The sequence below is a fragment of the Microbacterium sp. Root61 genome (assembly GCF_001427525.1).
Lineage (GTDB): Bacteria > Actinomycetota > Actinomycetes > Actinomycetales > Microbacteriaceae > Microbacterium.
The window spans coordinates 3,236,250-3,351,592 of sequence record NZ_LMGU01000001.1 but is presented as its reverse complement, the minus strand read 5'-3'; the positions used below and the strand labels follow the sequence as shown (position 1 = coordinate 3,351,592).

General features: G+C 68.5%; 94 protein-coding genes (2 of these 94 cut by a window edge). 21 read left to right on the top strand and 73 right to left on the bottom strand.

Going from position 1 to position 115,343, the window contains the following annotated elements:
• Positions 1 to 779 carry the start of a chitinase gene (locus tag ASD65_RS15630; protein WP_156378897.1) on the bottom strand. It extends 787 nt beyond the left edge of the window, so only the first 779 of its 1,566 coding nucleotides appear in the window; its start codon is at positions 777 to 779; the stop codon falls past the left edge of the window.
• Positions 776 to 3,070, bottom strand: coding sequence for a glycosyltransferase family 2 protein (locus ASD65_RS15625; RefSeq protein WP_082561818.1), 2,295 nt, complete (start codon positions 3,068 to 3,070; stop codon positions 776 to 778). The genes ASD65_RS15630 and ASD65_RS15625 overlap by 4 nt, the downstream gene beginning before the upstream one ends.
• A gap of 241 nt (positions 3,071 to 3,311) precedes the next feature.
• On the opposite strand from ASD65_RS15625, the gene ASD65_RS15620 reads away from it, so the two are divergent.
• The 5 genes from ASD65_RS15620 (at position 3,312) to ASD65_RS15600 (ending at position 8,842) form a co-directional block, all read left to right on the top strand.
• A complete protein-coding gene (locus ASD65_RS15620; protein WP_082561817.1) occupies positions 3,312 to 4,136 on the top strand; it encodes a serine hydrolase in 825 nt (274 codons plus the stop codon).
• A 388-nt stretch (positions 4,137 to 4,524) separates the two neighbouring features.
• Positions 4,525 to 5,868 (top strand): HNH endonuclease, encoded by a 1,344-nt coding sequence (locus ASD65_RS15615; RefSeq protein WP_056224052.1) that lies wholly within the window; start codon positions 4,525 to 4,527, stop codon positions 5,866 to 5,868.
• Between the two features lie 205 nt (positions 5,869 to 6,073).
• Positions 6,074 to 7,384, top strand: coding sequence for a UDP-glucose dehydrogenase family protein (locus tag ASD65_RS15610; protein WP_056224050.1), 1,311 nt, complete (start codon positions 6,074 to 6,076; stop codon positions 7,382 to 7,384).
• A 10-nt stretch (positions 7,385 to 7,394) separates the two neighbouring features.
• Positions 7,395 to 8,180, top strand: coding sequence for a nucleotidyltransferase family protein (locus tag ASD65_RS15605; protein ID WP_056224048.1), 786 nt, complete (start codon positions 7,395 to 7,397; stop codon positions 8,178 to 8,180).
• A gap of 146 nt (positions 8,181 to 8,326) precedes the next feature.
• Entirely contained in the window at positions 8,327 to 8,842 is a 516-nt protein-coding gene (locus ASD65_RS15600) for a hypothetical protein (protein WP_056224046.1), read from the top strand.
• Between the two features lie 22 nt (positions 8,843 to 8,864).
• On the opposite strand, the gene ASD65_RS15595 is transcribed toward ASD65_RS15600, so the two are convergent.
• The 3 genes from ASD65_RS15595 to ASD65_RS15585 are packed head-to-tail and all read right to left on the bottom strand — an operon-like array spanning position 8,865 to position 11,397.
• Complete coding sequence (locus ASD65_RS15595; RefSeq protein WP_056224044.1) at positions 8,865 to 10,235, bottom strand: PqqD family peptide modification chaperone; 1,371 nt, start codon at positions 10,233 to 10,235, stop codon at positions 8,865 to 8,867.
• Positions 10,236 to 10,266: 31 nt separating this feature from the next.
• On the bottom strand, positions 10,267 to 10,905 hold the full coding sequence (locus tag ASD65_RS15590) for a GTP pyrophosphokinase (protein WP_156378966.1): 639 nt from the start codon (positions 10,903 to 10,905) through the stop codon (positions 10,267 to 10,269).
• Between the two features lie 57 nt (positions 10,906 to 10,962).
• The gene (locus ASD65_RS15585; protein ID WP_056224040.1) at positions 10,963 to 11,397 is read right to left on the bottom strand and encodes a VanZ family protein; all 435 of its coding nucleotides are present in this window, start codon (positions 11,395 to 11,397) and stop codon (positions 10,963 to 10,965) included.
• A gap of 98 nt (positions 11,398 to 11,495) precedes the next feature.
• On the opposite strand from ASD65_RS15585, the gene ASD65_RS15580 reads away from it, so the two are divergent.
• On the top strand, positions 11,496 to 13,286 hold the full coding sequence (locus tag ASD65_RS15580) for a DUF4012 domain-containing protein (RefSeq protein ID WP_056224038.1): 1,791 nt from the start codon (positions 11,496 to 11,498) through the stop codon (positions 13,284 to 13,286).
• A gap of 13 nt (positions 13,287 to 13,299) precedes the next feature.
• The gene (locus tag ASD65_RS15575; protein WP_056224036.1) at positions 13,300 to 13,848 is read left to right on the top strand and encodes a hypothetical protein; all 549 of its coding nucleotides are present in this window, start codon (positions 13,300 to 13,302) and stop codon (positions 13,846 to 13,848) included.
• Positions 13,849 to 13,851: 3 nt separating this feature from the next.
• Here ASD65_RS15575 and ASD65_RS15570 read toward each other — a convergent pair whose 3' ends face one another.
• Positions 13,852 to 14,544, bottom strand: a complete 693-nt coding sequence (locus tag ASD65_RS15570; protein ID WP_056224035.1) for an endonuclease/exonuclease/phosphatase family protein — start codon at positions 14,542 to 14,544, stop codon at positions 13,852 to 13,854.
• A 129-nt stretch (positions 14,545 to 14,673) separates the two neighbouring features.
• Between ASD65_RS15570 and ASD65_RS15565 the strand changes: the two genes are divergently transcribed.
• Both ASD65_RS15565 and ASD65_RS15560 read left to right on the top strand, forming a co-directional pair.
• Complete coding sequence (locus tag ASD65_RS15565) at positions 14,674 to 15,711, top strand: glycoside hydrolase family 6 protein (protein WP_056224032.1); 1,038 nt, start codon at positions 14,674 to 14,676, stop codon at positions 15,709 to 15,711.
• Between the two features lie 117 nt (positions 15,712 to 15,828).
• Entirely contained in the window at positions 15,829 to 16,743 is a 915-nt protein-coding gene (locus ASD65_RS15560) for a response regulator transcription factor (protein ID WP_056224030.1), read from the top strand.
• Between the two features lie 16 nt (positions 16,744 to 16,759).
• Here the strand turns inward: ASD65_RS15560 and ASD65_RS15555 are convergent, their stop codons facing one another.
• A complete protein-coding gene (locus ASD65_RS15555) occupies positions 16,760 to 18,244 on the bottom strand; it encodes a glycosyltransferase family 2 protein (RefSeq protein WP_056224027.1) in 1,485 nt (494 codons plus the stop codon).
• A gap of 189 nt (positions 18,245 to 18,433) precedes the next feature.
• On the opposite strand from ASD65_RS15555, the gene ASD65_RS15550 reads away from it, so the two are divergent.
• A complete protein-coding gene (locus ASD65_RS15550; protein WP_056224025.1) occupies positions 18,434 to 20,089 on the top strand; it encodes a sensor histidine kinase in 1,656 nt (551 codons plus the stop codon).
• Complete coding sequence (locus ASD65_RS15545; RefSeq protein ID WP_056224023.1) at positions 20,086 to 21,252, top strand: GGDEF domain-containing protein; 1,167 nt, start codon at positions 20,086 to 20,088, stop codon at positions 21,250 to 21,252. The genes ASD65_RS15550 and ASD65_RS15545 overlap by 4 nt, the downstream gene beginning before the upstream one ends.
• On the opposite strand, the gene ASD65_RS15540 is transcribed toward ASD65_RS15545, so the two are convergent.
• The 4 genes from ASD65_RS15540 to ASD65_RS15525 all read right to left on the bottom strand — a co-directional run bounded on the left by ASD65_RS15540 (position 21,230) and on the right by ASD65_RS15525 (position 26,450).
• Complete coding sequence (locus tag ASD65_RS15540) at positions 21,230 to 21,823, bottom strand: hypothetical protein (protein ID WP_056224022.1); 594 nt, start codon at positions 21,821 to 21,823, stop codon at positions 21,230 to 21,232. The genes ASD65_RS15545 and ASD65_RS15540 overlap by 23 nt on opposite strands.
• Before the next feature lie 85 nt (positions 21,824 to 21,908).
• The gene (truA, locus tag ASD65_RS15535) at positions 21,909 to 22,754 is read right to left on the bottom strand and encodes a tRNA pseudouridine(38-40) synthase TruA (RefSeq protein WP_056224020.1); all 846 of its coding nucleotides are present in this window, start codon (positions 22,752 to 22,754) and stop codon (positions 21,909 to 21,911) included.
• Between the two features lie 79 nt (positions 22,755 to 22,833).
• Entirely contained in the window at positions 22,834 to 24,264 is a 1,431-nt protein-coding gene (locus ASD65_RS15530; protein WP_056224017.1) for a mechanosensitive ion channel domain-containing protein, read from the bottom strand.
• Positions 24,265 to 24,272: 8 nt separating this feature from the next.
• Positions 24,273 to 26,450 carry an adenylate/guanylate cyclase domain-containing protein gene (locus ASD65_RS15525; RefSeq protein ID WP_082561815.1) on the bottom strand — a complete coding sequence of 726 codons (2,178 nt, stop codon included), beginning with the start codon at positions 26,448 to 26,450 and terminating at the stop codon, positions 24,273 to 24,275.
• 198 nt (positions 26,451 to 26,648) lie between these two features.
• Here ASD65_RS15525 and ASD65_RS15520 point away from each other — a divergent pair, with 198 nt between their 5' ends.
• Positions 26,649 to 28,574 carry an acyltransferase family protein gene (locus ASD65_RS15520; protein ID WP_056224014.1) on the top strand — a complete coding sequence of 642 codons (1,926 nt, stop codon included), beginning with the start codon at positions 26,649 to 26,651 and terminating at the stop codon, positions 28,572 to 28,574.
• 6 nt (positions 28,575 to 28,580) lie between these two features.
• Here the strand turns inward: ASD65_RS15520 and ASD65_RS15515 are convergent, their stop codons facing one another.
• The 51 genes from ASD65_RS15515 to ASD65_RS15270 form a co-directional block, all read right to left on the bottom strand.
• Entirely contained in the window at positions 28,581 to 29,615 is a 1,035-nt protein-coding gene (locus tag ASD65_RS15515; RefSeq protein WP_056224012.1) for a GNAT family N-acetyltransferase, read from the bottom strand.
• Between the two features lie 127 nt (positions 29,616 to 29,742).
• Positions 29,743 to 30,282 carry a 50S ribosomal protein L17 gene (gene rplQ / locus ASD65_RS15510; protein ID WP_056224011.1) on the bottom strand — a complete coding sequence of 180 codons (540 nt, stop codon included), beginning with the start codon at positions 30,280 to 30,282 and terminating at the stop codon, positions 29,743 to 29,745.
• Positions 30,283 to 30,321: 39 nt separating this feature from the next.
• Positions 30,322 to 31,311 carry a DNA-directed RNA polymerase subunit alpha gene (locus ASD65_RS15505; RefSeq protein ID WP_056224008.1) on the bottom strand — a complete coding sequence of 330 codons (990 nt, stop codon included), beginning with the start codon at positions 31,309 to 31,311 and terminating at the stop codon, positions 30,322 to 30,324.
• A 168-nt stretch (positions 31,312 to 31,479) separates the two neighbouring features.
• Complete coding sequence (gene rpsK, locus ASD65_RS15500) at positions 31,480 to 31,878, bottom strand: 30S ribosomal protein S11 (protein ID WP_056224006.1); 399 nt, start codon at positions 31,876 to 31,878, stop codon at positions 31,480 to 31,482.
• Between the two features lie 34 nt (positions 31,879 to 31,912).
• Positions 31,913 to 32,287 carry a 30S ribosomal protein S13 gene (rpsM, locus tag ASD65_RS15495; protein WP_056224004.1) on the bottom strand — a complete coding sequence of 125 codons (375 nt, stop codon included), beginning with the start codon at positions 32,285 to 32,287 and terminating at the stop codon, positions 31,913 to 31,915.
• Between the two features lie 159 nt (positions 32,288 to 32,446).
• On the bottom strand, positions 32,447 to 32,563 hold the full coding sequence (rpmJ, locus tag ASD65_RS15490) for a 50S ribosomal protein L36 (RefSeq protein ID WP_056224002.1): 117 nt from the start codon (positions 32,561 to 32,563) through the stop codon (positions 32,447 to 32,449).
• Between the two features lie 68 nt (positions 32,564 to 32,631).
• Entirely contained in the window at positions 32,632 to 32,853 is a 222-nt protein-coding gene (gene infA / locus ASD65_RS15485; RefSeq protein ID WP_056224000.1) for a translation initiation factor IF-1, read from the bottom strand.
• Between the two features lie 158 nt (positions 32,854 to 33,011).
• Positions 33,012 to 33,692 (bottom strand): DsbA family protein, encoded by a 681-nt coding sequence (locus ASD65_RS15480; protein WP_056223998.1) that lies wholly within the window; start codon positions 33,690 to 33,692, stop codon positions 33,012 to 33,014.
• A 22-nt stretch (positions 33,693 to 33,714) separates the two neighbouring features.
• The gene (map, locus tag ASD65_RS15475) at positions 33,715 to 34,551 is read right to left on the bottom strand and encodes a type I methionyl aminopeptidase (RefSeq protein ID WP_156378894.1); all 837 of its coding nucleotides are present in this window, start codon (positions 34,549 to 34,551) and stop codon (positions 33,715 to 33,717) included.
• 1 nt (position 34,552) lies between these two features.
• A complete protein-coding gene (locus ASD65_RS15470; RefSeq protein ID WP_056223996.1) occupies positions 34,553 to 35,167 on the bottom strand; it encodes an adenylate kinase in 615 nt (204 codons plus the stop codon).
• Positions 35,164 to 36,486 carry a preprotein translocase subunit SecY gene (secY, locus tag ASD65_RS15465; RefSeq protein WP_056223994.1) on the bottom strand — a complete coding sequence of 441 codons (1,323 nt, stop codon included), beginning with the start codon at positions 36,484 to 36,486 and terminating at the stop codon, positions 35,164 to 35,166. The genes ASD65_RS15470 and secY overlap by 4 nt, the downstream gene beginning before the upstream one ends.
• A 99-nt stretch (positions 36,487 to 36,585) precedes the next feature.
• Positions 36,586 to 37,221, bottom strand: a complete 636-nt coding sequence (gene rplO, locus ASD65_RS15460; protein ID WP_082561814.1) for a 50S ribosomal protein L15 — start codon at positions 37,219 to 37,221, stop codon at positions 36,586 to 36,588.
• Positions 37,221 to 37,406, bottom strand: a complete 186-nt coding sequence (gene rpmD / locus ASD65_RS15455) for a 50S ribosomal protein L30 (protein WP_056223992.1) — start codon at positions 37,404 to 37,406, stop codon at positions 37,221 to 37,223. Before rpmD ends, rplO begins: the two co-directional genes overlap by 1 nt.
• Positions 37,406 to 38,113 (bottom strand): 30S ribosomal protein S5, encoded by a 708-nt coding sequence (gene rpsE / locus ASD65_RS15450; RefSeq protein WP_056223990.1) that lies wholly within the window; start codon positions 38,111 to 38,113, stop codon positions 37,406 to 37,408. Before rpsE ends, rpmD begins: the two co-directional genes overlap by 1 nt.
• Complete coding sequence (gene rplR / locus ASD65_RS15445; protein ID WP_056223988.1) at positions 38,110 to 38,469, bottom strand: 50S ribosomal protein L18; 360 nt, start codon at positions 38,467 to 38,469, stop codon at positions 38,110 to 38,112. Before rplR ends, rpsE begins: the two co-directional genes overlap by 4 nt.
• A gap of 2 nt (positions 38,470 to 38,471) precedes the next feature.
• On the bottom strand, positions 38,472 to 39,008 hold the full coding sequence (gene rplF, locus ASD65_RS15440; RefSeq protein WP_056223986.1) for a 50S ribosomal protein L6: 537 nt from the start codon (positions 39,006 to 39,008) through the stop codon (positions 38,472 to 38,474).
• A gap of 6 nt (positions 39,009 to 39,014) precedes the next feature.
• Complete coding sequence (gene rpsH, locus ASD65_RS15435) at positions 39,015 to 39,413, bottom strand: 30S ribosomal protein S8 (protein WP_056223984.1); 399 nt, start codon at positions 39,411 to 39,413, stop codon at positions 39,015 to 39,017.
• A gap of 121 nt (positions 39,414 to 39,534) precedes the next feature.
• Positions 39,535 to 40,128, bottom strand: coding sequence for a 50S ribosomal protein L5 (gene rplE / locus ASD65_RS15430; RefSeq protein ID WP_056223982.1), 594 nt, complete (start codon positions 40,126 to 40,128; stop codon positions 39,535 to 39,537).
• Positions 40,128 to 40,487, bottom strand: a complete 360-nt coding sequence (gene rplX / locus ASD65_RS15425) for a 50S ribosomal protein L24 (RefSeq protein WP_056223980.1) — start codon at positions 40,485 to 40,487, stop codon at positions 40,128 to 40,130. The genes rplE and rplX overlap by 1 nt, the downstream gene beginning before the upstream one ends.
• Before the next feature lie 2 nt (positions 40,488 to 40,489).
• Positions 40,490 to 40,858 (bottom strand): 50S ribosomal protein L14, encoded by a 369-nt coding sequence (gene rplN / locus ASD65_RS15420; protein ID WP_056223978.1) that lies wholly within the window; start codon positions 40,856 to 40,858, stop codon positions 40,490 to 40,492.
• A 34-nt stretch (positions 40,859 to 40,892) separates the two neighbouring features.
• Positions 40,893 to 41,273 carry a 30S ribosomal protein S17 gene (gene rpsQ / locus ASD65_RS15415; protein WP_235566735.1) on the bottom strand — a complete coding sequence of 127 codons (381 nt, stop codon included), beginning with the start codon at positions 41,271 to 41,273 and terminating at the stop codon, positions 40,893 to 40,895.
• The gene (gene rpmC, locus ASD65_RS19350) at positions 41,273 to 41,587 is read right to left on the bottom strand and encodes a 50S ribosomal protein L29 (RefSeq protein WP_056223977.1); all 315 of its coding nucleotides are present in this window, start codon (positions 41,585 to 41,587) and stop codon (positions 41,273 to 41,275) included. The genes rpsQ and rpmC overlap by 1 nt, the downstream gene beginning before the upstream one ends.
• Positions 41,587 to 42,006: a 50S ribosomal protein L16 gene (gene rplP / locus ASD65_RS15405; RefSeq protein WP_056223975.1), complete on the bottom strand. Its 420-nt coding sequence runs from the start codon at positions 42,004 to 42,006 to the stop codon at positions 41,587 to 41,589. The genes rpmC and rplP overlap by 1 nt, the downstream gene beginning before the upstream one ends.
• Positions 42,006 to 42,767, bottom strand: coding sequence for a 30S ribosomal protein S3 (rpsC, locus tag ASD65_RS15400; RefSeq protein ID WP_056223973.1), 762 nt, complete (start codon positions 42,765 to 42,767; stop codon positions 42,006 to 42,008). The genes rplP and rpsC overlap by 1 nt, the downstream gene beginning before the upstream one ends.
• Complete coding sequence (rplV, locus tag ASD65_RS15395; RefSeq protein WP_056223971.1) at positions 42,767 to 43,162, bottom strand: 50S ribosomal protein L22; 396 nt, start codon at positions 43,160 to 43,162, stop codon at positions 42,767 to 42,769. The genes rpsC and rplV overlap by 1 nt, the downstream gene beginning before the upstream one ends.
• A gap of 25 nt (positions 43,163 to 43,187) precedes the next feature.
• A complete protein-coding gene (gene rpsS / locus ASD65_RS15390; protein WP_056223969.1) occupies positions 43,188 to 43,469 on the bottom strand; it encodes a 30S ribosomal protein S19 in 282 nt (93 codons plus the stop codon).
• A gap of 12 nt (positions 43,470 to 43,481) precedes the next feature.
• Positions 43,482 to 44,321 (bottom strand): 50S ribosomal protein L2, encoded by an 840-nt coding sequence (gene rplB / locus ASD65_RS15385; protein WP_056223967.1) that lies wholly within the window; start codon positions 44,319 to 44,321, stop codon positions 43,482 to 43,484.
• Between the two features lie 25 nt (positions 44,322 to 44,346).
• Positions 44,347 to 44,646, bottom strand: a complete 300-nt coding sequence (gene rplW / locus ASD65_RS15380) for a 50S ribosomal protein L23 (protein WP_056223966.1) — start codon at positions 44,644 to 44,646, stop codon at positions 44,347 to 44,349.
• Entirely contained in the window at positions 44,643 to 45,308 is a 666-nt protein-coding gene (rplD, locus tag ASD65_RS15375) for a 50S ribosomal protein L4 (RefSeq protein ID WP_056223964.1), read from the bottom strand. Before rplD ends, rplW begins: the two co-directional genes overlap by 4 nt.
• Positions 45,309 to 45,312: 4 nt before the next feature.
• Positions 45,313 to 45,972, bottom strand: coding sequence for a 50S ribosomal protein L3 (gene rplC, locus ASD65_RS15370; RefSeq protein ID WP_056223962.1), 660 nt, complete (start codon positions 45,970 to 45,972; stop codon positions 45,313 to 45,315).
• A gap of 8 nt (positions 45,973 to 45,980) precedes the next feature.
• Positions 45,981 to 46,289 carry a 30S ribosomal protein S10 gene (rpsJ, locus tag ASD65_RS15365; protein ID WP_013584016.1) on the bottom strand — a complete coding sequence of 103 codons (309 nt, stop codon included), beginning with the start codon at positions 46,287 to 46,289 and terminating at the stop codon, positions 45,981 to 45,983.
• A gap of 547 nt (positions 46,290 to 46,836) precedes the next feature.
• Entirely contained in the window at positions 46,837 to 48,426 is a 1,590-nt protein-coding gene (locus ASD65_RS19345; protein WP_235566796.1) for an LPXTG cell wall anchor domain-containing protein, read from the bottom strand.
• A 3,349-nt stretch (positions 48,427 to 51,775) separates the two neighbouring features.
• On the bottom strand, positions 51,776 to 56,689 hold the full coding sequence (locus tag ASD65_RS18845) for a SpaA isopeptide-forming pilin-related protein (RefSeq protein ID WP_082561813.1): 4,914 nt from the start codon (positions 56,687 to 56,689) through the stop codon (positions 51,776 to 51,778).
• Positions 56,690 to 56,986: 297 nt separating this feature from the next.
• Positions 56,987 to 59,728: an LPXTG cell wall anchor domain-containing protein gene (locus tag ASD65_RS15355; RefSeq protein WP_056223958.1), complete on the bottom strand. Its 2,742-nt coding sequence runs from the start codon at positions 59,726 to 59,728 to the stop codon at positions 56,987 to 56,989.
• Positions 59,665 to 64,470 (bottom strand): VWA domain-containing protein, encoded by a 4,806-nt coding sequence (locus tag ASD65_RS15350; protein WP_082561812.1) that lies wholly within the window; start codon positions 64,468 to 64,470, stop codon positions 59,665 to 59,667. The genes ASD65_RS15355 and ASD65_RS15350 overlap by 64 nt, the downstream gene beginning before the upstream one ends.
• A gap of 292 nt (positions 64,471 to 64,762) precedes the next feature.
• A complete protein-coding gene (locus tag ASD65_RS15345; protein WP_156378892.1) occupies positions 64,763 to 69,895 on the bottom strand; it encodes a VWA domain-containing protein in 5,133 nt (1,710 codons plus the stop codon).
• 203 nt (positions 69,896 to 70,098) lie between these two features.
• Positions 70,099 to 70,314, bottom strand: a complete 216-nt coding sequence (locus tag ASD65_RS15340; RefSeq protein ID WP_056223952.1) for an Rv0909 family putative TA system antitoxin — start codon at positions 70,312 to 70,314, stop codon at positions 70,099 to 70,101.
• A gap of 136 nt (positions 70,315 to 70,450) precedes the next feature.
• The gene (gene tuf, locus ASD65_RS15335) at positions 70,451 to 71,644 is read right to left on the bottom strand and encodes an elongation factor Tu (protein ID WP_056223950.1); all 1,194 of its coding nucleotides are present in this window, start codon (positions 71,642 to 71,644) and stop codon (positions 70,451 to 70,453) included.
• Positions 71,645 to 71,808: 164 nt separating this feature from the next.
• Positions 71,809 to 73,920 (bottom strand): elongation factor G, encoded by a 2,112-nt coding sequence (fusA, locus tag ASD65_RS15330; RefSeq protein WP_056223948.1) that lies wholly within the window; start codon positions 73,918 to 73,920, stop codon positions 71,809 to 71,811.
• Between the two features lie 45 nt (positions 73,921 to 73,965).
• Entirely contained in the window at positions 73,966 to 74,466 is a 501-nt protein-coding gene (rpsG, locus tag ASD65_RS15325) for a 30S ribosomal protein S7 (protein WP_056223947.1), read from the bottom strand.
• A 5-nt stretch (positions 74,467 to 74,471) separates the two neighbouring features.
• Entirely contained in the window at positions 74,472 to 74,840 is a 369-nt protein-coding gene (rpsL, locus tag ASD65_RS15320) for a 30S ribosomal protein S12 (protein WP_056223944.1), read from the bottom strand.
• Positions 74,841 to 75,141: 301 nt separating this feature from the next.
• Positions 75,142 to 75,825: a hypothetical protein gene (locus tag ASD65_RS15315; protein WP_056223942.1), complete on the bottom strand. Its 684-nt coding sequence runs from the start codon at positions 75,823 to 75,825 to the stop codon at positions 75,142 to 75,144.
• Positions 75,822 to 77,324: a DUF5684 domain-containing protein gene (locus tag ASD65_RS15310; protein ID WP_056223940.1), complete on the bottom strand. Its 1,503-nt coding sequence runs from the start codon at positions 77,322 to 77,324 to the stop codon at positions 75,822 to 75,824. Before ASD65_RS15310 ends, ASD65_RS15315 begins: the two co-directional genes overlap by 4 nt.
• A gap of 1 nt (position 77,325) precedes the next feature.
• The gene (locus tag ASD65_RS15305; RefSeq protein ID WP_056223937.1) at positions 77,326 to 79,800 is read right to left on the bottom strand and encodes a transglutaminase-like domain-containing protein; all 2,475 of its coding nucleotides are present in this window, start codon (positions 79,798 to 79,800) and stop codon (positions 77,326 to 77,328) included.
• Positions 79,797 to 81,167 (bottom strand): DUF58 domain-containing protein, encoded by a 1,371-nt coding sequence (locus ASD65_RS15300; protein WP_056223935.1) that lies wholly within the window; start codon positions 81,165 to 81,167, stop codon positions 79,797 to 79,799. Before ASD65_RS15300 ends, ASD65_RS15305 begins: the two co-directional genes overlap by 4 nt.
• Positions 81,164 to 82,129 carry an AAA family ATPase gene (locus ASD65_RS15295; RefSeq protein ID WP_056223934.1) on the bottom strand — a complete coding sequence of 322 codons (966 nt, stop codon included), beginning with the start codon at positions 82,127 to 82,129 and terminating at the stop codon, positions 81,164 to 81,166. Before ASD65_RS15295 ends, ASD65_RS15300 begins: the two co-directional genes overlap by 4 nt.
• A 34-nt stretch (positions 82,130 to 82,163) precedes the next feature.
• Positions 82,164 to 88,127, bottom strand: a complete 5,964-nt coding sequence (locus ASD65_RS15290; RefSeq protein WP_056223931.1) for an Ig-like domain-containing protein — start codon at positions 88,125 to 88,127, stop codon at positions 82,164 to 82,166.
• A 1-nt stretch (position 88,128) separates the two neighbouring features.
• The gene (locus ASD65_RS15285) at positions 88,129 to 89,265 is read right to left on the bottom strand and encodes a serine/threonine-protein kinase (RefSeq protein WP_056223929.1); all 1,137 of its coding nucleotides are present in this window, start codon (positions 89,263 to 89,265) and stop codon (positions 88,129 to 88,131) included.
• A gap of 127 nt (positions 89,266 to 89,392) precedes the next feature.
• Positions 89,393 to 90,061: a hypothetical protein gene (locus ASD65_RS15280; protein ID WP_056223928.1), complete on the bottom strand. Its 669-nt coding sequence runs from the start codon at positions 90,059 to 90,061 to the stop codon at positions 89,393 to 89,395.
• 80 nt (positions 90,062 to 90,141) lie between these two features.
• Positions 90,142 to 90,624 carry a hypothetical protein gene (locus ASD65_RS15275; protein ID WP_056223926.1) on the bottom strand — a complete coding sequence of 161 codons (483 nt, stop codon included), beginning with the start codon at positions 90,622 to 90,624 and terminating at the stop codon, positions 90,142 to 90,144.
• A 1-nt stretch (position 90,625) separates the two neighbouring features.
• Positions 90,626 to 91,564: a hypothetical protein gene (locus ASD65_RS15270; RefSeq protein ID WP_056223924.1), complete on the bottom strand. Its 939-nt coding sequence runs from the start codon at positions 91,562 to 91,564 to the stop codon at positions 90,626 to 90,628.
• 117 nt (positions 91,565 to 91,681) lie between these two features.
• Here ASD65_RS15270 and ASD65_RS15265 point away from each other — a divergent pair, with 117 nt between their 5' ends.
• A complete protein-coding gene (locus ASD65_RS15265; RefSeq protein WP_056223922.1) occupies positions 91,682 to 92,284 on the top strand; it encodes a hypothetical protein in 603 nt (200 codons plus the stop codon).
• A gap of 15 nt (positions 92,285 to 92,299) precedes the next feature.
• Here ASD65_RS15265 and ASD65_RS15260 read toward each other — a convergent pair whose 3' ends face one another.
• The 3 genes from ASD65_RS15260 to rpoB all read right to left on the bottom strand — a co-directional run bounded on the left by ASD65_RS15260 (position 92,300) and on the right by rpoB (position 100,573).
• Positions 92,300 to 93,043, bottom strand: a complete 744-nt coding sequence (locus ASD65_RS15260) for a hypothetical protein (protein WP_235566734.1) — start codon at positions 93,041 to 93,043, stop codon at positions 92,300 to 92,302.
• 97 nt (positions 93,044 to 93,140) lie between these two features.
• On the bottom strand, positions 93,141 to 97,031 hold the full coding sequence (locus ASD65_RS15255; protein ID WP_056223918.1) for a DNA-directed RNA polymerase subunit beta': 3,891 nt from the start codon (positions 97,029 to 97,031) through the stop codon (positions 93,141 to 93,143).
• Between the two features lie 47 nt (positions 97,032 to 97,078).
• Positions 97,079 to 100,573 carry a DNA-directed RNA polymerase subunit beta gene (rpoB, locus tag ASD65_RS15250; RefSeq protein WP_056225059.1) on the bottom strand — a complete coding sequence of 1,165 codons (3,495 nt, stop codon included), beginning with the start codon at positions 100,571 to 100,573 and terminating at the stop codon, positions 97,079 to 97,081.
• Between the two features lie 298 nt (positions 100,574 to 100,871).
• On the opposite strand from rpoB, the gene ASD65_RS15245 reads away from it, so the two are divergent.
• Positions 100,872 to 103,496, top strand: coding sequence for a DUF4062 domain-containing protein (locus tag ASD65_RS15245; RefSeq protein WP_056223916.1), 2,625 nt, complete (start codon positions 100,872 to 100,874; stop codon positions 103,494 to 103,496).
• A 53-nt stretch (positions 103,497 to 103,549) separates the two neighbouring features.
• Here ASD65_RS15245 and ASD65_RS15240 read toward each other — a convergent pair whose 3' ends face one another.
• From ASD65_RS15240 to pxpA, 3 genes are read right to left on the bottom strand one after another with little or no spacing between them, the layout of a single operon-like run.
• Positions 103,550 to 104,410 (bottom strand): biotin-dependent carboxyltransferase family protein, encoded by an 861-nt coding sequence (locus ASD65_RS15240; protein WP_056223915.1) that lies wholly within the window; start codon positions 104,408 to 104,410, stop codon positions 103,550 to 103,552.
• Complete coding sequence (locus ASD65_RS15235; RefSeq protein WP_056223913.1) at positions 104,407 to 105,033, bottom strand: 5-oxoprolinase subunit B family protein; 627 nt, start codon at positions 105,031 to 105,033, stop codon at positions 104,407 to 104,409. The genes ASD65_RS15240 and ASD65_RS15235 overlap by 4 nt, the downstream gene beginning before the upstream one ends.
• Entirely contained in the window at positions 105,027 to 105,782 is a 756-nt protein-coding gene (gene pxpA, locus ASD65_RS15230; protein ID WP_056223911.1) for a 5-oxoprolinase subunit PxpA, read from the bottom strand. The genes ASD65_RS15235 and pxpA overlap by 7 nt, the downstream gene beginning before the upstream one ends.
• Positions 105,783 to 105,860: 78 nt before the next feature.
• On the opposite strand from pxpA, the gene ASD65_RS15225 reads away from it, so the two are divergent.
• The 3 genes from ASD65_RS15225 to ASD65_RS15215 all read left to right on the top strand — a co-directional run bounded on the left by ASD65_RS15225 (position 105,861) and on the right by ASD65_RS15215 (position 107,872).
• Complete coding sequence (locus tag ASD65_RS15225; RefSeq protein ID WP_056223909.1) at positions 105,861 to 106,727, top strand: spermidine synthase; 867 nt, start codon at positions 105,861 to 105,863, stop codon at positions 106,725 to 106,727.
• Between the two features lie 88 nt (positions 106,728 to 106,815).
• On the top strand, positions 106,816 to 107,343 hold the full coding sequence (locus ASD65_RS15220; RefSeq protein ID WP_056223907.1) for a hypothetical protein: 528 nt from the start codon (positions 106,816 to 106,818) through the stop codon (positions 107,341 to 107,343).
• Positions 107,344 to 107,383: 40 nt separating this feature from the next.
• Positions 107,384 to 107,872 (top strand): SprT-like domain-containing protein, encoded by a 489-nt coding sequence (locus tag ASD65_RS15215; RefSeq protein WP_056223905.1) that lies wholly within the window; start codon positions 107,384 to 107,386, stop codon positions 107,870 to 107,872.
• 10 nt (positions 107,873 to 107,882) lie between these two features.
• Here ASD65_RS15215 and ASD65_RS15210 read toward each other — a convergent pair whose 3' ends face one another.
• Positions 107,883 to 108,524 carry a 2-phosphosulfolactate phosphatase gene (locus tag ASD65_RS15210; RefSeq protein ID WP_056223903.1) on the bottom strand — a complete coding sequence of 214 codons (642 nt, stop codon included), beginning with the start codon at positions 108,522 to 108,524 and terminating at the stop codon, positions 107,883 to 107,885.
• 55 nt (positions 108,525 to 108,579) lie between these two features.
• Between ASD65_RS15210 and ASD65_RS15205 the strand changes: the two genes are divergently transcribed.
• Positions 108,580 to 109,086, top strand: a complete 507-nt coding sequence (locus tag ASD65_RS15205; RefSeq protein WP_056223901.1) for a hypothetical protein — start codon at positions 108,580 to 108,582, stop codon at positions 109,084 to 109,086.
• Positions 109,079 to 109,591 carry a GNAT family N-acetyltransferase gene (locus ASD65_RS15200; RefSeq protein WP_082561811.1) on the top strand — a complete coding sequence of 171 codons (513 nt, stop codon included), beginning with the start codon at positions 109,079 to 109,081 and terminating at the stop codon, positions 109,589 to 109,591. Before ASD65_RS15205 ends, ASD65_RS15200 begins: the two co-directional genes overlap by 8 nt.
• A 136-nt stretch (positions 109,592 to 109,727) precedes the next feature.
• Here ASD65_RS15200 and ASD65_RS15195 read toward each other — a convergent pair whose 3' ends face one another.
• Together ASD65_RS15195 and ASD65_RS15190 are read right to left on the bottom strand one after the other, a co-directional pair.
• The gene (locus ASD65_RS15195) at positions 109,728 to 111,194 is read right to left on the bottom strand and encodes an ABC transporter permease (RefSeq protein WP_056223900.1); all 1,467 of its coding nucleotides are present in this window, start codon (positions 111,192 to 111,194) and stop codon (positions 109,728 to 109,730) included.
• A complete protein-coding gene (locus ASD65_RS15190; RefSeq protein WP_056223898.1) occupies positions 111,191 to 111,982 on the bottom strand; it encodes an ABC transporter ATP-binding protein in 792 nt (263 codons plus the stop codon). The genes ASD65_RS15195 and ASD65_RS15190 overlap by 4 nt, the downstream gene beginning before the upstream one ends.
• A gap of 334 nt (positions 111,983 to 112,316) precedes the next feature.
• Between ASD65_RS15190 and ASD65_RS15185 the strand changes: the two genes are divergently transcribed.
• Positions 112,317 to 113,006 (top strand): hemerythrin domain-containing protein, encoded by a 690-nt coding sequence (locus ASD65_RS15185; protein ID WP_056223896.1) that lies wholly within the window; start codon positions 112,317 to 112,319, stop codon positions 113,004 to 113,006.
• 8 nt (positions 113,007 to 113,014) lie between these two features.
• Here the strand turns inward: ASD65_RS15185 and ASD65_RS15180 are convergent, their stop codons facing one another.
• Positions 113,015 to 113,668 carry a response regulator gene (locus ASD65_RS15180; protein ID WP_056223894.1) on the bottom strand — a complete coding sequence of 218 codons (654 nt, stop codon included), beginning with the start codon at positions 113,666 to 113,668 and terminating at the stop codon, positions 113,015 to 113,017.
• Positions 113,668 to 114,834: a sensor histidine kinase gene (locus tag ASD65_RS15175; protein ID WP_056223892.1), complete on the bottom strand. Its 1,167-nt coding sequence runs from the start codon at positions 114,832 to 114,834 to the stop codon at positions 113,668 to 113,670. Before ASD65_RS15175 ends, ASD65_RS15180 begins: the two co-directional genes overlap by 1 nt.
• Before the next feature lie 135 nt (positions 114,835 to 114,969).
• On the opposite strand from ASD65_RS15175, the gene ASD65_RS15170 reads away from it, so the two are divergent.
• Positions 114,970 to 115,343 carry the 5' end (the start) of a DUF6421 family protein gene (locus tag ASD65_RS15170; protein ID WP_056223890.1) on the top strand. 1,063 nt of this gene lie beyond the right edge of the window, so 374 of the gene's 1,437 nt are visible here — the first part of the coding sequence; the start codon lies at positions 114,970 to 114,972; its stop codon lies beyond the right edge, outside the window.

Sequence of the window (115,343 nt, the reverse complement as noted above, 5' to 3'; positions counted from 1 at the left end):
AGCGCGTCGATCGACGCCTCTGCCATCGACTTGCCCCCGAGATCGGTGCCGTAGTCCATGGTCATCACGTTGACGCCGGTGAGGTCGACTCCGGCCACGAGCATCTGCTTCACAGCCGCAAGGCCGTCGTCGAGCAGACCGTAGGTCGCAACGGGCAGCGTCAGCCAGACCTTGAGGTCTTCTCCGTCGGCGCGGCGCTGCTTCTGCAGCTCCGCCACCGCCTGGGCCCGCCGGTAGCCGGCGACGTCATCCGTGAGATTGGCGCCCTCGACGTCGAGATCGATCATGGAGATGTCGTAGCGGTCGATGACCGCACCATAGGCACCGACCAGATCGTCGACCTTCGCGCAGGCCGCAGCCAGCTCCGTGTTCAGCGCACCGCCGAACGATACGACCACGTCGGCGCCGTCTTGGCGCATGCGGGCGATGCGGCGGTCGAGATCGAGTTCACGGCTCGCCGCGTCGAGGTCGTATGCCGCGCCCCAGGTGGGCACGCAGCTATCGGCGGCCTCGGCGACCACGAACGCGAGCACAACGTTGGAGGGAGCCTCGAGGTTCGAGGTCGGCATGTCCGACACCTTGGCGGCGGTCACATCGAAGTACCCGCCGAACCATCGCGGTCCCGCGACCACCACGTCCTCGGCGTTGGCGCGGCGGTCCAGCACGAGCGGCACGGCCACCGCGGTGGCGACCACAGCCAGCACCACGGCGACCCCTGTGAGCACCCGCCACGGCGAGAGACGCTTGCCCGGGTGTCGTCCTTTGGATGCCGTACTCACTGTGCGCTCGCCTTCTCGCGGGTCCTGCGTCTGGGGGCAGCGCCCGTCGGGGTGGTCTCGCCGGGTGCGGCATGGCCGTTGTGCAGCGTGCTGCGCCAGTCGACTTCGGCCTCGATCTTCGCGTCACGCGATGCGGGTGTCGCGTCGACCCACATCCAGTCGGTCAAGCCGATCCAGATGTCGATGATCGAGTTGCGGATGCCGATGTTGGCGAGAATCGCCCACGACCCCAGCACTGCATTGATGGTGGAGAACGCGAGCGTTCCCCACGCACCGTCGACGAAACTGCGCCAGGCGACGAAGGCCGAGAAGAAGACGATCACGTACGGTGCGACCACGTAGAGCAGCTGCGTCGCCGTGCGGTCCTTCACCTTCGGGGTGCGGGCGAACGGGATCTTCGTGCCCGTGAGGCCCTGCTGGATCGACTTGAACACGCCGGCGAGATTCACCGGCAGCATGATCAGGTTGAACCCGTAGATGCGGAAGATGTCGGTTCGCTTGTACCCCGAGTAGTGCAGGTCGCTGGCCATCGCCAGGAAGTACGGCAGCGCACCGACGAGCACCAGCGGGCTGACCAGCCGGCTGTCGTACGGGTAGATCAGCAGGAAGACCAGGCCGAAGCTCGCCCACGCGATCGATGCCATGTAGTTGACACGCACCATGATCTCGCCCATACCCAGAGGCTTGAGCATCTGGCGGCGCTGGCGCACCTGCTTCCAGAACTTCGGCAGGATCAGCAGGCCACCGTTCGCCCAGCGTCGACGCTGCACGACGAGCGAGCCGAAGTCGGGCGGAGTCGCGCTGTAGCTGAGCCGCTCGGGATAGTTGATGAGGGTCCAGCCGTGCTCCCCGAGGTCGACGCTCGATTCGGTGTCTTCGATGACCGTGCGGTCCTGCACGTACCGGCGCACTTCGAAGCCGTCGACCGTGTCGATCTCGAGGATGTCATCGAGCGCTTCCATGCGGATCACCGCGTTCGCGCCGACCCAGAAGGTCGCGTTGTGCGCCGTCATGCCCTGATGCAGGATGTGCTGCACATCGGTCGTCGCCCCCGAAAGCCGCTCGATGCGTGTCGGGGCTCCGCGGAACGACGAGTAGGGCGTCTGTGTGACCGCCACCTTCAGGTTCTCGGGCTGCTCGAGGAAGTGCACGAGCCGCAGGCAGTAGTCGCGCAGCAGTACGGAGTCAGCATCGAGCGTCAGTACGAACTCCGAGTAGGGCACGTCGAGATCGGCGGGCTGGGCGGCGGGCACCGGACGCAGCATCAGACCGTCGGGGGTCTCCTGCTCGGCGAACCGCCCGCCGAGCAGACCGATGTACGAGTTCAGGTTCATCGCCTTGTTGGCTTCGTGCGAGAGCGAGGCGTAGCGCTTGCGCTCGAACTGCGTGAGTTCGGCACGAAAGATCCAGACGAGGCGACGGAACAGCTCGTGAATGCGGTCATCGGGAATGGATTCGGATGCCTCGATCGCGGCGCCGACGGCGAACGCCGTGGACTCGAGATCGTCGGCCAGCCCCAGGATGACCTCATCGACGAAGAAGTCGTCGACGTGGTCATCGCGCGTTTCGGCCGCGGCCATGTCGCGCAGCCACTCCACGGCGAACCGGTACTCCTCGACCAGTCGCACCATGGCGTTCCCATCCAGTGCACCCGACACCAGCATCTGGTGCTCGCACGCGATCAGCGCGTCCGAGAAGCGTTCGGCCGGCTCATCCAGGGCGGTCATGATCTGCTCGGCGAACCCACGGGTCTCGGCGAGCTTTTCGGCGACTTCGGGATCGGTCGGAATCGGGTTGTCGTCGATCAGCAGCACCACCCGCAGGGAGGGGTACTCCTGCAGTGCGGCCGACCAGAGCGTCTTGCGCACGACGCCGGGCTCCTCGGCGTAGGAGGGAACCAGCACGGTCAAGACCTCGTGCGGGGTCGAGAAGTGCCTGTCGAGCTCCGCACGCGCGGCGCGCTTGTGGGTGCGGAATCGCTGGAACGCACCCTGCCGAGCCACCAGATACATCAGGGCGGAGAACATCAGGAAGGTCACGACAAGGAGGTATGAGACCGCCTCGATCACGCGCCACGTCGTATCGAACGCCCCCGCCATCAGCAGCGTGACCACGACGGTGAGCACGTAGAGGATCCAGATCGCGACCGTCACCCAGATCGCCACACGACCCCAGATGAGCTTCGTGTTGGACGGCCGGGGATGCACGGCCGGCAGCGGCGCCTTCGCGCGCTCCGTTCCCCATTGACGCCTGCGACGCGCGACAGGCGCGTCGATAGATGAGTCTGACATGGCTCTCGTCCCCCGATTCGAGTGCAGCGACCTCGTGTTCATGCACGCGCTGATGCTGCTTCGTTTCGAACCTATGGGGTGTGGAGCGAGTGCGATCACCGTTGGGGGATATCTTCAGCGGACTGGGTAAAACCCTGAGGCGATCTTCAGGCTGGCTGTATGCGGGGCACCGCGATCGTCGAGCATGCCGCGATGAAACCGGGTGCGGGGCTCTGTGCTCCGCTGATACCGTCGACGCGACATGGCGCTTCCACGATTCCTGACCTCATCGGCCTCGCGAGGAGTGCGCTGGAGCGTGTGCGCGATCGAGGTCGGCGGGTCCCGTAAAGACCTCTGCACATGGGAAGCGGATGCCGTGCTCCCCTCGGCGAGCGCGGCGAAGGTGTTGGTGCTGCTCGAAGCAGCTCGCGCGGTGTCCGGCGGCGGGGCGACCCTCGCCGAACCGTTGAGCCGGACGAATGTGGCCCCCGTCGCCGACTCCGGCCTGTGGCAGCATCTCGCCACCGACACCCTGCCCCTGGGCGACGTCGCACGGCTCGTCGGTGCGGTATCGGACAACTGGGCGACCAACGTGCTGCTGCGCCGCCTGGGTGGCATCGAGCAGATCGCGGCGACGGCGGAAGGCCTCGACATCCGCGATGTCTTCTTGCACGACATCCTGCGCGATGTGCGGAATCCGGTGGATCCGGTCACCCTCAGCACCGGGACGGCGCGTGGGTACGCCGAGCTGTTCGCCCGTCTCGCGTCCGCCGATGGGATCGACGCGGACGTCACGGCCCAGGTCTGCGACTGGCTGGGCGACGGTGTCGACCTCAGCATGGTCGTCGGCGCGTTCGGACTCGATCCCCTCGCACACACGCTCGCCGATCGCGGCTTCCGGGTAATCAACAAGACCGGCACCGATGCCGGCGTGCGCGTCGACGTGGGCTTCGTCGAAGGACCTTCGCGCACCGTCGCCTACGCCTGCCTCGCGGGATGGGACGAACGCCTTGACCCGTCGCTTCGCGATGACGTGCTCGCGGAGATGCGGGCGTTCGGGATGCTGCTGCGCGAGCTCACCGCCTAGACGGGCGTCAATGGCGGAGGGCGACGAACACCAGCACTCCGCAGATCGCCGTCACCACCGCGAGCATCGCGTACCCCCACACCGGGCTGATCGGTGCGATCCGCTTCTTGCGTCGTTTGGTCGCCATGCGCGGGAGCGTAGCGGGTCAATGTTTCCGGTGGAGATCCATCAATCGAACGCGATCGGCCCTGCCGCCGGAGTGAGAGCTGCCGCGGGCCGTTGCGGGAGCGAAGCCGGCCGAAACACCTCCGTCTGCCCTAGATCCTCTGCGCACAAATATTCTATGTTGACTCCGAATATCTTGAACTCACTCAGTCGTGACACCAATTTCTTCGGTCCCTTTTAGAAGATGACTTCTAATGTCTTCCTAATTCTGATATCATGAACCATGCGCAACCCGCTCGACGAAATTCACGACATCGTCGAAGACGTGCGCGCCGCCTGGCCGGCCGGCGATTCACCACGACGTGAAGATCTCGCCCGCCTCAATGACGCTCTCGGACGGGCTCGGCGAGTCATCGATTCCGCACAGTCGCGCATCGCCGCCGAGATCGCCCGCGAGTCCCGCCCCGAGCTGGGCCGCGATTCGCTGGCCAAAGAGCTCGGCTATCGCTCACCTACGGCGATGCTGGCGGCCACCCTCGGTACGACCAACGGTGAGGCCGCCCGGTTGGTGCAGGTCGGCGAAGCGACGGCTCCGCGGCAGATGTTCAGCGGCGAGCAGGCTCCCGCGCGGCATCCGCACGTGGCGGACGCACTCGCAGGCGGCGCGATCGGGGCGGCCACGGCATCCGCAATCATCACGATGCTCGATCGTGTCGCGCTCCGCGCGGGCCCTGACGCCGTCTACCGCGCCGAACAGACCCTCGTCGCGCAGGCTCCCGGTCTGTCGATCGACCAACTCGCCCGCATCATCACGCGCGCCGAAGCCTGGCTCGATCCCGACGGCGTCGCCCCCCGCGAAGACGAACTGCGCAGCGAGCGGTCACTGCACATCCGCGAAGAGCGCAGCGGCATGCTCGTCTTCACCCTGCGCGTCGATCCCGAGCACGGCGCGCCGGTCAAGACCGCCATCGAGGCGATCGTCACCGCCGAACTGCGGGCGGCGCACGACGACCCCGACGCCGCGCAGTCGATGGATGCCGTGCGCCGCACGATCCCTCAGATGCAGGCAGACGCGCTCACCCTCATCGCAGAACACGTGCTCGGCTGCACTCACCGCGACGTACCGGTGCAGGGTGCGACCGTGGTGGTGCGCATCACACTCCAAGATCTCGTAGACGGCACCGGCCACGCCACCATCGACGGGGTCGCCGCACCCGTCTCCGCCGCAACCGCACGGCGTATGGCAGCCGGCGGCGGAGTCATCCCGTGTGTGCTCGGCGGCGACAGCGAAGTCCTCGATTTCGGTCGCACCCGACGCCTCTTCAGCGCAGCCCAACGCCTCGCCCTGGTCGAACGCGACGGTGGTTGCGCCATGTGCGGCGCCCCACCCGGACACACCAAGGTCCATCACATCCGATGGTGGGCACGGGATGCCGGACCCACCGACCTCGCGAACGGCATCCTGCTCTGCGAATCCTGTCATCATCGGATCCACGACAACGGGTGGGAGATCCGCATCGACGGTCCCGGAGTGACTGCGCCGGTCTGGTTCATCCCGCCGACACACGTCGACTTCGACCGAACCCCTCGCCGCGGGGCCCGCGGTCGGTACGACTACGCCGCCTGAGGCACGTGTCACCCCGCTCATCGACCGGCGCCGCCCCCGTGTCATTGAGCGAGCGCAGCGAGTCGAAAGCGCCTACCGGCACTCCCTTCGAACTCGTCGGCAACATCCCCGTGCATCAGTCGCAATGAGACTCTGGTAGTAAGGGACAGTCCCCAAGACATGTCTCCCCCAAGACACCCTCCCCCAAACCTCGCAGGAGTTCCCCATGCGTCTTTCTGTCATCGGCTGTGGCTACCTCGGCGCCGTCCACGCGGCTGCCATGGCGTCCATCGGCCACGACGTCATCGGCATCGACGTCGACGCACGAAAGGTCGAGCAGCTCTCCCGCGGCGAAGCACCGTTCTTCGAGCCCGGACTGCAGGAGATCCTCACTGAGGGCATCCAGTCGGGCCGCCTGCGCTTCACGACGGACATGGCCGAGGCATCCGGGGCGACCGTGCACTTCGTCGGTGTCGGCACCCCGCAGCAGAAGGACGGCTACGCCGCCGATCTCACGTATGTGAACGCCGCGATCGACGGTCTCCTCCCGTACCTGAACCCGGGCGACCTCGTCGCCGGCAAGTCGACCGTGCCGGTGGGCACCGCGGCCGACCTAACCCCTCGCGTCGAAGCCACCGGCGCGACCCTTGTCTGGAACCCCGAGTTCCTTCGCGAAGGCTGGGCCGTCCAGGACACCATCGACCCCGATCGGCTCGTCGTGGGCGTGCCCGCGGGCGAAGCCGGCGAGCGCGCCGCCGCCACCCTGCGCGAGGTCTACCACCCGGCCGTCGCCAAGGGCACCCCGTTCATCGTCACCGACCTCGCCACCGCTGAGCTGGTCAAGGTCGCCGCCAACGCGTTCCTCGCGACGAAGATCTCGTTCATCAACGCCATGGCCGAGATCGCCGAAGTCACCGGCGCCGACGTCACCCAGCTCGCCGACGCGATCGGCCACGACGCCCGCATCGGCCGCCGCTTCCTCGGCGCCGGCATCGGCTTCGGCGGCGGTTGCCTCCCGAAGGACATCCGCGCCTTCTCCGCCCGCGCAGAGGAGCTCGGCCGCGGCGAGTCCGTCGCGTTCCTCCGCGAGATCGACGCCATCAACCTGCGCCGCCGCGACCGCGCAGTCGATCTGACCGTCGCTGCTCTCGATGGGACGGTGTTCGAGAAGAAGATCACCGTCCTCGGCGCCGCATTCAAGCCGCACAGCGACGACATCCGCGACTCCCCCGCCCTCGACGTCGCCGTGCGACTCCGCGGCCTCGGGGCGAACGTCACCGTCACCGATCCCGCCGCGATCGAGAACGCCCGCAGCCGCCACCCGCAGCTCACCTACGTCGAAGACCGCGACGAAGCACTCCGCGATGCCGACGCCGTCATCGTCGTCACCGAGTGGGACGAATACCGCCGCCAGATGCCGCCCGAGCACGTCTCCGCGCTCACCGCCGGTCGCATCATCATCGACGGACGCAACTGCCTGGATGCCGCCGCCTGGCGGGCCGCAGGCTGGACGTACTACGGCATGGGCCGCCCCTAGGCGCCGCCGGATGTGCGATCGCGGAGGCGCACTGGAGCTCGACGAGGCCGTCGAGCTCGGTCACGCGTGGGTGCAGACCCTCGCGGACGGCCGCGGCATCCGCGTGCTGTTCGTCACGGGACCCGCACTGGAGCGGCACGGCCTCCGCGACGCTCGCGCGTCGCACGACGTCGAGGTGCTCGTCGAGCCGCAGCGATACGACGAGCTGTGCAGCGTCATCGCCGCGGCGGGATGGAAGGTGCGACCGCAGCCGTCACCCGGTCGCACGACGCTGCACACGCAGGTCTACCGGCACCAGGACTGGCCGTGCGACCTCGACGTGCACAGCCTCTACCCGGGCTTCCTCTACGACCCCGCGATCGTCTTCGACGAGCTGTGGGCCCGGCACGAGAAGATGTCGTTCGCACACCGCCCCTGCCGGGTACCCGACCGAGTCAGCGGCATCCTCATCCTCGCCCTGCACTCGCTGCGCGGGTCGAGCACGAACACCGGTCATGCGGATGAGCTCGAGCAACTCGTACGGGTTCCGTTCACCGATGAGGAGCGCGCCCACGCGGGCGCCGTCGCCCTGGCCACCGGCTGCACCGCGACTCTGGACACCGTGCTGCCGCGCCTGGGGATCCACGTCGACACGCCCGCCACGGACCTCTCCTCGCCGGCGCTGCAGGAGTGGCGCGAGCAGACCGGCGCAGGGACGCCGCGCACATCGTCCTGGCGCCTCGCCGGACGCGAGGCCCCGATGCGAGTGAAGGTCCGCGCGATGTGGGCGTCGATCCGGCCGCGCGACGACCGCTGAGAACCCTGCATGACAGCTGTATACCGGCGAACGGCCGGCTGATACGCTGACCGACGAACGGAGCGCAAGCCTCGTTCGGGGCGGCCTTGGGGGCCGCTCGGCACGGCAGAGGTGCGGTACGCCGCACAACCCCTGGGGAGGGTCTCATGTCCGATTCATCGATGATGCGTGGTGCGCCCGCGCAACGGCTCGACCGCGACGAGCTGATCCAGGCGGGGGTCTGGGGAGCACCGGCGCTCGTCTTCGCGACCGCCGCACCCGATGTCGCAGTCTCCGGATCATGGCGGGCACAGGTGATCGGCGTGCCCGAGCTCACCGCGGTCAGCCGCACGCCCGGGTCGCTGGACGTACGCCTGCGCCTCGAGTACGCGTTCGACGGCTGGTGGGCGGCCGGGCGGCCTCCGTCGGGCGCGCCGCTGTCGGCGATCCTCAACTGGCGCATCACCGCCGTCCACGAGGGCGTGGGCAGCCTGCTCGGCATCGGGGCGCAGTCGGTCGTGTCGTCATCGAGCACCGACGTCGTGATGTACTCCGAGACCGACTTCGAGCCCGGCACCTACACCGTGCGGCTGGAGGCCTCCGCGACCTTCCCGGCCGACACGAGCGACGCGGTCTTCGTGGCGGAGTCGCGGTTCGCGCAGCTCCGCGTCGACGTCGCGTGACGCACCGTGAAGTGACGCACCCCTAGGACAGGCGCGCGACCACTCCCGCGTCCTCGAGGTACTCGAGGAGCGCGGACACTTCGGCACCGACCGCGGCGGGATCGGCCTCGAGCCGGGCCGCGAGCGGTTCGACGATGTCGCGCACGCTGCCCGCGCCGTCCACGAGCGACAGCCAGACCGCGGCGGCCGATCCCTCCAGCGCGCGCGGAACCACCCCACCACCACGGGGGACGAGCACGACGACGCGATCGTGCAGATCCGTCCACACGGCGCTCTCCCGGATGGCCCACCGCGGGCGCTCCTCGAGCACCCCTTCGCGACGCAGCGTGTCGACGACGGACACGACGGATGCCGCGGCGTCCCGTTCGCCGGGTGTGCCATGCTCGGCCACGACAGCGGCGACGAGATCGTCGAGGGTCGCGGCATCCGCCGCACGCCAGATCGCGGGCGCGATGCCGGCGAGCATCCGGACGGTCCCCTGCCCGTATTGATCGACGTGCAGCAGGGCCAGCCGATCCGGGTCGGCGAGAGAGAGCGCATCGAGCGTGAGCGCCCGCGTGTAGACCGGAACCCCTTCTTCGGGCGGCGCGGGACGCAGCACGGCGGCGGATGCCGCGCACGCGGTCGGATCGACCGCCGTCGGCGTCTCGGCCAGCAGCGCCGCGACAGCAGGCCCGAGCCGGTCTGCATTGCGGTAAGTGAGACGGTGCACCGTGCCGACGGAGGCTGCGAGCGCCGCCATGGTCTGCAGCGGCGCCGCCATGTCCGCGAGGTGACTGGACTGCGCGACGAGTTCGCTGAGCGCATCGCCGAAGTCGACCGGGGTGACCAGCGGTAGATCCCCCGCGTCGTCGCGCCGGTCCAGCAGGACGATCGCGGCGACCTGCAAGGGCGCGTCCGGCAACGCGCCGATACCTCGTTCACCCGGCGCCGACTGCCGGGGTGCCGCTTCATCCGCCGAGATCGTAAGTGGCTTGCGGTACGGCAGCACCGCCCCCGAGCCATCGATCGCGACCGCGTCATCCGACACGTAGCCGAGTCCCAGCGCCGCACCGACAGCACTCACGACGCACGTCTTGCCGCTCCCGGACGGACCGACGAACACGATGACGCGTCCGTTCGGGGCGGCCAGGCCGGCAGCGTGCAGGATCCATGCTTTGCCTCGCACGGCCTCGATCGCTGCGCGCGTCACGCGCTGCGAGAGGTCGACGAGCATCGCGTCACGGTCATCCCCGGCCCGTGGCGACACGGTGGCTACGGCATCCGTTCGGCCCTCGTCGGCGACGGCATCGGCCCAGACGCGACGCACCGCCTCGGCGTCGGCATCCTCGAGGCCCGTGAGCCGGATCGCGACCACCGCACCCAGTGCGTGCACGAACAGGTTTCGAGTCACAGTGGGTAGTTTAGGGGCGGCCGAGCACCGCTCAGACGCTGACGACAGGCACCGCCGGCGCCGGCGTCGCATGCACCTCGCGGTGCAGCCGTTCCATCTGTGCGTCCAGCGCCGCGGCCGTGTCGGCGGCATCCTTCAGGCTGTCCAGCAGCGGTGCCGGAACCTGACGGTCGAACTTGTAGTAGATCTTGTGCTCGAGGCTGGCCCAGAAGTCCATCGCGATCGTGCGGAACTGCACCTCGACCGGCACCAGCACCCGGCCGGTGGAGAGGAACACCGGCACATCGACGATGACGTGCAGACTCTTGTAGCCGTTGGCCTTCGGTTCGGCGATGTAGTCCTTGACCGTGCGGATGGTGATGTCGTCCTGCTGGGTGAGCAGATCGAAGAGGCGGTACGCGTCGGCGACGAAGCTGACCGTGACACGGATGCCCGCGACATCCGTGATGTTCTCCCTGATGGAGGGGAACCCCGGATCGATCCCCTTGCGCGTCACCTTCTCGACGAGGCTGTCGGGCGATTTCACCCGGCTGGAGACGTGCTCGATCGGGTTGTAGTCGTGCATGTGAAGGAATTCCTCGCGCAGAATCCCGATCTTCGTCTCGACCTCCGCCAGGCCGAACTGGTACTCCAGCAGGAACCGCTGGAACTCGTCGCGCAAGGCACGCATCTCGGTAACGGTGGCAGAGAACGTGGGATCACCTTGCGGAATGGTCACCCCGCCAGGCTACGAGCGAGGGTTCTGAGGTTCCTGTGAATTGTGCGGGATGCCGCGACGAATCCGTTCGATGACGACCACCGCGAGCAGTCCGATGGCCGCACCCAGCGTGTTGGCGATCACGTCGCGCACGCTCGGCGTGCGCTGGGTCAGCAGCAGGGCTTGGCCGACCTCGATCAGGATCGTCACCGCGAGCGCGATCGGCACGACCCACTGCCGCCGCGAGGGCAGAGCCAGGGCGAGGATCGCCCCGAGTGGGACGAACAGCACGACGTTGGCGCTGAACTCGATCACGCTGTAGGTGAGCCACGGCACTGCCGCGGTGATCGAGTGGAGGATCGGACCCGCACCCTGATCGACCGGCGACGGCCAGAACGCGATGAGCGCAAGGATGAAACCGTAGACGGCAAGCTGCACCCGCAGGTTTCGCGTGACCGTTGCCATCCCGGCCTCCTTCGAACCCGCCCCGACGTACGGTGATGCGAGCGAGCCTACCCGTGCGCGCGAGGCGAGCATTCGGCCGGACCGCATAGGCTGGCCGGATGACCGGTGCCGCGATCTCTCGTCCCGCGCGCGTGGCAGGCCTCGTCTTCGCCGCCGTCCTGGGCGCGATCCTCCTCGTGACCCTCGTCATGGTCGTCTGGGTCGGCGTCCGCGGCTTCCTCGCGTACGGGCACCTGCGCGACGCACAGGCCGCCGCGGAGTCTGCCCGCAGCCAGCTCACCGACCCGGCCGCCGCCTCCGGTGCGATCGACGCGATCGCCGCCGACACCGCCGCCGCCCGGTCCCTCACCAGCGACCCGCTGTGGCGCCTCGCCGAAGGACTGCCCTGGGCCGGACCGCAGCTGTCCGCCGTCTCCACGATCGCGGCGTCCCTCGACGACGTCGCCGGCAGCGCGCTGGCGCCCCTGGTCGAGGTCGCATCGAGCTTCTCGTTCGACGCCCTCCGCCCCCAGGCCGGCCGCATCGATCTGGCCGGCTTCGTGTCGCTGCAGGATGCCGCCACGACCGGCGCCGACGGCATCGCGCAGGCCGCGGCATCCCTCGACGAGATCGACCACCGTCCGCTCGTCGCTCCGCTGCGCAGCGCCGTCGACGAGGTCGACGGTCTGCTGCAGCAGACCCGCGGCGCCACCGACGCCCTGGCCCGCGCCACACTCCTGCTGCCCTCGATGCTCGGTGCCGACGGCCCGCGCAACTACCTCGTGCTCTTCCAGAACAACGCCGAGTGGCGGTCCCTCGGCGGAATCCCCGGCGCGATGGCCGTGATCCACACCGACGGCGGCGCGATGTCGCTGGCCGCGCAGGGCTCCAGCAGCGACTTCACCCAGTACGAGGCATCCGTCCTCCCGCTGTCGGACGAGATCCTCGCGATCTACGGCGACCGGCCGGGCAAGTGGATCCAGAACGTCACCCAGGTGCCCGACTTCGCCGTCTCGGCCGAGCTCGCGAAGGAGATGTGGGCGCGCGAGAACGGCGGCCAACAGGTCGACGGCGTGATCGCGCTCGACCCGGTGGTGCTGTCGTACATGCTCGCCGCGACCGGCCCCGTGCCGCTGCCGACCGGCGACGTGCTGACCACCGAGAACGCCGTGCCGCTGCTGCTGAACGACGTCTACCAGCGGTACCAGCGCCCCGCCGATCAGGACCTCTTCTTCGCCGCGGCCGCCGCCGCCGTCTTCTCCGCCCTGTCGGACGGCACCGCGAACCCGACCGAGCTGGTGACCGCGCTCGCCCGCGCCGGTGACGAGCACCGCCTGCTGATGTGGAGCGCACACCCCGAGGAGCAGGCGATCATCGCCGGCACGACCCTCGCGGGCGGACTGCCGGTGACCGACGATGCGACCTCGACGTTCGGCGTGTACCTCAACGACGGCACCGGCTCGAAGATGGACTTCTACCTCACGGCGGACTCCGCCGCGGAGTGGACGCAGTGCACGGCGGATGCCGCGGGCGCTGCGCACGGTACGGCCGAGCTCACCGTGACCCTCACCAGCAATGCCCCGGCCGACGCGGCCGCGCTGCCGGACTACATCACCGGCGGTGGCGTGTTCGACGTGCCGCCCGGCATCGCGCGCACGGTCGGCTACATCTACCTCCCCGAGGGCTTCGAACTCCTCGATGCCACCCTCACCGGCGACCCCGGTTTCGGCGGCGGCGTGCACGACGGTCGCCGCGTGGTGAGCTTCACGGTCGACCTCGCCCCCGGGGCGAGCGCCACCGCCACCATCATCGCCCGCGCCACGGTGCCGACGGGTCCTGAGCTGCGCATCGAGTCCACGCCACGGATCGGCGGCGACACGGCGTTTGCCGCCCTCTGCAGTGCGCCTTAGACTTCCAGGTGTCATGACACATTCCCTGCGCACCGCGATCGCGGCCGCGACACTCGTCGCCGCCGTTGTCTTCCTGGCACCCGCCGCCGCGCAGGCCTCGAGCATCTACCCGCCGACCGGGTCGTGCACGACCTCGCCGACCACGATGACTCCGGGCGGCACGATCACGTTCTCCTGCGCCGCCGACACGTTCTCGGCCAACGAGACCGTCGCGATCACCGTCACGGGCGAGAACGGCAGCGCCGCCACCATCGGCATGCTGCGCTTCGCCATCAGCACGGCCAGCGGCTCCGCCACCTCGGCCGACGACGGCTCGCTCCCGGGCGTGAAGATCACGCTCCCCTCGAACGCGTCGGGCACCTACAACATCGCGGCCGTCTCGCCGACCTCGGCGGGAGGCACGGCCCCCACCACGATCGCCGGCGCCGACGGCGGGCTGCCCGCCACGGGCATCACCGGCGGATCGACCATGGGCGTATGGATCGGCGGTGGCGCACTCGTGCTCGCCGGTGCTGCGCTCGCTGTCGCCGCCACACTGCGACGCACACGCCGCAGCGACTGAGCCTCAGGCCACCCTGGCCGCGGCCTCCGCGGGATGACGCGCCGTCACGAGAATCGGCAGGTGATCGCTGAGCCCCTGCGGCAGCGTGCGGACGCGATCGATCTCGAACCCGACCGACGTCGCGAAGTCGTAGTGGCCGCGGAAGAACTTGTAGCGCGTGTACGTGCGGGAGTCGCTGAGATTCAGCTCGTACCCCTGCTCGCGCACCTTCTGCCCGAGGTTCTCCTTGAAGACCGGATAGTTGTAGTCGCCGACCATCAGTGTCGGCAACCCCTCGCCCAGTTCCCCGAGCTCGGCGAGCGCAGTGCGGATCTGGTGCCGGCGCAGCGAGTTCAGCGCCGTGAGGGGAGCCGCATGGAACGACGCCACGATGACGTCCCGGCGATCGTCGATGTCATGCAGCCGCACACCGAGCAGGCGCTCTTCCGCGGGTTTGAGTACCCGATCATGCAGCGACTTCTTCAGCGCGAGCGACCGCGCGGCCACGGCACGGTACGTGTTCTCGCGGTAATAGACGGCGAGGCCGAGCCGGTTGCGGTTGGTCGCATCCGCCAGCCGGAGTCCACTCAGGTGCTCGGGCAGGTCGGTGGTGTCCGCCTCCTGCACGCACAGCACGTCCGCGTTGTAGCGCTCCACCAGATCGGTGAGCTCACCGGCGGCGCGGTGCTTGCGGAGGTTGTAGGAGATGACCTTCATGTCGGCCCCAGCCTATGACCACGGCGCCCCGCAGCGGGGACGATGACAAGATCCCCAGAACACTCATAGCGGACGGATGCCGGAGGCACCGCGCGCGGGGCTGCTGCGGTGGACCGGTAGAGTCCCCTCGTGACTTCCGCCGACCCGGCGCGGACCCCCGCTCCGCGCTCCTCCGAGCTCCGCAGCGGCCGGACACGACTCGTCGCGCTCATCGTCGGTGCCGCCGGCGTCGCGGTGATCGCCGTGGTCGTCGCCCTCCTCCTCTGGCCCGCCGGATTCGGTGCGCCGACGCCTCCGGGCGACGGCACACAGGTCGTGGCATCCGCTCTCTCGAAGGCGCACGCGGCGGCCGCGACCGGGACGGCAGGGACACCCGAGCACGACGCGGCCGTCTACCTCAGCGCGCAGCCGACGGCGGTATGGCTGACGCCGGAGGCCGACCCGATCGCGCAGGTGCCGGCGCGCGTCGCGGCGCTGGCCGACGAAGCGCGCACGCAGTCCGCCACCCTGGCGCTGGTGATCTACGGCCTGCCGGGGCGCGACTGCGGCGGCCACTCTGCGGGCGGGTTGGAACCCGCCGCATACGCGGAATGGACGACGGCCATCGGCGACGTGCTGCGCGAGAACGCCGACGTGTCGAGCATCCTGATCCTGGAACCGGACAGCCTCGCTCTGGCCCCGGAATGCGGTAACGCCGACGAGCGCAGCGCGCAGCTGCGCAGCGCGGTGGAGGCGCTCGCTGCCCCGCACACCTGGATCTATCTCGACGGCGGGCACTCGGCCTGGCTCCCCGCCGAGCAGATGGCGCAGCTGATCGAGGACGTCGGCGTGCTCGATCAGGTGCGCGGGTTCGCGACGAATGTGTCCAACTACAACGCCACCGACGCGGAGGTGGCGTACGCGCACGCGCTGGCCGCCCTACTCCCCGGTGCCCGCGCCGTCATCGACACGTCACGCAACGGCGTCGGTTCGAACGGCGAGTGGTGCAATCCGTCCGGACGGCGCGTCGGCTCCCCCGGCGGCGAGGTGCACGATGACGTGGTCGACTCGAACCTCTGGATCAAGCCGCCAGGGGAAAGCGACGGCACCTGCAACGGCGGGCCGACAGCCGGTACCTGGTGGCCGCGAGCTGCAGTCACCCTGACATCCGACGCTCCGGTCGACTGAGGCGGCACGGAGGGCGCGGTGTGTAGTCTCAAAGAGACCCCGCACCCCCAGGGCAGGGCTGATGCTCTCGCGCACGGGCAATGGTCGCCGCCGTTCCGAGAGAGGTTCGCCCCCTTCATGAGCATCCCCGCCGACGTCCTCAAGACCGCCGTCATCATCGAGGACGACCCCGATATCCGGCGTCTGCTGGCCGAGGTCCTCGAGTCTGCGGGCTTCTCCACCGTGTCGGTCGGCAACGGGATCGACGGCGTGAAGGCCGTCCTCACGTACAAGCCGCTCATCACGACGCTCGACGTCAACATGCCCGGGATCGACGGCATCGAAGCGGCACGGCGCATCCGCGCCTCGCATTCCGACACGTACATCATCATGCTCACCGGGATGCAGGAGGAGGCCGACGTCGTGATCGGCCTCGGCTCGGGTGCGGACGACTACCTGGCCAAGCCGTTCCGGCCGCGCGAGCTCCGCGCCCGTATCGACTCGATCCTGCGCCGGGTGCCCGCAGCCGGCGGGCATGCGGCAGTGCCGATGCAGGAGAGCGTCGGCCCCTCGTTCCCCGGCGCGCGCCCGACGACGGTGGCGAACCCCGTCATCCGGCCGGCCGTGATGGACCGCACGTCTGCGCCGGCTTCGGCAGCTCCCCCGGCCGCCCCGCGCGACGAGGCATCCGAAACCCCGGTGCCGGTCCCGGTCGACGGCGCGCACGGCGAATGGCTGCACCACCGCGACCTGCAGCTCCAGCCCGATACCCGCATCGTCCAGCTGCGCGGCGCAGAGCTGGACCTGACGCGCACCGAGTTCGACCTGCTCGCGACCCTCCTCGAATCCAAGCGCCGGGTGCGCAGCAAGGCCGACCTCACCCTGGTGCTGCGCGGCGAGTCGTACGTCACGAGCTATTTCGTCGGCGACGCCGACAAGCGCGCGATCGAGGCGCACATGACGAACCTGCGCCGCAAGCTCGGCGACACCCCGGTCAACGCCCGCTACATCGAGACCGTCCGGGGCGTCGGCTACCGCATGACCGCCGAATAGGCGCGCCCCGAGCACGTCAGACCTTGAAGCCGTGCTGCCGGCGGATCAGCTTGAACAGCATCGACACGGTCTGCAGCACGGTCACGATGCCGACGATGGGCCACCCGATCCACAGGATCGAGGACTGCACGACCGGGCCGAGCATCGACCAGATGATCGCCGCGGCGATGATCACGATGACCACCACGATCAGCGGCGTCCAGTGACCGAGCCCGGAACCCCGCTCGGCCTTGGCCTGCATGGCCCAGTTGTCGACCTTCTTGCGCGACAGGAACCGCGTCCATGAGCGGGCGAAGTGGCTGAGCCGCACCCACATGTACACCTCGGCGGGAAGCAGGGTGACGGCGAAGAGGATGTCGAGGGCAGAGCGGGTGTTCATCGTGAGGGCCATGCGCAGGTTGAGCAGCATCGCGACCACGACCGGCACCAGCCACCACGCCGAGAACACGAACGCCCCGATGGACAACGACCCGGCCAGGAGCGTCAGGAACGCGACGCGCACGAAGAGGTTGGTCAGCATCCCGAAGTTCTCGAACCACCGGATGCGCAGGTTGGGGTGGAACGGCTGGCCCTTGGTGTCGCCGCGCTGTCCGGGCCACATCAGCTCGATCGCACCGTAGGTCCACTTCACCTGCTGCGCGTCCAGCGCGCGCAGCGTGGTCATTCCGCCGACGTCGGCCCGGGCGAACGGGCTGATCTTCGTCAGATAGCCTGCGCTCTTGATCTGCAGCGACAGCAGCGAGTCCTCGACCTCACTGTCCTTCACCCACGGGCTGGACTGGTGGTTCTGCTCCATCGCGTCGCGCAACGCGTGGGTCGAGAAGATCGAGAACTGCCCGCCGAGCACGGCCATGTTGCGGCCGCGCAGCAGGTTCTGCAGGTTGAAGGCCGCGAACTGCGAGCGCTGGCCGGCGATGAGGAACCTGGCGATGCCGCCCTTGATCGGCTTGTCGTCGATCGTGTAGATGGCGGAGATGCCGCCGATACGGGTGTCCGAGACCGCCTCGGACTCGAGGTACTCGACCGCGCGGCTGTCGGCGACCGTGTCCCCGTCGACCCCCAGCAGATAGTCGTAGCCCTCGACGAGGGCGAAGCCGTAGTTGAGCGCACCGACCTTCTTGTCGGGGTTCTTGCCGATGTCGTGCACGAACACCTCGGTGAACTGCTCGCCGAGCTCGGTGACGACCTCGTGCGGACCTGCGTAGCGGGAGGCGATCTTCACCGTCGCATCCGAGGTGTTGTTCACCACGACGTGGATCACGTCGGGCACGCGCGTCTGGCCGAGCAGCGACTCGATCACCTGCGCGATCGACTCCTCCTCGTTGTACGCCGGGATGACGCAGCCGATCGTGGAGCGATGCACCGTGCCGTCATCCAGCACCGCGTCGAAGTCGTCGGGGAACCCGACGACCGGCGGGATGATTTCGAGCTCCGCAGCGACGTCAGGGCGCGCACCCTGACGTCGGGGGTCTGTCGTGGAGAGTGGGACGATGTCGGTCACTGCTGTTCGCCTTCGTTTTCGGTATGCGCACGCCCGGGTTCTCGGTGCCGCAGGACCAGCCTCGCGGATCGAGCGCAACGGGAGATCCGGGGTCGCCGGGTAGACCCGCAGGATTTGCTCAAGATCCCGCAAGGGGTGCTCCCGCACGCGGGGAGACGTCCCATGCGCGGGGCCGCATAGACTCGCCCTATGGCTACCGGGGGGTTAGCGCAGGCGCCATCCGCGGGCGCGAGTGACTCCCGCACGCGTTCAGTCTGGCTGACACAGCTGGTGCTGGCCGCCAGCGTGCTGACGATCAGTGTCCTGGTGCTGTTCCTGCAGCCCGAACTGTTCACCCGTTGGACCTTCGCGGTGGGCGTGCTGGCGATCGTCGTGGTCAGCCTGGCCACGCTCACCGTTCCCTGGATCCGGCTGCCCCAGTCGGCGGTCCTCGCGGTGCCATTCCTCGACGCGCTGGCCATCGGGCTCGTCGCCAGCGACACCGACCTGCGCTTCGGCTACCTGTGGGCGTTCCCGGTGATGTGGGTGGCGATGCACTTCAGCGCCGCAGCGCTGGGCGCCATGCTCGCGGTCATCGCCGCGATCCTGCTGGTGGACGCAATCGGCACGCCGAGTCCGGCGGTGACCCTGCGCCTGTTCATCGTGCTCCTCTCAGTCCTGTTCATCGGCATCACCACCCATCTCGCGATGCGCCAGATGCGCGCCTTCCGCAGGCTCCAGCGGCGACAGGCGCGTCGGCTGAAGGCCACGGCCGAACGACGGGCCGACCAGGAGCGTCGCGCCAACGAGATCCTCAACGGTGTCGATACGGGCGTCGCGCGGCTCTCGGCATCCGGAATCGTCCTCACCGTCAACCACGCCTACTCGCGCCTCTACGGGCTGGATCCGATCGACCCGAATCTGCCGGGCACGTCTGTCGAATACGCCGGCCGACGCGGCATGCCACTGCCACCGCTCGACCGGCCGTTCGCGCGAGCGGTGCGCGGCGAGACGTTCAGCGATGCCCGCGTGTGGCTGTTCACGCCGAAAGGCGAGTGGCGCGCGCTCTCGATCAGCGCCAAGCGGCTCAGCTCGTCGGAGGACGAGGAGCCGAGCACCCTCCTCGTCGTCCAGGACGTCACCGCGATCACCTATGCGCAGCGCGAGCGCGAGCGACTCAATGCGATCGCGTCGCACGAGCTCAAGCATCCGCTCACCGTGATGATCGGCAACGCGGAGCTCGCCCTCGAGGCGGATGACCTCACGCCCCGCATGCGGGAGCGCCTCGAGACGATGCTCGGTGCGAGCGAGCGGATGCTGGAGATGGCGGGCAGCATGCTCCGCACCGGCCGCTCGACCGGGACAGGGAACGAGTCCTTCGAGGAGATCGACCTGCGCCAGATCGTCCGGGACTCGGTCGGATCCTTCCGCCCGACGGCCGCCACGCGTGAGGTCACCCTCGACCTGCACCTGGATGATCCGCTCCCGGTCACCGGGGACGGCTTCCGGATGCGGCAAGTGGTGGACAACCTCGTCAGCAACGCGATCAAGTACACGCCGCGCGACGGCGCGGTGCGCGTCACCTCGGTCCTCACCGACGACACGGTCGCGCTGATCGTGACCGATACCGGCATCGGCATCTCGCCCGCCGACCTGCCGCACGTCCTCACGCCGTACTTCCGCACGGCAGAGGCACAGGAGACCGCGAGCGGCACAGGCCTCGGACTCGGCATCAGCCGGGAGATCGTGGCGGTGCACGGCGGCACGCTCTCGGTCGACAGTGAGCTGGGCGTCGGAACGGTCGTCACAGTGACGATGCCGCGGACACCCCCTCGCGTCGCCTCTGCGGGCGGTGACGACCGATGAACGAGATCCTCCTATCGATCACGCCCTACGCGGGGGTCGCCCTCGCCGCCGTCGCCACCCTGGCGACGATGCTGGCGATCGGTATCGGGTTCCTCTCCCACCCGGGCAGGGCAACGCTGGACTGGTCGTTCGCGTTCGCCCTGGTGATGGTCGCCGCGTACGGCGCGGTCGTGGCCGCCGAGCTCGACTCCGATCTCCTGCGCCACCTCAGCCTGGGCGGCGCGGTGGCGGCTCCGGTGCTCATCTGGTCCGGAGTCCGCGCGCTGCGCGGCGTCCGGGATCTGCCGTGGGTCGGCGGCGCCTTCGCGGTGATCGCCGCGGGGGTCCTGGGACTAGCCGCCGGCACGCCGTGGGACGCCCTGGCCCATCGCGGCACTTCCCTCGTGGGGGCGGTGTTCGCCGCCCTCCTGGTGCTCGAATGGTGGCGACTCCCCCGCCCGCGCTCGGCCTGCCTCATCCCGCTGGTCACGGCATCCGCTCTCCTGGCTCTGACCGCGATCGCGGCCACAATCGTGGACCCCGCGGTCACCTCCGCGGCGATGAGCGAGGACCTGGTCGGCCTCGTCGGCGTCGCAGCCGCCATTCTCTACCTGCTCTGCGCACTCGTCGCCGCGATCGCGCCCCCGGTGCACGCGCTGCTCGCCGCACGCCGCTCGGGCGCATCCGTCGAATGGCAGGCGTTCGAGCGCGCGGCCGCGCACACGTGCCGGCAGGCACAGGCCACCGGCGAGCCGTGCTCCCTCGTCCACATCCAGCTCGACGATGCCAGCGAGATCCATGACACCGCGGGACGCGGCGCGCTGGCCGAGCTCAACCGGCGTGTGGATACCGAGATCCGCGCCGCGCTGCCACCCGGGACCGTGATCGGACAGCCGAGCGTCGGACGGTTCGTCGTGCTGATCCGGCGCCCGGATGCCGACATCCGCGATCTGGTGCGCGACGCGCTGCGCCGCATCTCGCGCATCGAACTCGAAGGAAGCCATCTGCAGCCGTCGGCCAGCGCGGGCTGGGCGCAGACCTCGACCGTCGGCTACGAGCTCGGAGCCCTGGCCTACATGGCACGCGATGCCGCGGCACTCGCGAGCGAGAAGGGCGGCGACCGGTGGGAGCGGGTCGGGTCGACCGTGATCGACCGGCTGCTCAGCGCGCCAGCGCTACGGTGACGGTGTCCGTCGCGGTCTGCTTGGCGTACTCGCTCGAGGTCGGCGTCGTCTGCACCAGGAAGTCGTAGGTGAACTGCAGCGTGACGTAGGTCGCCTCCGCCGGCACCGGCCCGACGGTGAAGGTCTGCGAGTAACTGTACGGCGAGAGCACGAGATAGCCCGGGCTCACCGTCGCGGCGTCGACCTGCGGCTCCAGCGCTGCGAGCGTCTCCGTCGGCGAGGAGGGGATCACCGTCATGGTGGCGCGCTGCAGGTAGACCTTCTGGCCGTCGCTGGGTTCGATCGTCGTGAGCATCGACAGACTGACGGGCTTGAGTGCCTCCGCCGTCCACTTGTCCATGCTGAGCGTCGACCAGTAGTCGACGGTCGCGGTGACGGCACCCGCCACGAGCGTGCGCTGCGTCGCCCCGGAGGACATGTCGTTCGGGACGGGAGTCGGGATGACGCTGGCCGAGCCGGTCGGCGCGGGCGTGGAGCCGTCTTCCCAGGGCGCGGGACCGCAGCCGAGCAGCGCCACGGCGAGGAGCGGGCCGAGGGCACCGATCACGGCGATGCGGTGGGCGGCCTTCATGCGTCTCCCGAGTCGGTAAAAGCGGCCCTGCAATGGCCGGCGTGCGGTCAGTCTAGCCGCGGATCCGGAACGACCCGCGGCCGGGTCACTCCCGGTCGCGGCGGGCGCGGGTCTGCTCGGCGCGCATCGAGAGGAGGTCGTCGGTCGGATAGCCCACCTCGGCAAGCGTGAGCCCGCGGGCCGCGAGCACCTTGACCTCGGGGGTGCGCTCCCCCGCGTCGCGGATCTCGGCGATGTCTTCGATGTCGAGGCGCCCCTCACCCACGGCGACGCAGGCCCCGACCAGGGCCCGTACCATGCTGTGGCAGAACGCGTCGGCGCGCACCCCGGCCACAAGGACGCCCTCGGCGTCGCGTTGCCAGCCGAAGTTCAGCAGCGTGCGGATCGTCGTGGCCTCTGCGCGCGGCTTGCAGTACGCCGCGAAGTCGTGGAGTCCGATCAGGGACCGGGCCGCGGCATCCATCGCCGACTCGTCCAGCACCGCGCGGACGTACGTGGTGCGATGCCGCTCCATCGGGTCGTAGCCGGAGGACGCATCGGCCAGCCGGTACTCGTACCGGCGCCACACGGCGGAGAAGCGGGCATCGAAGCCCTCGGGCGCGAGGCTGCTGGCGGACACCGTGACGTCGGCGTACGCTCCGAGCACTCCGCGCAGGCGGGCGGCGAGGGTCGTGACGGGATCGGATGCCGTGTCCCGCGTGTGCCGTTGCAGCAGTCGCTGCACCTGACCCTCGTCGAGGTCGACATGGGCCACCTGCCCCGAGGCGTGCACGCCGGCGTCGGTGCGCCCCGCCACGACAAGTCGTGGGTCACCCGCCAGGATGCGGGCGAGTGCTTCTTCGAGCGAGCCCTGGACCGTGCGCAGCCCGGGCTGGCGGGCCCAGCCGCGGAAGTTCGTGCCGTCGTAGGCGATGTCGAGCCGGATGCGCACCCGCCCAGCTTAGGCCCCGCCCGTTGAGCGAGCGAAGGCGCCGGTCGGCGAGCGAGCGGAGCGAGACGAAACGTCCTCGTCAGCCCAGCACGGCCCGCCCGGGGTCGAGCGACTCCCCGATCTCGGCGAGCGCGCTGCGGGCGAGCCGGACGCGGTTCTCGTTCTCGCGGACGATCTCGCGGGCGAGCACCGGGTGGGCCCGCACGATGTCGTCCAGCACCGTGACAGGGATGGCCACCACCTCGACCTCGGTCAGCGCGATCGCGCGGGAGATGGTGCCGGTGCGGGTCAGTGCGGTCAGGCCGATGGCGTCGTCCCGCCCCAGCTCGGTGATCTTCACGAACCCGGAGTCGGTCGGCACACCGAGCATGACCCGGCCCGCCAGGACGAATCGCGTGGACGAGGGCACAATGCCGGGCCGGAGGATCACTTCGCCCTGGCAGTACCGCTCGAGCCGCGCCGACGCGGCGAGGGCCTCGGCATCCGCCGGCGACACGCTCAGCATGGGCGCGATCTGGTGCAGCGCGTCCTGCAGGCGGCTCGCCGAGTTCCAGTCGTCGGTCAGGTCTCCGTCCAGGTGCAGGTCGGCGCGACGCGCGGCGTACCACACGCGGGTCGAGAAGGCGTCGAGAGCGTCGCTCGCGTCGGCCGGGCTCCGTAGCGGGAGCGTGACCCGGTAGCGCGATCCGTCCAGGGTCGTGGCGGTCGGCTCGCGGGTCTCGCTGAGCAGCGGGATGTCGCGCGCGACGTCGACGAGCAGCTGGCGCACGCGCACGGGCGGGTCGTCGGTCGCGAATGACAGCTCCCGCTCCGCCGCGAACGGCTCCGGGCCGCGCGAGAGGTTGGTGAACGACGCCCCGGCCAGCTTCGCCGTCGGCGTCACGACGATGCCGTTGCCGGTGTCGATGTGCACGGCCCGCCAGTTGACCTCCACGACCTGCCCGCGCACCCCATCGGCCACGATCCAGTCGCCGAGCTCGAACGGCGACTCGAAGATGAGGAAGAGGCCCGACACGATCGAACCGACCGCATTCTGCAACGCCAGGCCGACGATGATCGAAGTCACCCCGAGCGCAGCGAAGATGCCCGCGACATCCGCATCCCACACCCACCAGAACAGCAACGCGATCCCGACGACGATGAAGACGAACCGGATCAGGTCGCTGAAGATCGTCGGGAAGCGGTCGCGCCACGAGCCCTTCTCGGCGCGGTGGAAGATCAGGTGGTTGATCGCGTTGATCACCACGAGGATGACCAGCAGCCCGAAGACCGTCGCGATCGCCTTGGGCCACGTGCCCTGGTCCCTCCACGCGCCGGGCTGGGAGATCAGGATGAGCACGGCCGCGACCGGCACGAGGTAGTTGCGGACCATCACGACGATCGGCGCCGCCCGACTGCCGCGGCGCGCGAGCGCGTTGTGCATCTCGGTCAATCCGATCAGCACGAGCGGGAGGCCGATCGAGACGATCAGAGCGGGCCAGAACCACGGCTGGGAGACGATGTCGGCCATCGGATGCCTCAGCCTTCGACGACGGTCACGGCCGTCTCGATCCGCCACACGCGCTGCGTGCCGCTCTGCGTCTCGACCTCGCCGGCTGGGCGGATCGGGATGGTGTCGGGGATGCGGTCGGCCACCCGCTGCGTGACGTAGATGCCCGGTTCGTCGGAGTCGCCCTGCACGCGGAAGGCGAGGTTCACGGCATCCCCCCACATGTCGTAGACGACGCGGGCACGGCCGATGAGGCCGCTGGTCACCTTGCCCGAGTCCAGGCCCGCGCGCAGCCCGAGCTCGACACCCTGCTGTGCGGAGTACCGCTCCAGGATGGTCGACAGCTCCATCGCGAACTCGACCGCGCGGCGGGCGTTGTCCACACGCGGCGTGCCGAGCCCACAGCTGGCGAGGTAGCTCTGGCGCGTCGTGCGCACGCGCTCGACGCCGTACTTCTCCGCCGCCTCGTCGAAGGTGCGGATCAGGTCGTTCAGCCGTGTCACCGCTTCTTCGGAGCTCAGCGACATCGCGAGCGCCTCGAACCCCACGATGTCGGCGAAGATGACCGTGACATCGTCGTTGTCCTGCGTGATGGCGTCGTCGCCGTGCTTGTACCGGCTGGCCATGCCCTCGGGCATGAAGGAGAGGATGAGGCGCTCGTTGGCCTTCTCGTGCTCCTCGATGAGGCCGGACTTCACCTGCAGGCTACGGCTCATGTCGTTGAACGCCGTGGCGACGTCGGCGAGCTCGTCGCTGGAACCCGCGTCCACCTGCACGCCCTCTTCGCCGGCCGCGATCCGCTGCGCGGCGCTCTTCAGACGCCGCAGCGGACGCACGAAGACCTGGGCCAGCACGAGCGAAAGGAGGCAGACGAAGATGATCATGCCGGCCGTGGAAAGGATCAGGTTGCGGGTGAAGTCGTCGACCGGGACGAGCGCCTCGGTCGAGGTCTCCTGGGCGATGATGATCCAGGGCAGGCTGTCGACCGCGAGGGGCGCGTACGCGGTGAGGCTCTCCCTCCCCAGATAGTCCGTGTCCAGCATCGTGCCGCTCTCACCGGCGAGCGCGCGGGTGACCGCCACACTGGTGACGTCCTGCTGCATCAGCGTGTCGCCGTTGCGCAGGCCGAGTGCGGCGGCGGCCGGCGAGAGCCCGGCACCCACGGCATCCTTCACGTACGTGTCCGGTGATTCGATGAGCGCGCGCGAGACCGATCGCATCAGCTGGTCGCGCCCGACCAGATAGGTCTCCCCCGTCTGGCCGAGACCGTTCTGCTCCCACGCGCGGCCGACGGTCATGACCTCGTTGATGCGGTCGATGGGCAGTTCGATCGCGAGGGCGCCGATGACCTCGCCGTCCGCCGCGATCGGCGTGACGGCCCATCCCGCCGGGTTGCCGAGACTCGGGCTGTACGGTGCGAAGTCCGCCAGCACGACGTCTCCGACGATGTTGCGGCTCATCGACTCGCGGTAGGCGTCGGCCAGGTTCGAGAGGCGGTAGGGACCGTCCAGCAGGTTGGTGCCGAGGTCGACCCCCTTGTACGCCGTGTAGACGACATTGCCCGAGGCGTCGATCATGAGCACGTCTTCGAAACCCTGCAGCTCGGTCATGGCCCGGAAGTAGGGGTGGTACTTCGCGTGCGCGGCCGACCATGCGCTGCCGTCACCGGCATCCTCGCTGAGGATCGCTTCCTCCCACGAGGCGTACGGGATCACGTAGTGGTACTGCAGATAGCGCTCCGCCGCATCCTTCGGCGTGAACGTCGCCCCGTCCACGACGGTGCCGGTCGCGTCCGACAGCTGTGCGGCGAACGTGCCGTCGTAGTAGTCCCTCAGCTGCGCGGACTGATCCTTGTCGAGCGGCTGCTGATCGAGCTGTGCGAAGCCGTCGGCGAACGCTCGGGCCGCTTGCGTGCTGGTCTCGTTCATCGCACCGAGTCGCACCGCGTTCTCGATGGTCGTGAACAGCTCGGTGACCTCGCGAGCACGGTTCTCCCGGATCTCGACGAGCTTCTCGTAGGCGATCGTGCGCAGCGCCTGGGTGCCGTTCGCGTAGCCGATGATGCCGACGACGATGCTCGAGAGCACGCTGACCGACAGCAGCATGATGAGCAGGATCGAGTAGATCGACAGACCGGCGCGACGACGCGCGCGCGGACGACCCACCCACATGGTGGGACCCGCGTCAGGCGCGTTCCCCTCGGACATCGTCCGACTCCCGACTGTGCTGCTTCCCCAGTACCCCGGCGTGCCGAGGGTGCGCTCAGGATAGCGCCGCTGGTGCTCCTGGGGATAGAGCGGGAGACGTGACGTTCTGATACCGGTTCCGCGGCGAATCGGCGGGGAGTGGGGGCGGATGGCACGAGTGCGGGCCGACGTAGACTGGAGGTCGTTCTTCCCCTTGCCATGACATACTCCACTCCCTCGCCCGCGCCTCGTCTGGCCGGGCTCGACGGACTCCGGGCGATCGCGGTGGGCCTCGTGGTGATCTACCACCTGTTCCCGGGCTGGGTGCTGCAGGGCGGCTTCGTCGGCGTCGACGTGTTCTTCGTCATCAGCGGCTTCCTCATCACCACCTTGCTGCTGCGGGAGCACGCGGCGGAGGGGCGGATCCGGCTGGGGCGCTTCTGGCAGCGCCGCGCCCGCCGTCTGCTGCCGGCCCTCGCACTGCTGGTCACCGTCTGCGCCACCGCGGCCTGGGTGATCGGCGGCGATGTCCTCGTTCGCCTCGGCGAGCAGGTGCTGGGAGCGGTGACGTTCTCGTACAACTGGGTGTCGATCGCGGGCGGAACGGGCTACTTCACCGGCGCGACGCCCGAGCTGTTCCGCAACCTCTGGTCGCTCGCCGTCGAGGAGCAGTTCTACGTGCTGTGGCCGTTGATCCTGCCCCTGTTCCTGCTCCTGCCGCGCGGGACCGCACGAGCGGTGGTCGCCCTCGCTCTCGCCGTGGCTTCGGCCGTCTGGATGGGGATGCTGGTGACCTCGGGCGCCGACCTCACGCGCGTCTACTTCGGCACCGACACCCATGCGTTCGGCATCCTGCTCGGGGTCGCCCTCGCCTTCGCGCTGCAGCGCACGCTCTCGACCCCGCCGGGCTGGACCGCACGCCGCTCCTGGCGCGTGGCCGGACTGGTGCTCGGCGCGGGCGCGGTCGCCGGGCTCGTCGCCGTGAGCACCCTTCCGGCGCAGCCCGACGCCTTCACCTTCCCCGGCGCGACCGCCGCAGCCAGCGTCCTGACCGCCGTCGCGATCATCGCCGGCGTGCTGCCCGGCTCCTGGTTCGGCCGGGCGATCGATGCACAGCCGCTGCGCTGGATCGGCGACCGCTCGTACGGCATCTACCTGTGGCACTGGCCGCTGCTCGTGCTGCTGGTGGCCGCACTCCAGGGTTCATCGTCCGTCGCCGGAGCTCCCGTGTGGATCGGGCTCCTCGCCCTGGTGCTCACGATCGCCATCGCCGAACTCTCGTATCGGTTCCTCGAGATGCCCGTGCGCCGCTATGGATTCCGCGGCTCGCTCGCGCGGCTCGGGCAGCGCGTCAGCGGTCCGCCGCTGACCAGGCTCAGGGCTCTGTCCGCGATCACGGCGACCGTCATCGTGCTCGGCGGCACCTCCGCCGCGATCGCCGCCGCACCCGACGTCGCGTCCGGCCAGGCGGTCGTCGAGGCGGGCGCCGCGGCGCTGGCCGAGGCATCCGATACCGCCGCACCGGCCCCCTCGACACCGGCGCCGGTGCCGTCGGGCTTCCCTTCGCCGGCGCCCTCCCCGACGGACGTCCCCGGGACCGACATCACGGCGATCGGCGATTCTGTGATGCTGGCGTCGGCCCCCGCGCTGCTGGACCGCTTCCCCGGCATCCAGGTCGACGCGGCGGTGTCGCGCTCCATGTGGGCGGGCCCCGGGATCGCGCAGACGCTGGCCGACGGAGGACAGCTGCGCCCGTTCGTGGTGGTCGCCCTCGGCACGAACGGCGCGGTCGACCCCGAGTCGCTCGACAAACTGTTGGCCGTCGTCGGTCGGGATCGCGGCTTGATCCTGGTCAATGCCTTCGCGCCGCGCTCCTGGGTGCCAGAGGTCAACGCGGATCTCGCGGCATTCGCGGCATCGCATTCGGGAGTCGTCCTGGCCGACTGGGCCGGCGCGATCGGCGGCCGCACCGACCTCCTCGCGGGCGACCAGATCCACCCGGGCGATGCCGGTGGGCGGGTATTCGCAGACGCCGTGGCCGACGCCGTCGACACGGCCGAGGCCGAGCGCGCCGAGCGTCAATACCGCGCCGATCTGCGTGCCTACCGCCTCACCAACGGCATGGTCGCCCCGGTGCCGCAGTAGGGGCGGTCAGAACCTGCGCACGAGCACCTGCTGGCGCTGCGTCGCGGTGAAGCCGAGACGTTCGTACAGCGTGTGTGCGCCTGTCGGACTTGCCGTGTCGACATCCAGCACGGCCTGCTCCAGCCCGGCGGCCTTCGCCGCAACCAGCGTGCGGGCGATGACGGCGGGAGCGAGGCCGCGGCCGCGCTGGTCGCGGACGACACCGATCAGGTCGATGTAGGTGTGCGAGGCGCCGAGCGCCGCCCAGTCCTCCTCGTTCACCGAGGCCAGGCAGAACGCCACGATCCGCCCGTCCACGAGTGCCAGCGTCGACAGGTCCGGACGCAGGAACGGTCCGCCCACGAACTGCTCCCACCGCTCGGGTGCGCTCTCCAGGCTGCCCCAGTGATCGCGGAACGAATCGTTGCGGGCGATGCGCGCATCCTCGGCGCGCTCCGACGTGTACGCGACGAGCTCCACGCCCTCAGCGGCCGCGGGGACCACAATGGGCTCCGACAGATCCCGGTGCATCGCGGTGAACCAGCGTTCGGTCCTCAGCCCGAGGCGCTCTCCCAGCACCACGGCACCGTCGTTGCCCTCTTCGACGTAGAGGAAGACCGCCGCGGGGACGGTCGCCTCGGTCTCGACGAACATCTCACACACGCGCGCATACAGCCATGCCATGAGCTGAGCGCCCAGACCCCGCCGACGCCAGTCCGGGCGCACGGTCCCCTGCAGGTAGCCGTGCAGCTCGACGTCCTGGACCGGATGCACCATCGCCCATCCCCACGCGACCAGCTCGTCGTCGACGACCGCGACGAGCGTGTCGCGCGCAACCTCGACGTGCGACAGCTCGAACACGTCGGCGATGTCTTCCCGGGGCGTGATCCACGTGGGGTGATCGACACGATCGGATGCCGCGGCCAGCGCTTGGATCGCGTCGATGTCGGCCTCGACCGCGGGCCTCCACTGCACCCGCGGATCGCTGGGCGTGGTGAGCGGCGGGGCATCGACCCGCTCGCTGATGGGGCGGGCGTCCGGCGGTGTGGCGTTCTCGTTCACCCGAACCAGGGTACGCGAGCAGCCGAGCCGCCGTGCGGATGGGACGCCGCTCGGAACGACGAAACCCGCAAGCCCCTGAGGGCTTGCGGGTTTCGTACGCAAAGATCCGGGCGAGCCCGGAGGCGGACTACTCCGCCTTCTCCTCCGCGGCGTCGGTGGCCGGCGTCTCGTCGGCGGCGGCGGTCTCCTCGACCACGACCTCCTCGGCGACGGCTTCTTCGACGGGGGCTTCCTCGACCGGAGCCTCGGCGACCGGCGCGGCAGCAGCAGCAGCCGCGGTCTTCTTCGCCGACTTCGGCTTCGGGTTCACCGGCTCGAGAACGAGCTCGATGACAGCCATGGGAGCGTTGTCGCCCTTGCGGTTGCCGATCTTGGTGATGCGCGTGTAGCCACCCTCGCGGTCCGCGACGAGCGGTGCGATCTCGGTGAACAGCGTGTGCACGACGGACTTGTCGCCGATGACGCTCAGCACGCGACGACGCGCGTGCAGGTCGCCGCGCTTGCCGAACGTGATCAGACGCTCAGCGAGCGGACGCAGGCGCTTGGCCTTGGTCTCGGTCGTGGTGATGCTCTTGTGCGTGAACAGCGCGGCAGCGAGGTTCGCGAGCAGGAGACGCTCGTGTGCGGGTCCGCCTCCGAGGCGGGGTCCCTTCGTGGGCTTGGGCATTCTCAGTTACTCCAGGATGATTCGTAGCTCGGAAGCGGGTCAGACGGTTTCTTCGTCGTATCCGCCGTAGAAGTGCGCGCCGTCGAACCCGGGGACCGAGTCCTTCAACGACAGGCCCAGCGAGATGAGCTTGTCGCGCACCTCGTCGACCGACTTCTGACCGAAGTTGCGGATGTTCATGAGCTGCGTCTCGGACAGAGCAACGAGCTCGCTGACCGTGTTGATGCCCTCACGCTTGAGGCAGTTGTACGAGCGGACGGACAGATCGAGGTCCTCGATCGGCATCGACAGTTCGTTGGAGAGGACGGTCTCGACCGGCGCGGGGCCGATCTCGATGCCCTCGGCCTCGACGTTCAGCTCGCGCGCCAGACCGAACAGCTCGGTCAGGGTGCGACCGGCCGATGCGACGGCGTCGCGCGGCGCGATGGACGACTTGGACTCGACGTCCAGGACGAGCTTGTCGAAGTCGGTGCGCTCACCGGCACGGGTCGCGTCGACGCGGTAGCTGACCTTGAGGACGGGCGAGTAGATCGAGTCGATCGGAATCTGACCGGCCTCGGCGTACTCGTTGCGGTTCTGGGTCGCCGAGACGTAGCCACGGCCACGCTCGATCGTGAGCTCGAGCTCGAACTTCGCGGTGTCGTTCAGGGTCGCGATGACCAGCTCGGGGTTGTGGACCTCGACACCGGCCGGAGCCGAGATGTCAGCGGCCGTGACCTCGCCGGCACCCGTCTTGCGCAGGTACGCCGTGATGGGCTCGTCGCGCTCGCTCGAGACGACGAGCTGCTTGATGTTGAGGATGATCTCGGTGACGTCTTCCTTGACACCGGGAATCGTGCTGAACTCGTGGAGGACGCCATCGATGCGGATGCTCGTGACGGCCGCGCCGGGGATCGAGGACAGAAGGCTGCGACGCAGTGCGTTGCCGATCGTGTAGCCGAAGCCAGGCTCCAGCGGCTCGATGATGAAACGGCTGCGGAACTCCCCGATCTTCTCCTCGGTCAGGGTGGGACGCTGTGCAATAAGCACTATGTGTTCCTTTCGGCTAAGTGCCCGCTATATGACACTTGCAGTGGGTGGAGGTATTGAGTTTCATGGATGGCGCGGGCCGCGGCATCCGATATCTGTGGGTGCGCTCGCGTATCGGCGAGACAGCCGGAGATGCCGGGGCACCATGGGTGCCCCGGCTCCGGGATGTCAGACGCGGCGACGCTTCGGGGGACGGCAGCCGTTGTGCGCCTGAGGCGTCACATCGTTGATCGAACCCACCTCGAGGCCAGCAGCCTGAAGCGAACGGATCGCGGTCTCGCGGCCCGAACCCGGGCCCTTCACGAAGACGTCGACCTTCTTGACGCCGTGCTCCTGCGCCTGGCGGGCAGCGGACTCCGCTGCCATGCCTGCGGCGTAGGGCGTCGACTTGCGCGAGCCCTTGAAGCCCACGCCACCGGACGAGGCCCAGCTGATGACAGCGCCGGTCGGGTCGGTGATCGAGACGATCGTGTTGTTGAACGTCGACTTGATGTGGGCCTGGCCCAGCGCGATGTTCTTCTTTTCCTTGCGGCGCGGCTTGCGCGCGGCAGTCTTGGGTGCAGCCATGTGCTGTTCTCCTGAATCCTGCGCAGGCGGAGGCCTAGCGCGCCTTCTTCTTGCCGGCGACGGTGCGCTTGGGGCCCTTGCGCGTGCGGGCGTTCGTCTTGGTGCGCTGTCCGCGGACGGGCAGGCCACGACGGTGGCGGATGCCCTCGTAGGAGCCGATCTCGACCTTGCGGCGGATGTCGGCGGCAACCTCGCGGCGGAGGTCACCCTCAACCTTGTAGTTGCCCTCGATGTTGTCGCGGAGCGCGATCAGCTGGTCGTCGCTGAGGTCCTTGACGCGGATGTCGGGGCTGATCTCCGTCGCGGCGAGAATCGCCTTCGAACGGGTGGGGCCTACGCCGTAGATGTAGGTAAGGGCGATCACCACGCGCTTATCGCGCGGGATGTCAACGCCGGCAAGACGTGCCATGCGGTTCTCTCCTGTGGAGTGAGTGGAGGTATGGAGCAGAATCGGTGCCCGGGCCTCCGCCCGGGGTGTCCCCCCTCGCGGGGTTCTGAAACTGCCTGTGATGTGTTGAGTTGTGCTGATCCGGATGCCGGTTACGCGGCATCCGGAGCAAATCTGTGACTAGCCCTGGCGCTGCTTGTGGCGCGGGTTCGACTTGCAGATGACCATGACGACGCCGTGACGACGAATCACCTTGCAGTGATCGCAGATGGGCTTGACGCTGGGGTTGACCTTCATGATGTTTCCTGTTCGCTGTCTTCGTACCGAGTCGGCAGGGCCGACACGGTCGTTACTTCTCGACCGGTCTAGCGGTAGCGATAGACGATACGACCGCGCGTGAGGTCGTAGGGACTGAGTTCCACGACGACGCGGTCCTCAGGAATGATGCGGATGTAGTTCTGCCGCATCTTGCCGGAGATCGTGGCGAGCACTTTGTGGCCGTTGCTCAGCTCGACGCGGAACATCGCGTTGGGCAGGGCCTCGGTGATCGTGCCCTCGATCTCGATGACACCGTCTTTCTTCGCCATACACTCACTGTCGCTAGGTTCACAGACCGGTCGGTCTGCGGTGGGTGGGATGTTGGTGCTGGGGCCTTCGGGATTCCTCCGTCAGACACGCCGAAACAGGCGCAAAGCACCAAAGATCAAGTGTACGTGATAGTGGATGCCTCGGCAACTCCGCCGCGCTACTGGAAGAGCGTGGCCAGATCTGCCGGCTCGGGCAGCGACGAGTTCGCGATGACCTCGCCGTTGACCGCGATGGTCGGCGTGCCGATTCCCGTGGAGCCCGGAGCAACCGGCGTCTTCGGGGTGATCGACGTGACGAACTTCATGTAGCGACCCGAGGTGATGCAGTCCGCGGCATCCGTCACGCCCACGCCTTCGGCGATGGCGACCATCTGGTCGTCCGTGAGTCCCGACGAATTCTCGTCGGGCTGGTTCGCGAACATCGCCTGCAGGAACGGCAGGGCGGCGTCGGGGTTCGCGTCGGCGACGCAGTACATCGCACTGGCCGAGCGCGTGGAGAACTTCGTGCCCTGCGAGGCGCGGTCGAGGATGGAGATCGGGTGGATGTTCAACGTGATGGTGCCGTCGTCCACGAGTCCCTCGATCGACGGGCCGTAGGCCTCTTCGAACTGGCCGCAGATGGGGCACATGAAGTCGACGTAGGTGTCGAGCGTGCCTTCACCCTCGCCCACGGCGATCGCTCCGGTCTCGGTGTTGATCGAGGAGCTCTCCGGGGTGGAACCCGGTCCGCTCGCGGTCGCGTTCATCCACACCACGAGGCCGGCGACAGCGACGAGCGCGACGACGACTCCGATGCTGATCCAGATCGCGAACCAGTTCTTGCGTGCAGCCGCAGCCATGTCCCTACCGACCTCTCGAGTCCTACTTGATGGCAACGGGGACCACGCCGAACGGCGCCAGTCCCGCTGCCCCACCATCGGGCGCCGTCAGCACCCAGATACCACCATCATGCACGGCGACGCTATGTTCCCAGTGTGAACCGGCTGAGCCGTCCCGGGTGGAAACCGTCCAGTCATCGTCTTCGATGAAGGTGACTTCGCTGCCGGCGGTGACCATCGGCTCGATCGCGACGGCCAGCCCGGGGCGCACCTCGGGGCCCGGATCCTCGACGCGGTAGTTGAAGATCGACGGCGCCTCGTGCATGCGCCGGCCGATGCCGTGCCCCACGTAGTCGCGCAGGATGCCGTAGTCGTGCCCGGATGCTTCGATGTAGTCCTGGATCGCTGCCCCGACTTCGCCGAGATGCGTGGCGGAGGCGAGCGCGGCAATGCCGGCCCACAGCGAGCCCTCGGTCACCCGGGACAGCTCTTCGCGCTCGGCGACCAGCTCCGGACGGGACGGGTCGGGCACGACGACGGTGAACGCCGAATCGCCGTTCCAGCCCTTGTACTCGGCGCCGGCGTCGATCGACAGGATGTCACCGGGCTCGAGCGGGCGATTGCCCGGGATGCCGTGGACGACCTGCTCGTTGACCGACGCGCACACGGTGTGGCGGTAGCCACGGACCATCTGGAAGTTCGACTTCGCGCCGCGAGCCGTGATGACGGCGGATGCCGCCGCATCCAGTTCGAGCGTCGTGACACCCGGAGCGATCAGCGCACGAACCGCATCCAACGCGGCGGCGGTGATCAGACCGGGCTCCACCATCGCCCGCAGCTGAGCGGGCGACTTGTAGATGGATCGGCGCAGACCGACCACGTCAGGCGGCGGCCGTGCGGATCAGTCCGCGGGCTTCGAGCGCCGCGACGATCCGGTCGGTGATCTCGTCCAACGAGCCGACACCGTCGATCGTGTCGACGATGCCCCGCTCGCCGTAGACGCCGAGGATCGGAGCGGTCTCGCGCTCGTAGATGCCCAGGCGGTTGGCGATGACCTCTTCGGTGTCGTCCGTGCGGCCCTGCTCCTGAGCACGCAGGGACAGGCGCGCGATGCTCTCCTCGCGGGGAACGCGCAGCTCGATCACGGCGTCCAGGCTCTCGTCACGGCCACGCAGGAAGTCGTCGAGGTCGGAGACCTGACCGAGGTTGCGCGGATAGCCGTCCAGCAGGAAGCCGTCCGCGGCATCCGCCTGCGACAGGCGGTCGCGCACGATCTCGCTGGTCAGCTCGTCGGGCACCAGGTCGCCGGCCTCGATGATGGCCTGCACCTTCTGCCCGAGCGGCGTACCGGCGGCGACGTTCGCGCGGAACACATCGCCGGTCGAGACGACCGGGATGTGGAACGCGGCGGCGATGCGGACGCCCTGGGTTCCCTTGCCGGAGCCCTGGGGGCCGACGATCAGGAAACGTGCGGAGGAGTTGACGGAGTCGGTCATCGGAGAAGTCCCTCATAGTGACGCTGCTGCAGCTGGGCATCGATCTGCTTGACCGTCTCGAGACCCACACCGACGATGATCAGGATCGACGCGCCACCGAACGGGAAGTTCTGGTTGGCGCCGACCGTGGCCAGGGCGATGAGAGGCAGCAGAGCGATCAGACCGAGGTAGATGGATCCCGGCAGCGTGATGCGCGTCAGAACGTAGTCGAGGTACTCCGCGGTGGGACGACCGGCACGGATGCCGGGGATGAACCCGCCGTACTTCTTCATGTTGTCGGCGACCTCGACAGGGTTGAACGTGATCGCGACGTAGAAGTAGGTGAACCCGACGATGAGCAGGAAGTACAGCAGCATGTAGAGCGGGTGATCGCCCTTGGTCAGGTAGTTCGTGATCCACACGACCCACCCGGGTGCCGTCTCCCCCGCCTGCGGCTGGTTGAACTGCGCGATGAGCGCGGGGATGTACAGCAGCGACGAGGCGAAGATGACGGGCACGACGCCGGCCATGTTGACCTTGATCGGGATGTACGTGTTGGTGCCGCCGTAGGTGCGACGACCGACCATCCGCTTCGCGTACTGCACCGGGATGCGCCGCTGGGACTGCTCGACGTAGACCACGAGCGCGACCACGACGATACCGACGGCCAGGACCAGCAGGAACGTCTCGAAGCCCTTGGCCTGCGCGATCGCCCACATCGATGCGGGGAAGGCCGCGGCGATGGAGGTGAAGATGAGGATCGACATGCCGTTGCCGATGCCGCGCTCGGTGACCAGCTCGGCGAACCACATGATGAGGCCGGTACCGGCGGTCATCGTGATGATCATCAGGAGCTGAGCCCACCACACGTCATTGGTGAGGAGCTGCTCGCACTCGGGGATGCCTGTGGCGCCGAAGAGCTGGCCGCTGCGGGCCACGGTCACGAGGGTGGTCGACTGCAGCAGTGCAAGTGCGATCGTGAGGTAGCGGGTGTACTGCGTCAGCTTCGACTGACCCGCCTGACCCTCTTTGTAGAGGGTCTCGAAGTGTGGGATGACCACGCGCAGGAGCTGCACGATGATCGTCGCGGTGATGTACGGCATGACGCCCAGCGCGAAGATCGACAGCTGAAGGAGCGCGCCGCCTGAGAACAGGTTGACCAGCGACAGCAGACCTTCCGCCCCGGAGCTCTGCGCAAGGCAGGACTGCACGTTGGGGAAGTCTACGAACGGCGAGGGCACATGAGCGCCGAGCCGGTAAATGGCGATGATCGCCAGCGTGAATGCGATCTTCCGACGAAGGTCGGGAGTGCGGAAGACCCGCGCGATAGCGCTGAACAAGAGGTTGCCTCCAGAGGGGATGCCGGAACGCCCGTGGCGAGCCGGTATCCAGGGTAACCCAGGAGGGACCGGAGCAAGCGCCCCGGCCCCTCCTGTGCACTACTTGACGGTGCCGCCTGCGGCGACGATCTTCTGCTCGGCAGAACCCGAGACCTTGTCGACGGACACGGTGAGCTTCACCGCGATGTCGCCGGTGCCCAGCACCTTGACCTTCTCGTTCTTGCGAACGGCGCCCTTGGCCACGAGGTCGGTGATGGTGACATCGCCGCCCTTCGGGTAGAGCTCAGCCAGCTTGTCGAGGTTGACGACCTGGTACTCGACGCGGAACGGGTTCTTGAACCCGCGCAGCTTCGGGGTGCGCATGTGCAGCGGCATCTGCCCACCCTCGAACCCGGCCTTGACCTGGTAACGGGCCTTCTGGCCCTTGGTGCCACGACCCGCGGTCTTACCCTTGGAACCCTCACCGCGACCCACGCGGGTCTTTGCGGTGTTGGATCCGGGGACCGGACGCAGGTGGTGCACCTTCAGCACGCCGGGACGGGCTGCCGGGGCATCCGCCTTCGGCTTCGCGGCAGCCTTGGGAGCAGCCTTCTTCGCAGGGGCCTTCTCCGCCTTGTCGGCAGCCTTCGCCGGGGCAGCCTTGGGGGCCTTCTCGGCAGCAGCCTTCTTGGGGGCAGCAGCCTTCACGTTCGCCTCTGCCTTGACGGCTTCGGTCTTCTCAGCCTTCTCGGCCATTAGTCGATCTCCTCAACGTTCACGAGGTGGGCGACGGTCTTGACGTACCCGCGGTTCTGCGCGTCGTCGGGACGGACGACGGAGTCGCCGATCCGCTTGAGACCGAGGCTGCGCAGCGTGTCACGCTGGTTCTGCTTTTCGCTCACCTTGGACTTGATCTGCGTCACCTTCAGACGCTGAGCCATCAGGCACCTACCTTCTGCGCCGCTGCGGCCTTGGCCTCGTTGCGGATGATGATCGCCGGAACGACCGCGTCGTAGTCGAGGCCACGACGTGCGGCGACCGCACGCGGTTCCTCGAGCTGCTTGAGCGCGGCGACGGTCGCGTGCACGATGTTGATCGTGTTCGACGAACCGAGCGACTTCGAGAGCACATCGTGGATGCCGGCGCACTCGAGCACTGCACGCACCGGGCCACCGGCGATAACACCGGTACCAGCTGCTGCGGGACGCAGGAGCACCACACCGGCGGCTGCCTCACCCTGCACCGGGTGCGGGATGGTGGAGCCGACGCGGGGCACGCGGAAGAAGTTGCGCTTGGCCTCTTCGACACCCTTGGAGATGGCGAGGGGGACTTCGCGCGCCTTGCCGTAGCCGACGCCGACGACGCCGTTTCCGTCACCGACGACGACGAGAGCGGTGAAGCTGAAGCGACGACCACCCTTGACGACCTTCGACACACGGTTGATCGTGACGACGCGCTCCAGGAACTGGCTCTTGTCGGCATCACGGCCACCGCGGTCACGCTGGTTCTGGTTGCGCTCACGACCACCGCGACGCGGCTCGCGCTCGCGCTCGGTCGTCGCCTCGGCAGGCGCGGTGGCCTCGGCCGGCGCGACCTGCTCGGCGGACTGCTCGGTGGCGGTCACTTCGTTCTCCTTGTTCTCACTCACAGGTTCAGACCTCCCTCACGGGCGCCGTCCGCAATAGCGGCGACGCGGCCCGCGTAGCGGTTGCCTCCGCGGTCGAACACGGCGTCGGAGACGCCGGCGGCCTTGGCGCGCTCGGCGACGAGCTCGCCGACCTTGCGGGCCTTGGCGGTCTTGTCACCATCGAACGCACGCAGATCGGCCTCGAGGGTCGACGCCGAAGCCACGGTGTGGCCCTGGGCGTCGTCCACGAGCTGCACGAAGACGTGACGCGATGAACGGTTCACGACGAGGCGAGGACGCTCCGCCGTACCGACGACCTTCTTGCGAAGACGGGTGTGACGACGCGAACGCGCGACTGACTTTGATGTCACAGCCATGGTTACTTACCAGCCTTTCCGGCCTTGCGCCGAACAACTTCGCCGGCGTAACGCACACCCTTGCCCTTGTACGGCTCGGGCTTGCGGATCTTGCGGATGTTGGCAGCCGCCTCGCCGACGGCCTGCTTGTCAATGCCACTCACGGTGAGCTTGTTGTTGCCCTCGACCGTGAACGTGATCCCGACAGGCGGGTCGACCAGAACGGGGTGCGAGAAGCCGAGGGCGAACTCGACGGAGCCGCCCTTCTGCGCGACACGGTAACCCGTGCCGACGACCTCGAGGCCCTTGGTGTAGCCCTGCGTCACACCGATGATGTTGTTGCTGATCAGGGTGCGGGTCAGGCCGTGAAGCGAACGCGACTCGCGCTCGTCATCGGGACGGGAGACCAGGATCTGGTTCTCCTCGACCTTGACCTCGATGGGGCGCGCCACGGTGAGCGAGAGCTCGCCCTTGGGGCCCTTGACTGCGACATCCTGGCCGTTGACCGTGATGGTCACGTCCGCGGGGATGTCGATGGGAAGACGTCCGATACGCGACATATCAGGTCACCACACGTAGGCGATGACTTCCCCGCCCACGCCCTTCTGCTCGGCCTGACGGTCAGTAAGCAGACCGGAGGAGGTGGACAGGATGGCGACGCCGAGGCCACCGAGAACGGTGGGGATCTCGGTCGACTTCGCGTACACGCGAAGACCGGGCTTGGAGACGCGCTTGATGCCGACGATCGACCGCTCGCGGTTCGGGCCGTACTTCAGCGTGAGGGAGAGGGTCTGGCCGACGCGTGCGTCTTCGACGATCCACTCGGCGATGTAACCCTCCTTCTTGAGGATCTCGGCGATGTTCGTCTTGAGCTTCGAGCTCGGCATCGACACGGAGTCGTGGTGCGCCGAGTTCGCGTTGCGCAGACGGGTCAGCATGTCTGCGACCGGGTCTGTCATTGTCATGTGTTGTGTTCCTTTGTTCACCAGGTTTCGGCGACCGTTACACGGAAGACGACCTGTGGTGGTGGTCCTTCACCCCGGCCCGCACCGTGAGGTGCGAGCCGAGGACGAAGCGGGGGTGAAACTATGCCTGGATCTCGTCGTCCGGGCGGAGCGGGAAGCCCAGGAGGCGCAGCAGCGCCCGACCCTCGGCATCCGTCTTCGCCGAGGTGACGACCGTGATGTCGAAGCCGCGCACGCGGTCGATCTTGTCCTGATCGATCTCGTGGAACACCGACTGCTCCTGCAGGCCGAAGGTGTAGTTTCCGTTGCCGTCGAACTGCTTGGGCGACAGGCCGCGGAAGTCACGGATGCGGGGAAGCGCCAGCGACACGAGACGGTCGATGAACTCCCATGCGCGGTCGCCACGGAGGGTGACGTGCGCACCGATGGCCTGGCCCTCGCGCAGCTTGAACTGTGCGATGGACTTGCGGGCCTTCGTGACGATCGGCTTCTGGCCGGTGATCTTGGTGAGGTCGTCGACCGCACCATCGATCACCTTGCTGTCGCGAGCTGCCTCACCGACACCGGTGTTCACCACGACCTTGACCAGGCCGGGAATCTGGTTGACGTTCGTGTAACCGAACTCTTCCTGCAGCTGCTTCTTGATCTCGGCGTTGTACTTCTGCTTCAGGCGCGGCTGGATCTTGCCAGCCGGCGCAGCAGTGATGCTGCTCATCAGAGGTCCTTACCTGACTTCTTCGCGTAGCGCACGCGGACCGTGCGCTTGACGCCATCCTTCGTCTGCTCCTCGACACGGTGGCCGACACGGGTCGGCTTCTTGGTCGAGGGGTCGACGAGAGCGACGTTGGAGATGTGGATGGGGGCTTCGAAGGTCTCGATGCCACCCGTCTTGGTGCCGCGCTGGGTCTGACCGACGCGGTTGTGCTTGGTGACGTAGTTCACGCCCTCGACGATGACGCGGTTCTGCTCGGACAGGATCTCGAGGACCTTGCCCTGCTTGCCGCGGTCGCCGCCACGCTCGGGCTTGGCGCCCGAGATGACCTGAACGAGGTCACCCTTCTTGATCTTCGCCATGACTAAATGACCTCCGGGGCGAGCGAGACGATCTTCATGAACTTCTTGTCACGAAGCTCACGACCGACCGGTCCGAAGATACGGGTGCCGCGGGGCTCCCCGTCGTTCTTCAGGATGACGGCGGCGTTCTCGTCGAACTTGATGTACGAGCCGTCGGGACGGCGCGTCTCCTTCTTGGTGCGGACGATGACGGCCTTGACCACATCGCCCTTCTTGACGTTGCCGCCCGGGATGGCGTCCTTGACCGTCGCGACGATGATGTCACCGAGGCCGGCATACCGACGGTGCGAGCCACCGAGCACACGAATGGTGAGCAGCTCCTTGGCGCCGGTGTTGTCGGCGACCTTGAGCCGGGATTCCTGCTGAATCACTGTTTACTCCTTGGGTCCCAAGTAGCCCGAGGGCTTACTTGGCCTTCTCGAGGATCTCGACCAGGCGCCAGCGCTTGGTGGCGCTCAGCGGACGGGTCTCGTTGATGAGGACGAGGTCGCCGATGCCGGCGCTGTTGGACTCGTCGTGCGCCTTGACCTTCGAGGTGCGACGGATGACCTTGCCGTAGAGGGGGTGCTTAACGCGGTCCTCGACCTCGACAACGATCGTCTTGTCCATCTTGTCGCTCACGACGTAGCCGCGACGCGACTTGCGGTAGCCACGGGCGCTGGCGTCACGGACGTCGCGCTCGGAGCTCTCGTGGCCCTTGACCTGGTCCACGACGGCCTCGGCCGCAGCAACCTTCTTGGCGGGCGCCTTCTTGGCGGGCGCCTTCTTCTCGGTCGTCTCAGCCATTACTCGGCCTCTTCCTTCACGGCCTCGTCAGCGGCATCCGCCTTCTTGGCCTTCGTCTTCTTCGCCTTCGTCGTGGCTTCCACGGGAGCGGGCGTGGCACGAATGCCGAGCTCGCGCTCACGGATCACGGTGTAGAGCCGCGCGATGTCGCGCTTGACCGCACGGATGCGACCGTGGCTCTCGAGCTGGCCGGTGGCCGACTGGAAGCGCAGGTTGAACAGCTCTTCCTTGGCCTTGCGCAGCTCCTCGACGAGGCGCTGGTCTTCGAACGTATCGAGCTCGCTTGGTGCGAGCTGCTTGGTGCCGATCGCCATTACGCGTCGCCCTCCTCGCGCTTGATGATGCGTGCCTTCAGGGGCAGCTTGTGGATGGCACGGGTGAGTGCCTCGCGAGCGAGTTCCTCGCTGACGCCGGCGACCTCGAAGAGGACGCGACCCGGCTTGACGTTCGCAACCCACCACTCCGGTGAACCCTTACCGGAACCCATGCGGGTTTCGGCGGGCTTCTTGGTGAGCGGACGGTCGGGGTAGATGTTGATCCACACCTTTCCGCCACGCTTGATGTGACGCGTCATGGCGATACGAGCGGACTCGATCTGACGGTTGGTCACATATGCCGGAGTCAGCGCCTGGATGCCGTACTCACCGAACGACACCTTGGTGCCACCGGTGGCCTGGCCCGAGCGACCCGGGTGGTGCTGCTTGCGGTACTTGACCTTACGGGGAATAAGCATCAGGCAGACGCTCCTTCTGCGACGGGGGCCTCGTTGCGGGGGCCACGTCGACGGTCGCCGCCACGGTCGTCACGACCACGGGGAGCCTTCGGTGCGTTGGCCTGCTCGCGTGCGAGTTCCTTGTTGGTGAGGTCGCCCTTGTAGATCCAGACCTTCACGCCGATGCGGCCGAAGGTGGTCTTCGCCTCGTAGAAGCCGTAGTCGATGTTCGCGCGCAGCGTGTGCAGCGGCACACGACCCTCGCGGTAGAACTCCGAACGGCTCATCTCGGCGCCGCCGAGGCGGCCGGAGACCTGGATGCGAACGCCCTTGGCGCCGGCACGCTGTGCGCCCTGCAGACCCTTGCGCATCGCGCGGCGGAAGGCCACACGTGCGGTGAGCTGCTCGGCGACACCCTGTGCCACCAGCTGAGCGTCAGCCTCGGGGTTCTTGACCTCGAGGATGTTCAGCTGGATCTGCTTGCCGGTGAGCTTCTCGAGGTCGGTGCGGATGCGCTCGGCCTCGGCGCCGCGGCGGCCGATCACGATGCCCGGGCGGGCAGTGTGGATGTCGACGCGAACGCGGTCACGCGTGCGCTCGATCTCGATGTTGCTGACGCCCGCGCGGTCGAGGTTCGACTGCAGGAGCTTGCGGATCTTGATGTCCTCGGCGACGTAGTCGGCGTAACGCTGGCCCGGCTTCGTCGAATCCGAGAACCACCGAGACACGTGGTCCGTGGTGATGCCGAGGCGGAAGCCGTACGGGTTTACCTTCTGTCCCATTACTTGCTCGCCTTCTTCTGGGCGGCCGGAGCCGCGTCAGCGACCTCAGGCGTGGAAAGCACGACCGTGATGTGGCTCGTGCGCTTCTTGATCTGGAACGCGCGGCCCTGTGCACGGGGGCGGAAACGCTTCAGCGTCGTGCCCTCGTCCACGTAGGCGTTGGTGATGTACAGATCCTGGTCATCCAGGTACTCGTTCGCTGCGTCGGACTTGACGCGAGCGTTCGCCATAGCGGATGCGACCAGCTTGTAGATCGGCTCACTTGCGCTCTGCGGCGCGAACTTCAGGATCGCCAAGGCCTCCTGGGCCTGCTTCCCCTTGATCAGCGCGACGACACGACGAGCCTTCTGAGGGGTCACGCGGATGTGTCGCACGCGTGCGATGGACTCCACCATTTCTCTCTCCTCTGCTGCCACCGCGCTAGCGGCGGCGGCCCTTCTTGTCGTCCTTCACATGGCCGCGGAAGGTGCGGGTGGGCGCGAATTCGCCCAGTTTGTGGCCGACCATGGTCTCGGACACAAACACAGGGATGTGCTTGCGACCGTCGTGCACCGCGATCGTGTGACCCAGCATCGCCGGGATGATCATGGAGCGGCGCGACCACGTCTTGATGACGTTCTTGCTACCCGCTTCGTTCTGGACGACAACCTTGCGAAGCAGGTGCTCGTCGACGAAGGGGCCCTTCTTAAGACTGCGTGGCATCTTCCTCTACTCCTACTTGCGCTTCTTGCCGGCGTTGCGACGACGGACGATGTACTTGTCGCTTTCCTTGTTGGCGTGACGCGTGCGGCCTTCTTTCTGGCCCCACGGGCTCACCGGGTGACGTCCACCGGACGTCTTACCCTCGCCACCACCGTGCGGGTGGTCGACCGGGTTCATGGCGACACCACGGACGGTCGGGCGAACGCCCTTCCACCGCATGCGGCCGGCCTTACCCCAGTTGATGTTCGACTGCTCGGCGTTGCCGACCTCGCCGATGGTCGCGCGGCAGCGCGCATCGACGTTGCGGATCTCGCCCGAGGGCAGACGCAGCTGAGCGTAGATGCCGTCCTTGGCGACCAGACGCACGGATGCGCCGGCCGAACGGGCCATCTTCGCTCCGCCACCGGGACGCAGCTCGATCGCGTGGATCACGGTACCGGTGGGGATGTTGCGCAGCGGCAGGTTGTTGCCGGGCTTGATGTCGGCGCCGGCGCCGGACTCGATCACGTCACCCTGCGACAGCTTCGCCGGAGCGATGATGTAACGCTTCTCGCCATCTGCATAGTGCAGAAGGGCGATGCGGGCGGTGCGGTTCGGGTCGTACTCGATGTGAGCGACCCGAGCGTCGATGCCGTCCTTGTCATGGCGACGGAAGTCGATGACGCGGTACTGACGCTTGTGTCCACCACCGATGTGACGGGTCGTGATGCGACCCTGGTTGTTGCGACCACCGGTCTTGCTGAGCGGGCGGAGGAGCGACTTCTCGGGCGTCGATCGGGTGATCTCAGCGAAGTCGGCCACCGACGAGCCGCGGCGACCCGGGGTCGTGGGCTTGTACTTGCGAATAGCCATTGTCTCTAGTCCTCTATCCCGACCGTCAGCCGACTGCCGTGAAGATGTCGATGGTGCCCGACTTCAGCGTGACGATGGCGCGCTTGGTGTCCTTGCGCTTTCCGGTGCCGAAGCGGGTGCGGCGGGCCTTGCCGACGCGATTGATCGTGTTGACCGCGGCCACCTTGACACCGAAGATCTTCTCGATGGCGAGCTTGATCTCGGTCTTGGTCGCGCGGGGGTCCACGAGGAACGTGTACTTGCCCTCGTCGATGAGCCCGTAGCTCTTCTCGGAGACGACCGGCTTCAGGATGATGTCGCGCGGGTCCTTGTTGATGGTGGTCATGCCGAGACCTCCTGGGTGGCGACGGCCTTGGAAGCGACGAATGCCTCGTAGGCGGCCTTGGTGAAGACGATGTCGTCAGAGACGAGCACGTCGTAGGCGTTGAGCTGGTCGAACGTGAGGACGTGCACGTACGCGAGGTTGCGCACGCTCTTCACGGTGACCTCGTCGCCACGCTCGATGACGACCAGGATGCGCTTCAGCGTCGGCGCAAGCTGGGTCAGGACCGCAGCAGCAGCCTTGGTCGAGGGCGAGCCCTCGATGCCGAAGGAGTCGACGACGTGCAGGCGAGCGCCACGAGCACGATCGCTGAGCGCGCCCAGCAGGGCGGCGGCGATCATCTTCTTGGGCGTGCGCTGCGAGTAGTCGCGCGGCTTCGGGCCGTGGACGATGCCACCACCGGTCATGTGCGGCGCGCGGATCGAGCCCTGACGGGCGTTACCCGTGCCCTTCTGCTTGAAGGGCTTGCGGCCGGCACCGGAGACCTCACCGCGACGCTTGGTCGAGTGGGTGCCCTGGCGAGCCGCCGCGCGCTGCGCGACGACGACCTGGTGGATCAGCGGAATGTTCGTCTTGACGTCGAAGATCGCGGCGGGCAGCTCCACTGAGCCTGCCTTCTTGCCGTTTGCGCTTCGGACGTCGAGCGCGAGAGTCGAGTCGGCCATCGGACTAGGCCCCCTTCACTGCGTTGCGGACGTAGACCATGCGGCCACGCGCACCGGGGACGGCGCCCTTGACGAGCATCAGGCCCTTCTCGGCGTCGATCGCGTGCACGGTCAGGTTGAGAACGGTCACGCGCTCGCCGCCCATACGGCCGGCCATGCGCATGCCCTTGAAGACGCGGCTCGGAGTCGACGAAGCGCCGATCGAGCCCGGCTTGCGGTGGTTGCGGTGTGCACCGTGCGAAGCGGAGACACCCTTGAAGTTGTGACGCTTCATGACACCGGCGAAGCCCTTGCCCTTGCTGGTGCCGACGACGTCGACCAGCTGGCCGGCCTCGAAGACGCCATCCACCGTGAGCTCCTGACCGAGCGAGTACTCGGCGGCGTCCGCGGTGCGGACCTCGGTGAGGTGACGACGCGGGGTCACGCCTGCGGCCTCGAAGTGGGCCGTCTGCGGCTTGTTGACCTTACGCGGGTCAATCTGGCCGTAGGCGATCTGCACAGCGTTGTAGCCGTCCTTCTCGGGGGTGCGAACCTGGGTGACCACGTTCGGAGCAACCTCGATGACGGTGACGGGAATGAGCTTGCCCTGCTCGTTCCACACCTGGGTCATGCCGAGCTTGGTGCCCAGCAGTCCCTTGGAAATCTTGGAGTTGATGTCAGCCATGTCGAACCTCAGAGCTTGATCTCGATGTTGACATCGGCCGGAAGGTCGAGACGCATCAGCGAGTCGACAGCCTTGGGCGTCGGGTCGATGATGTCGATCAGACGCTTGTGGGTGCGCATCTCGAAGTGCTCGCGGCTGTCCTTGTACTTGTGCGGCGACCGGATGACGCACACGACGTTCTTCTCGGTCGGAAGGGGCACGGGGCCCACAACGGTCGCGCCAGCACGGGTCACGGTGTCGACGATCTTGCGCGCCGACGAATCGAGTCCGGCGTGGTCGTACGACTTCAGGCGAATGCGGATCTTCTGTCCCGCCATTGTCTGCTCTCTCTCTTTACGCGTCTTACGTTCCCGGGTTCCGGGCCGCATTGGACGCACGGGGGCGTGGGAGGGGTCATCCCTCGCCCGTTGGCACTTCGCTCATCGCGTTTCCGCGATGCATGCTGCACCACTGTTCTGCTGTCAAACCGGATGCCTCGGCCTCCGGCTCCGCATTCCCCCGCACGCAAGCGTGCTCCCGGCGAGCCGGTGAAGGATGTGGATGTGTGTTCTGCTGCCTGCGGCCTAGGACCCTGCGCTGTCGCGCCGCCTATGCACTGCCCTGGCAGTGATCCGGCGCACGCATAGCGGCCCCGGAGTGTGGAACCTCACTAGTCTACGTGCAGCCCGGGCGTGTCGCAAACCCGGGCGTGTCGCAGAACGCGAAGTTGGGCACCTTCACAGACATGGCAGCCCTCGGAGACCATTCTGCACGGCTCCGGGACGGAGAAGGCCCCTCGTTCGCTGGGAACGAGGGGCCTTCTCCACACCAGGCGATGCGAGCGGGGAAGGGCGGACGTTGGGGGCTGTCCACCCTTCCTCACAGTCACAGCTGGGGTTTGGGATCCCCACGACGGCGACGGATCATGAAGACCGTCATCGTCCCACCCAGCAGAGCCAGGAACCCGAGCAGGATCAGCGGAGTCAATGCGGAGCCACCCGTGGCCGGCAGGCCCGAGAGCAGCACAACCGCGTCATCCGCATCCCGACCGGTATCGGTCGGGTCGCCGAACGTGTAGTAGTCCACTACGCCCACATTGGTGATCACACTCGCCTTGGATGAGGCGTTCACCGTCGCCGACAACGTGATCGTCGGAGCAGCCGAGGCACCGAGGCCGGAACCGGCCGGCTGCAACGGACCGAACAACTCACACGTGAGCGTTCCGCCATACCCCGCCCCGTTCTGGCCCGACACCGCGCAGGTCGACCAGTTCGGGAACACGTTCGCGTCGCCCTTACCCGTCCACGACACATCCGTGATCTTCAGATCAGCGGGAATCGTGTCCGTCACGACCACACCATCAGCGGCCGAGTCATCGCTGACATTCGCCGCAGCCAACGTGTACGTGAACGACTTGCCAGGATCGGTCTTCTCCACACTCGCGGTCTTCTCGATCTGCACCTCGGTGTGGCGAGCCACGAAGCACTCCGGCGTCGCGTCGGGGTACTCCACCGTGAACGTCATCGACGGGTTCACCGAGAGCACCACAGTGGTCGTGTTCCGCCACGCGTAGTCCAACTCGCTCGGATCGAAGATGAGACCGTTGAAGATCATCTCCTCCTCATCGGCCGGCGTCATCACATCGGTCGTGCCCGGGATGTAGTACCCGCCACCGGGCGCATAGTCCGCGGCAGTGAGCCCCCGCCATCCCGGGTAGTCGATCGAGATCCCCGACGGGGTGAACGCCGTGCCCACCCACGCGAACTCATCCGAAACAGTCGCCGTCCCACCCGGGTACTGCTTCTCGACGTTGGCCGGGGCCGTGCCCGACTGCGGGAAGTTCGGCGTCCAGGTGAAGTCGACGGGCAGCGCAGCCAGGTTCGGGGTCTTAGCGACAACGAAACCGATCAGCGGAGCATCCCCGACACAGCGCGTGTAAACGATCGCCGCGATGTCCTTCGTCTCGACCGTGACACTGTCGCAGTCGTTGCTCGGGTCGCTGTCGACGTCCGCATCGACACACGCCTGGTTCACCAGCGTGCTCTGCGGCAGCGCTGGCGTCGGCACCGGATCGCCCTCGTTCAGGTTCGGGATCTCCGGCACAGGCACCGGATTCACCTTCACCGTCAGCACGATCTCGGCCGTCGCACCCACCCCGAAGCTGGCCGGGCCGGTCAAGTCGACCGTGTTGCCCTCGCCCACGAAGAGTGGGAGGTGGTCGTTCGACCATCCGGGAGCATTCGCAAAGTCGATGCCGGTGACGGTGAGGCGTCCCGGGACAGGGTCGCTCACCTTCACGTTGGTCGCTGCGCGCGTGCCGTGGTTGGTCACGGTGAGCACGTACTTGAACGTGCCATCCGACTCCACCGGCCCGTCGACACCCTGGGTCGTCTTCACGATCCCGACGTCGTCGAAGTGCACGTTCTGGCACGCGTCATCGTCGTTGACGTAGTTGCCGGAGGTGACGGTCGCCATGTTCCAGACTGCGATGCCGCTTACCTCTCCTTCACCGCACGGCTTGGCCGTGGCGGCAGCCTCGGTCACGCGAATTTGCGCTGTGACGGTGAAGACGTGCTGCGTGACGTCGTCGACCTCCGGGTCGAGTGTCGACGTAATGATGGTCCAGTCGCCTGTGCCATTCCACGTGGGATCCGTCGGCGTCGGGGTGTTGTCGTTTGCCGCCGACGCCGTCCAGTCACCGGCGAGCGTGACCCCGGTCGGGAGTGTCGGCTCATCCGCCAGAACGTAACCGATGCTCGGGCGCGGAGTCGTGTCCGTCTCCGGGTACGACACCGTGATGTTGTAGGTGACGCGCCACAGGCCGGTCTCGGGGTCGAGCACAGCCTTACCGTCAGCAGTCTTCTCGATGTCCGGGAAGACCGGCTCGGAGCAGGCATCCACGGGCGTCGACACTCCGCCTGACTTCAGCAGTGCGGTGTTGAGGAAGCCGCCAGCGGCCGGCGGGCTGCCCTCCTTGCAGGTCGTCGTTCCAGTGTCGATGGCCTTCTTGGTCACCTCGGCCAGGACGCGCACCGTGTAGGTGTGCGTGGCGCCCGCGGCAATCGACTTGCCCGTTGCCATGGTGGCGTTGTCACCGACGAAGTCGCCCGACGAGGTGCCCGTCCAGGAGGCGTTGCCGATGTTGATGTCGCCACCGAAGTCGAGCGTGTCCGTCAGGTCGTACTTCGCAGACAGCCCGCCCGAGTTCGTCGCGAGCTTGACGACGACGTCGTAGGTGATCACCCAATCGCCGCTGTCCGGCTTCTGCACCGTGGAAGCGACGGTCTTGGTGATCGTCGGGTACACGCGGTCGGCGACCGGGATGCAGTCGGTGCCATCGATCGGGATGTCGCCCACGGTCAGCGTCGCCTTGTTGAAGAAGCCGTCGCCGGGTGCACCGGTGCAGGTCTTCGTGTCGACGCTGAAGGCATCCGTCACTGTCGCGATCCACGACACTCGATAGGTGTGCGTCCCTGTGGCCGCCAGCGCCACATCGGTCGCGAACTCCGCGCCCGAGGTGATCGGCACGGTCGGCTGCGCCGGGATGTCGGTCCGCTGCGCGAAACCGGCACCGAGCGTGATGCCCGCCGCGAAGCCCGGGGTATCGGACAACGAGTAGAAGGTTGCATAGCCGCCCGACGTGACGGTCACGTCGTAGGAGACGAGCCACTTGGCAGGATCCACGGGATCCTGCGCCGCGGAGACGCCGACCTTGTCGATCGTCGGCAGCTTCGGCTCGGAGCAGTCATCCGCGGGGATGGTCCCCCCGTTGACCGTGACCAAGGCGGTGTTGAGGAACCCGCCGGCGGCCGGTCGCTCACCCTCCTTGCACTCGAGCGTGTCTCCGCTCCATGCCGCCTGGTCGACCGTGGCGTGGACGGTCACCGTGTAGGTGTCCACCCCCGCATCGCCCGTCTTCGGCGCGAGCACCCGGTTGGTGGCCAGCGTGGCCGTGCCGGCCGTGAACTGCTGGTCGCTACCGGTGGGACCGGTCCAGGAGGCGTCGTCGACGACGATGTCGCCGCCGAACATCAGCGTGTCGGAGAGGTTGTAGGTCGCCGCCAGCGTCGTCGATTCATTCGTCACGACGACGTCGTAGGTGATCGTCCACGTCCCGTCCACGAGTTGCGTCGTGCCGGTTTCGGTCTTGGTGATCGTCACGTCCGGCCGATCGATCTCGGCGCAGTCGGACGAGTTGTCGTTCGCGAGTCCGTTGGTCACGGTCGCGGTGTTCCACACGCCGCCACCCTGGTTCGGCACTTCACCACAGGTGAGGGCGGCGTCGGTCACGGTCGAGGCGACCGTCACCGTCCGCGTCACCGTGTAGGTGTGCACAGCACCGACCGGAAGAGTTCCGGCCGCGAGCTGACCGGAGCCTGCCCATGCCGCGTTGCGGGCATACGTGCCGCCGACGACGATGTCCGGGTTGGAGGCTGCCCAGGCGCCACCGGTCACCCCGGCAGGCAGTGCCGCCGCGGTGTCGGACACCGTGTACGACAGTGCCAGCTGGGTCGGGTTGGAGACGGCGACCTTGTAGGTCAAGGTCCACTCGCCGGTGGCGGTGTTCTGCACGGAAGCCTGAGCGGTCTTCTGTACGACCGGCTTCGCCGGGACGGCGCATCCGGTGTCGCTCGCCGTGCCACCCGGGTACGTGACCGTCGCCGAGTTGAAGAACCCGCCCTTGCCCGTCGAGCTGCAGACCAGCGCCGTCGGATCGACCGGAGTCTCGTTCGCCTCAGCCGTCACGACGTAGTGATACGTGTCACTGCCGCCGCCTTCGATCCCGATGTCCGTCACGTCCGGGTTGCCCAGCCACCCCTGCGTCAGGATGGTGAAGCTCGAGTCGAACTGCGGGGTGTCGGTCAGGCTGTACACCGTGGCGATCGTCGGGCTCGCGTTGGTCACCGTGACCGTGTAGTCGATCGTCCAGACACCGCCCGCTGCCTGACTGGCCGTGCCGTCGGACTTGACGACGTTGACCGGCGTGGTCGTGATGCTCGTGCAGGCGTTGGCCGAGGAGCCGCCGACGCCGTTGGTCACGGTGGCGTTGTTCCAGAAGCCGTTTCCGCCGGGCGTCTGGCCGCACGTGAGGGTGTCCGGGTTGACGCCGACTGTCAGCGTCACCCCTGCCTTGACGGTGTAGGTGTGCGTCGTTCCCGCCAGCAGGTGTCCGGTTGCGAACTGGGTGTTGGGCACGGTGCCCGTCCAGCCCGGGGTCAGCGCGGCCGTTCCGCCGTTGAGTGCGGCAGGACCGGTCACCGACCACGGGGTCGTCAGCGTGACTCCGGCCGGCAGTGCAGCCGGGGTGTCGGATGCCGTGTATGCCAGCGGCATCCCGGAGGTGTTGCTGACCGTCACCGTGTAGGTGAGCGTCCACTCACCGCCCGGTGCCTGCGTGGCCGCCGCGGCCGACTTGGTGACGGTCGGCGACTTGGGCTCACCACAACCTGTGTCATCGTCAGTGCCGCCCGGGAACGTGACGAGCGCGGTGTTGAAGAACGCTCCCCCCGTCGTGGTGTCACAGGTGAGCTTCGGGTTCGGCGTCGCCGGGTTGAACGAGGCGATCACACGGTAGACGTACTGGTCGGAGCCGTTGCCCTCGATCGCGGTATTCGCGACCGGTGCCGTCCCGACCCAGGTGCCCGACACCAGCGTGAAGCCGGTGCCGAGAGCCGGGGTGTCAGTCAGCGTGTAGACCGTGGCCTGGGTGGCGCCGTTGTTGACGGTGATCGTGTAGTCGATCTGCCAGGTGCCGTTCGCGAGCTGCGACACCGTGCCATCCGTCTTGACCACCGTGACCGGCGGCGTGACGATACTTACGCAGTCACCGCTGGTGTCGGAGACCGAGCCGGACGTGACTGTCGCCGTATTGGTGAGCCCCTTGCCCTGCGTCTGGCAGGAACCGATCGGGGTTGCCGACGCCGTCGGGGTCAGCTTGCCGGTCACGAGGTAGGTGTACGTCGTGTTCGCCGGCAGCGTGCCCGACCAGATCGGCGAAGCCGCGCTGGTCGTGTTCGTGATCGGCGCGCCGCCTTGTGCGGCGATGTTCCACACCCCACCCGCGAGTGTCCACCCGGCCGGCGTGGCCGGGAAGGCATCCGTCAGCGTCGCGCTGATCGGCACAGCTCCCGGGTTCTTCACCGTGATCGTGTACGAGATGTTCCACGAGGCATCCGGATTCTGCGTCGGCGTGCCGGCCACCTTGGTGACGTCGGGGAACGAATGCCCGCTTCGGGTCGGTCGCGGAGCACTGCCAGGTCGTTCCGGCAGGAACGCCGCTCGCGATCGAGGCGTTGGCGGTCACGTGGTACACGTGCGTCAACGTCGCCTTCGTGAGCTGCTTGCCCGTCGCCATTGTGGCGTTACTCCCGGTGAAGTTGCCGCCGGATGCGTCCGGCCCGGTCCAGCTCGCGCTGTTCACCGTGATGCCGGCACCGAAGGACAGAGTGTCGGTCAGGTTGTAGGTGACCGTCGAGGCCGCCGAGGTGTTCGTCACTGTGATCGTGTACGGGATCGTCCACGTGCCGTCAGCATTCTGCACCGGCGCACCGGCCACCTTCGCGATCTGAGCGGTGCCCGGCACCGCCGTGTTCACGATGCGGCAGGTCGCGTTCTGACCGACGGTCGTCTTGACCTGGTTGCTGTTCGTGACCGGAACCACGGTGCTCGTCCCGGTGACCACACACGCCCACACACCCGTGGAGGTGTAGCCGGAAGGCCCGCTCTCCGTCAGCGTGTACGTGGTGTCTCCGAGGACCGACCCGCTGATGGAGGCCACAAGTCCGCCGGCCGGCGAGCCGATGCCGTTGATCGGGCTGTTCGCCCCCGCAGTCGCCTTCAGCGTCCACGCATCCGCCGTCGAAATGCCGCCACCCGTGTTGACGACCTGCTTCTCCAGCGTCAGCGTCGGCTGCTGTGCGGTGTTCGTGAAGGTACACGTCACCGTCGCCCCATTGGCCACAGCCACCGTGTTGTTCGCCAGAGTGGTCCCGCCGGTCGAGCACACCAGGTTCGTCAGCGTGTAGCCGGCGAGCTGACCGGTCTCGGACAAGGTGTACGTGCCGGCCGCGACCTGCTTCGCCTCACCCGTGTTGTAGTTCAAGGTCGTGTCTGCACCGCGCTTCGCGTGCAGGTTGCCGTTCCAGTCGGTCGCCACGGCCGTTCCACCGTTGGCGTTGTCGACCACCTTGACGAGCGTGAGCGAACCAGGCTGATCGTTGTTGACCAGCGTGCAGGTCACATCGTCGCCGGGCTTGAGCGTCAGCGTCGGTGCCGCCTTCGTGGTGTTCGGGTATCCGGTGCAGGACAACGAGTCCCACGTGTACCCGCTCGGGCCGCTGTTCTCGGCGATCGTGTAGACCTCGCCAGCCTCAACGGTGCCGTTTACACCGGTCGTCCCGCTGAGGTTCGGACCGCCCGGAGTGCTCGCCGTCAGCGTCCACGCCGTCGGTTGTGCATTGCCGCCGTTGTCGTTCGTGACTGACTTGATCAGCGTCAGCTTCGGCGCGACGTCGTCGTTCACGATGCGGTAAGTCTCGTGACCGAGAGCGGTGACCGAGACATCGAAACCGACGACCTCGACCCACGCTCCGTTGACGAGGCGTTCGAGGCGGACCTTCGTGTATCCCTGGGCCGGACCCGTCTCGTTGATCGTGTAGGTGTAGTCGGGACGGACGTACTTCGTGTTCGCCGTCGTCGCGCCCTCGGCACCCACGACACCGGTGATCGGCGCCAGGCCCGCGAGAACCGGCTTCGGCGTCGCCGAGAGTGTCCAGTCGTCGGCCTCCGCCGTGCCGCCGTTGTCGTTCACGACGTGCTTGAGGATCGTGAGCTGCGCGGTCTGGTTGATCGCCTCGCAGTCCACGTGCTGCCCCAGCTGCACCTCGACCCAGCCGTTGAGACCGCCGGCACCCTCACTGACCCGATTGCCCTGGGCATCGAGGATGTAGCAGTGCCAGGAGCCGGAGGATCCCGCGACCGGCACGGCGTTCGGGGCGACTTCCTGCGTGTAGCGCAGGTCGGTGCCTGTCTCGCTGAGCACGTACCGCGCCGCCGGGGTGACGTTGGTCAGGGCAGTGGTCGGCCCATTGCCCGTCGGACCGGCGAGGGCGCCGCCAGGGCCTGTTCCGAACAGAGTCCAGGTGGTCGCAGAGGTTTCCCCGTTGGCGACCTTCTTCGTGAGCTTCAACTGCGTCGAGCACGTCACCGTGTTGGTGACCGTCACGACATTCGGAGTCGGCGTGGAGGTCATCACGTGCGTGCCCGTACCGCTGGACACGTTCGTGCAGAAGGTCGGAAGTCCGGTCACGGTCTCGGCGATCGCCACGTTGTCACCGACGTTGTAGGTGTATTCGTTGCCGAAGGTCGCCGGAACCGTGTTCAAGGTCAGTGCCGCCGAGCCGAACGGGCGCGTGGCGTCGTTGTTCTCGTAGGGAGTGCCGTTGATCACCCACTTCTTGATCACCTGCAGTTTGACCTGTGGATTCGGGGCCTGGTTGATCACCGTACAGCTGACGATCTTGCCACCTGTGGCGTTGGCGGTGAACCCGAGCGCTCCGTTGTTCGTCACGGAAACCGCAGCGCCGGTTTCGTCCTTGCAGACCGCGTTCTTGCCGCCCGCCTGCTGGACCAGCGTGTAGCCGGCGCGGTTCTCCTCGGTGATGTTGACAGCCGCAGACTGACCTGCCGTCAGACCTGCGACCTTGAAGCTGATCGCGCCGGAGGCGTTGGTGTTACCTGCGCCCGGCGTCACGGCATTGTTGCTCGTCGCGGTGAAGCCCCAGCCGGGGGTCGCCGTGGCCGTGCCACCGCCCGCCGGCTGTACCAGCTTGGTGACGTTGATCGTGCTGTCGCACTGACCCTTCGCCAGGTTCTGGAGGAATGCGGCAAGCGCCGCGTAGTTGTCGACGAGGTAGTAGTCGCTGTTCACCGCCGGGCCGGAAATCGCCTTGATGTTGGCGACGGCGTTGCCCACGCCGATCCCGACGGGAACGACGCGCGTGCCCAGCTGCTTCACGGCGTTGGCGGAGAAGACCGCGGACTCCACCTCGCGGAAGCGCGAGTAGCTGCCGGGGCCGTCCGCGCTCGGGCCGTAGAAGGTGGGGGTGCCATCGGTGAGCATCAGGAGGACGTCGACCTTGTTGGCGGCGTCGTTCGCGACCTGCCACAGGCCCTGATCCCAGTTCGTGCCACCCTGATCCCCGCCGGGCTGCGTCAATCCGGAGATCTTGTTCTTGACGATCGTGGCGCCCGCGGGCGTGGAGACCGACGTGAGCCCGAGCGAGCCGTTGTTCGCACCGTTCGCCGGAGCGTTCGTGGCGAAGGTCCACATCGCGAGCGTGGACGGGGTGCCCTGCAGCGCGTCGACGAAGCCGTTCGCGGCGTTCTTCAGCTGCGTGAGCTCGGTGCTGTCGATCGAGTTCGACAGGTCAACGAGGAGACCCACACGGATGCCGCAGGCCTGGAGCGCGGCGGGGTTGTTCTTCACGTCGGCCCAGTAGCCGGACGACGTGGTCGCGCCACTCCCTGTACCCACGACCGGGTAGGTCGTGTTCGAACCGGCGCTCACCGAGCCGGTGCGGAATCGGTACGGCGTGTTGGTCTGGCTGCCGTCCGAACCGCCGACGTACAGCTGGTCGATCATGCTCCACCCGGAGGGCGCCGACCGTTCGATGATCCAGTACTCCGCGCCCGGAGGAACGGGGACCGAGCACTGCCCGTTCGCCGCCGTCACACAGCTGCCGACGAGGTTCGCGGCGGCGGTGTCAGGGGTGCTGGCGGTGCCGCCCTTGTAGACGTCGAACGTCGCTCCCTCGAGTCCGCCCACAGCTTGTGCGCCCGTGCGGAGGCCACCCTTCTGGATCGTGACCGTGCCGGGTACGGGAACCGTGTGGAGGAAGTCGCCGAAGCTGTAGGTGTTCCCCGTCCACGGGGACGTCGTGGGCGTCGCGCCCGATCCGGGGATGAATCGGTACGTGTTCAAAGTCGTGGGGATGTAGCCGGCGGGAGCCGCCGTCTGCTGCACCCGGTAGCGGTTGGTCGCCGTCACGGTGTGACCGTCGAATGTCTTGACGAGGAATTCGCCCGGGTCAGAGTCCAGGTCGGGCCCCGCGCACGGAGCGACGACGCAGTCCGTCACGGTCGCTTCGTTCGCATCCCACCGACTGTTGGACGAATCGGAGAAGCCGCCGCTCTCACGCGGTCCCTGGAGGTAGAACGTCGCCCCGGCCAGAGGGCTGCCGTTCTGGTCGAGGGCCCGCCAATACACGTACGGCGGCGTAGCGCCATCGGGGCCGACCGCCAGTGGGGTGACCACGAGCTCATCCACGGCCTGTCGCGACTGGGTCTGGTCGGTCTTCGGCTCCGCCGGAGCCGTGGGGGCGTCAGTCGGCGTGGTCTCCGCAGGAGGAGTCGTCGTGTCAGCCGGAGGCGTGGTCGTGTCCGCAGGCGGCACGGCCGGGTCGACCGGAGGCGTCTCGACCGCGGGAGGCGTCTCCGCGGGAGGCGTGTCGGTCGGAGGCGTCGTCGCCTGGGAGGTGTCCTCCGCGGGCGGCGGCACGACATCGGCCAGCGCCGGCGTGCTCACTCCCGTGAACACGAGCGCGGCCGAGATCAGCGTCGCGACACCGCCCGCGTACCACCGGTGGCGCAGCACGAGCTTGCGCTCGCGCTCCTGTTCGGCCCGCAACTTCCGCCGCAGCCCGCCACGATTTGCCCCGTCATTTCCCCAAATGCGCATGGTTTTCACCCTCGTCGTCAACAGACAACGGGTAACTCAGCTAGAGCCCCCAAGACTCAGACACTCGCCGGTAATCTCCCCAGACATCGGCGGGCCTACTGCCCCACGGAGAACATAAAGGGCGGCCGAGCATCACGTCAAGCAATCGGGACAAATTCGCTGGTCACGGAATGGTTTCGAACCCACTCCCAGGGACGGAGAAGGCCCCTCGTTCACGGGGAACGAGGGGCCTTCTCCGCACCGGATGGTGCGAGCGAGGAAGAGTGGACCTTGGGGGCAGCCCACCCTTCCCCACAGTTAGAGCTGCGGCTTCGTGCTACCTCGACGGCGTCGGATCATGACGATCGTGGCGGTCCCGCCGAGTAGTGCCAGGAACCCGAGCAGGATCAGCGGAGTCAATGCGGAGCCACCCGTGGCCGGCAGGCCCGAGAGCAGCACGACCGCGTCATCCGCATCCCGACCGGTATCGGTCGGGTCGCCGAACGTGTAGTAGTCCACTACGCCCACGTTGGTGATCACACTCGCCTTGGATGAGGCGTTCACCGTCGCGGACAACGTGATCGTCGGAGCAGCCGAGGCACCGAGACCGGAACCGGCCGGCTGCAACGGACCGAACAACTCACACGTGAGCGTCCCGCCATACCCCGCCCCGTTCTGGCCCGACACCGCGCAGGTCGACCAGTTCGGGAACACGTTCGCGTCGCCCTTGCCCGTCCACGACACATCCGTGATCTTCAGATCAGCCGGGATCGTATCGGTCACGACCACACCATCAGCGGCCGAGTCATCGCTCACATTCGCCGCAGCCAACGTGTACGTGAACGACTTCCCAGGATCGGTCTTCTCCACACTCGCGGTCTTCTCGATCTGCACCTCCGTGTGACGAGCCACGAAGCACTCCGGCGTCGCGTCGGGGTACTCCACCGTGAACGTCATCGACGGGTTCACCGAGAGCACCACAGTGGTCGTATCGCGCCACGCGTAGTCCAACTCGCTCGGGTCGAGGATGAGACCGTTGAAGATCATCTCCTCCTCATCGGTCGGCGTCATCACGTCGGTCGTGCCCGGGATGTAGTACCCGCCGCCCGGCGCATAGTCCGACGCCTGAAGCGCACGCCATCCCGGGTAGTCGAGTGACACACCCGACGGCGTGAACGCGGTGCCCACCCACGCGAACTCGTCGGAAACGGTCGCGGTTCCACCTGGGTACTGCTTCGCGACCTCGGCCGGATCGGTGTCCGGTTCAGGGCTGTTCGGCGTCCAGGTGAAGTCGACGGGCAGCGCAGCCAGGTTCGGGGTCTTGGCGACCACGAAACCGATCAGCGGAGCATCCCCGACGCAGCGGGTGTAGACGATCGCCGCGATGTCCTTCGTCTCGACCGTGACACTGTCGCAGTCATTGCCCGGGACACTGTCCATGTCCGCCGAGACGCAGGCCTCATTCACCAGCGTGCTCATCGGCAACTCTGGCGTCGGCACCGGATCGCCCTCGTTCAGGTTCGGAATCTCCGGCACAGGCACCGGATTCACCTTCACCGTCAGAACGATCTCGGCCGTCGCACCCACCCCGAAACTGACCGGACCGGTCAAGTCGACCGTGTTGCCTTCGCCGACGAAGTCGGGATCGTTGTCGTTCGTCCAGCCCGTAGCATCGGTGAGGTCGATACCGGTGACGGTGAGACGACTCGGAACCGGGTCGGTCACCTTCACGTTGGTCGCTGCGCGCGTGCCGTGGTTGGTCACTGTCAGCACGTACTTGAACACGCCGTCCGACTCGACCGGCCCATCGACGCCCTCGGTCGTCTTGACGATCCCGACGTCATCGAAAGGCACCGTCACGCAGGCGCTGTCGTCGGAGGTTCCGACTCCGTTGGTGACAGTGGCACTGTTCCAGAAGCCGTTCCCGCCGGGCGTCTGGCCGCACGTGAGGGTGGCCGGGGTGACGCCGGCCGACAGAGTCACGCCCGCCTTCACCGTGTAGGTGTGCGCCGTTCCGGCCAGCAGGTGTCCGGTTGCGAACTGGGTGTTGGGCGCGGTGCCCGTCCACCCCGGGGTCAGCGTCGCCGTACCGCCGTTGAGAGCGGCAGGACCGGTCACGGCCCACGGAGTCGTCAGCGTGACTCCGGCCGGCAGCGCAGCCGGGGTGTCGGATGCCGTGTACGCCAGCGCCATCTCGGACGTGTTGTCGACCGTCACCGTGTAGGTGAGCGTCCACTCCCCGCCCGGTGCCTGCGTTGCCGCGGACGCGGACTTCTCCACGGTGGGCGACTCGGGCTCACCGCATCCGGTGTCATCGTCGGTGCCACCCGGGAACGTGACGAGCGCCTTGTTGAAGAACGCTCCCCCATTCGTCGTGTCACACGTGAGCTCCGGGTCCGGCGTCGCCGGATTGAAGGAGGCGATCACGCGGTAGACGTACTGGTCGAAGCCGCCGCCTTCAATCGGTGTGTTCGCCACCGGTGCAGGGCCGAACCACGTACCGGACACCAGCGTGAAGCCGGTGCCGAGGTCCGGGGTGTCGGTCAGCGTGTAGACCGTCGCCTGCGTGCCGCCGTTGGTCACGGTCACCGTGTAGTCGATCTGCCAGGTACCGTCGACCAGCTGCGACACCGTACCGTCCGTCTTGGTCACCGTGACCGGCGGCGTGACGATGCTCACGCAGTCACCGCTGGTGTCGGAGACCGAGCCGGACGTGACCGTCGCGGTGTTGGTCAGGCCCTTGCCCTGCGTCTGGCAGTCGCCGATCGGCGTCGCGCCGGCCGTCGGAGTCAGCTTGCCGGACACGATGTAGGTGTACGTCGTGTTCGCCGGCAGCGTGCCCGACCAGATCGGCGAAGCCGCGCTGGTCGTGTTCGTGATCGGCGCACCGCCTTGTGCGGCGATGTTCCACACCCCACCCGCGAGCGTCCACCCGGCAGGAGTCGCCGGGAAGGCATCCGTCAGCGTCGCGCTGATCGGCGAAGCTCCCGGGTTCTTCACCGTGATCGTGTACGAGATGTTCCACGAGGCATCCGGATTCTGCGTCGGCGTGCCGGCCACCTTGGTGACGTCGGGGAACGGAACCCGCCGGCCCCTGGAGTCGGACCGCCCTCGCACTTCCAAGTGTCGCCACTCGGGACGCTCGCAGCGACGGTCGAGACGACCTCGATCTCCCAGACGTGCGTGTGCTGCACAGCCGTGAGGCTGACGTTCGACGCGAGGTTCGTGTTGGGGTTGAGGCCCGTCCACGCCGGGTTCGCTGTGGCGCCGGCCGGGACCACTGGCACTGTCGCCGAGGTCGGAGTGAGTCCGCCGCCGTAGTTCAGCGTGTCCACCAGGTTGTACGTGTAGTTCGAGCTGGCGGAGCCATTGGTCACCGTGATGCGGTAACGGATGGTCCAGGTGCCATCCGCGTTCTGCACCGTGCTGAGGACGCTCTTGGCGACCGTGCCGGTGGCCGGGATCGCCGTGTTGACGATGCGGCACGTGACGTTCTGCCCGACCGCGGTCTTGACCTGGTTGTTGTTCGTCACGGGCACCACTGTCTGCGACCCCGTCACCACACAGGCCCAGATACCCGTCGAGTTGTAGCCCGAAGGCCCGCTCTCGGTGAGGGTGTAGGTCGTGTTGCCCAGCACCGCGCCGCTGATGGATGCGACGGACCCGCCGGCCGGAGTACCGGTTCCATTGATGGGCGTGTTGCCGCCGTTGGTCGCTGTCAGGGTCCACTGGTCGGCTGTCGCCGTACCGCCGCCCGTGTTGACGACCTGCTTCTCGAGCGTCAACGTCGGCTTTTGTGCCGCGTTCGTGAACGTGCACGTGACATTCGCACCGTTGGCGACGACAACCGTGTTGTTCGCCAGCGTGGTCCCGCCCGTGGAGCACTCGAGGTTGGTGAGGTCGTACCCCGCGAGCTGACCGGTCTCCGTCAGCGTGTAGGTGCCGGCCGGCACCGGCTTGGTCTCGCTCGTGTTGTAGTTCAGCGTGGCGTCGGATCCGCGCTTCGCGTGCAGCTTGCCGTTCCAGTCGGCGGCCACTGCCGTGCCTCCGTTGGCGTTGTCGACCACTTTGACGAGCGTGAGCTGACCGGGCTGATCGTTGTTGTTCAGCGTGCAGGTCACATCGTCGCCGGGCTTGAGCGTCAGCGTCGGTGCCGCCTTCGTGGTGTTCGGGTATCCGGTGCAGGACAGGGTGTCCCACGTGTACCCGCTCGGGCCGCTGTTCTCACCGATCGTGTAGACCTCGCCAGCCTCAACGGCACCATTGATGCCGGTCGTTCCGCTGAGGTTCGGACCGCCCGGAGTGGTCGCCGTGAGCGTCCACGCTCCCGGCTGAGCGGTGCCGCCGTGATCGTTCGTCACGGTCTTCACCAGTGTCAGCTTCGGTGCGACGTCGTCGTTGACGAAGCGGTACACCGCCTCATCCAGCGCGGCGACTTGGATCTGCCAATTGCCTTGTGCGTTCTTCTGCGGATACAGGGCCGGGTCGGCGTTGGCCACGACATCCACCCACACCCCGCCGACGAACTGCTGCAGCTTCACGAACTGGTAGCCTGCGACGTTCGACTCGGTCAACGTGTACACGTGGCGCGGACGCACCTCGAACATGGATGCCGGGACAACCGTCTCGGATCCGGCCACTGACGTTGCCGACAGCCCTGTCAGCGTCGCGGGGGTCGCCGTCAGGCTCCACGCGCTCGCCGGGCTCGACCCGCCGTTGTCATTGACGACGTTCTTGAGCAGAGTCAATTCTGCGTTCTGGTTCACCAGCGTGCAGGCCACTCGGTATCCCAGCGGCACATTGACGCCGCCGTTGATGCCGTCGGAGTATCCGCTCCCCGCCCAAGGTGCACCGTTCGCATCGACACGGATGCACGTCGCCGATCCCGTGGACAACGGGTTCGACTGGAGATTCGTGCGGTTGTCCGTCTGCGCGTAGAGCGGGCTGCCACCGGTCTCGAACAGCTGGTACCTGGCGTCAGGTGTCACCAGCTGACCGGTCGTGCCCGGCGCTCCGGTCGCGCCGGAGAACCCAGGAACACCTGCCGGCACCTCCGGCGTGGCGAGGAACGAAGCATTCAGCGTCCACGACGTCGGCGCGGCGTTTCCACCCTGGACTGTCTTGATCAGTGTGAGTCGGCTGTCGCATGTCACCGTGTTGGTGATCGTGGCCGTGTTGTGCTCGTTGGGCAGCGTCATGACATACCCCCCGCCCGGAAGTGGAATGTTGGTCGCAGCTCCGTTCAGGTTGGTGATGACCGCGTTGTTGGTGCACATCGCGGGGTCGATCAGGGTGACGGTCTCGGTCAGCGTCGTGTTGCCGCCCTTGGTGTAGCCCCCGCGGGTGACGCCCCATCCCTGGTCGGTCGGCGTGTTGTTGCCCGGACCTGTCAGATGCAACTGCGCGCTGAGTCCGCTCGGCTGGGCGCCGTTTGCGACCGGCACGCCGTTGACGACCCAGTTCTTGGTCACCGTGACGTCCGACTCAGGGCTGGGCGCACGGTTGTAGACGATGCAGTTCACCAGGTCGGTGCTGGGCACCGCGACGGTGAAGCCGTCCACCACATTGCTCGGGATCACCGGCTGATTCGTCGTCTTGTTCGTACACACCGCGTTCTGCAGGTTGACGGGCTGGAGAACGAATCCAGGTTGCTGAGCCTCCGTGACCGTAACCGAACCATTGAGCGTGCCCCCTGGGAATGTCATCGGGTAGGTCACAGTTCCGGTGCCATCGGCCGTAGTGGTGCGTACCGGGTTGGGCGTGGTGACGCCGGGAGTGTTCATCACGCTCGTGAACTGCCAACCGGCTCCGGCCGGGACGGCGCCCGTGATCGACCCGGGAGGGGCCGATTCCGGGACGATCTGCTTGGTCACAGTCAGCGTCCCTTGGCAGTTGCCAAGCGCGAGGTTCCGCAGCGCCGTCCCTACGGCCGCGTAGTCGGTCGTCTGGTAGTAGTCCGCGACGGCACCGTTGCCACCGTTGTAGACCGTGGGCCCGGAGATGGAGCGCAGGTTCAGCGCGGTGTTCGTGCCGTTCGCGCCGGCACCGACGCCGAACGCGATCACTCGGGTTCCGGCCGCCTTCAGCGCGTTCGCAGAGTAGATGCCGTTCTCGGTCTCACGGAAGCGGTTGTTGCTGCCCGAACCCTGGTACGGCTGGTTGTACGTCGTGGGGTTGCCGTCCGTGATGATCACCGCGACGTCGAACTTGTTGTTCGCCGTGTTCGATTCGGCCGCGATGCCGAGACCGCGGTCCCAGTTCGTGCCGCCGTCCGAATCCCAGTTGGCGTAGAGATTCTTGAAGGCCGTGCCCTGTGCCGCTGTGGCTACAGAAGTCAGGTTCGCGACGTTGGGGCCTGCTTGGCTCGCCGGTGTCTGCCACGAGAACGAGAACAGAGACATCCGCGACGGCGTTCCCTGCAGCGAGTTCACGAACGTATTCGCGGCCTGCTTCAGGTTCGTGGTGTCGCCAACCGAGCCCGACAGGTCGAGAATCAGCGCGACATCCAGCCCACAGGATGCCTGCAGTGTCGGGTTGTTCCGCGACTGCTGCCAGATGCCTTGCGAAGCGTTGCCTTCAGTGCCCGAGCTGAGCATGAGCTGGTTGGCATTCAGAGACGAGTAGGCGGTGGTGCCACTGATGCCGACCTTCATGCGGAACTGGTAGGCGAGTGAGCTTCCGTCGCCGGTTGCGCCGCCCACGCGCAGCGTCGGGTTGGCGTAGTAGCCGGCGGGCACGCTGTGCTGCACAACCCACGGCTGTGTGCCGTTGTTCGCGCCGCCTGCCTGGGTGTCGGGCACCGTGAAGACGCAGTCACCATTGGCGTCGGACACGCAGCGTGCCCATCCGGCAGCATCCCCTGCGACGCCATCGGCGCGCGTGCCGCTCGGGGCACCGGCACCGCCACCCGTGTTCGACTGCAGATAGAGCACGACGCCCGCGAGATTCGTCACACCGGTGGTCCCTGTGCGGTCGGAGCCGACCTTGACCGTGATCGTGGCTTGCTGCGGCGCGATGAACGTGTGCGTCGCGGTACATGTAGACGCAAGGCCGCTGTTGTTGTTGAACGCCAGGTTGGGCGAATTCCAGGTCACGCCCGAGCCCGGGTCCGTGCATGTCACCGTCGTGTTGTACGCCTGTGCGGTGGCGTTGTTCGGCGTTGCAGTGATGGCATAGGTCGCGTTCCGCGGAACGGCGATCGTCTGAGGCGGCACGAAGTCGTACCAGTCAGGACTCGACGCCCTGTCAGCGCGATACGTCCAGTCCGCGACGGTCGCCGAACCCCCGTTGATCACCGCGTTGAAGGTGATGTTGGAACAGTTGTTCGTACACGCGGGAGCTAGCGACAGCGGCGAGATCAGGCCCTCGTCCGGCGCGATTTGCGACTCGGTCGAGTCGGTCTTCGATCCGTCCGCCGGGGGCACAGTGGGGTCGGCCGGCGGCGCGGTCGTGTCACTCGGAGGCGTGGTCGTGTCGCTCGGCGGAGTCTCCGCCGGAGGCGTGGTGGTATCGGCCGGAGGCGTCTCGACGGCCGGAGGGGTATCAGCGGGAGGTGTCTCCGCCGGAGGCGTTTCTGCGGGAGGGGTGTCGGCTGGCGGCGGTGTCGCCGCGGATGCGTCCGGCGGCGGCGGTACGGTATCGGCCATCGCCGGCGTGCTCACTCCCGTGAACACGAGCGCCGCCGAGATCAGCGTCGCGACGCCACCCGCATACCACCGGTGGCGGAGCACGAGCGCGCGATCACGCTGCTGCTGCCCCCGCATCGCACGACGTTCCGACCCGTCATTTCCCCAAATGCCCATGGTTTTCACCCTCGTCGTCAACAGACAACGGCGACTCAGCTAGAGCCCCCAAGACTGAGACACTCGCCGGTAATCTCCCCAGACATCGACGGGTCTACTGCCCCACCGAGACCATAAATCCCGATTGGGCGCCCGTCAAGTACCTTGGTGAATTTCCCTTTATCACGAATCATCCACGCGCCCAAATCGCACGGCAGAAGGCCCCCCGCTCCGAGGAGCGAGAGGCCTTCATACGCCCGAAGGCATATGTGGGGAAGAGCAGGCCGGGGGGCAGCCTGCTCTCCCCTCACAGTCACAGCTGGGGCTTGGCATCTCCCCGGCGGCGACGGATCATGAAGACCGTCATCGTCCCGCCGAGCAGAGCCAGGAACCCGAGCAGGATCAACGGCGTCAACGCGGAGCCACCCGTGGCCGGCAGGCCCGAGAGCAGCACAACCGCGTCATCCGCATCCCGACCGGTATCGGTCGGGTCGCCGAACGTGTAGTAATCGACCACACCCACGTTCGTGATCACACTCGCCTTCGACGACGCGTTCACCGTCGCCGACAACGTGATCGTCGGAGCCGCCGAGGTACCCAGTCCGGAACCGGCCGGCTGCAACGGACCGAACAACTCACACGTGAGCGTCCCGCCATACCCCGACCCATCCTGACCAGCCACCGCGCACGAGGACCAGTTCGGGAACACGTTCGCGTCGCCCTTACCCGTCCACGACACATCGGTGATCTTCAGATCAGCCGGGATGGTGTCGGTCACGACCACGCCATCGGCGGCCGAGTCATCGCTCACGTTCGCCGCAGCCAACGTGTAGGTGAACGACTTGCCCGGCCCGGTCTTCGTCGCCGACGCCGTCTTCTCGATCTGCACCTCGGTGTGACGAGCCACGAAGCACTCCGGCGTCGCCGGCGGGTACTCCAGGGTGAACGTCATCTCGGGGTTCACCGACAGTTTCACCGTCGTCGCACCACGCCAGGCGTAGTCCAGCTCGCTCGAGTCGAGGATCAGCCCGTTGAAGACGTCCGACTCTTGCTGAGCAGGGGTCATCACGTCGGTCGTGCCCGGCACGAAGTACCCGCCGCCCGGCGCGTAGTCCGACGCCTGCAGCGGACGCCATCCCGGGTAGTCGAGCGACACACCCGACGGGGTGAACGCCGTTCCCACCCACGGGAACTCCGCGAAAACCGTGGAGGTGCCGCCGGCATAGGCCTTCGCCACCGACGCGGGTGCAGTGGTCGGCGTGACCGCGTTCGGCGTCCAGACGAAGCTCACCGGCAGATCGGTCAACGTCTCCGACTTGGCGAGGGAGAATCCGATCAGCGCGGCGTCGCCGACACACCGGGTGTACAGGATCGCCGAGATGTCCTTCAGATCGACCGTGACGCTGTCACAGTTGTTCGTCAGGTCGGTGTCCACCGCGGCCGACACGCACGCCTCGTTGACCAGCGTGCTGACCGGCGGGGCGGGAGTCGGAACCGGGTCGTCGGCGTCGAGGTTCGGGATCGCGGGCGAGGCGACGGCATTGACCGTCACCGCGACGCGGATCTCGACACTGGCACCCACGGCGAGCGTCGGCGCCGACAGCGCGACGGTGTTGTTCGCTCCCACGAGTGCGGGCGCGTTGTCGTTCGTCCAGCCCTCGGCGTCGGCGAGGTCGATGCCCGTGACGGTGAGGCGCGCCGGAATCGGGTCGCTCACCTTCACATCCTTCGCGACTCGCGTGCCGTTGTTGGTCACCTTCAGCACGTAGGTGAAGGAATCACCCGACTCCACGGGCCCTTCGACACCCGAGGTGGTCTTCTCGATCTCGACGTCATCGATCTGCGACGTGTTGGTGAACGTGCAGGTCACGCTCTGCCCATTCGTGATCGTGATGGTGCCGTCGGTGATCGGCGTGCTGCAGACGAGATTCGTCTGCTCGTAGTTCGCAGGTCCACCCGACTCGGTGATCGTGTACACGCCCGCCTTCACCGGAGCAGCAGTCACCTCGGACTTGCCGGACTTGCCGCTGACCGCCGTCGGTCCGGCCGCGCTGAGCGTCCAGTCCGTGGGCACAGCCGTTCCGCCGTGGGTGTTGTCGACCTCCTTGACCAGCGTGAGCAGACCCGGCTTGTCGTCGTTGTGCAGCACGCACGTGACGTCGTCGCCCAGGTCGAGCGTCACGGTCGGGGAAGCAGCCGTCGTCGCATCCGACTTGTCACAGCGCAGGTAGTCCAGCGCGTACGTGGTCGGGCCGCCGTTCTCGCCGATCGTGTAGGCGACACCGGCCTTGACCGGCTGATCGGTGACCGATGCGGTCTCCGTCTTGCCGCTCAGGTTCGGGCCGTTCGGCGTGGTCGCGGTGAGCGTCCAGTCCGTTTCCTTCGCCTTGCCGCCGTGGTCGTTGGTGACCACCTTGACGAGCGTCAGACGCGGAGCGATGTCGTCATTCACGAAGCGGTAGACAGGGCTGCCCTGTGCGCCGACGATGATCTCCCAGTTGCCGGAGTCGTTCTTCGTGGGGTAGCCGGTGGGATCGGCGACGACATCCACCCAGATCCCGTCGACGAACGCCTGCAGCTTCGAGAACGCGTAGCCGGTCTTGCCGGATTCGCTCAGCTCGTACACCTGACCGGGACGCACCTGGAAGGTGGATGCCGGAACGATCGTCTCCGAACCCGTCACTGTGTTGGTCGGCACGGCCGTCGACTTCACCGGCTTCGCCGTCAGCTCCCACGCACTTGCCGCAGCGGTGCCGCCGTTGTCGTTGACGACGTGCTTGAGCAGCGTGAGCTCAGCGGTCTCGTTGACGAACGTGCAGGCGACTCGGTAGCCGAGCGGCACGTTCACGCCGCCATTGATGCCGTCGGAGTAGCCGCTGTCGGCCCATGGCGCGCCGTTCGCATCCACGCGGATGCACGTGGCCGAACCGGTGGAACCAGGGTTGGACTGCAAATCGGTGCGGTTGTCCGTCTGGACGTAGAGCGGGTCGCCACCACTCTCCGCGAGACCGTAGCGCGCGTCCGGAATGACCTTCACATTCGTGACCGCCGGGGCGCCGCTCTTCCCGGAGAAGCCCGCATCATTAAGCGCCTTCAGCGTCCACAGCTGCGGCGATGCATCGCCACCGCGCACAGACTTGATCAGCGTCAGGCGGCTCTCACAGGTCACCTCGTTGAGAATGGTGACGGTGTTGTGCACCTTCGAGAGCGTGATCGGATAGCCCTGGTCGAACTGCAGGCTGCGCGTCTCGCCGTTGATCTCCGTGATGATCGCGTTGTTGTTGCACATCGTGGGGTCAACGAGGTCGACGGTCTCGAACAGCTTCGTCTGGGCGTTCACCTGGAAGCCGGTGCGTGTGACGCCCCAGCCCTGGTCGGTGGCCTCGTCGCTGCCCGGACCGGTCAGCTGCAGCTGCGCGCCGAGGTCGCTCGGCTGCGCCCCGTTTGCGTACGCCTTCCCGTTCACGGTCCACTTCTTGGTGACGGTGATGTCGGCCTCTGAGCTCGGTGCACGGTTGTACACCGTGCAGTTGACCGTCTCGGTGCTCGGAACGTCGACGGTGAACCCATTGGTCACGTTCGCGGACGGAATGACCGCCGCTCCGGTGTTGAGGTTGGTGCACACGGCGTTCTTGCCGTCGACCGGCTGCAGCACGAAGCCCGACTGCTGGGCCTCGGTCACGGTGACCGAGCCGCTCGTCTTGCCGGAGAAGGTCATCGGGTAGCTGACGGTTCCGGTACCGTCCGCGGTCGTGGTGCGCACGGCGGTCGGCGTGGTGACGCCGGCCGTGTTCATCACGCTCGTGAACTGCCATCCGGCACCGGCCGCGGCCGCCCCCGTGATGGATCCGGCCGGGGCCGACTCGGGGACGATCTGCTTGGTCACGTTGAGCGTGCCCTGGCAGTTGCCCAGTGCGAGGTTGCGCAGGGCAGTGCCGACCGCCGCATAGTCCGACGTCTGGTAGAAGTCGGCCGTGGCACCGTTGCTGCCGGTGTACGCGGTGGGGCCGGAGATCGCGCGGAGGTTCAATCCGTTGGTCGTGCCGGTAGCTCCGTCGCCGACACCGAATGCCAACACTCGGGTTCCCGCCGCCTTCAATGCGTTCGCGGAGAAGATGCCGTTCTCGGTCTCACGGAAGCGGTTGTTGCTTCCCGAGCCCTGGTAGGGCTGGTTGTACGTGGTCGGGTTGCCGTCGGTGATGATCACGGCGACGTCGAAGGTGTTCGCGCCGGTGTTCGACGACGCTGCCGTGCCGAGACCGCGGTCCCAGTTCGTGCCGCCGTCCGAAGTCCATGTGGCATAGCGGCTCTTGAACGCCGTCGCCTGATCGGTCGTGGACACCGACGTCAGGTTCGGGAAGTTCTGCGAAGCGCCGCCGGCCGGCGTCTGCCACGCGAACGAGAAGAGCGACATCCGCGAGGGCGTGCCCTGCAGCGAGTTCACGAAGGTGTTGGCCGCCGTCTTCAGGTTGGTGGTGTTGCCCACCGAGCCGGAGAGGTCGAGGATCAGCGCGACATCCAATCCGCAGGAGGCCTGCAGGGTGGGGTTGCTGCGCGACTGCTGCCAGATTCCACCGGATGCGTCTGCGGACGAGCCGGACGAAAGCATGAAGTCATCGCTGTCCTGCGACGAGTAGGTGCTGCCCGCGCGCAGCCGGTCACCGGTGCGGAACCGGTAGGCGGTCGAATCGCCCGCACCGGATGCGCCGCCCGTGCGGAGGCTCGGGTTCGTGTAGTAGCCGGTCGGCACACTGGACTGGACGACCCAGAAGCGGGCGTCGCGGTTCTTGCCGGCCGCGATGCCGTTCCACCAGTCGCCTGCCTGCGTGTCGGGAACGACGAACGAGCAGTCACCCTGCGGGTCGGACACGCACTTCGCCCAGCCGTCGCCGGCGCCGGCGACACCGTCGGGACGGGTGCCGCTCGGGCTTCCGCTGCCGGTGTTCAGGAGCAGCACGACGCCGCCGAGGTTCGTCACCCCGGTGATGCCGGTGCGGTCGGAGCCGACCTTCACCGTGATGACGGCCTGACCGGCGCCCGGCGCGGGAACGGACATCGGGCTGATCTCGGCGAGAGGAGCAGGCGCCTCTGTCGACTTGTTCGTCAGGGGTTCGGCCGCGGGAGCCTCCTCGGCGGGAGCCTCCTCGGCGGGAGGCGTGGCCTCGTCCGTCGGAGCCGGCGTCGCCGTGTCGTCCGCGGGAGGCGTGGCCGTCTCGTCTGCGGGGGGCGTCGTCGTCTGCGTCGTCGCGTCCGGCGCCGGAACCGTCTCGGCCAGCGCCGGCGAGCTCACACCCGTGAACACCAGTGCGGCGGAGATCACCGTCGCGACACCGCCGGCGTACCAGCGATTGCGCAGTACGAGCTTGCGCTCCTGTGCGCGCTCGAGCCGCAGCTTCCGACGATTCCCCAAGTGCGCCGAGTTGGCGGCGCGGTTGTACCCAGTCATCTTCACCCCAGTCAGAAATTGACATGGGCGACCCCAAGTAGCGGTCCCCCAAGACCAGGAAGCTGCATATTCCCATCGACACTCGTCCCCAGACGCGCGTCGTAATGCAGTTCCTTCTTTTGAACCTACACGACAAAACGACCCGGCTTTTACACCGGGTCGTCTTGGAGGGTGTGGGAGCTCAGCCACCCACGCCTTCAGCGCTATTCGTTGCCGACCGCCTTGTCGACGTGCTCGCGCACACCGTCGACGTGCTCGTCGACGCTGTCAGGGGCGATCTTCTTCACGAAGTCTGCGGCGGCATCCAGCACCTTGTCGCTGACACCCTCGGCCTGCTCGCTCTTGAGCGCGTCATCGATCTTGTCCTTGTTCTGGTCGAGGAACTCTTTCCCCTGGTTGACGAGGTCGTCGATTCCCATGTCTGCTCCTTTACGGCCCACCGGGCCACTCAGCACTCATTCTTGGATGCCGCAGCCTCGTTCGTCAACAGCCCCGGAACGCCACAGAGGGCCGGGCCCTTTCGGACCCGACCCTCTGTCGGAAATGCTGCGAAGACTACTTCAGGATCTTCGTGACCGTGCCGGCGCCGACGGTGCGGCCACCCTCACGGATCGCGTAGCCGAGGCCCTCTTCCATGGCGATGGGCTGGATCAGCTCAACGGTCATGTCCGTGGTGTCGCCGGGCATGACCATCTCGGTGCCCTCGGGCAGCGAGATGACGCCGGTGACGTCGGTGGTGCGGAAGTAGAACTGCGGGCGGTAGTTCGTGAAGAACGGGTTGTGACGGCCACCCTCCTCCTTGGACAGGATGTACGCCGTGCCCTCGAAGTTGGTGTGCGGGGTCACGGAACCGGGCTTGACGACAACCTGGCCACGCTCGACGTCGTCACGCTTGGTGCCGCGGAGGAGCAGACCACAGTTCTCGCCGGCCCATGCCTCGTCGAGCTGCTTGTGGAACATCTCGATACCGGTGACGATCGTCTTCTGCGTCGGGCGCAGACCCACGATCTCGACCTCGGAGTTGATCGCGAGGGTGCCGCGCTCGGCGCGACCCGTGACGACCGTGCCACGACCGGTGATCGTGAAGACGTCCTCGACGGGCATGAGGAACGGCTTGTCGCGGTCACGCACGGGGTCGGGGATGCTCTCGTCCGCGGCGTTCATGAGCTCGATGATCTTCTCGGCCCACTCGGGGTCGCCCTCGAGAGCCTTCAGGCCCGAGACGCGGATGACGGGAGCGTCGTCGCCGGGGAAGCCCTGGCTGGACAGCAGCTCGCGAACCTCGAGCTCGACGAGCTCCAGGATCTCCTCGTCGTCGACCATGTCGGCCTTGTTCAGCGCGACCATCAGGTACGGCACGCCGACCTGCTTGGCCAGCAGCACGTGCTCGCGCGTCTGAGCCATGGGGCCGTCGGTGGCGGCGACCACGAGGATCGCGCCGTCCATCTGAGCAGCACCGGTGATCATGTTCTTGATGTAGTCGGCGTGACCCGGGGCGTCGACGTGCGCGTAGTGGCGCTTCGGCGTCTCGTACTCGACGTGCGAGATGTTGATCGTGATACCACGCTGACGCTCTTCGGGAGCCGAGTCGATCGACGCGAAGTCACGCTGCACGTTGGTGGCCGACGGGTACTTGTCGGCGAGCACCTTCGAGATCGCAGCGGTGAGCGTGGTCTTGCCGTGGTCGACGTGACCGATGGTTCCGATGTTTACGTGCGGCTTGGTCCGCTCGAATTTGGCCTTGGCCACGGGGTCCTCCTAGGACATTCGTGTAGATGCGCCGGGCGCTGGTTTGCGACCGGAACTCTACGGGGATTGGTTTCTACTTTAGTAGAGAGATTGAGTGTGAAGCTGTGAAGTTGTGGATGCAGACGGGTGCGGATGCCTCGGCGCCATGCCGAGGCATCCGTGAATCACTCGCCCTTCTTCTGGACAATCTCGTCAGCGACGGCGCGAGGAACCTCGGCGTAGCTGTCGAATTCCATCGAGTAGACGGCGCGACCCGAAGTCTTCGAGCGCAGGTCACCGATGTAGCCGAACATCTCGGACAGCGGCACCAGCGCCCGCACGACCTTGACGCCCTGGGCATCTTCCATCGACTGGATCTGGCCACGACGCGAGTTCAGGTCGCCGATGACGTCGCCCATGTACTCCTCGGGCGTACGGACCTCGACGCCCATGAGCGGCTCGAGGATGACGGGGTGCGCCTTGCGGACCGCCTCCTTGAAGCCCATCGAGCCGGCGATCTTGAACGCCATCTCGGACGAGTCGACGTCGTGCGACGCGCCGTCCATGAGGATCGCCTTCACGCCCACCATGGGGTAGCCGGCGAGCACGCCGACGTTCATGGCGTCCTGGAAGCCCTGGTCGACCGGAGCGATGTACTCGCGCGGGATACGACCACCGGTGACCTTGTTCTCGAACTCGTAGATCTTGTCGGCCGAGACCTCGAGGGGCTCGAGCGCGAACTGGATCTTCGCGAACTGACCAGAACCACCGGTCTGCTTCTTGTGCGTGTAGTCGTGACGCTCGACGGCCTTCTTGATCGTCTCGCGGTACGCGACCTGCGGCTTTCCGACGTTGGCCTCGACCTTGAACTCGCGCTTCATGCGGTCGACCAGGATGTCGAGGTGAAGCTCGCCCATGCCCTTGATGACGGTCTGACCGGTGTCGGAGTTCTGCTCGACGCGGAACGTCGGGTCCTCCTCCGCGAGCTTCTGGATCGCGAGACCCAGCTTCTCCTGGTCGGCCTTCGTCTTGGGCTCGATCGCGACCTCGATGACCGGCTCGGGGAACGTCATGGACTCGAGCACGACCTGGTGCTGCGCGTCGCAGAGCGTGTCGCCCGTGGTCGTGTCCTTGAGGCCGATGACCGCGTAGATGTGACCCGCGGTGACCGAGGGGACCGGGTTCTCCTTGTTGGCGTACATCTGGAAGATCTTCCCGATGCGTTCCTTCTTGGACTTCGTCGAGTTGACGATCTGCGCACCGGAATCCAGGTGACCGGAGTACACGCGGATGTAGGTGAGGCGACCGAAGAACGGGTGCGTCACGATCTTGAACGCCAGAGCCGTGAACGGCTCGTCGCGGTCGGCGTGGCGCTCGATGACGATCTCTTCGTTCTTCGGGTCGTGCGCCTCGATGGCGGGCACGTCCAGCGGCGAAGGCAGGTAGTCGATGACCGCGTCGAGCATCGGCTGCACGCCGCGGTTCTTGAACGCCGAGCCACACAGCACCGGGTAGAGCTCCGAGGTGACCGTCAGCTTGCGGATGGCGCCCTTGATCTCGGCGACCGTGAGGCCCTCGCCACCGAAGTGCTTCTCGAGGAGGTGCTCGTCCGATTCGGCGACGGTCTCGAGGAGGAGCTCGCGGTACTTCGCGACGACCTCCGCCATGTCGGCGGGGATCTCCTGGATCTCGTACTTGGCGCCCATGGTGACATCACCCTTGGAGTCGCCGGCCCAGACGAGGGCACGCATCTCGACCAGGTCGACGACGCCGACGAAGTCGTTCTCGGCGCCGATCGGCAGCTGGATGACCAGCGGCTTGGCCTTGAGCTTGTTGACGATGGTGTCGACCGTGAAGTAGAAGTCGGCGCCCAGCTTGTCCATCTTGTTGACGAAGCAGATACGCGGGACGTCGTACTTGTCGGCCTGACGCCAGACGGTCTCGGACTGGGGCTCGACGCCCTCCTTGCCGTCGAAGACGGCGACGGCGCCGTCGAGGACGCGGAGCGAGCGCTCCACCTCGACGGTGAAGTCGACGTGACCGGGCGTGTCGATGATGTTGATCTGGTTCTTGTCCCAGAAGCACGTCACAGCAGCGGAGGTGATCGTGATGCCACGCTCCTGCTCCTGCTCCATCCAGTCGGTGGTCGAGGCGCCGTCGTGCGTCTCGCCGATCTTGTGGTTGGTTCCCGTGTAGAACAGGATGCGCTCGGTCGTCGTCGTCTTGCCGGCATCGATGTGCGCCATGATGCCGATGTTGCGGACCTTGGTCAGGTCGGTGAGCACGTCTTGTGCCACGGGGTGTTCCTTACTTGTTGGAATCCAGTCGATCGTTCGTGACGATCAGGCAGGTGGGGCGGCCGGACCCAGGATCGGGTCCGGCCGCGCGAAGGCGCGGTTCGACTCGGCCATCTTGTGGGTGTCTTCGCGGCGCTTGACCGCGGCACCCAGGCCGTTCGAGGCATCCAGGATCTCGTTCTGGAGGCGCTCGATCATGGTCTTCTCACGACGACCCTTGGCGTAGCTCACGAGCCAGCGGAGGGCCAGCGTGTTCGCACGGTGCGGCTTGACTTCGATCGGCACCTGGTAGGTCGAGCCACCGACACGGCGGCTCTTGACCTCGAGGGTGGGCCGGACGTTGTCGAGCGCCTTCTTGAGCGTTGCGACGGCGTCCTGGCCGCCGTTCTTCGCCTCAACGCCCTTGAGGGCGGTGTAGACGATCGATTCGGCGATGGACTTCTTGCCATCGACGAGGATCTTGTTCACCAGCTGGCTGACGATCGGAGCACCGTATACCGGGTCGTTGACGACGGGGCGCTTGGTGACGGGACCTTTACGAGGCATCTGACTCAGCCCTTCTTCGCACCGTAGCGGCTACGAGCCTGCTTACGGTTCTTGACGGCCTGGGTGTCGAGCGCACCGCGGACGATCTTGTAACGGACACCGGGGAGGTCTTTCACACGACCGCCGCGGACGAGAACGAGGGAGTGCTCCTGCAGGTTGTGGCCCTCGCCGGGGATGTAGGCGGTGACTTCGGAACCGTTGCGAAGCTTGACACGGGCGACCTTGCGCATCGCCGAGTTCGGCTTCTTGGGCGTGGTCGTGTACACGCGGGTGCAGACGCCCGCCTGCTGGGGGTTCGACTTGAGCGCCGGCGCCTTGGTCTTGGTGACCTTGGGCGAGCGACCCTTGCGAACCAACTGCTGAATGGTTGGCACGTTCTCTCCTTGTTGTGCTGCACGGTGACAGCGTTCGTGTTCTCTCCCCGTGCGACGGATCTTTCGATCCGAGGCCGTCGGGTTCACGTGGATCCACCGGAACGACAGCAGACTGTCGATGTTTTCGTGGACAAGCCGTGGGGGTTGACCTGTTCGCAGGTCGGTTCCCTGAGATGGTGCGTCCACGACCCTGCGACGCGCCGAGGCGCAGCACAAAGCGCGCATGAGCGCACACCCGATCTATGATAGGCGCCCTCCCGGGCGCGGTCAAATGGAGCCGGGTTCGGCAGGGGCCCTCGGATCAGGCGGCCCCGCCCCCCAGCAGCGCGATCAGCACGACGGCGGCCGACCCGAGGGCGAGGAGGATCGCGGCGCCCAGCAGCACTGCGCGCCGGCGCGCGGTGCTCCGGATGGCCCGGTCGATCGTCGGGCCTTCGCCGTACGGCCGTGGAGGGATGCCGGGGGTCGCGGGCCGTCGGCGCTCCGTGTCGTCCTCGCCTGCCGCGGGCAGAGCCTTCGGCACCGCCCTGCGGGGGTAGCGTTCTGCCCCGACCGCGGGGGCGTGTGCGACCCGACCGGTGGCGGGAGCCGAGGCGGCGCGACCCGATGCGGGCGCCGCCCGGTCGGGCGTCGAGGCCGTGCGCGTCGGCGGCGTCGCCCGCACGGCACGGATCGTGTCGTCGTCGATCCGGGTCGTGCCCCGGTGGACGACGATGGTCGAATCCAGCGGGTCGTCCAGTGCCGTCTCCTCCCACGCATCGGCCGTGGCGTCTGACCCCGCGGTGGCGCGTCGGCGCGACGACATCTCCGTGCGCTCGACGGCATCGTCCGCAGCGGACTCCCCCGCGACGATCTCCGGCGCCGCCAGCGCCGGTGTCCCCTCGCGACGGCGCGACGACATCGCGGTGCGTTCGGCGGCGTCGTCGAAGAGCGTCTCGTCGCCCAGGCCCCCGTCGGGCCCGTCGCCCTCGGGGGTGGAGGTCATGATCCCAGCGAGTCCTGCGCGAGCCGGAGCTCGGCGTCGCCGAGGAAGAACCGCTCGACCAGTTGCTCGGGCACGCCCGGGGTCGCCTCGACCTCGGAGCCGTCCTCGCGCACCAGGATCACGCCGTTGGTCGAGTCCAGGTCGACCACCAGCCAGCTGCCTCCGTGGAGTTCGAGGCGCGCGTGCGTCTTTGACATCGTGCGCGTCTCGTCCGCGACCGGCACCAGCTGCGCGGTGGGGAAGTCGGGGTCCGCCGCGGGGCGGCGGCCGATGATCAGCACGTCGCCGGCGACCTTGACCGGCACGCCGAGCGGGCGGGTGAGCGTCCAGCTGGTGCGGCGCCGGAACGCGAGGATCGTCTCGTCGAACTCCTCTTCGGGGTCGGGGAAGGCTGCGCCGCGCTGCACGGCCGAGACGGAGGCCAGCGCGGCCTTGGGTTCCCCGAGGCGCGGGGCGCCCGCAACGGCGGACACCTCGCCGGAGGTGTCGAACGAACCGTCGCTGTCGGCCGTGACCGGTGCCGAACGCATCGCCCGCATCGCGGCGGCCGGGATCGGCGTGGTCACCGCTGCCGGGGGCGCCCACGGATCGACCGCGGCGACAGGTGGCGAGGCGACGGGCGTCTGCGCCGGCGCGGGGGCGGGTGTCTCCGCGAAGAAGGAGGGGACGGATGCCGCGGCATCCGTCGTCCCTTCGGGGAGCTCGTCGGCACCGGGCACGACCGCGCGACGCGGCGCGGCCGGAGCAACGGGCTCTTCGCGCGCATCGTTGCGCGGGATCGGGATCGAGCCTGTATACGGCGCGCGCACCCGTTCGACGGGCTGCTCTTCGGCAGAAGCCTCCGCGTCGGCCCACCAGTCGAGCGCGGAATGCGGGGCAGGGGTGGGTGTGAAGGGGACCGAGTCGATCGGGCCGGCGGGCTCCGACGCGGCAGCAGGCGCGGGCGCAGGCGCCGGGGTCGGGGCTACCGGCTGCGCCGCCGAAGCGGCGGCGGCGACCGGTGCCACAGTGGGAGCGGCAGGCGCTTCCTGTGCGGTCGGCGGGAGCAGCGGCACGTAGGCCTCGCCGGCACCTCCGAGGATCCGCGCGTCGAGGGCGGTGTCGCCGCGCCGGACCGGACCGTGGCCGTGGCCGGCGGCGTGCGCGGCGCCGAGCCAGCGCGCCGAACCCCAGCCGAGGATGGTGGACCACACGGGGAGCACCAGCGCCGCGAGCACCGTCATCCCGGCTCCGAAGCCGAAGGCGCGACTGATCCGGTAGTACGCGATCACGAGGATCACGACGAAGACGATGTTCACGATCGGCACCAGGCCGAGCAGCACCCACCAGCCCGAGAAGCCGCCGAGGCGCAGCAGGATGATCGTGTTGAGCACCGGGACCCAGGCCTGCCAGCCCTCTTCCCCGGCCTTGCGGAACACGGCGTGCAGGCTCGCGGCGGTCCAGACGTACACGGCGACGGCGAGCAGGATCCCGAGGGTCAGCAGTAGCGGATCTCTCATGTCAGCGGGCCTCTCCCTGGGGAGCGCGCCCCCTCCTCTCGATGCGATGCGTCGTACGTGTGCGTGACGCCCGTGGCCACAGGCTCCGGGTGAACGACTCCAACGATACGGCTGCCACGATTCTGCGCCATACCGTCGACTCCGCGGCGAAACGGTGACGCTCCTGGTCGACCAGTCTCCAGAACTCCGCCGCCTCGGCCTCCGAGAGCGCCGCGTCGGAGAATACGGCTCGGTCCGCGGCGACCGCGAGCATCGGGGCATCCGGAGTCGCGTACTGTTCCGCGAGCTCGCTGCGGGTCTGTGCCCGCGGGGCCGGCAGACCGTGGTCGACGGCGGCATCGACGTACTCGTCCCAGCCCCCGACGACACGGGATGCCGCCTGCGGAGCGCTGCGGCGGCGGCGCCGCCGCGACGCCTTGGCCACCAGGACGAGCACGAACGGACCGCACAGGAGCAAGAGGGATGCCGCGACGATGGCGACGACGCGCGTCACCTCGCCGATCAGCGCCCAGTCGACGGATGCCGTCTCCGGCTCGCTCTCCGGCTGCGCGTCCTGCTGCTCGGGATCGGGCGGCACGACCTCGCGCGCCGATTCCGGCTGCACCTCGGTCGGGTTCTCCGGGTCGCGGACGCGGGTGATGTCCGAGTCGGCGGCATCCTCGTGCTGCGGAGTGACGTCGACGGCGACCCAGTCGCCCTGCGCAGAGCGCACCTCGACCCAGGCCGTCAGGTTCGCGCCGGTGCAGGCGCCGTCCACGCAGGGCGGCACGCCCTCGTCGGCTCCGGAGAGCCGCGCCCCGACGACGACACGGGACGGGAAGCCCAGCTCCTGGGCGATCAGGGCGGTCGCGACCGCGAACTGCTCGTCGTCGCCGATCGCGGCCACCAACGACGCGTCGGTGCCGTCGACGTCCGCCTCGCGCTCCAGCAGCTGCCGGAAGATCGTGTCGATGCGGGCGAGGGAATGCCCCGACGCACTCGGCTGGAACGTGTAGCCGGGCAGCGCGGCGGCCCATGCGGCACCCTCCTCGGGCACCGCCAGCGCGTGGCTGAGGTACCCGCGCGAGCGGAGCCGCTCGACCAGGGTGGCCAGCGCCGCACCATCGGTGCCGGCATCCTGCGCGTCCATCCAGGCAGTGAGGGTGTCCGGGAGCTCGACGGCCGGGGACGCCCCCGGCGCGGTCAGGGTCTCCAGCGGAGGCTCCGGGGCGACGACCGCAGAGACGAGGTACGACTGCCCCGACCGCACTCCCCCGCCGGCCGTCTCGACGCCGGCCCGGGCGTCCTCGTTGTAGTAGAACGCATCGGCCAGGGACGCGGCATCCGCGCCGTCGAAATCCACCTCTTCGACCGTGCCGAACGTCGGAAGCCAGATACCGTCCAGCCCGTCGATGCGGATCCGCACCGTCGCGCTCTCGCCGACGCCGCCGTCGCGCCGCGAGGGCACCCGGAGGAAGCTCGAGTCTTCGCCACCGGAACCGCCGTCGGCCACGCGGAACGTGGCGCCGTCGTAGTCGGAGAGTGTCGCGATGCGGATGCGTTCGGGGAGCTTCCCCTGCACCGCCTCGACCTGGAACAGCACCTGCGCGAAGTCGTCGTCGAAGGCCGTGCGGTACGAGGTCAGGGGGCTCAGCGCCCGGCTGATGGCCAGCTCGGGTCCGGCGGCGCTGCGCAGCACGTCGCGTGTGCGTCCGTCGGCGACCGCCGGGGCGGCCACGGCCGCGATCGCGACAGCCGCGACGATCATGCCGCCGGCCAGGACCGCACGGCGCAGGTCGGACGCCGAGCGGCGGCGGGAGATGCGCACACCGGTGGCATCGGCGGCCCGCCGGAGGGCGGCATGGCGCTCGGACTGCGCCCGCCACGACAACCATGCGAGCGAGAGCACCAGGGCCGCGGCCCCGGTGGCGAGCTCGCGCGGCGCCGGGATGCTCACGCTCCCGAGCACGAGCGGCGCGCTCGTGGAGGGCAGTCCGAAGACGAGGCCGAACGACACCATCGCGATCGCCGGGACCACGGCGATCGCGCCCACGCGTCCGCGCCGCCAGGACAAGAGCAGTGCACAGAGCGCTCCGCCGAGGAAGACCACCAACGCCGGCACCAGCAGGTTGCGGTAGCCGCCGACCGGCAGCTCGACCGTCACGAGGTCCTTGAACCCGGTGACGGCACCCAGGACGACGTCGCGCACCGCGCCGAGAAGGCCGAGCGGCCCGCTCCACGGCAGCGGCACGGCCAGCGTCACGCCGAGCACCAGGAGCGCGAGCACACCCGCTCCGGCGGTCACCCAGCCCGACCAGCGCCACCAGTGCGCCGCCGCGGCGATCCCGACGGCCGCGACCGTGCCCGCTCCCGCCACGATCAGGAAGGCCGGGTCGGCGTAGATCGGCCACGCGGCGACCGCGGCGACGGCCGCCATCGCCAGGACGTAGACCGTGCCCGCCACGACGGGCGCGGTCGGCAGCGAGCGCCCGGTCATGCCTGCACCCCCCGCAGCATCAGCGCGGTGAGGTCTTCGAGCAGACCGATCGTGAGTACCGTCAGGGTGCCGACCGGCCGGCGCCGCGGGTGCGCGCGTTCGTCGCACACCACCGCCACGACCGTGGTGTCGGCCGGGAACGCCATCGCCGCCTGACGCACGCGGGTCAGCGACACCAGCGACCCGCAGACCACGAACGCCAGCGACAGGGTCTCGGATGCCTCGGCCGTGAGTCGGCAGACATCCTCCAGCGGCATGGTGTGCTCGAGCGAGCGGATGCCGGAGAAGTCGTCCAGGAGCACGCGGGGCGAGACCGCCGACAGCGTCTGGATCGCCCGCAGCCGCCCGCGCACGACGCGCGGGATCTCGGCGCCCGTGACCACGCTCAGGTCGCGACCGTCGTGCACCGCCTGCACGGACAGGGAGGCCGCCGCGCTCACGGCCAGCTCGAACTCGTCGTCGGTGGCGTACTCGGACTCGGCGAGGCTCAGCACGACGGCCAGGCGCGAGCGCCGCGACTCCTCGAACTGCCGCACCATGAGCTGCCCGGTCTTGGCGGTGGACTTCCAGTGGATCTGCCGCCGCGAATCGCCCGGGGCGTAGGGGCGGATGGCGTGGAACGACATGTCCGCATCGACCAGCCGACGGCTCGCACTGCCCTCGAGGTCGCGCACGAGCCCGGCGCTCGTCGACGGGACCGCGACCGTCCGCGGGTGCACGAACAGCTCGTGCACCTCGTCCCACTCCCGCTCGCGTCGCAGCAGGCCGATCGGGTCGGTGCGCACGGCCGTCGCGGGTCCGACGGTGATGATGCCGCGCCGTGGCGCCGGGATCGAGACCGGCTGCGAGACGTCGTGCCCGGCTCGCAGCAGCGGCACGCCCAGTTCGACGAGCCCGTCGCCGACCGGAAGATCGAGCCGGCCAGGGAGCGCGGTGCGCGCACCGGTGTTGCGGATGTCGATCCAGCCGTCGACCACGTCGCCCGCGACGATGCGTTTGTGCGACAGCCGCAGCGACACGTCGTAGCCCCGTGCACCGAACAGGAACGGCGCGGTCATCGCGAGGAGCGCGACGGCCGCGAACCCCGCGACGAGCCATTCCACCCAGCCGAACGCCCAGCCGCACACCAATCCCGCCGTCGCGGCGAGCACCACGAGCCACCCGGCCGGCGTGACCGCGCGCCCGATCAGCCGCGCGGCACGGACGACGATGTCGCCGGTGCGCTGCAGCGCGTCCAGCGAGGCCACGACGAACCCGACCAGCGGGCTGCGGTGCGCCGTCGTGACCTGGGTGCGCGAAGTGACCCCCGTCGCCGCCGTGGAGGTCAGGGCGTCGGGGTGCGAGCGGGTGAGGCCGGAATCGGTCATACGGCCTCGCGCTGCGAGGGCGGCGGCACGTCCAGCAGCACCTGCCCGATGATCGCCTCGGCGGTCACCCCGTCGAACTCGGCTTCGGGATGCAGGATCAGCCGGTGCGAGAGCACCGGAACGGCGAGCGCCTTCACATCGTCGGGGGTGGCGTACGTGCGGCCCTGGGACGCGGCACGGGTGCGGGTCGCGCGGGTGAGGGCGAGGGCACCGCGGATGCTGACACCCAGCCGCACCTGCTCCGCCGAGCGCGTGGCATCCACGACGCGGGCGATGTAGTCCAGCACCAGCGCGTCGATGTAGACCTCCCGGGCGAGGTCGGCCAGGTCGATGAGGGTCTGCGGCGCGATGACCGGCTCGAGATCGGCGGTGGCGACGGCGGCGCCGTCGAGGATCCGCAGTGTGGAAGCGTGGTCGGGATAACCCAGCGACGTCTTGAGCAGGAAGCGGTCCAGCTGCGCCTCGGGCAGCCGATAGGTGCCGGCCTGCTCGACGGGGTTCTGCGTCGCGATCACGAGGAACGGCACGCCCACCGGGCGCGAGATCCCGTCGATGGTGACCTTGCCCTCCTCCATGACCTCGAGGAGTGCGGACTGGGTCTTGGGGCTCGCGCGGTTGATCTCGTCGGCCAGCACGATGTTGGCGAACACCGGCCCGGCGTGGAAGTCGAACGCGCCGGTCTTCTGGTCGTACACCGTGATGCCGGTGATGTCGCCGGGCAGCAGGTCGGGGGTGAACTGGATACGCGTGTTGGTGCCGTGCACCGACTGCCCGAGGGCCCGCGCCAGCGAGGTCTTGCCGGTGCCCGGGACGTCCTCGAGCAGCACGTGCCCCTCGCTCAGCACGGAGATCAGCACCAGCTCGATGACGTGGCGCTTGCCGAGCACCGCCTGCTCGACGTTGTCGGCCAGCGCGCTGAACGTCTGGGCGAACCGGGCGGCGTGCTCCTGCGAGATGGTCATGCGGCGTCCTTCGGAAGGGAGGGGAGGTCGAGGGTCATGGTGTTCCGCCCGGGCCAGGGGGAAGGTTCGGGATGCAGTCCGCGCCGAAGGTGGTCGAGGCCGGTGCGAGGCCCCAGCCGTGCGCGCTCCAGTCGACCGTCACGCCGATGCCGGCCACGCGCACCGCCCCGACCGGCACGGTCCAGGTGCCGGGGGCGGTCTGCGGCAGGACGGCGCCCAGGGCGTCGTAGAACACGAGCGAGGACGGGCTGAAGGTGATCGCGGCCTTGGTGCCGGACGGAGAGTTGGACGAATCGCTCTGCAGGCTCAGGTCGGACCCGCCACTGCAGGTCGTCGCCGACCAGCGCGCCCAGACCTGGTACGGCGCGCTGCCCGCCGCGGCGCTCGTGTTCGCCCACGGGGTCGAGGTGCCCCACACCTTATGGGTGTAGCGGACCTGAATGTCGGGGTTGCGGTCGAACACGTCGGTCGGGGGTCCGCCGCGGAACTCCGCGACGTTGTTGCGCGGGGGGTTCTCCGCGGAGGTGAGCGGGGAACGGATGAGCCAGCGCGCCTCGGTCGGGGTCACGCTCGGCGTCGGGTCGACGACGTAGGTCCAGCCCTGCGGCGCACGCCCGGACTGCACCGCACGCACGGTCGCCGACGTCGTACTGCGGCCGAACTGCGTGTCGCCCGCCCACGACTCGGCGCAGACCGTGAAGGTGTACTCGTCGCCGTCGGCGAGGCCGGGGAAGGTCGCCGAGGAGCCGGTCGCCGCCACGGTGCAGCTCCGCCCGGCCTGCACGATGCCGTAGCGGGTGGTGGCTCCGTCGCCCCCGAGGGTCGCGGTGGCCTCCGCCGTCACCGTCGATGTACCGTCGCCGGCCGAGGTCGACGACAGCGCGAGCGAGAGCCCGGTGGGCGCACCGATGCCGTTGGACGTGACCGTACGGGCCGCCCCGGAGGTGGCCCCGTCCAGCCCCGGCGGCACGGTGAAGCGCGAGATCGGGGTGACGGTGATGGTGGTGGCGGTGTTGGAGCCGACGCGGTAGCGCGGAATGGTCACGGACCGCTCGTCGCCGCGTACCCGCACCTGGATCGTCTCTCCGGTCGGACTGGAGACCTCGAGGCTGCCGGTGGCCGCGACGTCGATGCCGTCGACCTGCAGTGCGACGACGCCGCCCTCTCCGTTGTTGGTCACGACGGGCGTCGCCGTGATCGCGCCCGGTGCGGCGGGGGTCTGATACGCCCACGCGGTGGTGACGACGCTCCCCCGCGACGAACCGACGTCGTTGACGGCGACCGCCTCGTACACGCGAGGCTCTCCGTTGGGCGCGGCGATGGCCGGGCAGGTTCCGTCGGAGCTGCAGCTGGCGACCACCTGGCCGCGCTGGCGGATGGTGAAGCCGGTGAGGGCGGGATAGGCCTGGCGGGCCTCACCCGGGTCCACCCGCAGCGTGATACTGCCGTCGGCGTAGGCCGTCTGCGTGAGTGCGGCGGGGGCCTTCGGATACCCCTGGAGGTCCAGCAGCACCGCACCGTCGCGCTCTCCGTTGGTGCGGCGGCCCTGGGCATCGCGCACCGAGAACGTCGCGGAACACGTCGCGCCCGGGGCATCCGTCGTCCAGCTCGCGGTCACCGAGGAGGCGGAGGCCACCGCGAACGTCACGCCCACGCACGAACCCGTCGGACGCACCTCGACGACCTCCAGCGGCGTGCGCGGCAGGGGGTTGACCTCCCCGGAGGCGCCGGCGACCGCGAAGGTGCACGAAGACCCGGACGCCTGCGAGCAGCGCTGCACGACGGTGCCGCCCTTCGGCAATGTGCTGGGTGCGGCGCCGACGCGCAGGATGAGACGGGCAGGCGCGACCCCCGGATGGCTGGACACGCCGATCACGGCCGCCTCCTCCGCGCCGGGAACAGCGCGGTCGGCGCCGGTGATCGTCAGGATCGAGCCGTCCGCGGAGATCGCGAACGACCCGCCGCCGTATTCGACGGAGTACGCGATCGAGCTCCAGTCCGACCGCAGCTGCCACGTGGTCATGGTCGTCAGGTCGTAGGTGACGGTCTGCCCCGGCCCGACTGTGAGGGAGGCGGTCTTCAGCTCGGGCTGCGGATCGAGCGCCTTGATGCGCACCGGCACGGAGAGGTAGGTCCAGTCGGTTTGGCCGGTCAGGCGCACCGGCACGATGCAGGCGTCGACCCACGGTGCACCTTCGCCCGCGGTGTAGCGGATCGAGGTGCCGGACTCGAGCACGCAGGACGCGGAGGGACGAGCCCCGGATGCCGCGACATCCTTGCCGACCTCGATGCGGGTGCCGCGCGGCGCACCCACCAGAGCGGCCATGTCGACGGTTGCGGATTCGCGCTCCTTCACCTCGAGGCCGGTCGTGCCCGCGCGCAGCGCGAGCGTCAGGTCGGCCTTCCCCGGGATGCGCAGGAAGCCGTAGCTCGTGATCTCCTCGCCCGCGGAGTTCTCACCGGTGACCGCGAACGGGACCACGCGGCTGTGCTCGGGCAGCTCCCCGCTGATCCGGTCGCCCTCGACCGTGACGCCCTCGGGCGTGCCCCAGAGGCTCACCTCGAGGTCGTTCACGTCGCCGCCGCTCCACGAGACCTTGCCGGAGAGCACGTCGACGCCGTCCGGGAAGCGTTCGCGCGTCTCGGCAGTGAGCACCGTGTCGGTCACCACCGGGTAGTCCGGCACGGCCTCGCGCACGACCTTCACGACGATGAGGCCCCGCCCGGTGTTGCCCGACGAGCTCTCGACGTCGTAGAGGAACGACATCGTCGCCGGGTCTGTGCCCGCAGCGATCACGACCTGCCCGCTCATCACGTCGTCGATGAGAGCCTTCTGCCGGGCGTACTCGGGGTTCGGCGTGCCGTCGGCCAGTGTCTCGACGAGATCCGGACGCACGTCCGCCACCGCGAGGACGCCGCCCGTCGGATCGATGTCGTTGGCGAGCGGCCGGATGCGGACGGTGTTCTGCTCGCCGACCTGCACCTGCACGTAGTCGGTGAAGGTCACCGGGCTCGGGTTGGACTGCTCGTCGAGCACGCCGACCCGCGCCGTCGCGGTGCCGGTCGCGCCCGCGCCGTCCACGACGCGATACGTCAGCGCGACCTGACCGCGGAACCCGGGCACGCTCGAGTACACGATCGATTCACCGTCGGCCGAGATCGTGGCCGAGCCGCTCGCCGGCTGTGCCACGATGCGGTCGAGTGAGACCGTGTCGCCGTCGGGATCCACCCCGAAGTCGCGGAACGGGATCGTCGTGACCTGCCCACTCAGCACGCGCCCCTCCAGGGTGCCGGGCCGAGGCGGCCGATTCGACTCGTCCGAGATCACCGTGACGCGGACGCCCGCCGAATCCGCCAGCGACGGGGATCCCGCCGCGAAGACGGAGTAGTCGATGCGGTATTCGCCGGGCGTCGTGGGTGCGAGGTAGCGCAGTGTGCTGCCCGCGGCGAAGGCGAGCGCAGTGCCGCTGGAGGAGACGACGGAAGCCGGATTGAGCGTCACCGTCCCCCCGGCCGTGGCCACGTCGTTCTCCAGCACCGGGATGTCCACCTGCGCCCCGGCCCGCACGATGACGGCATCGTCGACCGCGATCGGCGCCAACTCCGGCGACGGCGGCAGCAGGTACACCGTCGCGACGCCTTCCACGCGTGCGCCGGCATCGTCGGTGCCGTCGCTGACCACGTAGCGGATCGTCCCGAGCGGACCGGGCGCGCCGTCCTCCGTCGACCCCGAGACGCGGATGAAGTTCTGCCCGACGACGTCCACCGACATGCTCGCGCCGTCTGCCGCGGTCGGGCGCACGTCGCTCAGCAGCAGCACGCGCCGGGTGGGGTTCGCGACGGCGGCGAACACGTCCAGCGTGACATCCTGCTGCGGGTGCACGAACGCCACCACCGGCGCGGTGCCCAGCGCGGCAGGGGCGTCGGACGGGAGGATCGTGATCCGGGCGGTGGCGGATGCCTCGGCCGAGCCGTCCGAGACGGTCCAGCCCACCCGGTACTCGCCCGGCTGCGCCGCGGTGAAGTCGAAGCTCGTACCGCCCGCGCCCGCCACGACCTCGGCGGTCGCGTCATCCAGCACCCGCACCGCCGTGAGCGAGAGCCGACCGGCCGTGCCGGTGACGTGCGGTGAGACATCGACCGTGAGACCGTCACCCTGCGTGTCGATCATCGAGAAGGAGGTCGCGCTCAGCTGGGGCTGCGCGGAGATGCGCACCACCAGCGGCTTCGTGGTCACGGCCCCGCGCGTATCGGAGACCGCGACGCGCAGCTGCACGATCTGCGCGTCGGTGGCGGAGGCATCCGGGTGCTGGTAGACGATGTCGCCGCCCGGCGTCGCGGCGACCGCGCCGACGCCCGTCTCGTCGACGACCGAGAGCAGCATGAGGGGGTCGCCGTCGGGATCGACCCAGGCGCCGAGCACCGGGATCGACACCGTGCCGCCGGGCGCGACCTCGGGCTCCGGCCACTTGCCGAGGCATCCGTCCGTGCCGCACCACGCGGGCGCCGCGTTGACATCGTCCGCCGCGACCGTCAGCGTCACCGTGGTGGGTTCGGACGCGAGCCCGTCGACCGCGGTGCCGTCGGTGACGCGGTACGAGAAGGACGCCGTGCCGGTCGCGTCCGCGGCGACGTGCACCGCGAGGCGCTGTCCGTTGTCGGTCACGCTCAGCGTGCCGAAGCCCGGATCCAGGCCCGTCACCGACGCCGGGTCGATGCTCAGTACATCCTCGTTCGCGTCGTGATCGTTCAGCAGCACCGGCAGGGCGGCGAGGGCCCCGGCACGCACCCCGAAGGCGTCCGCCTCGGCCACCGGCGCCCGCGGATCGAGCACGACCACGGCCTGCTCCTCGCTCGGCGCCGACTGCGGGTCGGTGCGGTCATCCAGCGACCAGTCCTGACTCGAGGGCAACAGCGCTCCCTCGGGAGCCGACCACACCCACCCGGACCGCGTCTCGTTCAGGATCATGCTCGCGGACGACGCGACGAACACCGGGCGGCGCTCGTCGCCGAGCGTGCTCGAGCCGTAGTCGAGGGGGCGCTCCCCATCCGTCGCGCTCCACAGGGTGCCGCCGTCCGGGCCGAGCCACGCCGCATACAGTTCGCCGCGGAAGAGCGTCGGCCGTGCGGGCGTGCCGAACTCGCGCCCCTGGCCTCCGACCACGCGTCGGGCGGGCGACCCATCCACCGGCAGCTCCACGAGTCCTGCCTCGTCGGCCAGATAGGCGGCGTCACCGTCCGCCTGCGCCTGGGCGAAGGCCGGTTCGCCGACGGTCGAGACCGCGGCCGGAGCGTCCGCCCCGCGCCGCCAGTACTGCGCCCCGGACGCATCCACCAGGAACCAGACGCCGCCGGCCGCCGTGATCTTCACGTCGTTCTGCGGAGCGTCCGCGACCTCGTCGCGCGCGACGACCTTGCCCGTCGGAATGCGCAGACGCAGCACCTCGCCGTCGGTCTGCGACCAGCTGTAGAGGGTGCCCTCCTCATCCACGGCGATCGCGTCGGCCGTGTATTCCGGGGTGTCCTCGGCCGAGCTGCCGTCCGGGTCGACCTGCACGGATTCCCCTTGAGAGAGCGAGCCGACGAACACCGCACCGGAATCCGTGCGGTACGCCACCCAGTCCCCCGCGACGGCCGCCTCGACGGTACCCGGCGGGGTGCTCGGCGACGCACGCAGCGCCTCGTCGTCGAGGTTGGCCGGCAGCGCCTCATCGATCGGCGTGAGCTTGCCGTAGCTCTCCGAGAACAGGAACGCCCCGGCATCCGTCTGCGCGATCGCCGAGGGGTTGGCGACGCTGCGGACGGTGTCCAGCTCGCCGATCGCCGTGTTCACGCGGGCATAGCGGCGCCCCTCGCCGGACTGCAGTGCCCAGACGGACGCCTCGACCGGCGGCGTGCTGCGCGAGTCCAGCCCCGGCCACACGACGCTCACCGCCAGGACCGAGGCGACCACGGCGGTGCCGGCGACGGCTCCCCAGATCAGCGAACGGCGGCCCACGTCAGACGGCTCCCCCGGACAGGATCGCCCAGACGACCGCACCGCCGGCGACGACCAGCGCCGACGCGGTCACCGCCCAGGGCCACACCCGTCGCGTGCGACGACGCGCGACCGTCGAAGTCACCTCGTCCTCGTCCCGCGCCAGGGTCGTCAGCGACTGCGGAATGTCGGTCCGCCGCGAGCTGGGCTGATCCACGCGGGTGCGCGTCACACCGCGCGCCGCGACATCCGTGAAGTCCACGCCTGCCGGAGCGGGCGCCCATTCGGCGACCGCGACTTCTATCGACGTGGGGGCGAACCCGAGCCGCGACTGCGTCTCGCGCAGCGCGGTGGCGAAGGCCAGCGCCGAGGGGAACCGCGCATCGGGGTCGCGCGACATCGCCCGCGCCAGCACCGCCTGCACCTCGTCGGGCACGTCGGGGCGCGTCATGCGCGGATAGCTCGCATGCAGGATGCGGCGCCGCAGCTGATCGCGGGAGTTCTGGCCCTTCTCCATCCGCTCGAACGGACTGTGCCCGGCCAGCAGCGAGTAGACGGTGGCGCCGAGCGCCCACACCTCGCTGGCCACCGTGCCGGCCGTCGCCTCGGCGATCACCTCGGGCGCGCTCCACGGCACGCTCATCGCGAGGACCTCGTCGCCGGAGTGGTGGGTGAGGGAGGAGGAGATGCCGAAGTCGGCGAGCACCGGGACGCCGAAGGACGTGATCAGGATGTTGCTCGGTTTGACGTCGCGATGGATGAGACCGGCGCGGTGCGCGGACTCCAGGGCGCTCGCCATCCGGATGCCGATGCCGAGCACCTCGTCCAACGGAAGTCGCTCCAGCCGGTACCGCTGGGCGAGCGAGCCCGGGCAGTACTCCATCACGATGTAGGGCCGGCCGTCGGCGGAGATGCCCGCCTGGTAGACGGTGACGATCGACGGATGCGCCGACAGATGCGCGAGCACATCGGCCTCGGCATTGAACATGCGCCGCAGTTCGGGATCGCTCACATCGCTCGGCAGCACCTTCACCGCGACGCTGCGTCGGGGCATGTCCTGCTGGTACAGGAACACGTCGGCGAAGCCCCCCGAGCCCAGCGGGTGCACGTAGGCGAGGCCGGGAAGGATCGGCGGCGCGGAGGGCAGACGCTTGGTCACACGCCCCCCTGTCCTGGATCCGATGGGCGCCCGCGACGAAGGCGGCGAACGAGCGCGGGCGCAGAAGCCCCGATCATGCTAACCCGGAGGTGGATCCGAGAAGGATGGACGTCCTCGGTTGTGGACGCTACGGGCGCGGATCAGCGCCGCCGGGGTCGCCCGGATCGAACGGAGCGTCCAGCGATCGGGTCAGCTCCTCGAGCATCGCCTCGATCTGCGGCTCGACGTATTCGGTGACGGCCGCCTGGATCCGCAGCCGGTGGTGCAGCAGCACGGCGCACACCTCGCGCCCGATCATGTTGGCGTAGTCGTCGGCGAGGCCGACCTCCTGGCGCAGGGCCGCCTTCGCATCGGCGCTGAGCGGCGGGAGGTCGGGCACGGCGGCGTCGGACTGCGCCGCCAGCCCCGAGATCGTGAAGAGGAAGGGCGCACCCGGTACAGGATCGGGATCCAGCGGCAGCCCCTCGAACTCGGGCTCGAGCCCCTCGGTCGGCCGGTAGCTGCGGGCCCGGTTGCGCGCGGCCTGCTGGTCGAGCTCGGCCTGCAGCATCGGGAGGTTCAGCGCGGTGTACTCGGCCACGGCGTGGTCGACGATCGTCTTGATCCGGGTGGACAGACCGTGCTGCACGCCGTGCGGCACGTCGGCGCCGAGCCCCGCCGCCGACAGGATCGGCGAGCCGAAGCAGCGGCGGCACGGAGCGACACGGCCGCGGTGGGTGGCAGGTTCCCAGCGCGGCAACCATCGCAGCCACGCATCCACTGCCTGGCTGACCTGGGTCTCTAGCGACCGCTCCACGAGAGCCAGGCTATCCCGCGCATCCGCTTCGACGCGGGAACGCCGTCATCGAACACGCAGAGCGGATGCCGCGACATCCGTCACTCGTCGTCGCGCTCCCACGGCCAGCGCGGTCGCCCGGCGCGGGTGCGCACGAGCGCGATGCCGCTCCACGCGCAGACCAAGGCGGCGGCGAGGACGACCAGACCGAACCAGGAGGTGGCGAGCATGCCCATGGCCGCCGTGGCGGCGGCGAGGTCGGTGCCGCCGATCACCGCGGCGCCCCAGATCCCGACGAGGTACCCCAGGAACGCGCCGAGCATCGCGCCGGGTACGCCCCAGAACGACGGATGCGGGCGTCGCACGGCCGCCCACAAGCCGCCGGCGAACGCGGCCGTCGACAGCGTCATGCCGACGATGCCGGGCAGCTGCCCCAGGCCGGGCACGGAGATGACTTCCTGGTTCGTCACCAGGCTCGTCATCCCGAGACCGAAGATCGCGAGGGCGACGTAGCCGACCACCGCGAAGGCCAGCGCCACTTCGGGGCGGACGGATCCGCCGCCGGGTGACGCGGGCGCGGTCATGTCACTGACGGACCAGCTGCGGCCCGGCCTCGAGAGTGCGCTCGTACTCGCGCTGTGCTTCGATGTTCAGCTCGGTGACGCGCTTGCCGCGTGCCGCGACCCATGCACCGAACCAGATGGTCAGCTCGCGGCCGAACACGAACGCGGCGATGGCGAGCGGCGCGAGAAGCTGCCCCTCGACGAGCGTCACGCCCTGGCTCGCGGTGAGCATCCAGAACGGCGCCTCGAACAGCGCACCGAGGATGTGGCCGCCGTAGGCCGCGACGCCCACGAGGAGTCCGGTGATGACCCAGATTCCCCAGCGACCACGGTTGATGATCGCGCCGAGCAGCCAGAAGGCGAGGAAGAAGACGACGACCGGCACCCACAGCGACCAGGTGCTCAAGGCGGTCAGGGCGACCGTGCCGACGTTCTCGGCGGTCACTTCGCCGCTGATCGCGCCGAAGCCGAGGGCGGCACCGAGGTACAGGATGGCGAACGCCACGGCGGCCAGCAGGCCGATCGCGCCGGCGGCAGCACGGTTGCCGCGCGGGCGGGGCGCCTCCGGAGCCTGGACGAAGATGGGCTGAGCCGCGGCGATGACGGCCGGGGCGGCGTACACGACCTCGTCGTAGACGGGCTCGCTCGGCGTGACCACCGGCTCGGCGACGACGACGGTCGGGGTCTCGTCGACCGGCGTGAGGGCGGCGGCGGTCTCGTAGATCGACGGGTCGTAGTCATCCGACGCGGTGGTAGCGGGCGCAGCGTCGGGCGCGGGGGCGTCGGCGACCGGCTCTGCGGCGTCGGTGGCGGCATCCTGAGCGGCAGCGGCATCGGCCACAACGGCTTCGCGACCGGCGGCCTCGGCGTCGGCGAGGCCCTCGTGGGCGCGCCCGACGACGTCGTCGACGTCAGTGGGCTCTTCGACCGGCTCGCCGTAAGACGATTTCGGGTCACTCATCGGATGCACTCCTCACGCGAGGAACGTCCCCGCACAGTGAGATTATCCTGCCGCGCCCGCACGGCACCGGAGGCGTGCCGCTGTGTGTCGTGCTCGGGGCGACACTATCGTGAGGCCATGACACACCGATGGGGTTCATTCGGGGCCGCCGCGGCATCCGTTCTGGTGGCGATGGTGATGCTCTCGGGGTGCGTCGCCGAGCCCGATGCCGGTCCGACTGCGCGGTCCAGCGGCACGCCGCGCCCCGTCGCCACCGAGTCTGCACGCACCGCGAGCCCGACGCCGACCCCCACGGCTAGGCCGATCGCACTGCCGACGGATTGCCGCGCGATCCTGTCCGAAGCGGTGCTCGCCGAGCTGGGCGAGACGCCGTTGAACGATCCGGCGATGGGAATCGCGACGGGCTCCCAACCCGACGGGAGCCTCGTGTGTCTGTGGCGGGATCCCCGCGCCGACATCAGCGGACTGCAGACCACGATCTCGAAGATGTCCCGTGGCCCCGCGCTGGACATGCTCAACCAGCTCGCCGACGAGGACGGCTTCACCTGCTACACGCCGGAAGGCGGCACCCGGTGCGAGAAGACATGGGAGAACGAGCAGTACCCCGTCACGCAGGGGCGCACCCTGTTCTGGCGCGAAGGCGTGCTGATCGATACGAACTACGCGAACCTGGCGCCGGCCGGCTACACCGACAGCATCATCGCGAGCGTCTTCGGCTGAGCGCGTCGGGGTGGGTCAGCCCCACAGATGCGTCGCGATGCGGGCGTCGTAGTCCTCGGGATGCCACGCCGTCTCGACGCTCGAGATCCACAGGCCGTCCCGCAGGATGTGCTCTTCGAGCACGCTGCCCTCCGTGCGCGTGCACTGGAGTCCGGCCGCGCTGTCGCACGTGAAGCCTGCACCGATGAAGGCGGCCTCGGCGATGGGCGCGGCCTCAGCCGAGACGGCCGCCACGGTCGTGGAGATCGACATCCCGCCGTCCGCCGTCCAGGTGCAGGAGACCCGCACCTCGGGCGTGAGCGCCTCGACGATCGCCTGTGCAGAGGTCGCGGGCGCCGCGGTGGTCTGCGACAGGAGCACGCCGCGCGTCCAGGTCAGCTCGGACCAGAGATCATCGGGATACAGCGCGCGGCAATCCGATGTCACGGCCGAGACGAACCCGGGGGTCCGGCTCGCCTCCGGGGTCGGCGCGGTGTGTGTGGTCGCGTTGCGCAGCGCATCGCCCATCCACGCCGCTGTCGCCGGGAGGATCGGCTGAGACAGCCACGCGAGCGCGCCGACGACCCCGACGCACAGCAATCCCGCCGGCACCGCGATCCAGATGTTGCGTCCACCGACCTTCGCCACAAGCCCCACCTCCCCGCCCTCCTCCACGGTAGGCGGCACCTGCCCCGCGCGCCCCCTCGGCGCGCCCGCATACGCCGAACGGCCCCGGTCGAAACCGGGGCCGTTCGAGTGGATGGGGGGATGCCTCGTCATGAGGCATCCCCCACCGATCAGTTGTATTCGCGACTTCGTCGCTCGACAACTTTCAATCGGCTCGTGCGAGCGAGCAAGCTCGCTCTCCTCGCCTCAATCAGTTGTACGTGCCGGGCGTGAAGTCGTCCGTCGAGAAGCTGTCGAAATCGACGTAGCTCAGGTCGGCGTCGCTGTACGCACCATCGGACGCGAAGATGCGGTTGGGGTACCGCTCGCTCTTCGCCTCGTCGGTGGCCTCGACGATGACGTCGCGGTACTTCGCCAGGCCCGTCCCCGCGGGGATGAGCTTTCCGATGATGACGTTCTCCTTGAGGCCGACGAGCGGGTCGCTCTTGCCCTCCATCGCAGCCTGCGTGAGCACGCGGGTCGTCTCCTGGAAGGAGGCGGCCGACAGCCACGACTCGGTCGCGAGCGACGCCTTCGTGATACCCATCAGCTCCGGGCGACCGGACGCGGGGCGCTTGCCCTCGGCGACCGCCTGGCGGTTGAGCGCCTGGTACTTCTTGAAGTCCACGAGCTCACCCGGGAGCAGGGTCGTGTCGGCGTGATCGACGACGGTGACCTTGCGGAGCATCTGACGAACGATGACCTCGATGTGCTTGTCGTGGATCGGCACGCCCTGCGAGCGGTACACGCCCTGAACGCCGTTCACGAGGTAACGCTGCACCTCGCGGGCACCCATGACACGCATGACCTCCTTGGGGTCCAGCGTGCCCACCAGGATCGGCTGACCGACCGTGACGTGCTGGCCGTCCTCGACCAGCAGCGTCGCGCGCTTGAGCACCGGGTAGACGTGCGGCTCGTCGCCGTTGTCGGGCGTCAGGATGACCTTCTTGGCCCGGTCGGTCTCATCGATCGTGATGCGACCGTCCGACTCCGCGATCGGGGACGCGCCCTTGGGGGTACGCGCCTCGAACAGCTCCTGGACACGCGGCAGACCCTGCGTGATGTCATCGGCCGATGCCGAACCACCCGTGTGGAAGGTACGCATCGTGAGCTGGGTTCCCGGCTCACCGATCGACTGGGCCGCGATGATGCCGACGGCCTCACCGATGTCCACGATCTTGCCGGTGGCCAGCGAACGGCCGTAGCACTGCGCGCAGACGCCGACCGCGGAGTCACAGGTCAGCACGGAGCGGACCTTGATGTTCTCCACGCCCGCCTCGACGAGGCGGTTGATCAGCACGTCTCCGACGTCGTCACCGGCAGCGGCGAGAACCTCACCGTTTGCACCGACGACCTCGGATGCGAGCGTACGGGCGAACACCGAGTTCTCGACGTTCGCGTCGCGGACGAGCTCGCCGTTCGCGCCGAATGCCGCGATCGGGAGTTCGAGGCCCTTGGCCGTGCCGCAGTCCTCTTCACGGATGATGACATCCTGCGAGACGTCTACGAGACGACGCGTGAGGTAACCCGAGTCGGCGGTACGGAGGGCCGTGTCGGCCAGACCCTTACGGGCACCGTGCGTCGCGATGAAGTACTCCGCGACCGACAGCCCCTCGCGGTACGAGGAGATGATCGGGCGAGGGATGATCTCACCCTTCGGGTTGTTCACCAGGCCACGCATACCGGCGATGTTCCGGATCTGGAGCCAGTTACCACGAGCGCCCGAGGACACCATGCGGTTGATGGTGTTGTCCTCCGGGAAGTTGTCGCGCATGGCCTTCTGGACCTCGTCGGTCGCCTCGGTCCAGATCTTGATGAGCTCCTGACGACGCTCGGCGTCGGTGGTGAGACCCTTCTCGAACTGGTCCTGCGCCTTGGCGGCCTTCTTCTCGTAGCCCGCGACGATCTCGCCCTTGTTCGGGGGCGTGAGGATGTCGCTCAGCGCCACCGTGACACCCGAACGGGTGGCCCAGTAGAAGCCGGCGTCCTTGATGCGGTCGAGCGATGCAGCGACCTCCACCTTCGGGTACTCCTCGGCGAGCTTGTTGACGATCTGCGACAGCTTGCCCTTGTCTGCCTGCTCGCGAACGAACGGGTAGCCCTTGGGGAGCGTGTCGTTGAAGATCGCCTGTCCGAGCGAGGTGACCACGAGGCCGTTGCGCTCGTACGCCGCGATGCTCTCCGGGGTCTCGCCCTCCGACTCGAGGAACGTGAGTCCCGGGATGCGGATGCGCACGGATGCCTGCAGATCGAGGGTGCCCTCGTCCTTGGCCAGGATCGCCTCGCCGACGGAGCCGAATGCACGGCCCTCGCCCTTGGCGCCCACCTTGACCGTGGTCAGGTGGTGCAGGCCGATGATCATGTCCTGCGAAGGCAGGGTGACCGGACGGCCGTCGGACGGCTTCAGGATGTTGTTCGAGGCGAGCATCAGGATGCGGGCCTCGGCCTGGGCCTCGACCGACAGCGGCAGGTGGACAGCCATCTGGTCGCCGTCGAAGTCTGCGTTGAACGCAGCACACACGAGCGGGTGCAGCTGGATGGCCTTGCCCTCGACGAGCTGGGGCTCGAACGCCTGGATGCCGAGACGGTGCAGCGTGGGCGCACGGTTCAGCAGCACGGGGCGCTCGCGGATGATCTCCTCGAGCACGTCCCACACCTCGGGGCGCGTACGCTCCACGGCGCGCTTGGCGGCCTTGATGTTCTGCGAGTGACCGAGGTCGATCAGGCGCTTGATCACGAACGGCTTGAACAGCTCGAGCGCCATCTGCTTGGGCAGACCGCACTGGTGCAGCTTCAGCTGGGGTCCGACGATGATGACCGAACGGCCCGAGTAGTCCACGCGCTTGCCGAGCAGGTTCTGACGGAACCGGCCCTGCTTGCCCTTGAGCATGTCGGAGAGCGACTTGAGCGCACGGTTGCCGGTACCGGTGACGGGACGACCACGGCGACCGTTGTCGAACAGCGCGTCGACGGCCTCCTGCAGCATCCGCTTCTCGTTGTTGACGATGATCTCGGGAGCACCGAGGTCGATCAGACGACGAAGACGGTTGTTGCGGTTGATCACGCGACGGTAGAGGTCGTTCAGGTCGGAGGTCGCGAAGCGGCCACCGTCCAGCTGCACCATCGGGCGCAGCTCCGGCGGGATCACCGGGACGACATCCAGCACCATCGAGGCCGGGCTCATGCCGGTCTGCAGGAACGAGTTGACGACCTTCAGACGCTTGATCGCGCGGATCTTGCGCTGACCCTTGCCCTCGGAGATCTGCAGGTGCAGGTCGATCGACTCCTGTGCGAGGTCGAACGCCAGCAGGCGACGCTTGATCGACTCGGCGCCCATGTAGGCCTCGAAGTACTGACCGAAGCGGTCCTGCAGCTCGTGGAAGATCTCGTCTTCGCCCTTGAGGTCACCGACGGACAGGGTGCGGAAGTCTTCCCACACCTTCTCCAGACGGATGATCTGGTCATCGAACGACTTGCGGATCGACGCCATCTCCTTCTCGGCGGCGTCCTTGACCTTCTTCTTCTGGTCGGCCTTGGCGCCTTCCTCCTCGAGCGCTGCGAGCTCCTCCTCCAGCTTGAGGAGGCGGGCTGCGATGCGCGAGTCGCGACGGTCGCCGAGCGTCTTCAGTTCGAGCCGGATGTTGTTCTCCTGCGTGGGGAGGTCGCGGTGACGCGCCTCCTCATCGACGGAGATCACCATGTAGGCGGCGAAGTAGATGACCTTCTCGAGGTCCTTCGGCGCCATGTCCAGCAGGTAGCCGAGGCGCGAGGGCACGCCCTTGAAGTACCAGATGTGGGTCACGGGAGCGGCGAGCTCGATGTGGCCCATGCGCTCACGACGCACGGAGGACTTGGTGACCTCCACGCCGCAGCGCTCGCAGACGATTCCCTTGAAGCGGACCCGCTTGTACTTTCCGCAGGCGCACTCCCAGTCACGGCTCGGTCCGAAGATCTGCTCTCCGAAGAGGCCGTCCTTCTCGGGCTTGAGCGTGCGGTAGTTGATGGTTTCCGGCTTCTTGACCTCACCGTAGGACCAACGACGGATGTCGTCAGCGGTGGCCAGGCCAATACGAAGCTGGTCGAAAGTTGTTGATTCGAGCACTAGTTCTCAGTTCTCCTGTGTCGGAATTCTGTCGTTGCCTGGCCGGATCAGATCTCGTCGATCGACGAGGACTCGAAACGGCTGGAGATGTTGATGCCGAGCTCTTCCGCTGCACGGAAGGCGTCATCGTCGGTGTCACGCAGGTTGACAGGCGTGCCGTCGGCCGAGAGGACCTCGACGTTCAGGCAGAGCGACTGCATCTCCTTCATGAGCACCTTGAAGGACTCGGGGATGCCGGGCTCCTGGATGTTCTCGCCCTTGACGATCGCCTCGTAGACCTTGACGCGGCCGAGGATGTCGTCGGACTTGATCGTGAGGAGCTCCTGCAGTGCGTAGGCGGCACCGTAGGCCTCGAGGGCCCACACCTCCATCTCACCGAAGCGCTGTCCACCGAACTGCGCCTTACCACCCAGCGGCTGCTGCGTGATCATCGAGTACGGGCCCGTCGAACGCGCGTGGATCTTGTCGTCCACGAGGTGGTGCAGCTTCAGGATGTACATGTAGCCGACCGAGACGGGAGCGGGGAACGGCTCACCGGAGCGGCCGTCGAACAGCAACGCCTTACCGGTGGAGTCGATCAGACGCTCGCCGTCACGCGTGAGGATCGTGGAGTCCAGCAGACCCGCGATCTCCTGCTCGAAGGCGCCGTCGAACACCGGGGTCGCGACCTTGGTGCCTGCGGGAGCCGAGAAGGCTTCCTTCGGCAGGTTCGCAGCCCACTCGGGGATGCCCTCGACGTTCCAGCCCTGCTTGGCGATCCAGCCGAGGTGAAGCTCCAGCACCTGGCCGAAGTTCATTCGACCCGGGATACCGAGCGGGTTCAGGATCACGTCGACCGGGGTGCCGTCCGCCATGAAGGGCATGTCCTCGATCGGGAGGATCTTGGCGATGACACCCTTGTTGCCGTGACGACCGGCGAGCTTGTCGCCCTCGGTGATCTTGCGCTTCTGGGCGATGTAGACCACGACGCGGCGGTTGACGCCCGAGCCGAGCTCGTCGTCGCCGTCCTCGGCGTTGAACTCCTTGACCGCGATGATCGTGCCCTGCTCACCGTGGGGCACCTTCAGCGACGTGTCGCGGACTTCGCGGCTCTTCTCGTTGAAGATCGCGCGCAGCAGACGCTCTTCCGCCGACAGCTCGGTCTCGCCCTTGGGCGTGACCTTGCCGACGAGGATGTCGCCGGGGCGGACCTCGGCGCCGATGCGGATGATGCCGCGCTCGTCCAGGTCCTTCAGCAGGTCGGGGCTCACGTTCGGGAGATCACGGGTGATCTCCTCCTTGCCGAGCTTCGTGTCGCGGGCGTCGACCTCGTACTCCTCGATGTGGATCGAGGAGAGGGTGTCGTCCTTCACGAGGTTCTGGCTGAGGATGATCGCGTCCTCGAAGTTGTGACCCTCCCACGTCATGAACGCCACGAGGAGGTTCTTGCCGAGCGCGAGCTCGCCGTTCTCCGTCGCGGGTCCGTCGGCGATGACCTCGCCGACCTCGACGCGCTCGCCGGCCGAGACCACGACACGCTGGTTGTAGCTGGTGCCCTGGTTGGAACGGTCGAACTTGCGCAGGAAGTAGTCCTGGGTGCCACCCTCGTCGAGCTGGACGGTCACGACGTCAGCCGAGACCTCCATGACGACACCGGCACGCTCAGCGGTGACCACGTCACCGGCGTCGACGGCTGCGTAGCCCTCCATACCGGTACCGACGACGGGCGACTCCGAGCGCAGCAGCGGAACTGCCTGGCGCTGCATGTTCGCACCCATGAGGGCGCGGTTCGCGTCATCGTGCTCGAGGAACGGGATGAGCGAGGTCGCGACCGACACCATCTGGCGCGGCGAGACGTCCATGTAGCCGATCTCGTCCGTGTGGAAGAGGTCGACCTCACCGTCGCTACCCTTGCGGGCCAGCACGCGGTCCTGGACGAAGTGCCCATCGGCCTTCAGCTCGACACCGGCCTGAGCGACGATGTAGTCGTTCTCCTCGGACGCGGTCAGGTAGTCGATCTGCTCGGTGACCCGGCCGTCGACGACCTTGCGGTACGGCGTCTCGATGAAGCCGAACGCGTTGATGCGCGCGAACGATGCGAGCGAACCGATCAGGCCGATGTTCGGGCCTTCCGGGGTCTCGATCGGGCACATGCGGCCGTAGTGCGACGGGTGGACGTCACGGACCTCGACACCGGCACGCTCACGCGACAGACCACCGGGTCCGAGCGCGGAGAGGCGGCGCTTGTGGGTCAGACCCGCGAGCGGGTTGTTCTGGTCCATGAACTGCGACAGCTGGGACGTTCCGAAGAACTCCTTGATCGCGGCGACGACGGGGCGCACGTTGATCAGGGTCTGCGGCGTGATCGCCTCGATGTCCTGCGTGGTCATGCGCTCGCGGACGACACGCTCCATGCGCGACAGACCGGTGCGGACCTGGTTCTGGATGAGCTCGCCCACCGCGCGGATGCGACGGTTGCCGAAGTTGTCGATGTCGTCGATGTCCAGGCGGATCTCGGCGGGCTTGCCCGCGCGGAGACCGTTGAACGTCGTGTCACCGCGGTGCAGACGAACCATGTACTTGATCGTCGCGACGATGTCGGCGACGGTCAGGACCGACTCGGACAGCGGAGCGTCGAGGCCGAGCTTCTGGTTGATCTTGTAGCGACCGACCTTCGCCAGGTCGTAGCGCTTCGAGTTGAAGTAGAAGTTGTCCAGCAGTGCGCGGGCAGCCTCGGCGGCCACCTGCTCGCCCGGACGGAGCTTGCGGTAGATGTCGCGAAGCGCATCTTCCTTGGTGAGGATCGTGTCCTTGGACAGCGTCTCCTCGATCGACTCGTAGCCGGCGAACTCCGTCATGATGTCCTCGGTCGTCAGACCGAGGGCCTTCAGGAACACCGTGACGGACTGCTTGCGCTTGCGGTCGATGCGCACGCCGACCTGGTCGCGCTTGTCGATCTCGAACTCGAGCCATGCACCGCGGCTGGGGATGACGCGCGCCGAGACGATGTCCTTGTCGGAGGTCTTGTCCGGCGTCTTGTCGAAGTAGACACCCGGGGAGCGCACAAGCTGCGACACCACGACACGCTCGGTGCCGTTGATGATGAACGTGCCCTTGAGCGTCTGCAGCGGGAAGTCGCCCATGAAGACGGTCTGAGTCTTGATCTCACCGGTCTGGTGGTTCATGAACTCGGCCTCGACGTAGAGCGGGGCGGCGTAGGTCTTGCCGCGCTCCTTGCACTCCTCGATGGAGTACTTCTCGGGCTCGAGGTAGGGGTTGGTGAACGAGAGCTGCATCGTTTCGCTCAGGTCCTCGATGGGGGAGATCTCCTCGAAGATCTCCTCGAGGCCACTGATCTCGGGCACGTCGGTGCGACCGATCTTCTTGGCCTCGGCGACGCGTGTCTTCCACGCGTCATTGCCGACGAGCCAGTCGAAGGATTCGGTCTGCAACGCGAGGAGGTCAGGGACCTCCAACGTGTCGGAGATTTTGGCGAACGAGAGGCGGGAAGCTCCGCGGCCGTTCTTGAGGGTGGGGTTGGACGCATTGCGCGCAGCAGCCAAGGGGATAACCTCCATGGGCCCGGGGCGGGGCTCGTGATCCTTGTCGTCAGGTGGAGTGCTCGTTCAACCCCGTGACCTTCGCATCACACCCGTAGTTGGACGGGGACGCGGAGGCACAGCCAACCACCATATGAGGGCAGGGGAATGGGAGCGCAAAGAACAACTATACGGCGGATGACGCGCCGTGTCCAGTCGGGTTCTTGACGACTTTCCGATCCTGCGGTATAACCGCGCACAAGCCGCAGGAATTCGCGGAAAAACGTGGCACCGAGCGGTGTCTGAGGTCCATGATGTGCTCATGACTGGGGTCTCGCACCCCGCGATCCGCACTCCCGATCAGCGGATCCGGGTGTTCGTCAGTTCCACCTTGCGCGAACTCGCCGACGAGCGACGCGCCGTTCGTGCCGCCATCGAGCGGATGCGGCTGGCGCCGGTGATGTTCGAACTCGGGGCACGACCGCATCCGCCCCGCGAGCTGTATCGGTCCTATCTCGACCAGAGCGACGTGTTCATCGGCATCTACGCCGACAGCTACGGCTGGGTCGCGCCGGACGAGGAGGTCTCCGGGCTCGAGGACGAGTACAACCTGGCGCCGACGGAGATGCCGAAGCTGATCTATATCAAGGCGTCCACGAACCGCGAGAAGCGGCTCGTGGAGCTGATCGACCGCATCCGTTCCGACGACGGCGCCGCCTACCTCGCCTTCGACACGACGGCAGAGCTGGAGGAGCGCGTCGCCGACGATCTCGCCACGCTGCTGGCCGAGCGGTTCGACGAATCGCGGTCGGAGGCGGAGCAGGGCGGCATCCTGGACGCCGCGTCGCTCGCGGCGCGCGTGCCGGTGCCGTACACGACCACCATCGGACGGGAGCGCGAGCTCTCCGAGGTGCGGGAGCTGCTCGCCGGCAACGACCGTGTGATCAGCCTGATCGGCCCCGGCGGCATCGGCAAGAGCCGGCTCGCGATCGAGGCCGCCCGCCTCACCGAGGATCTGTTCCCGGACGGCACCTACTTCGTCGCGCTCGAGGGCGTGCTCGAATCCGGACTGCTGCTCCCCTCGATCGGGTACTCGCTCGGCATCCGGGACAACGGCGAGGCGGTGCTCGAGGAGCGCATCTCGCGAGCGCTCGCGGGTCGCCGCGTGCTGCTGGTCCTGGACAACTTCGAACAGATCGTGGATGCCGCTCCCGTGCTGGTGCGGCTCTACACGATCGCGCCGCAGGCGACCTTCCTGGTGAGCAGTCGCATCGTGCTGCGGATCCGCGGAGAGCGGGTCTACGAGGTCGGCGCGCTCCCCTACCCCGACGCCGAGGCGCCGACGACCCTGGGCCGGGCGCGCCGCTCGGCCGCCTGCACGCTGTTCGCCGATCGCGCGCGAGCGGTGAAACCGGCGTTCGAGCTGTCCGAGGACAACGCCGGGGCGGTCGCCGCCATCTGCCGGCGGCTGGAGGGGCTCCCCCTTGCGATCGAGCTCGCCGCGGCCAAGGTGCGCATCCTCACGCCGCAGGGCATCGCGGCTCGCCTCGAGCAGAGCCTGCCGCTGCTGACGGCCGCGGTGCGCGACCTGCCCGACCGGCACATGACCATGCGCGCCACCATCGACTGGGGCGTGAGCCTGCTCCCCGACCGGCAGCGCGACCTGCTCGACGACCTCGGCGTCTTCGCGACGCGGTTCACGCTCGAAGCCGTCGAGGCGTTGGGTATCGGGCGCTCCTGGGAGGGGCACGGCCTGGACGGTCTCATGGCGCTGGTCGATGCATCCCTCGTGAAGCAGACCGAGGTCGACGGGCGCTCGGTGTTCTCGCTCCTCGCGATCGTGCGCGAGTACTCGCTGGAGCGACTCAAGGAGCGCGGCGAGGCGAGGCGCGTCCGGGCGGCCCACGCCGACTACTACCGCGCGATGGTGGCCCGCCTGGCGCCCGGACTGCGCGGCGTCGGGCAGGCGGAGTCGGTGGCCGAGCTGGGACTCGAGCTGCCGAACCTGCGCGCCGCCATCCGACACCTCGTCTACACGGACCGGCTCGACGACGCCGGGGACTTCGCATGGAGCCTGCTGGTCTACTGGTGGATCGCGGGACTGTTCGGCGGAGTGCGGGTGTGGATGCTGGAGCTCTTGAGCAAGGAGCAGCCGATCACGCAGCACACCCGCGCGGTCGCCCGATTCCTGGCGCTGTGGGGTGAGATGTGGCAGCACCCCTCCGCCGACGTGGTCGACGGCCTCGCGGAATGTGTGCGACTTTTCGCCGACAGCGGCGACGAGGATGCCGCGGCGATGGCGCTCGCCGCGCGCGCGACCGCGCGCGTGCAGTTCTCCGGTCTGGACGACACGCAGGCCGAGGCGGAGCTGCGAGAGGCAGCGGTCACGCTGCAGGAGCTCGGCAACGGCTGGGCAGAGGCGCTGACCGAGGTCTCGCTGGGTCGTCTGGCGTGGGTGCGTGGACGCACCGACGACGCGTTCGCCCACTTCGACCGCGCGACCACGGTGGCCGTCGCCGGTCATGACCTGTTCACCACGACGATCGCAGGCAATCTTCGCGCGCGCCTGAACATCACGAACGGCGACGTCGACAGCGCCGAGCAGGAGTTCCTGCAGACCCTGATGCTGTCGCTCGGTCTTCACTTCGACGAAGGCGTCGCCTACGGACTCGAGGGAGTCTGCGCGGTGGCGGCCAGCCGCGGAGACGCGTGGCGCGCGGGGGCCCTGTCCGTCGCGGCCGAGAGGATCCGGCACCGCATCGGAGTCTTCGACGTGGAGGCCTTCACGGTGCACGTGCCGCACCTGGTCACGCTGCGCGCGCAGGACCCCGAGGGCGTCGCCGCGGGCGAGCGGGCCGGCGCCGAGCTGAACATCGCCGAGGCGGTCGCCGTCGCCGTGCCCGAGGCAGACCGCGAGCGCGCGGCGGCGATGCTCGCGCACTGGTGAAGGCACGGGCGGGGGGTCGGTGGCCGAGCCGCCTGTCAGCGACGTGCCGCGCGTCAGTGCCGGTGCCGGAAGCGGATGCGGGTGCCCGGCCGGACCTGACCGAACGCGTCCAGCGCGGCATCCGTCACCACCGCGATGACGGGATAGCCGCCGGTGACCGGCCCGTCGGCCAGCAGCACGGTCGGCCGGCCGCTGGGCGGCACCTGGAGCGCACCGGGCACCATCCCCTCGCTGGGCAGCTCCCCGGGGCGCACCCGCGCGAGCTCGGGTCCGTCCAGGCGCACACCGACGCGGTCGGCGCTGCCGCTGACGGTCCACACGCTCTCGTAGAGGGTCGGCAGAGCGGATGCCGCGAACCAGTCCGCGCGCGGCCCCTCCGCGAGCTCGATCACGACCTCGTCGTCGGCCGGTGCGCCCCAGGGGGCGAGGTCGGAGGCCGGGATGGGGCGCTGCGCGTCGTCGCGGACGGCGAGGGTGTCCCCCGCGTGCAGCGGTGACGGACCGAGCCCGGCGAGCAGATCGGTCGCCCGCGACCCCGCGACCACCGGGGCGTCGATCCCGCCGCGGACGGCGAGGTAGGCCCGCGCGCCGTGCGCGAACCAGTCGAGGTGCAGCTCCGCGCCTGTCGGCCAGCGGTGTGCGGTATACGGGTCGATCGGGCGCCCCGCGAGCGTGACGGCCCCCCAGGCGCCGGTGACCGCGAACCACAGATCGCGTCGGGCGGTCGCGCGGAGGCCGCCCATCGTGACCTCGACTCCCGCCGCATCCTCCGGGTTGCCGAGGAGACGGTTGGCCGTGCGCAGCGCGGCGCGGTCGAGGGCGCCGGAGCGGGCGATGCCGAGCGAGGCACGTCCGCCTCGTCCGAGGTCCTGGATCGTCGCGAGCAGTCCGGGCTCGCCGACACGGATGCTCATGCGACACTCTCCCGGAAGCGCACGGGCGTCCCCGGCGCCAGCAGCGCAGGGGATGCCGCATCCGGATCGAACAGTCGTGCCGTGGTCGTGCCGATCAGCCGCCAACCGCCGGGCGTCTCCCGCGGGTAGGCACCGGTGAACTCGCCGGCCACCGCGACCGCACCGGCCGGGACCCTCGTGCGCGGCGCCGCGAGCCGGGGGACGTCGAAGGTCCAGGCCGGGCTCACGAGGTACCCGAACCCGGGGGCGAAGCCCGTGAAGGCCACCGTCCATTCCGCCGCCGTGTGTCGCGCGACGACATCGGCGGGCGAGAGTCCGAGCAGTGCCGCGGTCTCGGCCAGATCCGGACCGTCGTAGGTCACGTCGAGCACGACCGGCTCGGCGACCGTGGTGGCGGCATCCGTCTCCGTCGTGCGGCGTGCGGCCGTCTCGATCCAGGCGCGGACGGCGGAGGCCGAGAGCACCCGCGGGTCGAACGGGACGAGCACGGTGCGGGCTGCGGGGACGAGGTCCTCGACGCCGGCGGGGCGTGACGCCGCGAGCCGATCGCGCAGCACGAGCACGTCGGCGAGTGTCGCCACTTCGACCAGGAGCGCGCGCTCCCCCATCGGCAGGATCACCATGGCGCCCGTACCTCGATGCCCGCCGCATCCAGGGCGTCCCGGACCGCGCGGGCCATCGCCACCGCGTCGGGCGAGTCGCCGTGCACGCAGAGGGATGCCGCATCCACCACGATGAGGGTTCCGTCGACGGCCTCGACCACGCCGTCGAGCAACAACCGCACCGACCGCGCCGCCACCTCGATCGGGTCGTGCAGGAGGGCGCCCGGTCCACCCCGGGGCACCAGCGTGCCGTCCGACAGATAGCCGCGATCGAGGAAGGCCTCGCGCACGAACGGCAGTCCTACCGCGGCCGCGGCGGCCTCGATCTCGCCGACCTGCCCGAGGATCGGGAGGGCTCGGCCGGCGCGCTCGGCGAACTCCGCGACCGCCGCCGCGACGGCATCCGCCTGTCCCCGGTCGACGCCGACCGCGTGATACAGCGCACCGTGCGGCTTGACGTAGCGGACGTCGGCGCCGACCTCGGCGAGCGCCGCGAGCTGCGCGGAGATCTCGGCCCGGAGCGAGGCCGGGTCAGGGGACTGCGCCGTGCGGCCGAAGTTCGCGCGATCGGCATAGGAGGGGTGGGCGCCGACGGCGACGCCGAAGCGCCCGGCCCGGTCGACGGCGGCGCGCATGGAGGCGGCATCACCGGCATGCCCGCCGGACGCGATGCTCGCGCTCGAGATCACCGCGAACATGGCCTCGTCGTCGGCCGTGGGCACTCCGTCCACGGTCTCGCCGAGGTCCGCGTTGAGATCAACCGTCGCCATGCCTCCACGGTAACCCCGGGCGGGGTCGCTGTCGGGCGACTGCCGGGGGCCCGCAACCCGGACGACTACCGTGGGGGGATGGCCAGAGCACGACACGAGCCGGGCGACCGCCCGCAGACCCGGTTGTCCGACGGCACCCTCGCCTACATCGTCCCCTCGGGGTTCACCACCGGGTTCGAGCTCGTCGTCGACGGGACGCCGCAGTCGCACGTCGACCTCGACGACCCGACGCACCTGCACTTCGAATACATCGCGCGCATGGGAGCGGTCATCGACCAGCTCCGGCTGCCGCGGCAGCCCCTCACCGCGGTGCACCTCGGCGCGGGCGCCATGACCATCCCGCGCTATGTCGAGGCGACGCGGCCGGGCTCGCGCCAGCAGGTCATCGAGCTCGAGCCGGCGCTGGTCGAGCTCGTCAAGGCGAACCTCCCGCTGCCGCGCGGCGCCGCCATCCGCACACGCATCGGCGATGCCCGTGAAGGGCTGGGCCGACTGCCCGCCGCGATGCACGGGGCCGTCGACCTGCTCGTCTCGGACGTCTTCTCCGGCGCGCAGACCCCCGCGCATCTGACGACCGTCGAGCTGTACCGCGAGGCATCCGCTCTGCTCGCACCGGAAGGCGTGCTGCTGGTCAACGTGGCCGACGGCGCCGGAATGGCCTTCGCGCGTCGCCAGGTCGCCACCGTGCGCGAGGTGCTCCCGCACGTGATCGTCCTCGCCGAGGTGCAGGTGCTCCGCGGCCGCCGCTTCGGAAACCTCGTCATCGCGGCATCCCCCGCTCCCCTGCCCAAGGAGTGGCTGCCGCGACTGATGGCGGCGGGTCCGCACCCGGCGAAGGTCGCCGACGGCGCCGAACTGATCGAGTTCATGCGGGGCGCGCGGATCGCGACGGACATCGACTCGACCCCCTCGCCCAAGCCCGCGGACTCCCTCTTCGAACGCTGACCCCGCGACGCGCGGCGTGCCTCAAGCCAGTCGGCCTGCGACGAGGCACACTGGACAAGCAAGCCGCTCCAGGCGAAGGGAGTCGACGGTGAGCTACATCCGCGGATACGATCCGGATACCCTGCGCGAGGTCGTCGATGCCCACGAGTGCAAGGACCGCCTCGATGAGATCGGCGAGCAGCGCAGTCTGCCCGCTCTGCTCGAGCGCGTCTGGCTCCTGAAGGTGCTCGGCCGTCTCGAAGACGCCCTGGTGATCTCGGAGCAGTCGGTGCGCGTCGCGCGCATGGCCGGCACCCGCAAAGATCTGCTGCGCTCGCGCATCCTGCATGCCACGATCCAGCAGGCGCGCGGCGCGTTCGCCGCGGCCGAGCAGGAGCTGACGATGTGCGCCGGTGAGGCCGAGGGCCAGGGCTGGTCCGGCATCGCCGCGTTCGCCTACCAGCACCGCGGCAAGGTGTACTTCGACGACGGCGCCTTCGATGCCGCTCGCGCCGACTTCAAGCGCGCACTCTTCCTGCGCCAGGACGCCGGTGCCGCAGACGAACAGCTCGAATCGACGCTCCTCGCGATCGACGCGGCCGACCGTCGCCGGGCCCACTCGTCCGTCGCGGTGTGACGCGGCACCGAGTGTCGTAGGTACGTTCTAGCTTCTCGCCATGTCGGAATTGCAACGCGTGCGCGTCTGGGCCGAGGCGCTGATCACCACGCATCTGGATGACTCGTGGTCCTTCGCGTTCGACAACGCCAAGCGCCGTGCCGGTCAATGCGACTACACGAACAAGCGGATCAGCGTGTCGCGCTACCTCGCCGCCCGCTACGAGGACGACGACAACCACCAGACCCTCCTGCACGAGGTCGCGCACGCGCTCGCCGGCGCGAAGGCCGGTCACGGGCCGAAGTGGAAGGCGATCGCGACCGACCTCGGCTACGTCGGCGGTGTCACGCACCACGGCGAGACCGCGACCGACCTCGCACCCTGGGTCGGCACCTGCGCCGCAGGCCATGTCGCCTACCGGCACCGTCGGCCGACCCGACCGACCTCGTGCGTCAAGTGCGCGCCGCGCTACGACGCGCGCTATCTGTTCGACTGGCAGCGCCGCGAGATCACCACGGCCACGCGGCTGGCCGCGCTCACTCCGCGCTGAGCCGAGTGACTCACGACGGGCAGAACACTCCGTCGCGCAGCACCGGCACAGCATCCGTCGCGTCGACCTCGGCTGCGGCGAGCACGTCCGGACGCAGGTTGCGCTCGATCAGCTCCTGACCCGAACCACTGGCGGTCAGCAGATGCCGGACCGCGGCGCGCAGCCCGCGGAACCCCTCGCACGCGACGGCGGCCTCGGGTGAGGAGTGGTCGATGCCGCGCACGGCGAGGGCATCGATGACGGCGCCGGCGCCGAGCTGGTCCTCGACGGCGAACCGCAGCGCCGTCGAGTCGGCGCGGTCGGCGCGCTCGCCGCACGCGATGACCGCGACGCTGGTGCGCTCTCCCCGACGCTGCTGCTCCGCGAGGATCGCTTCGGCGACGGCCGACGCGTTGCGCAGACTCCCCAGCATGACGACGGCTCCGGATGCCGCGGCCTGCGCGGCGACAACGGCACCGTTGATCGACACGGCGTGGGCGGACTCGTCGAGCGGGACGCTCTCGCCGCGAGCCGCGGCATCCGTCACCGTCGTCGAGAACCGCAGAACGTCGACCACCACGACCACATCGGCCGGAGCGAGGCGGGCCAGGCCCTCGGTACCCCACTCGAGTCGCACCTGGTAGCGGGACTGATCGAACGGATGCTGCGGCATCCCGCCAGCCTACGTCCGGTCTCCAATGCCCAGCGCGGGGGTGCAAGACTGGGGCATGCGCATCCTGCTGAAGTTCGTGATCGACTGCGACGCGGATGCCGCATGGCGCGCGGTGCACTCGCCCCGGGCCGTCGCCGAGCTGTACGGGCCGCTGCTCGACCTTGCTCCGCTCGAGCCGAGAGGTCTGCCGACCAGCTGGGCTCCCGGCGACGACGTGCCGGTGCAGCTCGCCCTCGGCGGCATCGTCCCGATGGGGCGCCAGCTCATCCACGTCAGCGATCGCGTGGCCCAGGAGCCGAACGGCCCGGTGCGGATCTTCCGCGACAGCGGCATTCCGCTCACCGGCCCCCTCGCGAGCCTGGACGTCTGGGACCACCAGATGGCGGTCTCCCCCGCCCCCGGCGATCCCTCCCAGACGCTGTGGCGCGATCGACTCGTGATCGGCGGACCGACGGCGCCCGCCCTGTGGCCCGTGCTCTGGACCATGTGGCAGTGGCGCGCGGCGCGCATCAAGGCGCTCGCCCCGACCTGGGCGTTCGAGCCCGCGTCGGCCGGTGACTGAGCCGACGGTCCGCCCGGCGGGGCCGGACGATGCCGACGGAATGGCACACGTGCACGTGCAGGGCTGGCACGAGGCCTACACCGGACGGATTCCGCAGCAGATCCTCGACGGCCTCGACGTCCAGGAGCGCGCGTCGATGTGGCGCGGCATCCTCGCCGGAGAGTTCCCCGACCACGAGAGCACGATCGCGGTCGCCGAGGCCGAGGGGCGGATCGTCGGATTCGCCTCCAGCCGGCGCAGCATCGACGAGGACGCCGTCGCCGGGCGGCGGCAGCTCTACTCGATCTACCTCTTGGCCGACTACTACGGCTCCGGTGCCGGGCAGCGGCTGCTGGATGCCGTGATCGGCACTGCCGCGGCCTCCCTCTGGGTGCTTGACGACAACCCGCGCGCGTGGGCCTTCTACACGCGCAACGGCTTCGTCCCCGACGGCGTGACGAAGATCGACGACCGCTGGGGTGCGCCGATCACCGACGCCCGCCTCGTCCGCGGCCCGCGGGCCTGACGAGCCCCTTCCTCCACCTGCTCCCTGTCGCAATCTGCGCCACACGGCGACAGATTGCGACAGGCCAGTAGCACGGACGGACGGACAGACGGACGAGCGGATGCCGCGGCGAAGCCCCAGCCGCGGCATCCACCTCCTACTCCGCCAGCGCCTCCACCGGCGCGACTCGCGTCGCCAACCGAGTCGGCACGACCGCGGCGACCAGCGTCAGTACCGCCGTCGCGACGATGACGACCACGATCGGCCAGAACGGCACGGCGGGCCAGATGAGCGTCGGTGCGGGCGGGAGGTCGGGGTTGACGGGCACCGAGCCGAGCAGCGACTGCGCTCCCGCCCAGCCGTAGACGATGCCGAGCACGAGCCCGGCGAGGAGGGCCGCGATCGTGACGTGCGCCGCCTCCAGCAGCACCATGCGGCGCACCTGACCGTTCGAGACCCCGAGCGCGCGCAGCAGGCCGAGCTCGCGGCGGCGCTGCACCACGCCGATCGTGAGGAGGTTGACCAGGCCGACCGCCGCGATGACGGCCGAGACGCCGACCAGCGCCATCATGATCGCCGAGAACGTGTCGAGCACGGTGACGAGCTCATCGGGCAGGGATCCCCCGCCGGCCGCGGTCATGACCGCCTTCACCGACTCGATCGCCACGGCGAACATCGTCACGAGCGTGACCCCCATCACGACGCCGATCGCCATCCGCGACGAGCGCTCGGGATGCCGCAGGGCATTCTCCGCCGCGAGCCGGGCGGTCGCGGATCGGCCGAACAGCCGACCGACCAGGCGCAGCACGGGAGGCATCACGAGGGTCGCGCCGAGCGCGAGCCCCGTGAAGGAGAGGATGCCGCCGACGAACGCGACGACCACCCCGAGCGGGCTCACCATCCCCACGGCGATGCCGGCCGCGAGGAGCGCCCCGCCCGCGACGAACAGCACGATCGCGGCGACGTTGCGACCGGTGCGATGTGCGACCTCGCCATGGGATGCCTCGACCGACCCCCCGAGCGCCTGCAGCGGGGTGACGGTCAGCACTCGCCGCGACCCGGCCCACGCCGCGGCCCACGTCGTGAGCGCGACGATGGCCGCCGGCAGCAGCAGCACCGGCTCGACCAGCGTGTACGCGACATCGCCGAGTCCCAGCATCCGTCCGGTGATCGCGATGCCTGCGGCCGAGACCGCCGTGCCGGCGACGAGTCCGAGGAAGGCACCGATCGCCCCCACGATCAGCCCCTGGCGCGCGACCTCCCGGCGCTGCGACTGGGCCGATGCCCCGATCAGACGCAGCAGCGCGATGCGGCGCGTGCGACCGGCGACCACCGTGGCGAACGTGTTCGCGGTGACGATGGCGGCGACGTAGATCGCGACGCCGACGAGCAGGATGGTCAGGAAGCCGAGTACGAAGGCGAGCGTCTCGCTGTCACCCACGTACGGATCGGCCCGCAGCATCGCCGCGATGTAGCCGGTCGCCGAGATCAGGATCACCCCGAACGCGCTGGACAGCGCGGCCACCAGGATGCTCGCGCCCATGCCCCGCTCCCGCAGCCACGCGAACGGAACGGAGGCCGCGGCCCGCGGCATCCGCGCAGGGACCGCTGCGACCGCGGTCACGCCCGCACCTCGACCGTCGGAAGAGCTGCCGCGCCGAGCTCGGCGGCCAGCATGTACGCGCTGATCTCTTCGGCGCTCTGGCGCGGCTTGTCGGCGACCAGGCGCCCGTCACCGAGGAACAGGACGCGGTCGGCATGGCTGGCCGCGACCGGGTCATGCGTGACCATCGCGATCGACTGGCCGTGCTCGCGGCTCGCCGTCGCCAGCAGCGCCAGCACCTCGCGTCCCGACCGCGAATCGAGGTTGCCGGTGGGCTCGTCGGCGAAGAGCAGGTCGGGCGCGGTAGCCAGCGCGCGGGCGATCGCGACGCGCTGCTGCTGGCCGCCGCTGAGCTGATGCGGACGGTGACGCAGCCGCGCCCCGAGGCCGAGGGTCTCGACGAGTCCGTCGATGCGGGCACGCTCGAGCGCCGTCGGCCGCCGCCCGTCGAGGTCGAAGGGCAGCAGGATGTTGCCGAGCGCGTCGAGGGTCGGCACGAGGTTGAACGCCTGGAACACGAACCCGACGCGGCGGCGGCGCAGGATCGTCAGCTCGAGGTCGGAGAGCGTCGTGAGGTCGGTGTCGCCGATCCACGCACGACCGGAGGTCGGCGCATCCAGCCCGGCCATGATGTGCATGAGTGTCGACTTGCCGGACCCGCTCGGGCCCATGATCGCGGTGAACTCGCCGCGGCGGATGCCGACCGATACCCCGTCGAGCGCGCGGACTGCACCCTCGCCGGATCCGTACGACTTCGTCAACTGCTGGACGTGGGCCGCGAGGCCGAGGTCTGTGGAGGAGATCTGCATGTCTTCGACGCTACGAATCCACTGGTGCCCACCGCGTCGGCCGCGAGGGCCATCCGTGTACATCGCAAGGATGATCCTCCGTCCGGGACTGCGGGGAGCGGGAGGACCGACGCGATGATGCGCGAGTGCGGGCAGCGGGAGCACAAACGCCAGGATGCGCGAGTGCACGGCTTCACCACGAGCGCACGGCTTGCACCGCGTCACGAGGTCGTCCTCTGGACGCGAGGTCGTGCGCTCGGAGAGGAGCGACAGGGTTCCGCGGAGCGTGGCTGCGCGCTATCGTCTGGCCCGTACGGACCGAGCAAAACGTACCGACCGAGCAAAGGAGCGCCCCATGGCTGCGACTTCCCTGCCGCCGAGCGGTGACCCGCCCACGCGCGCGACGACGTGCGACGCGAGCGGCATGGCAGAGATCCACCGGATGTTCCGGCGCGGATTCGGCGAGGGGCCGGCGCTCGTCGCAGGCGTCGCCGAGGCGGATCTCGCGCACGCCGGAGTGGTCGCGACCCAGCTGGAGACGATGTCGCTCGGGCTGCACGCCCACCACCAGGGCGAGGACGAGCGGCTGTGGGGTGCGCTCGAGGAGCGGGCGCCGTCGTGCGCGACGCACGTCGAGCGGATGAAGGCGCAGCACGCGGAGCTGCTCGTGCACCTGACCGCGCTCGACGCAGCGCTGCCATCCTGGCGCGCGAGCGCGAAGGGGACGGATGCCGCGCCCGTGCTCGTCGCCCTCGACGGCGTCAACGCAGCCCTCGCCGTACACCTGCCCGACGAGGAGACCAACATCGTGCCGGTGATGGAGTACACGATCACCGAAAAGGAGGTCGAATGGTTCTCCGACCACGGCCGCCGTGCCATCCCGAAGGGTCAGACGTGGGAGCAGCTCGGTGAGATCCTCGCCGCGCAGCCGGACGGCGGCGACGAGTGGCTGAAGAAGCACATGCCCGCGCCCGCGCGGCTGATGTGGCGGTGGGTCGGCAAATCGAAGTACGCGAAGCACCGGGCCGCACTCGAGGGAGCCTGAACCGACTCCTACGCGAGGCCGTGCTCGAACGCGAAGACCACGAGCTGCACGCGGTCGCGCAGGCCGAGCTTGGTGAGGATGCGACTGATGTGCGTCTTCACCGTCGCCTCCGACAGGAACTCCCGGCCGGCGATCTCCGAGTTCGAGAGGCCCCGCGCGGCGAGCGCGAAGATCTCCCGCTCCCGCTCGGTCAGCGCACCGTAGGTCTCGGGCACCGCCCTGGGCGCGGCATCCGCGAAGTGCTCGAACAGCTGGCGAGTGGCGGATGCCGCGATCACGGCCGATCCCGCATGCACCGTGCGGATCGCGGCGAGCAGGAACTCGGGGTCGGCGTCCTTGAGGAGGAACCCGCTCGCCCCCTGCCGGATCGCGCGCGCCGCGGCCTCATCGAGGTCGAAGGTCGTGAGCATCACGACGCGGGGCGGCTCGGGGTCGCGCAGCAGCTCGGCGGTGGCGGCGAGACCGTCCATGACCGGCATCCGGATGTCCATCAGCACCACGTCGGGACGCGTCGCCCGCACCACGGCGAGCCCCTCCTGCCCGTTCGCCGCCTCGCCCACGACCTCGAGGTCGGGCTGGGAGTCCACCAGCATCCGGATCCCGGCACGGAACAGGGCCTGGTCGTCGACGAGGACGACACGGATCGGGGATGCCGCGGTCATCACGTCGCCCCGATCGGCAGCGTCGCCCGCACCACGAATGCCCCGGCCTCGGGCCCGGCTTCCAGCCTTCCGCCGACCAGCTGCGCGCGCTCGCGCATGCCGATCAACCCGTGCCCTCGGGCGACCGGGTCTCCCGCGAACGGCTCCGTGCTCTGCGACCCGTGAGCGGCGTTGCGCACGACCAGCTCGACCCGGTCGGGCAGCCACGACAGCGAGACCGACACCGGGCCGCCGTCGCCGTGCCGCATCGCGTTGGTGAGTGCCTCCTGCAGGATGCGGAACACCGCCAGCTGCACGGACGCGGGTGGTTCACCCATCGGCACCGGATCCACCTCGACCTGCAGCCCGACCCCGGCCGCGCGCACCTGCGCGTACAGTCCCTCGAGGTCTGCCAGCGTCGGCTGCGGTCCCTCGGACTGGCTATGCCGCAGCTGCGTGAGCAGCAGCCGCACGTCCGCGAGTGCCGCCCGGGCGGTCGTGGAGATCGTGCCGAGCGCCGTCGTCGCCGCCTCCGGGTCGGATGCCGCGGCATAGCGGGCACCGTCGGCTTGGGCGATCACGACCGCGAGCGAGTGCGCGACGACGTCGTGCATGTCACGGGCGATGCGCACGCGCTCCTGCTCGGCGGCCGCGTCGGCCTCGGCGACCTCCTGCGCGGCGCGGTTCTCGCGGGCCCGCAGCGCGGTGCGCACGAGTGCCCCGACGGTCCACGACAACAGCAGCGCGAATGTGGCGGCGATCCACGTCGCTGCGGCGACGGAGAGCGACTCCAGGTTCAGTCCGGTGGAGAGGAATGCCGTGGCCAGGAACAGGTACAGCGTGATGACCAGCGCGCCCACCAGGGACGACGCGAAGCCGAGCCAGAACACGACGCGCGAACCGTACGCGGCCGTGACGTAGAGCACCGCGAGGATCGCCAGGTTGCTGGGCATGGGGTTCAGACCCATCGCCATCTGCAGGATCGCCCCGGCCCACGCGATGCCCAGCGCGAGCGTCGGGGAGAGACGACGGACGGCGAGCGCACCCGCCATCGCCAGCGACACGACGACACCCCATCCGGAGAAGCTCCCGTTCGCCGGGAACTGCAGCAGCCCGGTCAGCGCGAAGAACACCACCGCCGCGGCGATGTCCATGCTGAGTTGGAAGGGCTTGAGCGGGCGGAACACGCTTTCACGCTACGCGAGAGCGGATGCCGGGGCATCCGTCTGCAGATGTATCCGCCCGAGTAGCCTGGTAGCACGTATCCACCCGCCGCGCCGCCCTCACGGGTCGCCGGCCGAGCCTCATGATCGGAGGTTCCCATGTCCAGCAACGCCACATCCACCACCCACGGTGCGACCAAGGCCATCATCGGCGAACCCGAGGTTGTCGAGGACGGCGGCACCCCGGTCGAGGCCACGGCGGCCTGGCTGGCGCTGAAGGCGTCGGCGACCGCGCTGCAGGGGCTCCAGGCGAAGGATGGCTCCGTTCCCGACCCTGCCGACCACCCCGCCGCCCGGGCGCACGTCGACGCCATCGTCGCGGCGATCCGCGAGCTCGCACCGCGGTTCCCGCACGACGCGGAGTACCTCGAGGCATCCGTCGCGGACTTCGCGAAATGGGATGCCGCGGGCTTCGCCGAGCCGGACTTCTACGACTCCCTCGTGGCCTTCCAGCCCCAGCGGCAGCGCGTCGA

Excerpts from the sequence above, each read along its gene's own strand:
- ASD65_RS15625 (WP_082561818.1), bottom strand. The coding sequence starts at position 3,070 with ATGTCAGACTCATCTATCGACGCGCCTGTCGCGCGTCGCAGGCGTCAA.
- ASD65_RS15620 (WP_082561817.1), top strand. The coding sequence starts at position 3,312 with ATGGCGCTTCCACGATTCCTGACCTCATCGGCCTCGCGAGGAGTGCGC.
- ASD65_RS15615 (WP_056224052.1), top strand. The coding sequence starts at position 4,525 with ATGCGCAACCCGCTCGACGAAATTCACGACATCGTCGAAGACGTGCGC.
- ASD65_RS15610 (WP_056224050.1), top strand. The coding sequence starts at position 6,074 with ATGCGTCTTTCTGTCATCGGCTGTGGCTACCTCGGCGCCGTCCACGCG.
- ASD65_RS15605 (WP_056224048.1), top strand. The coding sequence starts at position 7,395 with ATGTGCGATCGCGGAGGCGCACTGGAGCTCGACGAGGCCGTCGAGCTC.
- ASD65_RS15600 (WP_056224046.1), top strand. The coding sequence starts at position 8,327 with ATGTCCGATTCATCGATGATGCGTGGTGCGCCCGCGCAACGGCTCGAC.
- ASD65_RS15590 (WP_156378966.1), bottom strand. The coding sequence starts at position 10,905 with ATGCGTGCCTTGCGCGACGAGTTCCAGCGGTTCCTGCTGGAGTACCAG.
- ASD65_RS15585 (WP_056224040.1), bottom strand. The coding sequence starts at position 11,397 with ATGGCAACGGTCACGCGAAACCTGCGGGTGCAGCTTGCCGTCTACGGT.
- ASD65_RS15580 (WP_056224038.1), top strand. The coding sequence starts at position 11,496 with ATGACCGGTGCCGCGATCTCTCGTCCCGCGCGCGTGGCAGGCCTCGTC.
- ASD65_RS15575 (WP_056224036.1), top strand. The coding sequence starts at position 13,300 with ATGACACATTCCCTGCGCACCGCGATCGCGGCCGCGACACTCGTCGCC.
- ASD65_RS15570 (WP_056224035.1), bottom strand. The coding sequence starts at position 14,544 with ATGAAGGTCATCTCCTACAACCTCCGCAAGCACCGCGCCGCCGGTGAG.
- ASD65_RS15560 (WP_056224030.1), top strand. The coding sequence starts at position 15,829 with ATGAGCATCCCCGCCGACGTCCTCAAGACCGCCGTCATCATCGAGGAC.
- ASD65_RS15550 (WP_056224025.1), top strand. The coding sequence starts at position 18,434 with ATGGCTACCGGGGGGTTAGCGCAGGCGCCATCCGCGGGCGCGAGTGAC.
- ASD65_RS15545 (WP_056224023.1), top strand. The coding sequence starts at position 20,086 with ATGAACGAGATCCTCCTATCGATCACGCCCTACGCGGGGGTCGCCCTC.
- ASD65_RS15540 (WP_056224022.1), bottom strand. The coding sequence starts at position 21,823 with ATGAAGGCCGCCCACCGCATCGCCGTGATCGGTGCCCTCGGCCCGCTC.
- ASD65_RS15530 (WP_056224017.1), bottom strand. The coding sequence starts at position 24,264 with ATGGCCGACATCGTCTCCCAGCCGTGGTTCTGGCCCGCTCTGATCGTC.
- ASD65_RS15525 (WP_082561815.1), bottom strand. The coding sequence starts at position 26,450 with ATGTCCGAGGGGAACGCGCCTGACGCGGGTCCCACCATGTGGGTGGGT.
- ASD65_RS15520 (WP_056224014.1), top strand. The coding sequence starts at position 26,649 with ATGACATACTCCACTCCCTCGCCCGCGCCTCGTCTGGCCGGGCTCGAC.
- rplQ (WP_056224011.1), bottom strand. The coding sequence starts at position 30,282 with ATGCCCAAGCCCACGAAGGGACCCCGCCTCGGAGGCGGACCCGCACAC.
- rpsK (WP_056224006.1), bottom strand. The coding sequence starts at position 31,878 with ATGGCTGCACCCAAGACTGCCGCGCGCAAGCCGCGCCGCAAGGAAAAG.
- rpsM (WP_056224004.1), bottom strand. The coding sequence starts at position 32,287 with ATGGCACGTCTTGCCGGCGTTGACATCCCGCGCGATAAGCGCGTGGTG.
- rpmJ (WP_056224002.1), bottom strand. The coding sequence starts at position 32,563 with ATGAAGGTCAACCCCAGCGTCAAGCCCATCTGCGATCACTGCAAGGTG.
- infA (WP_056224000.1), bottom strand. The coding sequence starts at position 32,853 with ATGGCGAAGAAAGACGGTGTCATCGAGATCGAGGGCACGATCACCGAG.
- ASD65_RS15480 (WP_056223998.1), bottom strand. The coding sequence starts at position 33,692 with ATGGCTGCGGCTGCACGCAAGAACTGGTTCGCGATCTGGATCAGCATC.
- ASD65_RS15470 (WP_056223996.1), bottom strand. The coding sequence starts at position 35,167 with ATGACCGACTCCGTCAACTCCTCCGCACGTTTCCTGATCGTCGGCCCC.
- rplO (WP_082561814.1), bottom strand. The coding sequence starts at position 37,221 with ATGGCCGAGAAGGCTGAGAAGACCGAAGCCGTCAAGGCAGAGGCGAAC.
- rpmD (WP_056223992.1), bottom strand. The coding sequence starts at position 37,406 with ATGGCTCAGCGTCTGAAGGTGACGCAGATCAAGTCCAAGGTGAGCGAA.
- rplR (WP_056223988.1), bottom strand. The coding sequence starts at position 38,469 with ATGGCTGTGACATCAAAGTCAGTCGCGCGTTCGCGTCGTCACACCCGT.
- rplF (WP_056223986.1), bottom strand. The coding sequence starts at position 39,008 with ATGTCGCGTATCGGACGTCTTCCCATCGACATCCCCGCGGACGTGACC.
- rpsH (WP_056223984.1), bottom strand. The coding sequence starts at position 39,413 with ATGACAATGACAGACCCGGTCGCAGACATGCTGACCCGTCTGCGCAAC.
- rplE (WP_056223982.1), bottom strand. The coding sequence starts at position 40,128 with ATGAGCAGCATCACTGCTGCGCCGGCTGGCAAGATCCAGCCGCGCCTG.
- rplX (WP_056223980.1), bottom strand. The coding sequence starts at position 40,487 with ATGGCGAAGATCAAGAAGGGTGACCTCGTTCAGGTCATCTCGGGCGCC.
- rpsQ (WP_235566735.1), bottom strand. The coding sequence starts at position 41,273 with ATGGCTGAGACGACCGAGAAGAAGGCGCCCGCCAAGAAGGCGCCCGCC.
- rpmC (WP_056223977.1), bottom strand. The coding sequence starts at position 41,587 with ATGGCGATCGGCACCAAGCAGCTCGCACCAAGCGAGCTCGATACGTTC.
- rplP (WP_056223975.1), bottom strand. The coding sequence starts at position 42,006 with ATGCTTATTCCCCGTAAGGTCAAGTACCGCAAGCAGCACCACCCGGGT.
- rpsC (WP_056223973.1), bottom strand. The coding sequence starts at position 42,767 with ATGGGACAGAAGGTAAACCCGTACGGCTTCCGCCTCGGCATCACCACG.
- rplV (WP_056223971.1), bottom strand. The coding sequence starts at position 43,162 with ATGGTGGAGTCCATCGCACGCGTGCGACACATCCGCGTGACCCCTCAG.
- rpsS (WP_056223969.1), bottom strand. The coding sequence starts at position 43,469 with ATGCCACGCAGTCTTAAGAAGGGCCCCTTCGTCGACGAGCACCTGCTT.
- rplB (WP_056223967.1), bottom strand. The coding sequence starts at position 44,321 with ATGGCTATTCGCAAGTACAAGCCCACGACCCCGGGTCGCCGCGGCTCG.
- rplW (WP_056223966.1), bottom strand. The coding sequence starts at position 44,646 with ATGACCACCATCAACAAGGACCCGCGCGACATCATCCTGAAGCCGGTC.
- rplD (WP_056223964.1), bottom strand. The coding sequence starts at position 45,308 with ATGGCCGACTCGACTCTCGCGCTCGACGTCCGAAGCGCAAACGGCAAG.
- rplC (WP_056223962.1), bottom strand. The coding sequence starts at position 45,972 with ATGGCTGACATCAACTCCAAGATTTCCAAGGGACTGCTGGGCACCAAG.
- rpsJ (WP_013584016.1), bottom strand. The coding sequence starts at position 46,289 with ATGGCGGGACAGAAGATCCGCATTCGCCTGAAGTCGTACGACCACGCC.
- ASD65_RS19345 (WP_235566796.1), bottom strand. The coding sequence starts at position 48,426 with ATGGCGACCGTCACCTCCGGCAACTACGTCAACGACGATGACGCGTGC.
- ASD65_RS18845 (WP_082561813.1), bottom strand. The coding sequence starts at position 56,689 with ATGCGCATTTGGGGAAATGACGGGGCAAATCGTGGCGGGCTGCGGCGG.
- ASD65_RS15350 (WP_082561812.1), bottom strand. The coding sequence starts at position 64,470 with ATGGGCATTTGGGGAAATGACGGGTCGGAACGTCGTGCGATGCGGGGG.
- ASD65_RS15345 (WP_156378892.1), bottom strand. The coding sequence starts at position 69,895 with ATGACTGGGTACAACCGCGCCGCCAACTCGGCGCACTTGGGGAATCGT.
- ASD65_RS15340 (WP_056223952.1), bottom strand. The coding sequence starts at position 70,314 with ATGGGAATCGACGACCTCGTCAACCAGGGGAAAGAGTTCCTCGACCAG.
- rpsG (WP_056223947.1), bottom strand. The coding sequence starts at position 74,466 with ATGCCTCGTAAAGGTCCCGTCACCAAGCGCCCCGTCGTCAACGACCCG.
- ASD65_RS15315 (WP_056223942.1), bottom strand. The coding sequence starts at position 75,825 with ATGACCTCCACCCCCGAGGGCGACGGGCCCGACGGGGGCCTGGGCGAC.
- ASD65_RS15310 (WP_056223940.1), bottom strand. The coding sequence starts at position 77,324 with ATGAGAGATCCGCTACTGCTGACCCTCGGGATCCTGCTCGCCGTCGCC.
- ASD65_RS15305 (WP_056223937.1), bottom strand. The coding sequence starts at position 79,800 with ATGACCGGGCGCTCGCTGCCGACCGCGCCCGTCGTGGCGGGCACGGTC.
- ASD65_RS15300 (WP_056223935.1), bottom strand. The coding sequence starts at position 81,167 with ATGACCGATTCCGGCCTCACCCGCTCGCACCCCGACGCCCTGACCTCC.
- ASD65_RS15295 (WP_056223934.1), bottom strand. The coding sequence starts at position 82,129 with ATGACCATCTCGCAGGAGCACGCCGCCCGGTTCGCCCAGACGTTCAGC.
- ASD65_RS15275 (WP_056223926.1), bottom strand. The coding sequence starts at position 90,624 with ATGACCGCGCCCGCGTCACCCGGCGGCGGATCCGTCCGCCCCGAAGTG.
- ASD65_RS15270 (WP_056223924.1), bottom strand. The coding sequence starts at position 91,564 with ATGAGTGACCCGAAATCGTCTTACGGCGAGCCGGTCGAAGAGCCCACT.
- ASD65_RS15265 (WP_056223922.1), top strand. The coding sequence starts at position 91,682 with ATGACACACCGATGGGGTTCATTCGGGGCCGCCGCGGCATCCGTTCTG.
- ASD65_RS15260 (WP_235566734.1), bottom strand. The coding sequence starts at position 93,043 with ATGACGAGGCATCCCCCCATCCACTCGAACGGCCCCGGTTTCGACCGG.
- ASD65_RS15245 (WP_056223916.1), top strand. The coding sequence starts at position 100,872 with ATGACTGGGGTCTCGCACCCCGCGATCCGCACTCCCGATCAGCGGATC.
- ASD65_RS15240 (WP_056223915.1), bottom strand. The coding sequence starts at position 104,410 with ATGAGCATCCGTGTCGGCGAGCCCGGACTGCTCGCGACGATCCAGGAC.
- ASD65_RS15235 (WP_056223913.1), bottom strand. The coding sequence starts at position 105,033 with ATGGTGATCCTGCCGATGGGGGAGCGCGCGCTCCTGGTCGAAGTGGCG.
- pxpA (WP_056223911.1), bottom strand. The coding sequence starts at position 105,782 with ATGGCGACGGTTGATCTCAACGCGGACCTCGGCGAGACCGTGGACGGA.
- ASD65_RS15225 (WP_056223909.1), top strand. The coding sequence starts at position 105,861 with ATGGCCAGAGCACGACACGAGCCGGGCGACCGCCCGCAGACCCGGTTG.
- ASD65_RS15215 (WP_056223905.1), top strand. The coding sequence starts at position 107,384 with ATGTCGGAATTGCAACGCGTGCGCGTCTGGGCCGAGGCGCTGATCACC.
- ASD65_RS15210 (WP_056223903.1), bottom strand. The coding sequence starts at position 108,524 with ATGCCGCAGCATCCGTTCGATCAGTCCCGCTACCAGGTGCGACTCGAG.
- ASD65_RS15205 (WP_056223901.1), top strand. The coding sequence starts at position 108,580 with ATGCGCATCCTGCTGAAGTTCGTGATCGACTGCGACGCGGATGCCGCA.
- ASD65_RS15190 (WP_056223898.1), bottom strand. The coding sequence starts at position 111,982 with ATGCAGATCTCCTCCACAGACCTCGGCCTCGCGGCCCACGTCCAGCAG.
- ASD65_RS15185 (WP_056223896.1), top strand. The coding sequence starts at position 112,317 with ATGGCTGCGACTTCCCTGCCGCCGAGCGGTGACCCGCCCACGCGCGCG.
- ASD65_RS15180 (WP_056223894.1), bottom strand. The coding sequence starts at position 113,668 with ATGACCGCGGCATCCCCGATCCGTGTCGTCCTCGTCGACGACCAGGCC.